The following is a 107,198-nucleotide window of genomic DNA, read 5'->3' as shown; positions in this document are numbered from 1 at the left end:
TCTATGGCGTAACCGCGCGGATCGAGCAGGCGGGCGATGGGCCGATGATCCTGCCGATGGGGCGGGTTAAGCTATGAAGTCCGTTCGCCCTGAGCTTGTCGAAGGGCCGCCCTTCTTTTGAAGAGAAGAGCAGGGCTTCGACAGGCTCAGCCCGAACGGTTTGAAATTGGATTGTTACTCCCCGAAACCGCGCGGGGCCGGATCGACCACTGTTGACGCGCCGGCGCCCACTTCATTCACCTCCAGCGCGCGTTCGGCGATGCCCTGCCGGTTGAAGCGGAAGGCGCCGTCGATGCCGGAAAAGCCGCCTGCGTCGCGCAGGCGCGCGGCGGGGAAGGGCGAACCGGGCTTCCAGTCCTGCGCGATCCGCACCGTCAGCAGCACCGAATCATAGCCGAGCGAGGAGAGGCGGAAGGGCGCGGCGCCATAACGGGCGCGATATTTGGTCGCGAGCTGGCGATAGAGCGTGTCGGAGACGCTGGCAAACCATGCCCCGCGCAGCACGGGGCTGGCGGCCAGCGACGTGTCGGTGTTCCACAGCTCCGTGCCCAGCAGGCGGGCGGTGGCGCCGCCATTCTTGCGCACGATCGGCGCGACCTGCAACGCCACCCGGCCGCTGTCGGCGATCAGCAGCGCGTCATAGCTGGAGGAGGCCTGCAACTTCTTGACCGCCGCTGTGATGGAGGCGGGCGACCGGTCGAAGCTCTGCATCGACACCACCGTTCCGCCGGCCTGTTGCACTGCGCGCAGCAGGGCATTGCCCGCCCGCTCGCCATAGGTGCCGCGCGGCACCAGCGCGCCGAAGCGGGTCAGCCCCTTGTCCTTGGCGAAATCGACCACGCGGTCGATCGACTGGGCGGTGTTGTAGCCCAGCACATAGACGCCGCCGCCGGCAATGCTGGCGTCGTTGGAGAAGCTGACGACCGGTACGTTGGCGCGTGCGGCGATCGGCCCGATCACGCGGGCATCCTCCGCCAGCAACGGGCCGAGGATCAGGCGGTTGCCGTCGGCCAGCGCCTTGTTCACCGCGGCAGCCGCGCCCAGCGCGGTGTCATAGGTGGTGATGCGGACCCGGTCCGTCTTGGTATCCAGCAGCGCCAGCGTGGTGGCGTTGGCGATCGACTGGCCCACGCCCGCATTGGTGCCTGTCATCGGCACCAGCAGCGCGACGCGATGGCGCGCCGTGTCGGTCGGCAGGCCCTGCACCACTTCGGGGCCGGTCGGCTGGGCCGGGCCGGTCGGGGTGGTGGGGGCTGGCCCCTTGGGCACGATCGATGAACAGGCGGCCAGGAACAGGGCCGTTCCCATGAAGGCGATCCGCGCGCCCCTTTTTACGGCGGCGAACATGTTTGCTTGCCGGGGGGCATCCGTCTCTGTCATCTGGCGTCCTTATGGAAACTGAACCTTCAGGGCTTGAACCCGGGCTTTATATCGTTGCTGGGCCAATCGGCAACCTTGGTGACCTTACGCCGCGCGGGGCGGAAGTCCTGCGGCTGGCCGATGTGGTCGCCGTGGAAGATACACGGGTGAGCGCGCGCCTGCTGCGCCATGCGGGGTCCGACCGGCCGATGTTGCCCTATCATGATCATAGCGCCGATCATGTGCGCATCCGCCTGATCGAGCGGATGGCGAGCGAATCGGTGGCTTTGCTGTCGGATGCAGGGACGCCGCTGATTTCCGATCCCGGTTACAAGCTGGTGCGCGATGCGCGGGCGGCGGGGCGCAAGGTAACGACGCTGCCCGGACCCAGCGCGGCGATCGCGGCGCTGACGCTGTCGGGCCTGCCGACCGATCGCTTCCTGTTCATGGGCTTCCTGCCGAACAAGGCGAAGGCGCGGGGCGATACGCTGGACGAAGTGGCGGGGCTGCGGGCGACTTTGGTCTTCTATGAAAGCGGGCCGCGCCTGTCGGAAAGCCTGTCGGCGATGGCGGCGCATCTGGGCGATCGCGACGCGGCAGTCAGCCGGGAAATCAGCAAGGCTTATGAGGAGACGGCGACGGGCACGCTGTCCGAACTGTCCACCCGCTATGCCGATGCGCCGCCCAAGGGCGAGATCGTCGTCATCGTGGGGCCGCCAGGCGAAGCGCCGCCGGCGAGTGCGGAGGATGCCGACGCTGCCCTGCTGGAGGCGATGACGCGCCTGCCGGTGTCCAAGGCGGCGGGGGAAGTCGCCAAGAAATTGGGACTCGACCGGCGGACGCTGTATGACCGGGCGATGGAATTGAAGGGGTGAACAGGCAGCAGGCGGAGAAGCGCGGGCGGCAGGCCGAACGCATCGCCGCCTGGTGGCTGCGTCTGAAAGGCTGGCAGATTGTCGGTCGGCGGATGCGAACCCCGGCGGGCGAGGTGGATCTGGTCGTGCGGCGCGGATCGATGCTCGCCTTTGTCGAGGTGAAGGCGCGGGGCAGCGCGGCAGAACTGGACGTCGCCATCGACGAAAGGCGGCTGGCGCGGGTGGCGAAGGCGGCGGAAATATTGTGGCACGACCTCGCAAAACCCGGCGACGACATGCGAATCGACGTCATCCTCCTTGCGCCGGGCCGCGCGCCGCGCCATCTGGCCAATGTCTGGCATGGGGGGTGAAATATCACGCCCCGTTCGGGCTGAGCTTGTCGAAGCCCAGCCCTTTTTCTTGAAGAGAAGTGCGGCCCTTCGACAGGCTCAGGGCGAACGGAAAAAGGAACGTAGATGACCACATTCAACCCCCTGACCGTCGCCATGCAGATGGACCCGATGGAAGGGATCAAGATCGCGGGCGATTCGACCTTTCACATCATGCTGGCGGCGCAGGCGCGGGGGCACCGGCTCTATCATTATCTGGCGCCCGACCTGACGTTCCGCGACGGCCGCGTGCTGGCCAAGGCACGGCCGGTCAACGTCCAGAAGGTGCAGGGCGATCATTTCGCCTTTGGCCCCGAAGAAATTCTGGACCTAGGCCGCGATGTCGATGTCGTGTGGATGCGGCAGGACCCGCCCTTTGATTTGAGCTACATCACCGCCACCCATTTGCTGGAGCGGGTGCAGGCCGAAACTTTGGTGGTGAACGATCCCGCCAGTGTCCGCAACGCGCCCGAAAAGCTGTTCGTGCTGGATTACGCCCGCTTCATGCCGCCGACGATGATCACGCGCGATCTGGCCGAGGTGAAGAGCTTCCTGGCCCAGCATGGCGAGATCGTGGTGAAGCCGCTTTATGGCAATGGCGGCGTGGCGGTGTTCCATGTCGGCAAGAATGGCGCGAACCTGTCGTCTCTGGTGGAACTGTTCAAGGCGTCATGGGTCGAGCCTTTCATGGTGCAGGCCTTCATCCCCGGCGTCGCGGAAGGCGACAAGCGTATCGTGCTGGTCGATGGCGAGGTGGCGGGCGCGGTCAATCGCATTCCCGGCGCGGGCGAGATCCGGTCCAATCTGGCGGTGGGCGGATCGGCGGCCAAGACGCAACTGACCGACAAGGAGCGCGAAATCTGTGCGGCCATGGGGCCGGAATTGAAGGCGCGCGGCCTGCTGTTCGTGGGGATCGACGTGATCGGCGGGGAATGGCTGACGGAAATCAACGTAACGTCGCCGACCGGAATCGTGTCGATCGATGCGTTTGATGGCACCGATACGGGCGGCATGATCTGGGACGCGATCGACGCCCGGCTTGCGGCGCGGGCGGCGGCTTGATCCTGATGCACAATATCCGTCATGCCAGCGAAGGCTGGTATCTCTCTTCTCCCTGTTTCGAGGTTGAGCAGAAAAGGGAGATCCCAGCCTGCGCCGGGATGACGGGGTGTGGGAAGAGGCGATGACCGACTGGGTTCTCCGCCTGATCGATGCGGGGGGATATTGGGGCATCTTCTTCCTGATGATCCTCGAAAATGTCTTTCCGCCGATCCCGTCCGAACTGATCATGGGCATTGGCGGCATCCGCGTCGGGCAGGGGCGGATGGATATGGAGTGGCTGCTGCTGGCCGGGACCATCGGCACCACGATCGGCAATTATTTCTGGTATCTGGTCGGCCATATATTGGGTTTTAAGCGCCTGAAGCCGCTGGTCGACCGCTATGGCCGCTGGGCGACGCTGGAATGGCGGGATGTCGAGGCGCTGGACCATCTGTTCGGCAAATATGGCCAGATCGTCGTCTTCGTCTTCCGCTTCATGCCCGCGTTCCGCACGATGATATCGCTGCCCGCAGGCCTGTTCCGCATGGGGCATGTCCGGTTCCTGCTGTGGACGACGGGCGGGGCTTTGGTGTGGAACCTGATCCTTGCCTATGCCGGCTATCTGCTGGGCCAGAATTTCCGCCATATCGACCATTATGTCGGCCCGGCCGCGACCGCCTGTGTGATCGGGGCCGTGGTGATCTATCTGTGGCGGCTGGCGACCTGGCGGCCGAAGGGATGAGAGCCGGTAAGGATTTTTCCTAAAGAGAGATGAGATTGCTTTGACCCGTGCCGTCATTGCGAGCGCAGCGAAGCAATCCAATGGTGCGCTCATGGATTGCTTCGCTGCGCTCGCAATGACGATGCTTAATGAAGGCGATTCACGCTAAAAGGGCAATTTGATGCCCACCATGACCCGCTGCGATGTGGTGCCGTTGCCGAAGCTCTGGCTTTCGGCGTGGACATTGCCCTTCACCTTGCCGAACAGGCCGAATTCCGCGCGGCCGAGCGGGGGTTCCGCCTTGCCGACCGGTTCACGTTCGATCCGCTGGCTGCTCCGCCGGGCGGTCACGACGATGGCGTTGGCGTCCGGTGAAGGCTGCATCTTCTTCAGGTCGAAATCGGGCGGGATGTCGCCCGCGCCGACGCTTTGCAGGGCCAGGATCAGACGCAGCATCATCGCAAGTCTCTCACCATCATGGAGTCGCGGGTCAGTCTGACCGGGGAATGCGGCGGATTCGTGGCGACCTTCGGCCCTGACCCGCCGCTTGCCCCTTGGCAGGCTACGCCCTGGGATGGGCGTTGCGATAAATGTCGAGCAGGTGCGCGGCGTCGACCTGGGTATAGACCTGTGTGGAGGACAGGCTGGCATGGCCCAGCAACTCTTGCAGGCTGCGCAGGTCGGCGCCGCGCCCCAGCAAATGGGTCGCGAAACTGTGGCGCAGCGCGTGCGGCGTGGTCCGGTCCGACAGGCCCAGCCGACCGCGCGCGCCCTGTACCGCGCGGCGGATCAGCGCGGCGGACAGCGGCCCGCCGCGGGCGCCCCGGAACAGCGGCTCGTCGCGCGCCGGGGGATAGGGGCACAGGTCGATATAGGTTTCGATCGCCTGCCGCACCTGTGGCAACAGCGGCACGATCCGCGTCTTGTTGCGCTTGCCGGTGACGCGCAGCGTTTCGCCCAGCGGCATGATGTCGCCTTGCAGCCCCATCGCCTCGCCGATGCGCAGACCCGCGCCATAGAGCAGCAGCAGCACCGCCCAGTCGCGCGCGCCGATCCAGCCCTCCCGCGCGGTTTCGGCAATGTCCTGCGCCAGCGCCATCGCCTCGTCCGGGGAAATGGGACGGGGCAGGCCGCGCTTGACCCGCGGTCCCTTGAGCTGGGGCACGCGGCCCTCCTCACCGCCGACGAATTTCAGGAAGCCGCGCACGGCGGAGAGTTCGCGGGCGGCCGACAGATTGCCGATCCCGTCCATCCGCCGACTGGTGAGGAAGGCGCGCAGGTCCGCCTGATCCAGAGTGGCGAGTGCCGACGCCTCGATCCTTTCGCCGCGATGCTCTTCGAGGAAGGCGATCAGCCGCTCGGCCGTGGCGACATAGGCGCGCACCGTATGGGTGGAGCGGCGCCGGTCGAGTGCCAGATACTGGCGCCAGCGTTCGGGCAGGGCGGCGGTCATGTCGGAAATCCCACGCTTAACTTCGCATATGTCCCGTGAGTTTTGATATTTCGGAACAAATGTTGGAAATATTGTTGCGAGGGACGGTGTGGCGTGGAGGGGAGTACGAGCATGGGGCGGAGACTAGCAGAGGGGGGCCGGGTAGGACAGGTCGGGGGCGGGGGATCGCCCCACGCGCAGCGCCAAGAGGATAGCCCCCACCCCAACCCCTCCCTTAAAGGGGAGGGGCTAAGATGGCTCGATCTGGACAGTCTCTGTTTTCGATAAAGATCGCTAACTCTCACTTAAGACCTTACGCCGAAGCGCCTTGGAGGTTTCCGCGCAACCGCATGCAAGCACCGGATTGGCTGCTCGATCCTTCCTCCCGCCCGGCAATAGCGGCGCTGCCATAACTTCGCTTTGCAGAAGGTCCGGCAGTTCGTCTAAAGGCCGGTCGTCAGGATTTTGAACCACCATGAATTATCGCCATTCCTTCCATGCCGGCAACAGCGCCGATGTCGTGAAGCACAGCCTCCTCATCGCTCTGGTGCAGGCCTTGCAGCAAAAGCCGGGCGCGCTGACCCTGATCGACACCCATGCCGGTTGCGGGCTGTACGACCTTGGCGGCGACGCAGCGCAGCGCACCGGCGAGGCGACGGGAGGCGTGCTGCGGGCCTTTGCCGACGCGAATCCCTTGCTGGACGACTATCGCGCCGCCGTGCGGGCGGTGAATGCGGGGGACGAGCCGCGGCTTTACCCCGGCTCGCCGCGCTTTCTGGCGCAGCTTTTGCGGCCGCAGGATGGGCTGATCCTCAACGAAAAGCATCCGGAAGACGCTTATACCCTGCGCGGCGTGATGCGGGACACTGGCGCGGCGGTGCATGAACGCGACGCTTATGAACTGTGGCTGGCCATGGTGCCGCCCCGCACCGCGCGCGGCGTGGTGGTGGTCGATCCGCCCTATGAGCAGACGGACGAACGCGCGCGCATCACCGCCACCCTCGCCGCCGCGCATCGCAAATGGGCGCATGGCGTGACGGTGATCTGGTATCCGCTGAAAGACGGCGCCGCGCACTGGCATTGGAAGAAGCAGTTGCGCAAGCTCGGCATCCCGAAAATGCTGCTGGTGGAGCATTGGCTTTATGACAGCGAGCAGCCCGGCATCTATAATGGCGCGGGCCTGTTTATCGTGAACCCGCCTTATGCCTTCACGCAGGCATTGCCGCCCATGTTGGAAGCGTTGCGCGCGGCGTTGGCGCCCGAAGGGCATGACGGCGAGATCATAGCCGACTGGTTGGGGGATTGAGATAAACGCGCAGCCCGAATGACAAATTGGGGCGTTAGCGGCTATTGTCTCCTCTCCCATCGGGAGAGGAAGGGGCCCGCTCGGCGCAGCCGAGTGGGAAGGTGAGGGCGGTCATATCGGCACCCTGCCGCCCTCACCCTTCCGCCGCTGCGCGGCTCCCTCCCTCTCCCGATGGGAGAGGGATAGTCCCGCCACCCTTGAAATCCGCCCATAAATGGGCACATGGGGCATATGGCACCTCCTTTCGATCCGGCCGACCTGCCGACCGGCGTTCTGATGCCGCTCAGCCCTCTGGTTCATCGCGTGCTGGCGCCCAATCCGTCGCCTTTCACCTATACGGGCACGCAGACCTATATTGTCGGCGGTGATGCGGTGGCGGTGATCGATCCGGGGCCGGACGATGCCGATCATCTGGCGGCGCTGATCGCGGCGATTGGCGGGCGGCCGGTGGTGGCGATCCTGTGCACCCATACCCATCGCGACCATAGCCCCGCCGCGCGGCCGCTGAGCGCCTTGACCGGCGCGCCGGTGATCGGCTGTGCGCCGCTGACGCTGGATGATGACGGGCCGCGCGCCGATGCGGCCTTCGATGCGGACTATCGCCCGGACCGCGTGCTGGGCGATGGCGAGCAGGTCGGCGGGCCGGGCTGGACGCTGGCGGCGGTGGCGACGCCGGGCCATACGTCCAACCATCTGTGCTTCGCGCTGCTGGAAGAAAAGGCGCTGTTCAGCGGCGATCATGTGATGGGCTGGTCCACCAGCGTCATATCCCCGCCCGATGGCGACATGAGCGCCTATATGCGGTCGATGCAATTGCTGCTGGGGCGGGACGACATGATCTATTATCCCGCGCATGGCGAGCAGATCGACAATCCGCAGCGGCTGGTGCGCGGCATGATGGGTCATCGCAAGCAGCGCGAGGGGCAGATACTCCGCTTTCTGGAGCGCAACGGCCAGAGCGCCATTCCGGACATGGTGGCGGAAATGTACAAGGGCGTCGACCCGCGCCTCTATGGCGCGGCCGGGCGATCGGTGCTGGCGCATCTGATCGATCTGGATGGCCGGGGCATCGCGGCGCCGGCCGGGGACGGGCAATGGCGGATGCGTTGAGGCGCTATGCCGGGCCGATTGGCGCGGCGCTGCTGATCCTGTTTGTCGGCGCGGCGATGCTGGTCGGCTGGCAGAGCTATAATCGCGACTATGTCGTCACGGTCGAGGATGACGGGTCGGCGGTGACGAAGATCATCGCGGAAAAGATCGGCGGGACCAGCGACCTGCGCGTGTCGCGGCTGAACGGCACGATCCAGAGCACGGCGCAGGATGTGCGCGGCTTTGGCTGGCTGAAATCCGATCAGGTGGTGAAGATGCCCTATTCGGTCGATTATTTCATCGACCTGTCGGGCCTGTCCGCCGGCGATCTGGAATGGGACGAGAAGGCGCGCACGCTGATCGTCAACGCGCCGGACGTGAAGCCGGATAAGCCCAATGTCGATGAGGCGCGCCGCACGCTCGTAAAGACCAGCGGGCTGTTCGTGACGCGGGAGGCGGGCGAAGAATTGAGCCGCAAGGCCTCCGTCCATGCGCAGGCGCGGGCAGAGGCATCGGCCCGGTCGCCCGAACGCATGGCGCAGGCGCGCGAATATGGGCGCACGGCGATCGCCAAGGTCATGGGCGCGCCGCTGGCCGCCATGGGCTTTGGCGATGCGCGGGTGATCGTGACCTTCCCGCCGGAGCGGAAGAATAATAGTCGCGACAAATGGGACGTGACGACGCCGATCAACCAAGTGCTTGAAAAGCATCGTTGATAGAAAATCCTGCCTGAATTGACGCTTTCCTGCCGAAAATGCTATTTTCGGCCATAGCAAAATTCGGGGGGTGATATGGCGACGCAGGTGCAGGCGGCGACTGTCTTCGAGCGGGAGCATCGTTTCTTCTTCGTCACGGCCTGCCTGATGGCGCTGGTGCTGGTGGCGGGATTTTCCACCAATATTGCGCTGGGTCGTTCGACCTTTGCGGTGCCGCCGATCTTCCATCTTCATGCCCTTGTCTTCTTTGGCTGGGTGGTCCTGTATCTGGCGCAGACCGGGCTGGTCGCGACCGGCTCCATGGCGTTGCACCGGCGGCTGGGCTGGCTGGCGCTGGGCTGGGTGCCGGCGATGATGATCCTGGGCATAGCGATATTGCTGACCATCTTGCGCAGGACGGGTGGTCCCTTCTTCTTTGCGAAGAATGAATTTCTGTTCGGCAATCTGACGGGGCTGGCGACCTTTGCGGGGACGGTTTTCTGGGCGATCGGTCTGCGGCGGCGGACGGACTGGCACCGGCGGCTGATGCTGGGGGCTATGGCGGGGCTGACCGGGCCGGGCTTCGGTCGGCTGCTGCCCATGCCGTTGATAATGCCATGGGCCTGGTGGATATCGGCGGTGCTGTTTCCGGCCCTCTTCATCGTGGCGGGCATGATCGCCGACCGGCGCCGTCTGAGGCGGGTGCATCCGGCCTATCTGTGGGGGCTGGCGCTGCTGGCCGGGGGGCAATTGGTGGCGCAGGCGATCGCCTATAGCCCCGTCGGCTATGCCGTGACGGATGCCGTGACCGCCGGAACGCCCGGTGCGGCGCGGGCGATGCAGGCGCAATGGCCATCCCGGCCCTGATTCCCTTGATCCCGGACCCTTGCCCGACTATCTGCCGTCGCAGGGTAGTAATCGGAGACTAACGACGTGGATGCACGCGGTGGCATGGGCGGCAGCTTGCAGGGGCTGGACCTGCGAGCGGAGATTGATCGGCTGCGCAAGGAGCGCAACGCCGTCATCCTCGGCCATTATTACCAGTCGCCTGAAATTCAGGACCTGTCCGATTTCGTCGGCGACAGTCTGGAACTGTCGCGCAAGGCGGCGGAGACGGACGCGGACGTGATCGCTTTTTGCGGCGTGCGCTTCATGGCGGAGACGGCGAAGATATTGTCGCCGCAGAAGATCGTCGTGCTGCCGGACATGGATGCGGGCTGTTCGCTGGAGGACAGTTGTCCGCCCGCCCAGTTCAAGGCGTTCCGCGAGGCGCACCCGGATCATATTGCGCTCAGCTACATCAACTGTTCGGCCGAGGTGAAGGCGCTGTCCGATATCATCGTGACATCCTCTTCCGCCGAGAAGATATTGGCGCAGATCCCCAAGGATCAGAAGATCATCTTCGGCCCGGACAAGCATCTGGGCGGCTATCTGAAGCGTAAGCTGGGCCGCGACATGCTGTTGTGGCCGGGCGTGTGCATCGTGCATGAGGCGTTCAGTGAGACGGAACTGCTGAAGCTGAAGGCCGTGCATCCGGACGCGCCGATCGCCGCGCACCCCGAATGTCCGCCCTATATCGTCGACCATGCCGATTATGTCGGGTCGACCAGCGGCATTTTGGACTTTGCCAAGACGATGCCGGGCGACACGCTGATCGTGGCGACCGAGCCGCATATCATCCACCAGATGCAGAAGTCCGTACCGGACAAGACTTTCATCGGCGCGCCCGGTGCGGACGGCAACTGCAACTGCAATATCTGCCCCTATATGGCGCTCAACACGATGGAGAAGCTGTATCTGTCGCTGCGCGATTTGCAGCCGCGGATCGAGATGGACGAGACGCTGCGGTTGCAGGCGAAGAAGAGCCTGGACCGGATGCTGGAAATGGCCAGCGGCACGGTGGGGCAGGGGGATGTCGGGGCGCGGCCCTAATCCCAGAGCATTTTGCAGGGAAAATCATGGAAGGCCTTGTCGCAGGTGAGTAGCGTCAGGCCTTCCAGTTCCGCCTGCGCGGCGAGCAGGCGATCGAACGGGTCGCGGTGGGGCAGGTCATAATTCCCCGCATGGACAGCGTGGCTCATGGTCACATCGAGCGTTATGAAGCCCTCATCGGCCACTGCGGCCTCGAAGTCTTCGATTGTAACGGGGAGATCGATGCCGCGCGTACGATTCTTCGTGGCGACCTCCCAACCCGTTGCCGCGCTGACGAAAATATCGTTCAGTGGATCATTGAGCGCGGCATAGGCGCGCGTGCCCAGTAATTTTGGATAGCGTGCCCACCACCAGATCAGGCCGTGGGTATCCAGCAGGCATCTCAATCGTCCCGTCCTTCCCAAAGACGAAGCTCTTCTTCGGGGAGCGGGTCGAAAAATGCGCTATCATCGACTACAAACTGCCCTTCGAAACGTCCCGGCCGCCGTTGCGGTCGCTCTTCGACGATCGGCACCAATTTCGCATAAGGTTTGCCAGCCTTTGCCAAAATGATTTCTTCGCCCGCATGCGCGCGGTTCAGCAACTTGGAAAAGTGCGTCTTGGCGTCATGGACGTTGATGATCTGGGTCATGCGAGAAAAGTGGACTAAGTTGTGGACTAAGTCAATCACGCTAGCGTTTCGTGAGGGGTTTGCAGGGATGCGCCAGATGGCTAGAGAAAGCGCCATGACCTTTTCCCTCCCCGGTTTCGATCTCGACGCCTTCGTCGCTGCGACCCTTGCCGAAGACCTTGGCCCTGATGGGCGCGATGTTACCAGCGAGGCGGTCATTCCGACCGATGCGGTGTTCGACGGGGTGATGGACAGTCGGGATGCGGTAACGCTGGCGGGATTGCCGATTGCGGTCGCTTTCTTTCGTGCGCTCGATCCCGATGTGGAGGTCGAACTGCTGCATCAGGATGGCGATCGGGTCGCGGCGGGGACCGACATCCTGCGCATTCGGGGCAAGGCGCGGGCGATGCTGACGGCGGAGCGATCGGCGCTCAATACGGTGCAGCATCTGACCGGTATCGCCACCATGACGCGCGCCTATGTCGACGCGATCCTGGGCACGGGTGCGACCCTGCTGGATACGCGCAAGACCATTCCGGGCCTGCGCGTCCTGGAAAAATATGCCACGCGCATGGGCGGGGCGACCAATCATCGCATGGGCCTGTGGGATGCGGCGATGATCAAGGACAATCATGTCGCCGTCGCCGGATCGGTCGAGGAGGCGGTGCGCCGCGCCGTGGCCGCCGGGGTCGAACGCATCATCGTGGAGGTCGACCGGGTCGACCAGATCGAACCGGCGCTGGCCGCCGGGGCGACGCATCTGCTGCTCGACAATATGGACGCGCCGACGCTGCGCGGAGCGGTGACGCTGATCGGCGGGCGGGTGCCGACCGAAAGTTCGGGCGGGGTCACGCTGGAGACGATCCGCGCCAAGGCGGAAACCGGCGTTACCTATATCAGCGTCGGCCGCCTGACCCAATCCGCCCCTGCCGCCGATATCGGACTGGATTTTGCCTATGCATAAGCTGATTTTCGCCTTCCTTCTGGCCGCCATGCCCGGCACGGCGCTGGCGCAGGCCGCCTATTGCAGCGCGCCCAGCCAGCCGGCGCGGCCCGAACCGGAACTGCCCAGCGACAAGGAGCCCAAGCGCGTCCTGCCGATCGGCAGCTACACGCTGGCGATCAGCTGGTCGCCGCAATTTTGCGCGACGGCCAAGGGGCCGAAGAACAGCGTCCAGTGCGGTGGCCGCAACGGCAAGTTCGGCTTCACGCTGCATGGCCTGTGGCCCGACGGCTATGGCAAGGAATGGCCGCAATATTGCCGCGCGACCGATATCGTGCCGCGCGCGGTGATCCGCCAGAATATGTGCGCCACGCCATCGGCCCAGCTGATCCAGCATGAATGGGCCAAGCATGGCACCTGCATGGCGACCAAGCCGGAACTCTATTTCAACCTGTCGCGCGCTTTCTATGAATCACTGCGCTATCCCGACATGGGGGCGCTGTCGCGGCGCAAGAATTTGACCGCCGGGCAATTTGCCGAGGCCTTTGCGCGGGCGAACAAGGGGATGAAGGCGAACATGATGCGCGTCACCACCACGCGCGACAATATGTTGAGCGAAGTGTGGCTGTGCATGGATCGGGCGCTGGAATTCGCCCGTTGCCCCGCGCATCAGGGCGGGGCGGCCGACAGCGCCTATGTCAAGATCGCGCCGGGGCCGAACATCCTGAACCCGCGCCGTCCGGTGCCGCCGCCGACCAACCCGACCAAGCGGCCGGGGCTGATCCTGGATCTGGACCCCAATACCCAGCCGCTGGGCAATAGCGCCGGCGAATGATCAAGCGTCGATCGTCACCGTCGAGGGATGGTGGCGATCGAGATGCTTGCGGATGATGCGCAGATTCTTCGTGTTAGACTTGTAGAGAAAGTCGAAGATATCGCCAGCGAACGGAATGGCGCCGACCAGCGTGTCGACCCCGACATTGGCGGCCATGCGGGTGATCTGCCATTTCGACATGCCGAGGTTGCGCGCTTCCCAGACGATCCACGCGCCCATCGCGGCCGTGGCGAGATCGCCCACCACCGGGATCAGCCCGACGAGGCTGTCTAGGCCGACGCGACGCCTGGTGCCGGGGATGACGAACAACCCCTCCAACAGCGCTTCCATCGTTTCGATCCGGCGGCGGATTGACGCGGGATCATTGCCGAAGCCGGGCATGTCCCGGACGATCCGGTCGAACTGATTCTGCGAAACGGCCATCTGCCTCTTCTCCTGAAACCCGTTTCCGACGGGCGCATGACCTTAGTTGGTGCTGCGGAAGAGATGATTCAATGGATGGCGCGCACGGGCCGAAGGGAGGAAGCCGGTCAGCCGCTTCGACACCAGCGACCAGCGCACCGGCGCGCCGAGCGCGATATAGCCATTATGCGCGACCATCAGCGCTTCGGCGGCGGCGATGCGGGCGGCGCGCTCGTCCGGCGAGGAGGCGAGGCTGGCGGCCTGTAGCTGGGCATCGGCCTGATCGCTGCAATGGATTTTGCGCGCGCAGCCGACCCGGCCGAGATACCAGAGCGCGCTGTCATAGGCGGCGACTTCGTCCACCAGCCGCAGGTCTGCCTCCGCCGTGATCGCCACCCGTTGCGTCGGCAGGCCGACTGCGCCCAGATCGCGGCGCAGCATCGCGAAGAGCAGGGTGGCGCCCGGCCCCTTGGGCAAAGCGATGCGCAGCGGCGGCGGCGCGCCATGGGTCGCCACCCAGCGCTTGACGCTGGCGGCCGCATTGCCGCGTCGCTCCTCCAGCGGCAGGGCAGCCCAGTCGGGCGCGGTGGGTGGTCGGCCAAGGTCCATCTGGTCCGGCATGATCCGGTCGCTGGTCGCCCAGCCGCCCAGCGGGAACATGGCCGGCAACTGGCTGCGGTCGATCGCCATGTTGATCGCGGCGCGAATGCCGTCATCGTCCAGCAGCTTGCCCTCGCCCGTCACCGCCAGCCCCAGCAGGCCCTGCACCGGATCGATGCGCACATTGTCCCGATCGATCCCTGCCGGGACCAGCAGGGGCAGGTCGGTGAAGCGCCCGCCCAGTAGTAGCGCGGAATCCCGTTCGCGAAAGCGGATGATGGCCAGCGCGGCGCGTTCCGCGCGCACAACGCGGGTCTGCCAGACCGGCGGCGCGTCGCCCTGATCCTCATCGGCATCGTCGCCGCTGCTGCGATCGACGGGGGTCAGGACGACGGCGCCATCCTGTTTCGTTCGGCGATAGGGGCCGGTGCCGCCATCGCGCGAAAGGACGGCCATCTGCGGCTGGGCCAGCATCTGGAGCACATAGGGGCGGGGCGCCGCCAGCCGGATTTCGATCACTTCGCCCGTCATCGGGATGACGGCCTGCACCGCATCCAGCGGGCCGTCGGGGTCGAGCAGGCGCAGCGATTCGATCCGCGCCATCAGCATGCGCGCGACATCGGGCGCGGTGACGCGGGCGCCATTGGCCCAGAAGGCGCGGCGCAGGCGGAAGATATAGGACCGGCCATCATCCTGCACGATCCAGCGCTGGGCGAGGGCGGGCAATATGTCGCCGCTGGCGTCGAAGGCGACCAGGCCCTGTGCCGTCGCCTCCAGGATCAGCTTGGCGCCGGGATCGGGCAGATGTTGCAGCGGTTTCGCAAAATCGTCGCGATCACCGACTACGCTGACGACAACCGGGCCGCTGCCCTCGTCCGAACATCCGCCGAGCGCGAGGGCGAGGCTGGCCCCGGCGATCAGGGCGGCGCGACGGCGCAGGAAAGGGAGAACGGCGAACATGCAGGAACAGGCTTAGCCCGGCGGAGCGCTGCCGCCAACCGGGATCGGATCATTTGAGAATGTCACAAAACTGACATTCGATCGACGCTGACTTGTAACAGAAAATTCATACTGGCGTCGGCGAACAGGGGAAGAGACGGAAATGACGCTGCGAACGCGACTGGCCGCCGGCACCGCGCTGGTGATGCTGATGACATCCACGCCGGTTGCCGCGCAGGCGCCGGACAATGCCGCCCTGCAACGCCAGATCGATGAGCTGAAGGCGCAGGTGCAGGCGCTGACCGTCGCACTGGCCGCCAACAAGGCGGCGTCGCCGGTTGCGGCGGCTCCAGCGCCCGCCGGGGAAGCTGCTGCGGCACCGGTCGCTCTTGCCGCTGCGCCTGCGCCGCCAGTGGCTACCCCGGTATCGGCCGCGCCCAAAGCCAAGGCCTGGTATGAAAAGCTGTCGCTGCGCGGCTATACCCAGATGCGCTATAATGCTTTCCTGTCGGGTGACGACAGAGCCCCTTCTGGCCAGTCCCGGCTGCGGTCGGTGCATGACGGTTCGATATCGGATCGGGGCGGCTTCTCGCTGCGCCGGGCGCGGCTGGTGTTGCAGGGCGATGTGTCCGATCGGGTATCGCTCTACCTCCAGTCCGATTTCGCTTCGGCGGTGAATAATCAGGCGGGCAGCGAGCGGCGCGAGGGCTTCGTCCAGTTGCGCGATGCCTATGCCGATGTCTTTCTGGACGATGCGAAGAGCTGGCGCGTGCGCTTTGGCCAGTCGAAGGTGCCGTTCGGCTGGGAAAATATGCAATCCTCGTCCAATCGCCTGACGCTGGACCGCAGCGATGCGATCAACAGCGCGGTGCCCAGCGAACGCGATCTGGGCATTGTGGGCTATTATACGCCGCCGTCGGTGCAGAAGATCTGGGATCGGCTGGGGCATGACGGGCAGAAGCTGTTCGGCAATTATGGCGCGTTCGGCGTCGGCGTCTTCAATGGGCAGGGCACCAACCGGACCGAACAGAATCGCGGGCTGATGAAGGTGGCCTTCGCGACCTGGCCGTTCGAACTGGATGGGCTGGGCGAGGCATTTGAGGGGCAGGTGTTCGAAATCGGCGGATCGGCGATGATGAACGATGTGCAGCCCGAATTGCGCAGCGGCGGGGTGAGCGCGATCGCCTATGACGATGATCGTGTCGGCCTCCACGCCATGCTTTATCCCCAGCCCTTCGGCATTCAGGCGGAATGGAATTGGGGGAAGGGTCCGGAATTCGACCTTGGCAGCCAGTCGATCGAGACCAAGAAGCTGCGCGGCGGCTATGTGCAGATGATGTATCGCCTGCCGACGGACTCGATCGGCGCGCTGATGCCCTATGGCCGGTGGCAACATTATCGCGGCGGATGGAAGGCGGGCACCAATGCGCCCCGTCTGGAGACGGATGAATTCGAACTGGGTGTCGAATGGCAGCCGTGGAAGGCGCTGGAATTCACCTTCGCCTATGCCCGCATGAAGCGCGCGGAAGCGGATGAGCGCCGTACGGGTCGCGCGGAAGGCGACCTGATCCGGACGCAGGTGCAGTGGAATTATTGAGCGGGCTGATTTGAAGGGAAGGCGACGGTCTGCATTTTGTTGCCCCTACCGCTTGCGGGAGGGGTGGCGAGACTTAATGAGCGTAGCGAATTTAGTCGCAGCGGGGTGGGCATTTGCAACGTTGCGCTTGCCTACCCCCTTGATGGGAGTCACCTGCCTTCCGTCTACGGGAGGGGGCAAGGTCGGCTTTTGGCCGTAAGCCATCATTTCCTTTTCGTCACGCCGGGTTTGATCCGGGAGCCCGCTGTCTTCTCCAGCGCCGGATAGGAGTGGGGCCTGGATTGCATCCGCGGTATTTCCATGATGGCAAAGTCTGATGCGCGCGCCGCTCACGCACAGGCCAAAGGTCCCCACCTCAAACAGACACAAAAAAGGCGGCAACCCGAAGGCGCCGCCTCTTTGTCCGGCTGGACCGGATCGGTTCGCCCCGAAGCGCGTGGCTCCGGGGCTGGCCCGATTACTTCAGCTCGACGGTCGCGCCAGCTTCTTCCAGCTGCTTCTTGACCTTCTCGGCCTCGTCCTTGTTCACGCCTTCCTTGACGGCCTTCGGCGCGGCTTCCACCAGAGCCTTGGCTTCGGTCAGGCCCAGGCCGGTGATGGCGCGAACTTCCTTGATGACGTTGATCTTCTTGCCACCGTCGCCGGTCAGGATCACGTCGAATTCGGTCTGCTCTTCAGCAGCCGGAGCAGCGGCGGCAGCGGCCGGGCCGGCAACGGCGACGGCAGCAGCGGCGCTAACGCCCCACTTTTCTTCCAGAGCCTTCGACAGCTCGGCGGCTTCGAGGACAGTGAGGGCCGAGAGCTGGTCGACCAGAGCGTTGATGTCTGCCATGATATATTTCCTTTTTTGGGGCGAAAATGCCCCGTCAGATGAGGGTCAAAAAAAACGAAGGAGGGACGGCTCAGGCCGCTTCCTTCTCCGCATAGGCGTTGAAGACGCGCGCAAGCTGCGCAGCCGGCGCCTGGGTGACGGTTGCGAGCTTGGTAGCCGGGGCGACCAGAAGGCCGACCAGCTTCGCACGCAGTTCATCCAGCGACGGCATCGATGCGAGCGCCTTGACGCCCTCCGCATCGAGCAGCACTTCGCCCATCGCGCCGCCAACGATCTCAAGCTTGTCGTTGGTCTTGGCGAAATCGATCGCAACCTTGGCGGCTGCAACCGGGTCGACCGAGGTGGCCAGGCCAACCGGGCCGGTGAGCAGGTCGCTCAGGCCGGTGTAGCTGGTGCCATCAAGGGCGATACGGGCGAGGCGATTCTTCGTAACCTTGTAGGTTGCACCGGCATCGCGCATCTTCTGGCGCAGGACAGTCGACTGGGCGACGGTCATGCCGAGGTTGCGGGTCACGACGACCACGCCAACTTCTGCCAGCTCTGCGTTCAGCGCGGAAACGACCTCAGCTTTCTGATTACGATCCATGCCATTACTCCACTTCATGTTCGCTTCGCCTGGACAGGCCCAAGCGAACGGCTAAACCCACGCCTGACGGCATGGGGCACTAAGTCCGAAGGGGAGAGATCGACTGGCCTATCCTCAAAAGGAAACAGGCAGACCCGAATCGGGCGCTTGGCCCGTCCGGTAAGAACTTTTCCCCGTCTAGGCTGGAGATTAAGAAGGGCATATTCCCTTCACCAACTGTCTCGGACGGAGGGTTCCGAGGAACCCGCTGGGCGCGCCTTTAGGAGAAAAGGGGAGCTTTGTCACGCGGAAAGTGGGTTGGGGGGGCGACCAGTTGCGGCCGTGCTTTGAAGTGCCAAGCGATCCGCGAAGCAGCCGTTAAGCTGGCTTGGCTTTGAATTTCTGCCAGCGCTTTTCTAATCCGCTGTCGTTGATTTTCGCGGTCGGCCTATCCATCGAAACTAACCATTTGTGGACTGCCTCACGCGCGAACACTTGCCCCTCGGGTGTTAGCGTAGAAAACTTAATGGTCAGCGTGGGCGACCGATCAATGGCTGTGCGGTCCACTACCATTCCCTTGGCGACAAGGAATTCGGCAAGAACATACTGCGTCTCAGCGGCCTGCCGATGCCATCCGCCATCGTCTGTGATTTGGTTTCCGTTGCCATCGTAGGTGGCAACTGGGGTGGACAGAATTCCCGGCACGTCAACGATATTGAAGTCGTTCATGGCCCATGATGTGCCGTATCTCGGTCCATGGCGCAATGACCGCTTTCCCTCGCTTGCAACTCAGAGCGGACAGCCTCTTAACCACCCAATTCCCTCATTCCCGCGACCCGAAGGGCGGCCGCAGGCCAACGCGGGAACCCATCTCCCAACCTCTCAACAAGGTGAAAGGGAGAGAGATGGATCCCCGCCTGCGCGGGGATGCCGGTGTAGGGATGATGCGTTGCCTATCCACCCGTTTGAGCCTTAAACCCGGTCCGCCTGCACCACGATGTCGATCGCGCGGAGCGCCTGCAAGATGCGGTTGAGATGCTGCGCGTCGGCGACTTCCAGATCGATGATGTCGGTGTGGAAGGGGCCTTCGCGGTTCACCAGTTGCAGGTTGAGGATGTTCGCCTTGGTCGCGCCGAAGACATTGGCGACGGCGGCGAGGGCGCCCGGCTGGTTCTTGACGATGACGGAGAGGCGGGCGGTGCCGCCTTTCGACTTGCTGTCCCAGGACAGGTCGACCCAGTCGTCGTCCTGATCCACCTCCAGCGAGCGGCAGTCGATCGTATGGACCTCGATCGGCTCGCCGGTGCGGCGCACGCCCACGATGCGGTCGCCGGGAACGGGGTGGCAGCAGTCGCCCAGATTATAGGCGATGCCCGGCGTCAGGCCGCGGATCGACACGGGTTCATGCTGGCGCGGATGGGCTTCCTCCACCCCTCCCGCCGTGGTGGAGCCGGGCATCAGCGCCTCCATCACTTCGGAATCGAGCACGCGATGGGTGGCGATGGCGACCATCAGCGAGGCGCGATCGTCCAGCTTCAGCCGCTTGAGCGCGGCGTTCAGCGCCTTTTCGCCCAGTTCCTTGGCAAGGTCCGGGGAGAAGCGGCCGATGATTTCCTGATAGAGCTTCTCGCCCAGCGCGATTTCTTCGCCCCGCTGCTTCTGGCGGATATAGCGGCGGATCGCGGCGCGGGCCTTGCCGGTGATGGCGAAGGTCAACCAGCCCGGTTGCGGTTCCTGTCCCTCCGATTTGAGGATTTCGACCTGATCGCCATTTTCAAGATTGGTGCGCAGCGGCACGACGCGGCCATTCACCTTCGCGCCGACCGTCTGGTTGCCGAGCGAGGTGTGCACGGCATAGGCGAAGTCGACCGGGGTCGATCCCTTGGGCAGCTGATGCAGTTCGCCCTTGGGCGAGAAGGCGAAGATGCGATCCTGATACATCGCCATGCGGGTATGTTCGAGCAGCTCGTCCGCATCCTGGCTTTGCTCCAGGATTTCGACCAGGTCGCGCAGCCATGCGGCATGCTGATCGGCGGCGTCGCCCTTCTGCTTATAAGCCCAGTGCGCCGCTAGCCCCAGCTCCGCGTCATTATGCATGTCGCGGCTGCGAATCTGCACCTCGATCCGGGCATTGTCCTGATGGATGACGGTGGTGTGCAGCGACTGATAGCCGTTGCGCTTGGGCGTGGAGATATAATCCTTGAACCGGCCGGGCACCATTTTGAACGTCTGGTGGATGATGCCGAGCGCGCGATAGCAATCCTCGGTCGAGGCGGTGATCACGCGGAAGGCCATGACATCGGTCAGCTGTTCGAAGCTGATATGCCGTTCCTGCATCTTCTTGAAGATGGAATAAGGGTGTTTCTCACGGCCCGACACGCTGACCGACATGCCCTGACCCGCCAGCAGCAATTGCAGTTCGGCCCCGATCCGGTCGACCTTGTCATGGCCGCCTTCCTTGAGCTGCTCCAGCCGTTTGGTGATGCTGTCATAGGCTTCCGGCTCGATCTCCCGGAAGGAGAGGAGCTGCATCTCGCGCATGAAATCATACATGCCGATCCGCTCGGCCAGCGGGGCGTAGATATCCATCGTCTCGCGGGCGATGCGGCGGCGTTTGTCGGGATTCTTGATGAAGTGCAGCGTGCGCATATTGTGCAGCCGGTCGGCCAGCTTCACCAGCAGCACGCGGATATCGTCCGACATGGCGAGCAGGAACTTGCGGAGATTTTCCGCCGCCCGCTCATTTTCGGACATGGCCTCGATCTTCGACAGCTTGGTCACGCCGTCGACCATGCGCGCGACATCCTTGCCGAACGCGCTCTCAATCTCCTCATAGGTGACGAGCGTATCCTCGATCGTGTCGTGCAGCAGCGCGGTCACGATCGTCTGGTCGTCCAGATTGAAATCGGTCAGGATGCCCGCCACTTCGATCGGGTGGCTGAAATAGGGATCGCCGCTGGCGCGCTTTTGGCTGCCATGCTTCTGGACCGAAAACACATAGGCGCGGTTGATCATCGCTTCGTCCGCATCCGGATCGTAGCGCTTTACCCGTTCGACAAGTTCATATTGACGTAGCATCGTTTCCCGATTGTGTTGGAAGAGCCTTGTCGTGCAACAAAAAAATCCCATATCGATGGAATAAGTCGGCACTTTTGCAACAACCGGCGCTTTGCGCTATGCGATAGACCCATGAAACATAATCTTGCCCAGGATCTGGAACAATGTGCGCTCCCCGCCGCGCTGGAGGCGATGGGTGAGCGCTGGTCCTTCCTCATCCTGCGCGGTGCGCTGTCGGGCATCCGACATTTCGAGGAATTCCAGTCTACCCTGGGCATCGCCCGCAACATATTGGCCAACAGGCTGAGCCGGCTGGTCGAAAATGGCATCATGCTGCGTCAGCCGATGCAATGCGACCGGCGCAAGGTGGAATATCGGCTGACCGAAAAGGGGCAGGATCTGGCGCCTGCCATGATCGCGCTGCGCCAGTGGGGCGAAAAATGGGGCTGCGCGCCCGCATCCTGCCAGGTTCTGGCGGACAAGCGCGACGGCCAGCCGATCCGCAGTATCGCTATCCAGGCGCATGACGGCCGTCTGCTGGACCTGACCGATCTGGTATGGGTGTGTCCCGACGAAGTGACCCCCATGGCGGAGGCCCCGGCCGTCGCGGCCTGACGATGGCGCAGTGGCTTTCAGCACTAAACGACGTTGCACTATGTGTTGCCCCGTCATTGCGAGCGCAGCGAAGCAATCCACTGGCGCACTCATGGATCGGTTGGGCGTTGCCCGCTTTCGGCCCGCTGCGCGCGCAATGACGGTTCGAGTCCCGGCCACTATGCCGTAAAGCGGCTTTGACCATGGGCCCAAATCGCCTAAGTCTGTCGGCAATGTCCGTATCCGTGCCTCGCATCAAGCCGCAGCCCTTTTTCGCTGACAAGAATCGCGCCTTCTGGAATTTGCAGTCGGTCGGATGGGCCGGCGCTTTCCTGCTGCGCGGATCGTCCACCATCGCCAATGGGCAGCCGCTGTCCAGCCTGGTGCCGGTGATCATATCGACCGTCACCGGCTATTCGGTGACGCTGCTGATCGCGGTGATGTTCCGTTTCCTGCTGAAACAGCGGCCGATCATCCGCTGGGGCGTGTCGATCGTAACGGTGGTGCTGGCGGCCGGGCTGGTCGCCTTTATCGATGCCTGGGTCTTCTCGACCCAGAATAGGGCGAGCGAGACGGCGGGGCTGCAACTGTTTCTGGGCGCCTTCTATCTGTCGATGACGCTGCTGGGGGCATGGTCCTCGCTCTATTACGCCATCAATTTCTATCTGACGGTGGAGGAGCAGGCGGACCAGTTGCTGCTGCTGGAAAACCAGGCGGCCAATGCGCAACTGGCGATGCTGCGCTATCAGCTCAATCCGCATTTCCTGTTCAATACGCTCAACAGCATCTCGACTCTGGTGCTGCTCAAGCAGACGGATCGCGCCAATGCGATGCTGTCGCGCCTGTCCTCCTTCCTGCGCTATACGCTGATCAACGAGCCGACCGCGCAGGTGACGATCGAGCAGGAGATCGAGACGCTGAAACTCTATCTGGAGATAGAGAAGATGCGGTTCGAGGAGCGGCTGCGCCCGGTCTTCAGCATCGATCCCGCAGTCGCGCGGGCGCGCCTGCCTTCGCTTTTGTTGCAGCCGCTGGTGGAAAACGCGATCAAATATGCGGTCACGCCCAAGGAGGAAGGGGCGGAAATATCGGTCAGCGCGCAGCCTGCCGGGGATAATGTCCGGATCGTCGTATCGGACAGCGGGCCGGGATTGAATGAAAGCGGAATGAGGCCGCACATCCCCATGAGCGAGGGGACCGGGATCGGCCTGCCGAACATCCGGGACCGTTTAATTAAGGCCTTCGGGGAACGACAGAGCTTCGAAACGCGTTCCACGCCGGGCGGATTTTCGGTCATCATCGAAATTCCGCTTAACATGGATGAAACATCGAAAGTGGCCGCATGACCATAAGAACAATCCTCGTCGATGACGAAAGCCTGGCTGTTCAGGGCCTTGCACTGCGTCTTCAAGCGCATGAGGATGTCGAAATCGTCGAAACCTGCACCAATGGCCGCGAAGCGATCCGCGCGATCAAGACGCATAAACCCGACCTTGTGTTCCTGGATATTCAGATGCCCGGTTTCGACGGCTTTTCCGTCGTCCAGGGCCTGATGGAGGTGGAACCGCCGCTAGTCATCTTCTGCACCGCCTATAGCGATTATGCGATCCGCGCGTTCGAGGCGCAGGCGGTCGACTATCTGATGAAGCCGGTGGACGAAGGCCGTCTGGCCGATGCACTGGACCGCGTACGCCAGCGCCTGAGCGAAAAGCGACAGGTGCAGGAAGTCGAAAAGCTGCGCGAAGTGCTGGCCGAGGTCGCGCCGCAGGCGATGAGCGATTTTGCGTCCGACGATGATGCGCCGGCGTCCAACCGCTTCGAAAAATTGATCAATATCAAGGATCGCGGGCAGATTTTCCGCGTCGACGTGGATTCGATCGAGCGGATCGACGCGGCGGGCGACTATATGTGCATCTATACCGCCGACAATTCGCTGATCCTGCGCGAGACGATGAAGGATCTGGAAAAACGGCTCGACCCGCGCAATTTCCAGCGCGTGCATCGCTCGACTATCGTGAATTTGAGCCAGGTGCGGCAGGTGAAGCCCCACACCAATGGCGAATGTTTCCTGGTGCTGGAAAGCGGCGCGCAGGTGAAGGTCAGCCGGTCGTACCGCGACGTGGTGGCGCGGTTCGTGCATTGACATAAGCCAATCGTCATTCCTGCCTGCGAATGGATGACTTGATCTTAGAGAAAGGGTCGCTTCATCGGAGGCGATCCTTTTTCCATGGTTCAATCCAAGACGCGACGGGTTGTTTCATACGAAGCGTTCCCCGGCGCAGGCCGGGGCCCAGTTCAGACCGTGGAACTGGACCCCGGCCTTCGCCGGGGAACGGAGAGTCAAAGCTTCATATCATCGCTTGTTGGTATCAATCCATCGTCCGTACCGGCCGCACGATCAGTTCGTTGACGTCGACGTCGGCGGGCTGTTCCACCGCATAGGCGATGGCGCGGGCGATCGCGTCCGGGGTGAGGGCGATGGCGCGGAAATCCTCCATCGCGGCGGCGGCGCCCGCTTCGGTGATGGTGCCGGCCAGTTCGGATTCGACCACGCCCGGCGACACCACGGTCACGCGGATATCGTCATGTTCCATGCGCAGCCCGTCGGAAATGGCGCGGACCGCATATTTAGTGGCGCTATAGACGCCGCAGGTCGGCCAGACGCGATAGCCGCCGATCGACGAGATATTGACGAAATGGCCGCTGCGCTGCGCCTTGAAGCGGGGCAGGGCGGCGGCGATGCCGTGCAATACGCCGCGAATATTGACGTCGATCATCCGGTCCCATTCGTCGACCTTCAGGCTGTCGAAGCGGGAGAGCGGCATCAGGCCGGCATTGTTGACCAGCACGTCCACCCGGCCAAATTCCGCCTCCGTCGCGGCGATGAACGCTTCCACATCGGCACGGTCGGTGACGTCCAGCGCGCGGAAGGCGACGGTGCCGCCTGCGGCGTTCAGTTCGTCAGCCAGCTTTTCCAGCCGGTCGGTGCGCCGCGCGCCCAGCATCAGCTTCGCGCCCCGCGCCGCCAGCAGTCGCGCCGTGCCTTCGCCGATGCCGCTGCTGGCGCCGGTGATCGCGATGACCTTGTTCTCGATAGCCATGATTCAGTCTCCTTGTCCGGCGGATCGAGCGTCGATCCGATGGGCCATGAATGCGGCATGATGGGGCTGGAGCGGTAGAACAGGCTTGCGGAAGGATTGCACGATATTCCATTTCGGCGATGCGGCCCTGTTCGCGCACCATGCGTTCACTTAGAAGTAGGGTAAGGAGAATACCCCATGTCGCATCAGGCCCTTGGTCAGCAGATTGCCCGATATGCCGATGGTGATGGCATTATCGATACTGCCATCCCGCGCCTGACGCTGGTGCGCTGGTCGCATGTCGGCGAGCCTGTGCATATGCTGCAACGACCCGCTTTGTGCATCATCGCGCAGGGGGCCAAGACGGTGATGCTGGGCGACAGCCTGCTCTCCTATGGCCCGGCCAGCTATCTGATCGCCTCGCTCGATCTGCCGATCACCGGCATCGTGACGGAGGCGGAGGATGACGCGCCCTATCTCTGCTTCTGCCTCTATCTCGATCCGGCGATGCTGTCCGACATCGCGATCGCCCTGCCGCCAATTGGGCCGCCGGTCGCGCCGGTGGCGGAGGGGAGCGCGCTGTCGCTGCATCCGATCACGCCAGAACTGCTGGACGCGGCGACACGGTTGACGGCGCTGCTGGGCCAGGCGGAGAGCGCGCCTTTGCTCGCGCCGCTGGTGGAGCGGGAATTGCTGGTGCGACTGATGACCGGGCCCAATGGCGGCATCATCCGCGCGATCGCCAGCGGGGAAAGTCGCACCGGCCAGATTGCCCGCGCTATAGGTTGGCTGAAGGCGCATTTCCGCGAGCCGTTCAGCGGACCCGATCTGGCGGGGCTGGCGGGCATGAGCATATCGAGCTTCCACGATCATTTCCGCCGGGCGACGGCGATGACGCCGCTGCAATATCAGAAGCAGTTGCGGTTGCAGGAAGCGCGCAAGCTGATGCTGGCGGACCGGCTGGACGCGGCGGAGGCGGGCTATCGCGTCGGTTATGACAGCCCTTCGCAATTCAGCCGCGAATATCGCCGCCTGTTCGGCGCCCCGCCACAGCGGGACATGGGGCGGCTAAGGGGACTGCCGCAGGTGGCATTGGCGATTTGAAGGGGACCCAAGGTTCCTATCGCGCCGTCATCCCAGCGCAAGCTGGGATCTCTTTTCTCTTTCAAGCGCATTGTCCGAAGAAGTGAGATGCCAGCTTTCGCTGGCATGACGCGATATGCTCGGTTTGCTACCCCGCCTTTAGCGGAATACCCATTGGCGGTTGAGGCCGAAGACGATGAGCGGCGTCACGAAGATCATCGCCGGGATCGGCGACCATTCGGGCCAGTGCATATGGGTGACGCACAGATAGACCCACAGGGCATTGATCGCATAGCTGATCAGCGAGACGGCGACGAAGCGGACGCCGCGTGTCGCATGGCCGCCGCCGGTGCCATGGCCGCGAAAGGTGAAGGCGCTATGGCTGGCATAGCCGATCGCGACCGCCGCGACATAGCCGATGAAATTGGCCAGTTGGGGATGCAGCCCGACCGGTGCGGCCAATGCCCAGTAGATCGCCGCCTGACAGGCGGTGACGAACAGGCCGGTCACGCCATAGCGGACGATCTGCCAGAACAGCGCGCCATGCTCTGCATATAGACGTGACAGATATTTCATGACGGCCCCGGTTGCGCTTTGATGCTGAGCCATAGACGGCAATTTTGTCGGAAGCAAAATTGCCGTCCGGCTTTCTGTTGGCCGGGATTTCCGAGCCGTGAAATGTTCCATTTCAATCGAAATCCCTCTAGGCGACGCGAATGACCTTGCCTAGCGGTGATACCTTGCGCGCCCGCATCCGCCATTGGATGCCGATCCTGACCGCTTATGTCCAGCGGCACTGGAAATGGCTGACCTTCCTGATCTGGGTCATCATCGCCGTGTCGATGGTGATGACGCGCTGGGCGGCGATCCACTGGCTGGTGCTGAGCGATACCGACGACAATATCCGCTATGTGCAGGTGAAGGACTGGCTGGCCGGGCAGGGCTGGTACGATCTGCGCCAATATCGACTCGATCCGCCGGGCGGCGCGAATATCCACTGGTCGCGGCTGGTGGATATCCCGATCGCGGGCCTGATCCTGTTCTTTCGCGCGTTCGTCGATCAGGGTCTGGCCGACCGGCTGGCCTGCGGCATCGCGCCGTTGCTGCCGCTGTTGCTCCTGATGCTCTCGCTCGGCTTCATCGGGCGGCGGCTGGCGGGGCCGAATGGCTGGTTCCTGGCGGCGCTGGCGCCGCTGGCCGCACAGATGGCGCTGGGCATGTATGCGCCGATGCGGATCGACCATCATGGCTGGCAACTGGCGCTGGCGGTGACGACGCTGGCGGGGGTGATCGACACGAACCGGGGGCGGGGCGGCCTGATCGCGGGGATCAGCAGCGCATTGTCGATCGCCATCGGCATGGAGATGATCGTCTATCTGGCGGCTGGTGGCGCGCTGATCGCGCTACGCTGGGTCTTCCGGCCGGGCGCGGAGCGGCGGATGCTGCCCTATGGCCTGAGCCTCGCAGGGGCGACGTCGATTCTGTATGTGCTGTTCGCCAGCTACGCCAATCGGGCCATGGTGTGCGACGCTCTCTCGCCCATCTGGGTGGCGGTGTTCGGCGCGGCGGGTGCGGGCATGGTGATCCTGTCGATCGCGCCCCTGCGCGGATGGCCGGTGCGGATGGCGGCAGGCGCGATCGTGGGCGGAGCGGTCGCCGTCTTCTTCTACCTGAACTGGCCGCAATGCCTGACCCCCTATCAGATTTCGCCCGAACTCCAGCGCCTGTGGCTCGCCAATATCCGTGAGGCCAAGCCGATCACGGTGCAGGCGCAGAGTCTGGTGGTGCCGCTGATGGCGGTGCCGGTGGCGGGGCTGATCGGCCTGTTCTGGGCGCTATGGGATGCCCGGCGCGACACGGAGCGGCTGTGGGCCTGGGCGACGGTGGGACTGATGATGGTCTTTTCCACCGCCCTGCTTTTCTGGCAGTTGCGTGCGGGGCCGGCGGCGCAGTTGATGGCGATCCCGCCGGCCGCCTGGGCCGCGCATCGACTGGTCGCCGCGATCCTGACCGGCAAGCGCCGGGTGAAAATCGCCGCCGGGGGCGGGGTGGCGCTGCTCGCCGCCATCGCCTTTGCCTATCCGCTTTATCCGCAGATCGTGACGTTGTGGCAGGCGGCGACGGGTACGAAGCCCAAGCCCTGGCGCCCGTCGGCCATCGCCCGCACCGACAATATCAAGAAGGCCAATGGCCGGTGCCGCACATTGCCGGCGCTGGCGGTGCTGGATCAGTTGCCGCCGGCCACCATCTTCACTTTGGTCGATCTGGGGCCGCGCCTGATCGCCACGACGCATCATAGCGCGTTAGCCGGTCCCTATCATCGCAACGGCGCGACGATCCTGGACATCCACCACGCCTTTGACGGGCCGACGCGCGATTTCCGCGCGATCGCGGCGAAGCATCATGCGACCTATCTGCTGGTCTGCCCCTGGTTCCCCGAAGGCACCATCTATCAGTCGCGCAGTCCGGGCGGCTTCTATGCCGATCTGATGCGCGACAAGCGGCCCGACTGGCTGATCCCGGTGAAGCTGGAGACGGCGATGACGTTGCCCTATCAGCTCTACCGAATAGATTATTCAGCGCCGGACGGCAAAAAAGTCACGCAGCAGCGCTGAGGCTTCCGCTTCTGCCAGCCCGCCATAGACTTCAGGGCGATGCAGGCATTGCGGCTGGGCGAAAAGGCGCGGCCCCTGTTCGATCGCGCCACCCTTCGCATCGCCCACGGCATAATAGAGGCGAGCGATACGGGCATGGGAAATGGCGCCTGCACACATCGGGCAGGGTTCCAGCGTGACCCACAGGTCGCAGCCGGTCAGCCGGTAGTCGTGCAGATGTGCCGCCGCAGCCCGCATGGCGACGATTTCGGCATGGGCGGTGGGATCATTGTCGCGTCGGTTGCGATTCTCGCCCTCGCCGATGACGACGCCATCCTTCGTCACGACGGCGCCGATCGGCACTTCGCCCGCCGCCTGTGCCGCATGGGCAAGATCAAGGGCGCGACGCATGGGCGCTGGCAGAGGAAAGGGCGAAGCCATAAGCCCCGCCCGTTACAGGATCATGCGCGCGGAAGGAAGTTGGAGAGCGTTTGAGAACGGATGCGGGTCGGTCTGGCGGTGCTTTTGCACGTTGGCGGCGTCGCGATCTCACCACGATGTCCCAGCATCGCGGTTTCGATCACTCCTCGCCAGCGCGCAAAATCTCTCGCCAGCCCTCAACCGCACCATTCTCAAACACTCTCTTAGGGCTTCTTCACGTCCACCGTGGGCACGGCCACGGTTTCGTTACGGGTGCCGACCTCCACCTTGGCGACGTTCGCCTCATATTTGGGGAGCGCGCCTTCCTTCACGGCGATTTCGGGCAGGCGCCCGTCCTGCGTCTTTTGCAGGTCGATGAAGCCGGTGGCGATACCGCCGGCCAAAACAATCAGAACAATGATCAGCAAGCCACCAATGAGTCGCATTTCGCCCTCCTATGGGTTAACAGCGCTCCAACGCACTCCCCGGCAAAAGGGTTTCCCGGGTTGACGCGATGGCCGAATCCCGTTATCGGCGCGGCTTTCCGAACGAACCCGATTTTCAAAGGTTGATTGACTATGTCGCGCATTTGCGAGCTGACCGGTAAGGGTCGCCAGGTGGGTCACAATGTTTCCCACGCCAATAACAAGACCAAGCGAGTGTTCCTGCCGAACCTGCAGAACGTATCGCTGCTCTCCGAAACGCTGGAAACCAGCGTGAAGCTGCGCGTGTCGACCCATGGTCTGCGTTCGGTCGAACATAATGGCGGCCTGGACAACTGGCTGGTCAAGACCAGCGACGACAAGCTGTCGCTGAAGGCCCGTCGCCTGAAGCGCGACATCGTCAAGAAGAAGGCTGCCGTAGCAGCCTGATTCGCCTCGATTCGTTTCGGCATAAGGAGCGGCCCCTCACCGGGCCGCTTTTTTGCGTGTGTGCTGTTTTTTGAAGAATGGCTGGGCCGACGGCTGCTGCCTGACAGGCCCGACCCTTACAACTCCCCGTCCGGCAACCCGAATTTCAGCAGCAGGGTGCGCTGGAAGAATTCGTGATTGTCGTCGGACACGACCCAGATGATCGTGCGGCCTGCCTCGCGCGTGACGGCGATGCCTTCGAAATTGTCGGCGAGCAGCGGCGGCGCCAGCCGGGCGAGGGTGCGGGCTTTGAGTTCCGTTCCCGGCGTCAACCGATCAGGCAGCTCGACGATCGCGATGGTCGCGGTGAACAGATCCTCCAGCGTCAGCCGCCGGTTCAGCACCAGCAGATGATGCGCGTCAATCGCCACGGCGTCGGTCGGGCGATAGCCCTTGGGCGGGGTGTAGCGCAGGTGGATCGGATCGGGCGTGTCCTTTTCCGCCGGATCGCCAGCGAAGAGCAGGCTGTCATGCTTGCCATCGGCGGTCATCCCCATTTCGCCGATCACCAGAAAGCGGCCGTCGGGCAGGCGGGCGAGCGATTCGATCGATCCGGTCTTGGGCCAGGCCATGATTTCCGGCCAGGTGCGGCACGCCTCCACCCGCGCGAAGCCGGGGCCATAGCGGCACACCGCCTGTTGCAGTTCGAAGCCAACCCAGTAGCGATCGCTGACGGGATCATGCGCCAGCGATTCCGAATCCCAGGCCCACCAGGGGCGATAGCGATCCTGCGCGCGGATCGGCAGCGGGGCGATGAAGGGGCGGCGGGCAGCTTCGCCGGGCCCCACATGGAAACCCATCAATATGCCTGAATCGCTGAGGCCCAGCACGTCGCCCGGCGGCGCTACCAGCAGGGCGGAAATGCCGCCAAAGCCGGGGTTGGCGCTCTCCAGCGCCCAGCCGCCCAGATAGTCGAGTGCCCCCACATGGCGGAGTGCGGCATCGACGCTGCTGAGTGGCAAGGGCTGCGCCCGCACCAGCAGGGCGCCGGCCTGCACACTTTCGGGCTTCCCCGGATGCGGCGCGGGCAGCAGCAAAATCGCAAGGGCCAGGACAATCAGGATTCGCTGCATCGCACCGGCCATAGGGGATTATCCGGCAGGGCGCAGCAGAACAGTGACGGGTGGCGCGCACCTGAACGCTGGCTGTCACCCCCATTCAGGCTCGGCTCAACGCGACTCCGGCATAAGGGCGTCAATCGAAGGGCAATCCCGTTCTTTTTCAACGGCCGCCCAAGAGGATGGCAATTGAGGAGCAGAGCCATGAAGATGAAGTTTCTTGTGAATATGGGAGCCGCCCTGGCCATGGGCGTGGCATCGCTGGCCGTTTCGGCGGCCCCTGCGCAGGCGCGCGATCATTATCGTGGATATGATCGGGGCGACTATTATCGCGGCGGATATGACCGGGGTTATCGTGGTTATGATCGTGGCTATCGCGGCGATTATTATCGCGGCGGTTACGACCGTGGCTATCGTGGTGATCGCTATCGCGGCTATCGTGGCGGTTATCGCTGCCGGGACAATGGCACGGGCGGCACCATCATCGGTGCAATCGCCGGTGGCCTGCTGGGTAATGAAATCGGCAAGGGTTCTGGCCGCTATGGTCGCCGTGGTGACGGCACGACCGGCGCCATCGTGGGCGCTGGCGTGGGTGCGCTGGCCGGTCGGGCGATCGATCGCAATTGCTGATCCGACAAGGGTCGCGCAAGGGAAGAGGGCCGCTCCGCAAGGGGCGGCCTTTTTTCATGCCTGCGTCGATCAGGGGCGGGGAGCAGGCTGGGGCGGGACGCGGTTCCGGTCCGCGCGCGCGGCGGCTGTCGCGGCGGGGTTCAGTCCGGCATCGTCGCTTTGTGCGGCGCCGGCCTGCGCATCCAGACGAGCGGCGGCTTCGTTGAGCGCTCTTGCCTCCCCGGCGCTGACGCCGCCAACGCCATCCTGATCGCCGGAACCGCCGCAAGCGCCCAGCATCAGTATAGGCATCAATGCAGCCATCAGGGGCAGGGTGATCCGCTTCATGGGCATGGTCTTCCGGGAAGAGGGGCCAAAAAGAAAGGGGCCGCGCCGTTGCCGGTGCGACCCCTTTCGAATATTTCGCAAGAAGCGAAAATTACATCGCGTTCGCGGCGTTGTTGGTCGCGTTCGACGCAGCGTTAGCGGCGTTGTCGGCGGCGTTCAGCGCAGCGTTCATGGCGTTGTCGGCAGCGTTCGAAGCGTTCTCAGCAGCGTTGGCAGCGTTGTTGGCGGCGTTTTCATGGCCACCCGAGCAAGCAGCCAGGCCGAGCGAAGCAGCGAGAACGAGCGAAAGAGCAATCGACTTGGTCATGGGTTAAAACCCCTCTCTGAGAAAAACAAAATGCAGACCACTCTCGGAGAAAAGCTCACCCCCCATTGCGCCTGCCCTTTGATTCCTAATGCTTTGGAAAGAGCAAGGCAATCCCATTCATAAAGCTGAAAGGTTGGGTTGCCGCCGTTTTGCCGGATCATGGATGAAAAATGCACGGAAAATTCACTGGCATTGACGTATATAAAGAATTCTTTATATGGCATGGACATGCATGCGGCACTCGACATTTTCCGGGCACTTGGTGATCCGACGCGGCTGCGCGTGATCCATCTGCTGCGGGCGATGGAACTGGCTGTCGGGGAAATTGCGCAGGTTGTCGGGCAAAGCCAGCCGCGCGTTTCGCGCCATGTTCGCATCCTGGCCGAAGCCGGATTGGTGGAGCGGCGCAAGGAAGGCAATTGGGTGTTTTTGCGGCTGAGCCGCGATGCCGCCTTCGCGCCTTTCCTGACCCTGTTCGACCAGTTGGAAACATCCGACAGCGAAGCTTTGTGGCAGGCGGCCGACCTTGCCCGGCTGGCGGCGGTGCGGGCCGACCGGGCGAAAGCGGCGGAAAGCTATTTCGCGGAACATGCCGAGGAATGGGACGCGATCCGGTCGCTCCATGTCGCCGAAGCCGATGTGGAGGCGGCGATGACCGCACTGCTGACGCGCGAGCCGATCGGCCATCTGCTCGATATCGGCACCGGCACCGGGCGGATGATCGAACTGTTCGGTGACGCAGCGCGGCAGGTGACGGCGATCGACCGCAGCCCCGACATGCTGCGGCTGGCGCGGACCAAGTTGCCGGCCGACGCAGGCGACAAATATGCGCTGTTGCTGGGCGATTTTATGGATCTGCCGTTGGCGCCGGGTGGCGCCGACACGGTCGTCCTGCATCAGGTGCTGCATTATGCACAGGCGCCTGAAATGGTGATCGCCGAGGCCGCGCGCGTCACGGCGCGGGACGGGCGGGTGCTGATCGTCGATTTCGCGGCGCATGAACGCGAAGAACTGCGCACGCGCGATCAGCATGCGCGTCTGGGCTTTTCGGACGAACAGATGGATGGCTGGTTCGCTGCGGCGGGACTGGCGCTGGAACGGGTGGAAACGCTGCCCGGCCAGGAACTGACGGTACAACTCTGGCTGGGGCGGCGCAGGACGGCGCGCATCCTGCCCATCGAAGAACGGATTTCCGCATGACCCTGAATGATCCTGCCGCCCCCCTTTATGCGGACCTGGCCGGCGACTGCCAGGTCAGCTTCGAATTCTTTCCGCCCAAGACGGAGAAGATGGAAGCGCAGCTCTGGTCCGCGATCGAGACGCTGACGCCGCTGGCGCCCAAATTTGTGTCCGTCACCTATGGCGCGGGCGGCTCCACGCGGGAACGGACGCATAATACGGTCGCGCGCATCGCGAAGGAAACGCCGCTGGCGGCCGCGGCGCACCTGACCTGCGTGGCCGCGAGCAAGGATGAGATTGGCGAGATTGCCGACGCCTATTGGGAAGCGGGCGTGCGCCACATTGTCGCCCTGCGTGGCGATCCGCCGGAAGTGGGTGGCAAGTTCGAGCCGCATCCCGATGGCTATACCGGCGCGGCCGATCTGGTCGAAGGGCTGATGCAGCGCCATCCGTTCGAGATTTCCGTCTCCGCCTATCCGGAGGTGCATCCCGAAGCCGCGAGCGCGCAGAGCGATCTGGATAATCTGAAGCGCAAGCTGGATGCCGGGGCGACCCGTGCGATCACCCAATTCTTCTTCGCGCCCGACACCTATTTCCGCTTCATGGACAAGGTGCTGGCGGCGGGCATCAGCGCGGATATCGTGCCGGGCATCATGCCGGTCGGCAATTTCTCCGCGACCCAGCGCATGGCCGCCATGTGCAATACCGATGTGCCGAGCTGGATGGCGCGCCTGTTCGAAGGGCTGGACGATCATCCTTCCGCGCGCCAGCTCGTGTCGGCGACGATCGCGGCGGAATTGTGCCGGAAGCTATATGAAGGCGGCGTGCGCGATTTCCATTTCTACACGCTCAACCGGGCGGAACATAGCTATGCGATCTGTCATCTGCTTGGGCTGAGGCCCAAAGTGGCGGTCGCGGCTGACGTGACCGCTTGATATATGTTTCCGTTCGCCCTGAGCCTGTCGAAGGGCCTTACTTCTTTTCCAGAAAGGGCGGGGCTTCGACAGGCTCAGCCCGAACGGGGTTTTGATGATGTCCGCTGAACAGAAATTGCGCGCTTTGGCCGCCGAAAAGATCCTGATCTTCGACGGTGGTTATGGCACGTCGATCCAGAAACATGGGCTGACCGAAGCGGATTATCGCGGCGATCTGGACCTGAGCAAGGACCAGAAGGGCAATAACGACCTGCTCTGCCTGACCCGGCCGGACATCGTGGAGGGCATCCACACCGCCTATCTCGACAATGGCGCCGACATGATCGAGACGAACACCTTCAGTTCGACCAAGATCGCGATGGCGGACTATGGCTGCGAGCATCTGGTGTGGGACATCAATATCGCCGCCGCGAAGATCGCCCGTGCCGCCTGCGAGAAGGCGACGGCGAGGGACGGCAAGCCGCGCTTCGTGTGCGGTTCGATCGGGCCGACGAACAAGACGCTGTCGATCTCGCCCGACGTGAACGATCCGGCCTATCGTGAAGTCGATTATGATACGCTCAAGGCCGATTATCGTGAACAGTGCGACGCGCTGATTGCGGGCGGGGTGGATTTCCTGCTGATCGAAACCTGCTTCGATACGCTGAACGCCAAGGCGGCGGGCATGGCTGCGCGTGAAGCGGAGGCGGCGTCGGGCCGCCCGGTGCCGGTGATGCTCAGCTTCACCATCACCGACATGTCGGGCCGCAACCTGTCGGGCCACACGATCAACGCCTTCTGGTATTCGCTGCGGCATTTGAAGCCGCTGACGATCGGCGTGAACTGCGCGTTCGGTGCGGATTTGCTGCGGCCTTATCTGTCGGAACTGTCCAAGAATGCCGACACGCTGATCCTGGCCTATCCCAATGCGGGCCTGCCCAACGAACTGGGGCAATATGACGAACTGCCGGAAACCACCGCGAAGCTGATCCGTCAGTGGGTGGATGAAGGGCTGGTCAACATGGTTGGCGGCTGCTGCGGCACGACGCCTGCGCATATTGGCGCAGTGGCGAAGGCGCTCGACGGCCACAAGCCGCGCGTGGTGCCGGAGTTGCAGGTCGTGACCCGGCTCGCCGGCCTCGAACCGATGCACATCGCTGCGTGAATTACCGGAGGGGGTAACTCTCCTCCGTTCGCCCTGAGCCTGTCGAAGGGCTGAACTTTCTTGAAGAAAAGGACTGGGCTTCGACAGGCTCAGCCCGAACGGATTTAGAGAACGGGATATGACCACCCAATCCACCGCCACCTTCGTCAATATCGGTGAACGCACCAACGTCACCGGCTCGGCCAAGTTCAAGAAGCTGATCATGGCCGGCGATTATGCCGCCGCCATCGACATCGCCCGCGAGCAGGTCGAAAATGGCGCGCAGATCGTCGACGTGAACATGGACGAAGGCCTGCTCGACGCGGTCGAGGCGATGACCACGTTCCTGAAGCTCATGACGTCGGAACCGGATATCAGCCGCGTGCCGGTCATGATCGACAGCTCCAAATGGGACGTGATCGAGGCGGGCTTGAAATGCGTTTCCGGCAAGCCGGTCGTCAATTCGATCAGCATGAAGGAGGGTGAGGAAGCCTTCCTGCATCATGCGAAGCTCTGCATGGCCTATGGCGCGGCGGTGGTCGTCATGGCGTTCGATGAGACGGGGCAGGCGGATACGCAGGCGCGCAAGGTCGAGATTTGCGAGCGTGCTTACAAGCTGCTGATGACCATCGGCTTCCCGCCCGAGGATATCATCTTCGATCCCAATATCTTCGCGGTGGCGACCGGGATCGAGGAGCACAATAATTACGGCGTCGACTTCATCGAAGCCTGTCGCGAGATCAAGAAGCGCTGCCCGCATGTCCATATTTCGGGCGGCCTGTCGAACTTCTCCTTCTCTTTCCGCGGCAACGAACCGGTGCGTCGGGCGATGCACAGCGTGTTCCTGTACCATGCCATTCCGGCGGGGCTGGACATGGCGATCGTCAATGCCGGGCAACTCGACGTCTATGACACGATCGATCCGGCGCTGCGCAAGGCATGCGAAGATGTGCTGCTGAACAGCGATCCCGAAGCGGGCGAGCGGCTGGTCACGCTGGCGGAAAGCTATCGCGGCAAGGATGCGGCGACCGAAAAGGCCGCGCAGGAATGGCGCGGCTGGCCGGTCGCCAAGCGGCTGGAGCATGCGCTGGTCAAGGGCATCGACATGTATGTGGTGGAGGACACCGAAGAGTGCCGCCTCGCCGCCGCCAAGCCGATCGAGGTGATCGAAGGGCCGCTGATGGACGGCATGAACGTGGTCGGCGACCTGTTCGGCGCGGGCAAGATGTTTCTGCCGCAGGTGGTGAAATCCGCCCGCGTCATGAAGAAGGCGGTCGCGCATCTGCTGCCCTATATCGAGGCGGCCAAGGAACCGGGCGCCAAGGGCAAGGGCAAGATCATCATGGCGACCGTGAAGGGCGACGTGCATGATATCGGCAAGAATATCGTCGGCGTCGTGCTCCAGTGCAACGGCTTCGAAGTGGTCGACATGGGCGTGATGGTGCCCTGGCAGGACATCATCAAGGCTGCGAACGATCATGACGCGGACATGATCGGCCTGTCCGGCCTCATCACCCCCTCGCTGGACGAGATGGTGACGGTGGCGCAGGAAATGCAGCGCGCCAATATGGTGATGCCGTTGCTGATCGGCGGGGCGACCACCTCGCGCGTGCACACGGCGCTACGCATCGATCCGGCCTTTACCGGGCCGGTGGTGCATGTGCTGGACGCCAGCCGCGCCGTGGGTGTGGCGACGGCGCTGGTCAGCGAAACGCAGAAGAATGATTTCGTCCAGAAGACCAAGGATGATTATGAGCATGTCCGCGTCGCCCGCGCCAACAAGGGGCAAAGCGCGCTGATCAGCATCGCGGATGCCCGCGACAATGGTTTCGAGATTGACGAGAGCCTGAAGGCGCCGCGTCCGCGCCTGCCCGGCGTCCATCGCTTCCCCGACTGGGATCTGAAGGATCTGGTCCAGTATATCGACTGGACCCCCTTCTTCCGCGCATGGGAACTGGCCGGCAATTATCCCGCGATCCTGACGGACGAAGTGGTGGGCGAAAGCGCGACCAGCCTGTTCGCCGATGCACAGAAGATGCTGGACAAGATCGTCAACGACAAATGGCTGACCGCGCGCGGCGTGGCGGGCCTGTGGCCCTGCCGCCGTGAGGGCGACGACATCATCGTCCATGTAGAGGATGAGAAGCACTATACCCTGCCGATGCTGCGCCAGCAGATCCAGAAGCGGGAAGGGCGCGCCAATATGTGTCTGGCCGACTTCATCAGCCATGATGGCGACTGGATGGGCGGCTTTGCCGTGTCGATCCACGGCATCGAACCGCATCTGGCGCGGTTCAAAAATGCGATCGATGACTATTCGGACATTCTTCTGAAGGCACTGGCCGACCGTCTGGCCGAAGCCTTTGCCGAGCGGTTGCACCATTATGTCCGCACTGCGCTGTGGGGCTATGCGGAGGGCGAGCAACTCACCAACGAAGCGCTCATCAAGGAACAATATCGCGGCATCCGCCCGGCGCCCGGCTATCCCGCCTGCCCGGAACATAGCCTCAAGCCGATATTGTTCGACATGCTGGACGCGCATCACGCGACGGGCGCGACCCTCACGGAGAGCTTTGCGATGCTACCGACGGCAGCGGTCAGCGGCTTCTATTTCGGCCATCCGCAGGCCGAATATTTCGGCGTGGCCCGCGTGGGGCGTGATCAGTTGGAGGACTATGCCCAGCGGCGCGGCATCGATCTGGAAACGGCGGAGCGCTATCTGCGGCCTAATCTGGACTAAGGGCTTGTTCCCCGGCGAAGGCCGGGGTCCAGTTGAAAGGGGCGAACTGGGCCCCGGCCTTCGCCGGGGAACGGCCTATGGACGATCGTGGCTGTAAACACGCCATCCCCTCCCTATCTCCCTTCGATGAAAATCTTTACCATCGGCTATGAAGGCACGACCCAGCCGGCGTTGATCGCTGCCTTGCAAGCCGCCGGTGTGCGCCTCCTTGCCGACGTCCGCGCGGTGCCGCTGTCGCGTCGCCCCGGCTTCTCGAAGAACATCCTTGCCGCTGGCCTGCGTGAAGCGGGCATCGACTATGTCGGCCTGAAGGCGCTGGGCACGCCTGCCGAAGGGCGCGAAGCCGCGCGTAAAGGACAGCATGCCCGCCTCGCCGAAATCTACACCCGGCAACTCGATCTTCCCGAAGCGATCGTGCAGGCCGAACAGTTGAAGGACATGGCAGCGGAAATTCCCACCGCCTTGCTCTGCTTCGAACGCGACCCGTCCGGCTGCCACCGGTCGCTATTGATCGACGCGGTGTTGCCGGATGCGGAACGGGTCGACCTGTTTCCTGCTTAAAGGCCCGCCCCCAACCTGTCCCATAGCGGGGCAGCGGCCGATTGCCCCCATTCCCGTCTTGGTCCTGCAACCGGTCGGGCCTATCCTGCCGCCCATGCGCATCCTCTCCACCACGCTCCTCGTCTCCGCCGCGATCGCTTCTACTGCGGTGGCGCAGGGTAATGCCGCTCCCTTTACCGTCGCGGAAACGGGGCAGGGCTTTGCATCCATCGGGGATGCGCTGGCGGCGATCGGGGATCGGCGCGGCACGGTGGTTGTGGCGCCGGGCACCTATCATCAGTGCGGCGTGCAGCAGGGGGGCGACGTCACCATCCGCGCCGCGACGCCCGGTACGGTAATCTTCGACGGGGTGCCGTGCGAGGGGAAGGGCGCGCTGGTGCTGCGCGGGCAGGCCAGCACGGTCGACGGCATCATCTTTCAGAATATCCGCGTGCCCGACGGCAATGGCGCGGGCATCCGGCTGGAAAGCGGGAACCTGACCGTCCGCAACAGCCTGTTCCGTAACAGCGAGGAAGGCATCCTCACGGGCGATTATGATGGCGGGCAGGTGGCGATCGACAAGTCGACCTTCCGCAAGCTGGGGCGGTGCGACCGCGATCTGGATTGCGCGCATGGCATCTATATCGGGCGGCTCGCCAGCCTCTCCGTCACCAACAGCCGCTTCGATCAGGGCGATGGCGGCCATTATCTGAAAGCCCGCACCGCCCGCGTCACCATCAGCGGCAACAGCTTCGACGACAGCGGCGGGCATCTGACCAATTATATGATCGACCTGTCCAATGGCGCGACCGGCACCATTACGGGCAATGAAATGGTGCAGGGCAAGGACAAGGATAATTGGTCCGCCTTCATCACCGTCGCGCCGGAGGGCCGCGAACATTCCAGCGCCGGGCTGGTGATCGAGGGCAACAAGGCGGGCTTCGTGCCGGGGCTGGAACGCGGCTCTACCTTCGTCGCCAATTTCACCGACGATGCGGTGAAGATCGGCGCGAACGAACTGGCGCCCAGCATGAAGGTCAAGGATCGCCGTTAGTCCGGGCGCTGACTTCGCCGCGCTGATCTGCTAGGTAAGCGCCATGCGAACCACCTATGACAGCGCGACCGTCCGCCTCTATCATCTGGGCGATGATGGGGCGGCCATGACGATAATGTATGGCCCGCTCAGTCAGGCGCTGCATGTCGCCGAGCAGCAGCCGGCCGAGGTGCAGGACGGCCTTTTCCTGGCGACGGACAATGATGTCGTCGCCTATCTGGATCTGATCGAAAGCTGATTTTCGGGAAAGCCACCGGGTGGGGGATGCGTGGCGGAGACCTGCCTGCATCCCCCGGGTAGTTGAACGGTGGGAACAGCGATCAGAACGCAATCGCCATGCCAATATGCGGCGGGCACGGGAAAGCGGGGGGTGCAAAGGTTAACGCCGCAGCGTCTCTATATCGATTTGTAAAAAATTCCGACGTTTTGGGCCATGTCGGTGAAAAGGCAGCAGGAATAGCGCTCCGCGATGCTGGCGCCCCTCTGCGAATCGTTATTGACTACATCCGTAATCGATGCGACTACAGCTGTAGTTGTTAAACGATCGAGTCGGGTGTGGACAGGTGAGCGAGAAGATCAGCGAAGCGGAACTGGTGGTGATGGAATCCCTGTGGGAAGCCGCGCCACAGGCCGCCAATGACATCGCCGACCGGGTCGCCGCCGACCGCGACTGGAGCCTCCAGACGGTCAAGACTTTGCTGTCCCGCCTGATGGCCAAGGATGTGATCGCCGCCGATCAGGATGGCCGCCGCTTCCTCTACCGCCCGCTGGTGGCGCGGGAGGACTATGTGGCGGGCGAATCGGGGCGGCTGGTGAACCGCCTGTTCGGCGGCCGGGTGTCGCCGCTGGTCGCCCAGCTGGCGAGCCAGGATCAATTGACGGCGGAGGATATCGCCGAGCTTGAGGAAATCCTGAAAGGGCTGAAATCATGAGCGTCTGGATCGCTGAAACGCTGATCGCCACGACATTGCTGATGGCGCTGGTGATGATGCTGCGCCGCCCGGTGGCGCGCTGGCTCGGGGCGGGGGCGGCCTATATGCTCTGGGCGCTGCCGCTGGCCCGCATGCTGCTGCCGGCGCTGCCGTGCGATCTTGACCCTTCCCCGCTGCATCAGGCGGTGGATGAGGCGGGGTTGACCGATCTGCTCGCCACGCCCGCCGCCGCGCCGGTGGAGGCCGCCGCGCCCGCCATGCCCTGGCTTGAAATCGGGCTGGCGATCTGGTTCGTCGGCATGGTCGCCTTCCTGATCGTGCAGGCGGTGGGCTATGTCCGCTTTCGTCGCCATATGCTGCACGGCATGACGCCGATCGGGGAAGAAGGGCGCATCCGCATCATCACCAGCCCGCAGGCGTCGGGGCCGCTGGCCTTCGGCATCTTTCGTCCCTTCATCGTGCTGCCCGCCGATTTCGCCCTGCGCTATGATGCGCAGGAACAGGATATGGCGATCGCCCATGAACGGGCGCATCATGAACGCGGCGATCTGACCGCCAATATGATCGCCCTGCTATTGCTGGCCGTCCACTGGTGCAATCCGATCGCCTGGATCGCCTATCGTGCCTATCGCGCCGATCAGGAAACCGCCTGCGATGCGCGTGTCCTGTCGCTTTACGGCCGGGAACAGGCCCATGCCTATGGTCGCGCCATATTGAAGGCCGCCGGTGGCCGCCAGTTCGCCGCCGCCTGCCATCTTACCCGCATCAACGCTCTCAAGGGGAGACTGAAAATGCTGTCCAATCATGACATGTCGCTCCGCCGTATCAGCTGGGGCATGGCCGCCGTCGCGCTCGTCACCGCCACCGGTCTGGCGCTCACCGCATCGGGCAGCCGCGCCGCGCAGCAGATGGCGGCGATCACCGACAAGGTGGACGGCGCCGACTTCGCCCGCCTGACCGAACTGGTCGCCCAGCCCGCCGAGGCTTCCATTCCCGCTGTCGCCGCCGTGCCCGCCGTCCCGGCTGTGCCAGCGGTTCCGGCTGCGCCCGCCGCCCATGCTTTTGCCGACCCGGCGCCTGCGCCGATGGCGCCGGTCGCGCCCATTGTGCCGCCCGTCGACATGATCGCGCCGACCGCGCCCGTTCCCCCGGTGCCGCCTGTCAGCGTGCGCAGTGAAAAGGGGCGGATCACCGTCACCCATGCCAATGGTCGGGTCGAAACCCATCGCATCCCGACCGAAGCGGAGATCGCCCGCATGGCGCCGGTGGTCGATGTGCGCGAAGGCTGCGATGCCGGCAAGCAGAGCACGACCCGCAGCGAGACGGTGGATGCCAATGGCCGCCGTCATATCCGGGTCCGCATCTGCAAGGCAGGGATCGAACGGGCGGCTGAGCGGGCCGGGCAACAGGCGGAACGGGCTGCGCGTCAGGCGGAATGGCAGGCGGAGATGGCCGCCGAACGCGCGCAGGGTGAGGCGGATCGCGCCGCGCGGCGGGCGGAGCTTCAGGCGGATCGTGCTGAACGTCAGGCTGACATGGATGCGGCCCGCGCCGATCGCGCCGCCCGCAATGCCCATGTCGCGGCAATCAGCGGCCTGCGCTCGGCCCGCGCCCAGATCGCGGCGAACATGTCGATGCCCAGGGATGCCCGTGCCGAGGCGCTGCGCGAAATCGACCGCTCCATCGCCGAACTGCGCAGCGAGCAGCCTTGAGACACCGGGTCTTTAAATAAGACCCGTTCGTCCTGAGCTTGTCGAAGGACGCGCGCAACGTCCTTCGACAAGCTCAGGACGAACGGGAACGACTAACATTCCTAAATCGCCACCACTTCCGGCAGGATTGCATCCAGTAGCAGCATCCCCGCCGGGGCCACCTGCAATCGGGCGCCGGTCAGGCGGATGAGGCCGAGGTCGGTCAGTTGCATGATCGCCCGTTCGTCGACCAGCCGGTCGGCGCGGACACCGGACTGGGCGGCGATGCGGGACAGGTCCACGCCTTCGCCCAGCCGCAATCCCATCAGCAACGCTTCCCGCGCCCGGTCCTCCGGGATCAGCGCCTCTTCGCTCTGGATGCCATGGCCGTTGCGCGCGACCGCGCCCATCCAGTTTTCCGGCTTCTTGTGGCGCATCGTCGCCATGCCGCGCCGCCGACCATGCGCGCCCGGCCCGATGCCGGCATAGTCGCCATAGCGCCAATAGGTCAGGTTATGGCGGCTTTCCTGCCCCGGCCGGGCATGGTTGCTGATCTCATAGGCGGGAATAGCCGCCGCGCCGGTCATCGCCTGCGTCAGTTCATAGAGGGTGGCGCCATGGTCCGGATCGACCGGGGTCAGCTTGCCCTGCGCCACCAAGGTCGCAAAGCGCGTCCCCGGCTCGATCGTGAGCTGATAGAGCGAGAGATGCCCGGTGCCGAAAGAGAGGGCGCGGGCCAGTTCCGCTTCCCAGTCGGCCTCGCTCTGGTCGGGGCGGGCGTAGATCAGGTCGAAGCTGACCCGGTCGAACACCGATTGCGCGGTGGCGAGCGCCGCCAGCCCTTCTTCCACATCATGCGCGCGGCCCAGAAAGTGCAGGGCCTCATTTTCCAGCGCCTGAAGACCGAGCGATACGCGATTGACCCCGGCGGCGGCGATATCGGCAAAGCGGGCCGCCTCGACCGAATTGGGGTTGGCCTCCAGCGTGATTTCCATGTCGGGGGTGAAGCCCCAATGCCGCTCCGCTGCCGTCAGCAGCGCCTCGACCAGCTTGGGCGGCATCAAGGATGGCGTACCGCCGCCAAAGAAGATGGAGGAAAGCGGCCGGTCGCCGGTCAGTTCTGCCTCATGCGCCATGTCGGCCAGCAAAGCCGCCTGCCATGCGTCTACATCCACGCTGTCGCGGACATGACTGTTAAAATCGCAATAGGGACATTTGGATACGCAAAAAGGCCAATGAATGTATAAGGCCTGAGCGTCGCCGGGGGGCGGCGGAGATGCGGGGGAATAAGAGGACATGGCTGGGGGCGGCTCTAGAGGCTTTTTGCGCGGTTCGCTATGGGCTGCGCCGATATTGGTGGCCATGGCCGCATGCGGTACGGCCGGGGCGGCGGATACGCAGGCGTCCACCTCTCCGCCAGCCGCGCCCATGGCCGTTGCAGCCAACGCTGTCATGCCGGCGGCCTTTTACGGCATGGAGGAAGCGCCGCGTGGCCCCGACCTGCTGCGGGCGGTGGTGCTGGACATGCATAATGGCGCGCGCGAGGCTCTGGGCGTGGCGGCGCTGGACTGGGACGAGGCGCTGGCGGCCGATGCGGCGCGCTATGCCGATGACATGGCAAAGACCGGCCTGTTCCGCCATTCGCAGCGCGGCAACCGGGCGATCCCCAGCGGCGAAAATTTGTGGATGGGGCCGCATCGGCTCTATGGCTATCAGGTGATGGTGGGATCGTTTCTGGAAGAGGGGAAGCTGTTCCGGGCCGGTGGCAGGCTGCCCGATATCAGCACGACCGGGCGCTGGCAGGATGTCGGCCACTATACCCAGATGATCTGGCGCGGTACGAAGAAGGTCGGCTGCGCGCTGGGCGAAGGCGCGCAATATGACTATCTGGTCTGCCGCTATTTCCCGGCGGGTAATAGCTACGGCAAGGGGCCACTGGATGCGGAGGATGCGCCGCTTCCGGCGCCTGTGGCAGCCACGCCGAATGTCGCGGAAACGATCGTGGCGAGCGCGGCCAAATAAGCCGCACGGATATTTTCGCAGCCGCCGGGCATTGGGCCTCTATACTGTTCTGAAGAAGGAAAGAGGATGCGCCCGCTGCTGCTGTCATGGATATTGTCGGGCACGGCCCTGATCGGGCTGGCGGCCTGTGGCGCACCGACCGCGCCGAAAGTCGATGATGCGGCGAACAACAGTGCAGCACCGGCCGTAGTTGCGGGCGAGGGCAATGATGCGGCGCAAAGCCCCATGCGGACGCCAACAGCTGCTGCCGAAACGCAGGCAGCGAGGCCGCTGTCTTGCGCGGCGGAGATCGGATCGGCCGCTGCCGCCAAACGGGTGAAGCTGTGCCGTGATGTATCGCCGGCCACCCGTCCGCCATGCAACGCCGCCAATAGCTGCGCGATGATCGAGGATGAGATTGCGCGCAGTTGCGCCCTGTTCGATGGCGACGGGCCGCCCATGGCGGGCTGCACGCCCGCGCCCAAGAGCATGGAGGCTGCCGCCGCTATGGTGTTGCGATACTATTCCGCGATCAACGCCCGCGATTATGGCACGGCCTGGAGCCAATGGGGGGAGGATGGCCGCCCCGGTCAGACGCTGGCGCAGTTCGAGGCTGGCTTCACCCATACCCGGTCGACGCGGGTGACGATCGGCAAGCTGGAGCCGGGCGATGGCGGCGCGGGATCGATCTACCAGACGGTGCCGGTCACGGTCGATTCGCAACTGGAGGACGGCACGCGCCAGCGCTTCGTAGGCGACTATGTCGTGCGACGGGTCAATGATGTGGACGGCGCGTCGCCAGCGCAATTGCGCTGGCATATCGGCCAGGCGAAGCTGAAGGCCGTGCCGGCGGTTTAGAAAACCGCCTTCACCAGTTGGGCGAAGGCGTCGGCGCGGTGGCTCATGGCGTGCTTGGCGTCCGGGTCCATCTCGCCGAAGCTGATGTCGTGGCCCAGCGGCTGGAACATCGCGTCATAGCCAAAGCCATTCTGCCCGCGTGGCGGCCAGACCAGCGTGCCGTCCACGCGGCCCTCGAACGCTTCGACATGGCCGTCCGGCCAGGCGAGGGCGAGGGCGCAGACGAAATGGGCGCCATGGCCGGCATCGGGGCCTTTGGCTTCCACGCCGTTCCACACCTTCTGCATCGCCATGCCGAAATCCTTTTCCGGCCCGGCCCAGCGGGCGGAGAAGAGGCCCGGATCGCCATTCAGCGCCTCGACGCACAGGCCGCTGTCGTCGGCGAGGGCGGGCAAGCCGGAGAGGTCTGCGGCCTGCATCGCCTTCAATTCCGCATTGGCGATGAAGGTGGTGCCGGTTTCTTCCGGTTCGGGCAGGTCGAGCGACCCGGCGGAAATCGGTTCGATTCCATAGGGGCCGAGCAGAGCGGCGATTTCGCGTATCTTGCCCGGATTATGGCTGGCGATCACCAGCTTGCCCGGCTTCAGCTTGCGGATCGCCTGTTCCTGTCCGAAATCGTCGCTCATTTTTCTACCCTGCACCATCTTTGTGTTCCTGCGAAAGCAGGAACCCAAGGCACCCTATTGAGTGCCCAAAACCCTGGGCTCCTGCTTTCGCAGGAGCACGGCAGGGTTGCAACATCGGGCGTGAATTAACGCCCGGTCGCCACGTCCTGCGCGGCGAAGATCTTCGCGCAGCCGATGCGGGCGAGGCGGAGCAGGCGGAGCAGCTCTTCCTCGTCATAGGCGGCGCCCTCAGCCGTCGCCTGCACTTCGGCGAACTTGCCGTCGCCGGTCAGGATCAGGTTGGCGTCCGTCTCGGCATTGCTGTCTTCGGCATAGTCGAGGTCGAGGACCGGGGTGCCGTTGTAGATGCCGCAGCTGATCGCCGCGACTTTCTGGATGATCGGATCTTCGCTCAGCGCACCCGAGGCCAGCAGCTTGTCGACGGCGATGCGCAGCGCAACCCAGCTGCCTGAGATCGCGGCGGTGCGGGTGCCGCCATCGGCCTGGATCACGTCACAATCGACCACGATCTGGCGCTCGCCCAGCTTTTTCAGGTCAACGATCGTGCGCAGCGAGCGGCCGATCAGGCGCTGGATTTCCTGCGTGCGGCCCGACTGCTTGCCCTTGGCCGCTTCACGGCTGCCGCGGGTATGGGTGGCGCGGGGCAGCATGCCATATTCGGCCGTGACCCAGCCCGACCCCTTGCCACGCAGGAAGGGGGGCACCTTTTCCTCGATCGAGGCGGTGCACAGAACGCGGGTGTCACCGAAGCTAACAAGGCACGAGCCTTCCGCGTGGATGGTGAAGCCGGGTTCCATGGTGATGTCGCGCATCTGGTCGGGCGCGCGGCCGGAAGGACGCATAATATTTCTCCGAAAAACGGTCTGATGGCGGCCATGGCCACCAATGCGCCCAATAGCGCACTTAAAGCGGCGCTTAGCGTCCGACGGCGACACTTGCCAGTGTCCAGCGAGGGAATTGGACGATAAGAGGCGTTATGACGATAAAAATCTTGGGTCTGGCCGCGCTGTTCGCGCTGGCGGGGTGTATGGCAGAGCAGGAAGGGCTGGAACCGCCCAAGGCGCCAGGCGACGTGATCCGCTTCACCGCCGGGCGCTGCTTTGGCGCGTGCCCCACTTATACGGTGCAGGTGTCGCCCGACGGGGCGGGTTTGCTGACGCCGGAACGCTATACATCGGTGCCGGGGCCGACCCGCTTCACGGTGTCGAGGGTGCAATATCGCAAGCTGGTCGCGACCCTGGCCCCGCATCGCCCGGCGGCGGGTACGACCCAGACCATCGCCCATGGCAAGAATTGCGAGCGCTTCGCCACCGATATGCCCAGCTATAGCGTGGAATGGACCCGTCCGGGGCAGGCGACGACGCGGCTGGACTATCAATCCGGCTGCATGGACCCGCAATATGGCAAGCTGCGCGTGGCGATCGCTTCGGTGCCCAAGATCCTCGACGTCCAGCATATGCTCAATCCCAAGGCCGTCGCGCCTTGAGCGCGCACGCCGCCTTGCCTAGATAGAGACTATGTCGGTCACGCCCATCTCCGAACTGAATGATCGCGCGCGCGATGTGTTTCGCCTGGTGGTGGAAAGCTATCTGGGCACCGGCATGCCCGTGGGGTCGCGCACCATCAGCAAGATGGCCTCGCTCAGCCTGTCGCCCGCCTCGATCCGCAACGTCATGCAGGATCTGGAGGAACTGGGGCTTCTGGCCGCGCCGCATACGTCGGCCGGGCGGATGCCAACCGAGACGGGGCTGCGCCTGTTCGTCGACGGCATGATGCAGGCGGCCGAACCGTCGCCCGAGGAGCGTCGCGCGATAGAGGCCGGTATATCGGAAAGCGGGCCGATCGAGGAAGCGCTGTCCGCTGCCACCGCTACGCTGTCTGGCCTGTCGGCCTGCGCCGGGATCGTCATGGTGCCCAAGCGCGAGCCGATATTGCGTCAATTCGGCTTTGTGCCGCTCAATGCCCGACAGGCGCTGGCGGTGCTGGTGGGGCAGGACGGATCGGTCGAAAATCGCGTGCTGGATTTGCCCGAAGGGGTCAGCCCGATCGCGCTCAACGAAGCGGCCAATTTCATGTCGGCGCGCTTTGGCGGCCTGACCCTGCGGCAGGCGGGCGAGGCGCTGGCGCGCGAGATGGAGGCCGAGCGGCACGCGCTGGACAACAGTGCGCGCGATCTGGCGGCGCGGGGCCTGGCCATCTGGTCGCATGATGCGGACGACAGGCCCGTGCTGATCGTGCGTGGCCAGTCGCATCTGCTGGATGACAGTGCCGCCGCCGACCTGGAGCGCGCCCGGCAGTTGCTGGAGCAACTGGAGGGCAAGCAGGAAATATTGGACTTGTTGCGCGGCGCATTGGCGGGCAGCGCGACCAAAATCTTCATCGGCTCGGAAAACAAGCTCTTTTCCCTGTCGGGTTCTTCGGTCATAGCCGCCCCCTACCGGGGCGCGGACGGCCGGGTCGTCGGCGTGGTCGGCGTGATCGGCCCCACGCGCTTGAACTATGCGCGGGTGATCCCCATGGTGGATTTCACAGCACAGACGCTATCGAGATTGATGAGATGAGCGAACAAAAAGACACTATCGAAAACACCGAAGTCGTGGACGCGCTGCCGGAAGACGCCGCGCCCGCAGCAGACCCCGTTGCGGAGAAGATCGCGGCGCTGGAGGCGGAACTCGCCACCGCGAAGCAGGATATTCTCTACGCCCATGCCGATACGCAAAATGTGCGCCGTCGGCTGGAAAAGGAACTGGCGGACGCGCGGTCCTATGCATCGACCGCCTTCGCCCGCGATATCCTGTCGGTCGCCGACAATCTGAGCCGTGCGCTGGCCGCCATCCCCGCCGACCTGCGTGAGGATGACAAGTTCAAGAGCCTGGTCGTTGGCCTGGAAGCCACCGGCCGCGAACTGGACAGCGTGTTCGGCCGCAACGGCGTGACCAAGCTGGAATCGGTCGGCCAGCCGCTCGACCCCAACAAGCATCAGGCGGTGATGGAACTTCCCTCCGCCGATGCCGAGCCGGGCACCGTGCTGGTCGAAATGCAGGCCGGCTATATGATCAAGGACCGCCTGCTGCGCCCCGCCATGGTCAGCGTGGCGAAGAAGCCGGACTAATCTTCTCAACCCGTTCGGGCTGAGCCTGTCGAAGCCCTGTTCTTTCTTTTTAGAGGGACGGGAAAATGACAGGCTTGGAACGAACGGGATTTTCATGCGCCACGACCTGAACCTCACCACCGATCGCCCGACCTTTGTCACCCATCTCGAATGTTCGCTGACCGGCGAGCATTATGAGGCGGATCGGCTGCATGGGCTGTCGGCGGCGGGGAAGCCGTTGCTGGTGCGCTATGATCTGGAGGGCGTGCGGGCCACGCTGACCAAGGAAGCGCTGGCCGCGCGGCCGATGGACCTGTGGCGCTGGCGCGAATTGCTGCCGGTGCGGCAGACGTCCAACATCGTGAGTCTCGGCGAAAATGCCACGCCGCTCATTCCGCTGCCGCGCACGGCGAAGCGGCTGGGCGGCGCGCATCTGCTCGCCAAGGATGAGGGGCGGTTGCCGACCGCGTCCTTCAAGGCGCGGGGCCTCGTCATGGCCGTGTCGATGGCCAAGGAACTGGGCGTGACCCAGGTGGCGATGCCGACCAATGGCAATGCCGGCGCGGCGCTGGCTGCCTATGCCGCCGTTGCTGGCATGGAATCGGTGATCTTCTGCCCGGCCGATACGCCCGAAGTGAATGTGCGCGAGATCGCGGCGCAGGGCGCGCGGGTCTATCGCGTCAATGGCTATATCGACGATTGCGGCGCGATCGTGGGGCAGGGGGCGAAAGAGCGCGGCTGGTTCGACTTTTCGACGCTCAAGGAGCCGTACCGGATCGAGGGCAAGAAGACGATGGGGCTGGAACTGGCCGAACAGCTCGGCTGGGAACTGCCGGACGCGATCTTCTATCCTACCGGCGGCGGCACCGGCCTGATCGGTATGTGGAAGGCGTTCGACGAACTGGAGAAGATCGGCTTCATCGGCTCCAAACGGCCGAAGATGTTCGCGGTGCAGGCGGAGGGCTGCGCGCCGATGGTCCGCGCTTTCGAGCAGGGTGTGGAATTTGCCGAGCGCTGGGAGGATGCGCAGACCATCGCGATGGGCATTCGCGTGCCAAAGGCCGTGGGCGACTTCCTGATCCTGCGCGCGGTGCGGGAAAGTGGCGGCGCGGCGCTGGCGGTGTCGGACGCGGCGATCGCGGCGGCGGTGCGTGATGTAGCGCGCGATGACGGGCTGTTGCTCTGTCCGGAGGGTGGGGCGACGCTGGCGGCTTATCAGCGCGCTCTGGACGAAGGTCTGATCGGCCGCGACGATCGGGCGGTGCTGTTCAACTGCGCCAGCGGCCTCAAATATCCGCTTGAGGACCAGAGCCGGACGCTCGATCGGCACGCGCCGATCGATTTCGCGTCGCTCTAGGCGATCGGGGCGGGCCATGCGCACGACCCTGGGCATCTGCCGCAAGAAGGCGCGCTATGACACGGAAGATGAAGCCTGGGCGGTGATCGCCCGCGCGGCCATTGTGCTGCGCCCCTATCGCTGTGCCCTGTGTCGGAAATTCCACCTGACCAGTCGGACCAAGGGCATGCGGATCAGGCGCTCGAAAATCTGAAAGATACAAAAAGATATATCGTAAGTCTTGACGATCAGAATTTTTAAGATATATCGCAGTACATCATGAGGCATATGAAAGAAGAATTGATGCGAAATTTTCATCCCTCTCACGGCCGTCATGGCGGCTTTGGTCATCATGGCGGAATGCACGGAGGTCGGGGTAGCCCCCATTCCGGTCATGGCCGCTTCGCCTTTCCTGACGGCTTCGGCCGGGGTCGCGGTGGTCTCTTTGGTGGCGATCCGTTTGGCGAAGATGGTCCGCGCGGCGGTGGCCGGGGCGGGCGCGGTGGCGGCGGTGGTCGTCGTCGGCTGTTCGACAATGAAACGCTGCGGCTTATCCTGCTGAAGCTGATCGCCGATGAACCGCGCCACGGCTATGAACTGATCCGCGCGATCGAGGCGCTGACGGCGGAGGCCTATGCGCCCAGCCCCGGTGTGGTCTATCCCACACTGACCTTGCTGGCCGAGATGGACCTGATCGTCGAACAGCCCCCAAAAGACTCTGGCTCAGGCAGCCGCAAGCGCTTTGCCATCACCGAAGCCGGAACCGCCCAGATCGAGGAGCGCAAGGCGGCGCTGGAACTGGCGCTGGCCCGGCTTGCCTCGCTGGCGCAGCAGGCGCAGCGGGTCGATGGTGGTCCGGTCCGCCGCGCCATGCACAATTTGCGCTTTGCCATCCAGCAACGCCTTGAAAAGGAAGGGGCGGATAGCCAGACCATGTTCGACGTCGCCGCCCTGATCGACGAAGCCGTCAACAAGATCGAAAGGCTGTAACCCATGACCGTGACTGCAACCGTGCCGACCACCAGCGGCAGCCGTTACCTCCAGCAGCTGTGCAAACATTGGAGCCACAAGTTCGAGGTGAATTTCGATCCCGCGCAGGGGGAGATCGCCTTCCCGATGGGGCCGATCCGCATGACGGCCGAGCCGGAAGCGCTGGTCGTGGTGCTGGAGCCCAATGCGGACGCCGATGTCGAGCGGTTCAAGCAGGTGGTCGCCGATCATCTCGACCGCTTCGCCTTCCGCGAAGCGCCGCTGCCCTTCGACTGGAAGTAAGTCCATTCGTCATCCCAGCTTTCGCTGGGATGACGGAGGCAATCAGATATCGTCGATCATCTCCGCCAGCACGGCCAGGCAATCCTTGGCCAACTGGATGGAGCGCGCGGGCGACCAGCCGAAATCGGCGTCGGGCAGGTCGTCATTATCCTTGAACGGCATTTCCAGCGTCATCGCCACCGCGCCAAAACGTTCGGCGACCTGGTTGGTCGACATGGACAGATTGGCCTTGCCCGCGGCCGCCACCGGATAGCCCAGCCGCGTCTGGAAATCGGGCGTGCGCACGGCCAGCGTGTCGCGATAGCGGTGATAGAGTTCGCTCTGCTTCGCCGTAATCGACGGAACGCCGTCAAAGCCCGCAATGAACACCGCCGCGATCGCTTCGTCGCCATGCACGTCCATGGCGAAGTCGACGCCGGTCGCGTCCATCGCATTGCGCACCAGCAGCACTTCGGGGCTCTTGTCCGCGGTCGGCTCATGCCATTCGCGATTCAGGTTCACGCCGACCGCATTGGTGCGCAGATGGCCGCGACGGCTGCCGTCCGGGTTCATGTTGGGCACCAGATGGATCGTCGCCTTCTGCCGCAGCAGGCGGGCGACGGCATCCTCTTCGTCGGTCAGCCGCTCCAGCGCGCCTTCCATCCACCATTCGGCCATCGATTCGCCGGGATGCTGGCGGGCATAGAGCCACACCTGCTTGGGGCCGTCGCCGATCGTCAGCAGGTCCATCGGCTGGCCGTCCAGCGTCAGGCCCAGTTCGCGATGCTCCACGCCCGGCTGGCTGGCCGCCCAGGCGATCAGGTCGTGATGGCGCTCCATCGAATAGGGCGCGAAATAGGCGATCCACACCGCATTGCTGTCCGGCGTCAGCCGGATGGTCAGCGTGCCGTCGGCATAGTCGGTGTCGGCCAGCAGCCAGCTTTCGCGATCCTCGCTAAAGCGCGCGCTATAGCCAGGCCAGCCGCCGGGATAGGCGGAGTTGCCCCCGTTGACGATCTTCAACTCCACCTCGCGCCCGGCCGCATTGGCCAGACGGAAGTGGAACCATTGATAAAAGTCGCTCTGATGATCGGTCACGATCTCCAGCTCGGCGCTGACGCCGGCCGGAGTATCGGTGATGGAGAGGGTGCGAATGTTGCCGCTGTCAAAGCCGCTGGAAATGCTGATGCTCATTTGACCGTTATAGTGCGGCCCGATTCCCCCGGATAGCCCCCGATCAGTGCGGCAGCGAGTTTCTGTGCCGCCGCAACCGGTTGCGCGGCGGGCGTGCCCTGACGCGCTTCGGTCGAGGCGCGGCCTTCCCACACGGCCGACGAATCGGACCGGCGGCGCAGTTGCACATGCATCTGCGTGGTCACGATGTCCTTGGGCTTGCCCGACAGGTTGATGCCCACGCCCAGACCAAGGCCGCCAAAGGTGCCGTCCCGGCGCCCGCCGCCGCTGCCGATGCCGCCGCTCATGCCGACGCTGACCGGCTTGTCGCTGCTGCGGTCGACGCCCGAGGGGCGGAAACTGCGGTTGAAGCTGATCAGCGCGACATAGTCGCTCTGCGCGCCATCGCTGGCGGGCGTGAAGCCCACGCGCTGGAATTCCTGGATCACGACTCCGGCATAGGTGCGGAATTCCAGGCTGATGTCCGGATTGCCCGGCATTTCCTCGACCGCGATGCTGCCCGACCGGGCGGGATTGTCGATATGGAATCGCGTCACTTCCACCGGCGGTACGCCGCCGGCGCAGGCGGCGAGGGGAAGGGCGAGGGCGGCGGCGAGAAGGGGGCGCATCGACATGGGGTCACTCCAACGGACATTTGCCGGATAGATAGGGTGCTGAATACACGGCGCGGCGGGTGTAAAACCCTCACGCCTCTCTAGCTACCCTCTTGCTGCATGAAAGATGAATGGAAGCAAAAGGCCGGTCATCACCCTTGACTCCGAGGCTTCCGGCCCATAGGGGCTGCGCTTCGAAATTCGACCACACCAGATTTATCAAGGGCCGACGCCATGAAGATCCGCAACTCGCTCAAGTCGCTCAAGGGCCGCCACCGGGATAACCGCGTGATCCGCCGTCGCGGCCGCACCTACGTCATCAACAAGACCAACCGTCGCTTCAAGGCTCGCCAGGGCTGATAGCGAGGGCTGCCCCTGCGGGGGCAGGTCTTGATACTGCGCAAAGCGCCCGGTCGATGATCGGGCGCTTTTCTGCGTTGGTACGGAAATAGGCTGGCGAATCGTCGAATCGGCCTATCCGTCGGGAGCGGAAGGGGGAGAGGTACTGCCTCTCCCCCTTTGCGCTTATCCCTCGTCGCGGCCCTTCAGTTCGTCGCCGCGAATCGTGGTGACGTGCAGCACGTTGGTCGATCCCGGCGTGCCGAAGGGGACGCCGGCCAGCACGACGATCTTGCCGCCTTTTTCGACCATGTCATGGCGCAGCGCCATGCGTCGCGCCTTGCCGATCATTTCCTCGAACGTGCCGATATCCTTGGTGCGGATCGCATGGACACCCCAGGTCAGGCCCAGCTTGCGGGCCGTGTCGGCGCGCGGCGTCAGCGCCAGAATCGGCGCGGCGGGCCGTTCGCGCGCCACGCGGCGCACCGTGCTGCCCGACGAGGTGAAGCAGGTGATGGCGCTGGCCCCCACGACATCGACGATATTGCCGGCGCTTTCGGCCAGTGCGTCCGCCGTGGTCGGGTCGGGGCGCGTCTCGGTATAATGGAGACGGCCATAATAGCCCGGATCGCGCTCCACGCTGTGGGCGATGCTGTCCATCATCGCCACCGCCTCCACCGGCCAGTCGCCCGCTGCCGTCTCGGCCGACAGCATGATCGCATCGGCGCCGTCATAGACGGCCGTCGCCACGTCCGACACTTCGGCGCGAGTCGGGGAGGGGGACTTGATCATCGATTCGAGCATCTGGGTGGCGACCACCACCGGGCGGCCCATGCGGCGGGCCGTGGCGACAATCTGCTTCTGGAGCGGCGGCACCGCCTGGGGCGGCAGTTCCACGCCCAGATCGCCGCGCGCGACCATCACGCCATCGGCCAGTTCGATAATCTCCTCCAGCCGTTGCACGGCCGACGGCTTCTCGATCTTGGCCATCAGCGCGCCATAGCCGCCCATCAGCTTGCGGGCTTCGGCCAGATCCTCGGGCCGCTGCACGAAGCTGAGCGCGATCCAGTCGCATCCCTGTTGCATGGCGAAGCTCAAATCGCGCCGATCCTTGTCGGTCAGCGCCGGCACCGGCACCACCACGTCGGGCACATTTACGCCCTTGCGGTTGGACAGGGTGCCGCCGACCTCGACGATCGTCTCGATGCGGTCGCCCTCAATGGCCTTCACCCGCAACACCAGCTTGCCGTCGTCCAGCAACAGCCGGGTTTCGGGCACCAGCGCGGCATAGATTTCCGGGTGGGGCAGGTTGACGCGGCGGGCATTGCCCGGCGTCTCGTCCCGGTCCAGCACGAATTTCGCGCCGGTTTCCAGAATCGCCAGCCCCTTCTCGAAGGTGCCGACGCGCAGCTTGGGGCCCTGAAGGTCGCCCAAAATGGTGGTCGGGCGGCTGAATTCCTTTTCCAGCGTACGGATGGTGGCGATGCGCGCGGCATGATCCTCATGCGCGCCATGGCTCATATTGATGCGAAAGGCGTCGGCCCCGGCGACGAACAGGGCGCGGATCATCTCCGGCGAATCGCTGGCAGGGCCAAGCGTCGCCAGGATGCGAACCTTGCGTGAGCGGGGCGGTAACTGAGTCATGTCTTCTCCTGGCCGTCATGATCGCTCCTGAATCTTGTCAGGGCGTCGTTATGGGTTATCCGTGCTGCACGACAGGATGATGTAGATCAGCGAAAAGGATCGCCGATGACTGATAGCATACTCACAGATGCGGTTGCTGCAACCGCCTTCCGCCGTCTGGTGGCGCATTTGCAGCACCGGACCGACGTCCAGAATATCGATCTGATGGGCAGCGCGGGCTTTTGCCGCAATTGCCTGGCCGACTGGATCGCCGAGGCCGACGGCAATCTGACCAGGGATCAGGCCCGCGAGATCATCCACGGCGTGCCTTTTGCCGACTGGAAAGCGCAGCATCAGGGCGAAGCCACGCCTCAGCAGATCGCAAAGATGCAGGAGAGTGTGGCGAAGAACGCCGACACCCATTAGAGGCGTCCGCCAACCGATTCACACTGACATGGAGTTATGACATGAGCGAGGGCAACGTCGCCGCCGACCAGCTACGCCTTCTGATCGAGCGCATCGAGCGTCTGGAAGAAGAAAAGAAGGGCATCGGCGACGATATCAAGGACGTCTATCTGGAAGCCAAGGCAACCGGTTACGACGCGAAGATCATTCGCCAGATCATCCGCCTGCGTAAGATGCAGCCGCATGACCGGCAGGAAATGGAAGCGGTGCTCCAGACCTATCTGGCCGCTCTGGGAATGGAATAAACAAATTCATTCACCTTGGCCCTGATGCACTCGGCGATATAGTTCGAGCGCCTCAGGGTCGCCGCTTTGAAGCTCCTGACCGAGTTGCTTCAGATCGGCAACCAATTCGGAATAGGCTTTTACCGTCTTTTCCATTACATTTGCGGATATATCCAGAAACCAGAAAAAGCCTGCCTTGGCCGCCTCGATCTCGGCGTCTGACAAGATCAGGTCGTTATCATTCTTTGGATGTGTGATGCGGTTGCGCGCTGCTATGCCGATCCGCAACTTTTGCCATCCAGCATCACCGAAATCGACATCCGCACCAGGGCAGAAGGATTGCGCCACGTTCGTGGTCAGCCGAATCATGGCTGTCAGCGGGATATATCGTGCTTGCTCGACAATTTCGCCGGAACCGGAAACCGAGAAGGACGCTTCGGCGAAGGCCATTTCAATCTGCGGCGTAGCGACATCGAATTGTTGGGCAACAGACAGGACATGGACTCGATAGATCCAGGATGCGCCTTCGGCGGCTGATATGATGGTTCGCAAGAGGTTGCGGCGATCGGACTGCGTGTCGGTCGATGCCGTTCGGTCCAGTGCTCGCTGCACATCATCGATCAATATTCGAAGAAACTGGCTGCGTGCTTGGTCCATGACATGCCCCCTGCTACTTCTTAGCAAGGATGCGGTTCGTTCCAAGGGAGAAGAAGATGTCCGAGATCATCGTCAGCACCACCAGCCGTCTGGAGGGAAGGCCTGCGAAGGAATATCTCGGTATCGTCACCGGCGAGGTGATCGTGGGCGCCAACCTGTTCCGCGATCTGTTCGCCAGCGTCCGCGATATCGTGGGCGGGCGATCGGGCGCCTATGAAGATGTGCTCCAGCGCGCCCGCGAACAGGCGATTGCCGAAATGCGCACGCGCGCCGCGACCATGGGCGCCAATGCCGTGGTGGGCGTCGACCTCGATTATGAAGTCATCGGGTCCAACGGATCGATGCTGATGGTGTCGGCGTCCGGCACCGCGATCCTCTATTGATGATCCGCATCCGTCCGGCGCGGGTCGATGATGCCGTCGCCTGCGCGGCGATCTATGCCCCTTATGTGACGGATAGCTGGGTCAGTTTCGAAACCGACCCGCCCGGCGCCGTCGAAATGGCGCGCCGGATTGCCGAGCATGGCGCATCGCATGGCTGGCTGGTCGCCCAAGGCGCTGGCGGACGCATCGCGGGCTATGCCTATGGCAGTGCCCATCGCAGCCGGGCCGCCTATGCGAGCTCCGCCGATGTCGCCATCTATGTCGATCCGGCCTTCGCCCGGCAGGGGGTGGGGCGGGCGCTTTATGCTGCCCTGTTCCCGATCCTGAAGGCGCGCGGCGTCCACGCTGTCTTCGCCGGTATTGCCCAGCCCAATGATGCCAGCGTCGCCCTGCATGAAGCCATGGGTTTCACGCCCGTCGGCATTTATCGGGAAGTGGGATGGAAGATGGACGGCTGGCGCGATGTCGGCTGGTGGCAGCGACTGCTCTGAAGGTTGCCCTTGGGGCGGCCGCTGGTGTAAGGGCGCCCATCACTTTCAACCGGCAGATAAGAATTCAGGACTTATGGCAGGCCATTCCAAATTCAAGAACATCATGCATCGCAAGGGCGCGCAGGACAAGAAGCGCTCCTCGATGTTCTCCAAGCTCAGCCGCGAAATCACCGTCGCGGCCAAGATGGGCATGCCCGATCCGGACATGAACCCGCGCCTGCGTCTGGCGATCAACGCCGCCAAGGCCCAGTCGATGCCCAAGGATAATATCCAGCGCGCGGTCGACAAGGCGAGCAAGGGCGACACCGAGAATTACGAAGAAGTGCGCTATGAGGGCTATGGCCCCGGCGGCACGGCGATCATCGTGGAAGCGCTGACCGACAATCGCAACCGCACGGCGACCAATGTCCGTACCGCCTTCTCCAAAAATGGCGGCAATCTGGGCGCTTCGGGCGCGGTGAGCCATGGCTTCGATCGCCTTGGCCTGATCACCTATCCGGCGAGCGCCGGCGACGCCGAAGCGATTTTCGAAGCGGCGCTGGAAGCAGGTGCGGAGGACGTGTCGTCCAATGAGGACGAACATGAAATCTGGACCGCCATGGATGCGTTGCACGAAGTCGCCAAGGCGCTGGAAATCACGCTGGGCGCGGCCGATGGCGCGAAGCTCGCCTGGAAGCCCACCACCACCGTCGAAGTCGACGAAAGCAACGCCGCCACGCTGATGAAGCTGGTCGATACGCTGGAAGAGGATGACGACGTCCAGACCGTCTGGGGGAACTATGAAGTCTCCGACGAGGTGATGGAGAAGCTGGGTTGATCTTCTTTCCCTCTCCCGTCGGGAGAGGAAGGGAGGCGCGAAGCGCCGGAAGGGTGAGGGTGATTGATCATCGCCCTTCACCCTCACCCTCCCATGCTTCGCATGGGGCCCTCCCTCTCCCACAGGGAGAGGGTATTTGATCCTTCTCGGACTAGATCCCGGCCTTGGCACGACCGGCTGGGGCATCATCGCCGCGGACGGCAATCGCCTGACCCATATCGGCAATGGCCAGATCAAGACCGATTCGGGCATGTCGCTGGCGACGCGGTTGCTGGCGCTCGACCTTGCACTGACCGACCTGATCCTGGAGCATCGGCCCGACGGCGCGGCGGTCGAGGAGGTGTTCGTCAATGTGAACCCGCAATCGACGCTGAAACTGGGGCAGGCGCGCGGCGTGATCCTGCTCAATGCGTCGCGGGCGGGCATGGAAGTGGGCGAATATGCCGCCCGCTTCGTCAAGAAATCGGTCGTCGGCGTCGGCAATGCGTCGAAGGATCAGGTGCACGCCATGGTGTCGCGCCTGCTGCCCGGCGCGAAGATCGCTGGGCCGGACGCATCGGACGCGCTGGCCGTGGCGATCACCCACGCCCATCATCTGGCCAGCGCGCGGCGCATTCCCACGCGCTGAAAAGGGGCTGATCGCTACCTCAGTTCCGTTCGGCCCTTCGACTTTGCTCAGGAGAGCTTGTCGAAGCCCTGCACTTCTTTTTTCGAAAGGCATTCAGAAGAAGTGCGGCCCTTCGACAGGCTCAGGGCGAACGGATCTAAACCCTTGCTTTTTGGGGCCTTAGCCGAACAGGTCGCCCAGGAAATCCCTCATCGACCGGAAGCTGCGCCGGTCGGCCTCCGGGCTATAGGCCAGACCCTTTTCCGGCATATGCACGGCCTCGTCGGTGAAGGCGTGGCCGGTGCCGCCATAGGCGTGGATCTGCCAGTCGCAGCCGGCCTCGGTCAGTTCCTTCGCCAGCGCCACCGTGGCTTCCGGTGGGGCGATCGGATCGTCCCAGCCGTGGCAGACCAGCAATTTGGCGCTGATCGTCGCATTGGGGAAGGGCGGGGCCTGATAGACGCCGTGGAAGCTGACGCCCCCGGCAATGTCCGCGCCCGACCGGGCAAGGTCCAGCACGCAGCGCCCGCCAAAGCAGAAGCCGATCGCGGCGGTGCGGCTGGCATCGACTTCCGGCATGGCCTTTAGCACGGCATGCGCCGCATTGACGCGATCGCGCAGCAGGGCGCGGTCGGCATTTAACGGGTCCATATAGAGGCCGGGATTGGCATCCGACCGGCTGGTGCGCTTGCCTTGGCCAAAGACGTCGGCGACCAGCACCGCATAGCCCAGCGCGGCAACCTTTTCGGCATAGGCGAAGTCGGCTTCCTTCGTCCCCAATATGTTGGGGAACAGCAGGATGCCCGGCGCGGGCGCGGCGGCGGCGGCGGCCACCCCCACGCTCTCGAAGCCGTCATGCAGGATGATGCGGCGGGTGATCGCCATGGCTGTGTCTCCTTTCAGGGGGTCAGAGGCTGCCGAAGCCGGGGGCTTCGCCGCGCGCGGCGCTGTTGATGCGGCGGGGGCGCTTCCAGCCGATGCTCGGCCGCTTGCGCAGGCGCAGCGTGGGCCAGTCGCCCCGGTCGCTGCGTTCGGCAAGGCGCATCCCCTGCGCGCGGTAGGCGGCGATCACGGCGTCGGCCTGTTCGTTCAGCAGGCCGGCCAGCACGATCGTCCCGCCATCCTCCACAAGTGCGCTGAGCGAGGGCGCCAATTCGATCAGCGGCCCGGCCAATATATTGGCGATCAGCAGGTCATAGGGGGCCCGGCCGACGATCGCGCTATGGTCTGCGCCCGCCGCCGTCACCAGCGCCAGTTTCCCGCGCCCGTCGCCCAGTGCGATCGCATTGTCGCGGGCATTTTCGGCGCTGATCTCGACCGCGACCGGATCGATATCCGATGCGATGGCATAGCTGCGCGGCCACAGGTGCAAAGCGGCGAAGGCCAGCAAGCCGGTGCCGGTGCCGATATCGGCGACATTGCCGAACCGCATGCCCACCCGGCGCATCCGGTCCAGCATGGCGAGGCACCCGGCGGTGGTTTCATGCTGTCCGGTGCCAAAGGCGCGGCCCGCCTCGATCAGCAGGTTCACATGGCCGGGCAGTTCCGGGTCAGACGCGATGTTGCGGACATGGAAGCGGCCGGCGGTCACGGGTTCCAGGCCCTGCTGGCTCAGCGTCACCCAATCCTCGTCCGGCAGCGCCTCGACCAGCGGCTTCGATCCGGCGGCGCTAGGGACAAGAGATTTCACCAATTTGACGGCGGCGGCGCTGGGCTTGCCCTCGAAATAGGCGTCCAGTTGCCAGATATTCTCATCCTCCACCGTTTCGCTGGTCATCAGCACCGGCGGCCGGTCCATCAGGGCAAAGGCGGCGATCTCCCCGTCCAGCGCTTCGGCTTCGGCGCGGGTGCAGGGCAGGGTGACTTTCCAGCTCTGGGCGGACTTTGCGGCATCATTCATCCCGCCGCCTTTAGCCGAGGCGGCGGGGCAGGGGAAGCGTGGCTAAAGACGGCCCCCAAACCTTTTAGGATAGGGATGGCAGTCTCTTCCTCCGTTCGCCCTGAGCTTGTCGTGCCGGAGGCGACCGAAGGTCAACGGCGCGCGGAACGCCCTTCGACAAGCTCAGGGCGAACGGAGGTGGTGTGTTTTTTACGCGACCTGCCGTCCGAAGTCGGAGGACGCATGGCGCAGGCTGGCGAGCTTGCCCTCCACGCTCACGAAGCCGCGCTCCAACTGGTCGATTTCCGATGCGACGACTTCCGTGTCCTGCCGGATCGCGGAAATGGTGGTGGACATCGAATCGGCCGCCAGCGCGGTTTCGTCGACGGCGGCGGTGATCATCGTCACCGTCTGCGCCTGTGCGTCCATGGCGTGGCGGATGCGTTCGGCGCTAGCCTGCACTTCGCCCACCGTGTCGCGGATGCGTTCATTGGTTTCCACCGACTGGCGGGTCGATGCCTGGATATCGGCGATCTTGCTGGCGATTTCGTCGGTCGCCCGCGCGGTCTGGTTGGCCAGGCTCTTCACTTCCTGCGCAACGACGGCAAAGCCGCGTCCGGCGTCACCCGCCCGTGCCGCCTCGATCGTGGCGTTGAGCGCCAGCAAATTGGTCTGCCCTGCAATGTCGCGGATCAGGCCCAGGATCGATTCGATCGACTTGGCATGTTCGGACAGGGTAGCGGACATCGTCACTGCATCGCCCGACTGGGCTGATGCCCGGCGCGCGACTTCGGCGGAACTTTCGACTTCGGTCCGGGCGTCCTCGATCGCGCGGATCAGGCCGGCCGAGGTCCGGGCGGCTTCGCGCATGGCGAGCGCGGACTGTTCGGCGGCGGCGGCGACTTCGGAGGCCTTGCCCAGCATGCCGCGCGTGGCGGCGGAAGCGTCCTTGGCCTGTTCGCGCAGCGATTCGCCCAGTTTCGACGCTCCGTCGATTTCCCCCACGATTCGCTGTTCGAACAGCGTGCCGTAGCGCTGCCGCTCAGCCCGCTGGGTTTCCGCCTGATCGGTGGCCAGCACATTGCTCATGAAGCCCGAATCGATCATCGCAATCTGCAACATCATGCGCATCAGGCGCTGGCAACGCGCATCGTCGCTCTTGCACTTTTCCCAGATCAGGTCGGACACGCGCTCATTGGCGGTGGCCACTGCATTGAGCACCGCCCGCACAGATACGCCATGCTTGCGCGCATGGCGCACGCAGTCCGCCGCCGACGCGGCCCAGCGGCCATCGGCGAAATGCAGCAGCTTTTCCTCGACATATTTGCCGGCTTCCGCCTCGATCCGGCGGATGATCGCGCCGTTCAACTGCTGTTGCAGCCCCGTTTCCTGCATATAGGTGGTGAAGAAAATCGCACCGACACTGCTGAGATCATCGCTGATCAGCTCGCCGATTTCGCGTGCCGTACGGGCAATCGCGCCGGAGGGGTCGACTTCCGCCAGATAGTCCGACGTGGTGTTGGCGGAGGGAAGGGTGGACGGCATGAAGGAACGGCCCCTGCTTGGTAACGTGATCGGGTTGCGGTTCATCCTTATCGCAGGTTGGTTAATCCATTCTTATGGCTGCGCGATTGTAGCCACGAAAGCGCCAGCAACTTTCTGTTGCCTTCCTCTGCTTGCCCTCTCGGCGCTTCGCTCCTAAGGGGACGGGACTCAGGGACAAATATCAGGGACTAGGGTAGACATGGCGCGTTCCACCAGCCGGCCACTCTCGCCGCACTTGACGATCTGGAAATGGGGACCGGCCATGGCCGTCTCCATCATGCACCGCGTGACGGGCAACGGTCTGGCGACCGCTGGCGCGCTGGGCCTCATCTGGTGGCTGATGGCCGCCGCGACCGGTCCGGAGGCCTATGCGACCTTCGTGGCGTGCGCGACCTCGCCGATCGGCTATCTGGTGATGATCGGCCTTTCCTGGTTCTTCTTCCAGCATCTCTTCTCGGGCCTTCGCCACTTCGTGCTCGACATGGGCGCGGGTTACGAGCTGAAGAACAACAAGATGTGGTCGATCGCGACCTTCGTCGCTTCGCTCCTCACGACCGGCTTCGTCTGGCTCTACATCTTCGGAAAGGCGCTCTGATGGGTACCGGTACTGGCATCGGTCGCGTTCGCGGCCTCGGCTCCGCCAAGCATGGCGCACATCACTGGCTGGCGCAGCGCTACAGCGCCGTCGGCAACCTGCTGCTGGTGCTGTGGTTGGTCTTCAGCCTACTCAGCCTGCCCGGCCTCGACTATGAGAGCGTCGTCAGCTGGATTCACAATCCGCTGGTCGCGGTGCCGCTGATGCTGATGGTGGTCAGCATCTTCATGCACCTGCGCCTCGGCATGCAGGTGATGCTGGAGGATTATGTCCATGACAAGGGTCTGGCCTTCTTCTCCATGCTGCTGCTGAACTTCTATGCCTTTGGCGGCGCTGCCGCGGGCGTCTTCGCGATCGCCAAGATCGCCTTCATCGGGATCGTCAAGTAATGACCGAAGCCTATAAGATCATCGACCACACCTACGACACCGTCGTGGTGGGCGCTGGCGGCTCGGGCCTGCGCGCGACCATGGGCAGCGCCGAAGCGGGCCTCAAGACCGCCTGCATCACCAAACTGTTCCCGACCCGGTCGCACACCGTGGCGGCGCAGGGCGGCATCGCCGCCTCGCTGGGCAATAACAGCCCCGATCACTGGACCTGGCACATGTACGACACCGTCAAGGGGTCGGACTGGCTGGGCGACCAGGATGCGATCGAATATATGGTGCGTGAAGCGCCCGCCGCCGTGATCGAGCTGGAACATGCCGGCGTGCCGTTCAGCCGTAATCAGGACGGGACGATCTATCAGCGGCCCTTCGGCGGCCACATGCAGAATATGGGCGCCGGCCCGCCGGTGCAGCGGACCTGCGCGGCGGCTGACCGTACCGGTCACGCCATGCTGCACGCGCTGTACCAGCAGTCGCTGAAATATGACGCGGACTTCTACATCGAATATTTCGCCATCGACCTGATCATGGAAAATGGCGAATGCCGTGGCGTCATCGCCATCTGCATGGAAGACGGCTCGATCCATCGCTTCAAGGCGCATGCGGTCGTGCTGGCGACCGGCGGCTATGGCCGCGCTTACTTCTCGGCCACTTCGGCCCATAGCTGCACCGGCGACGGCGGCGGCATGGTGCTGCGCGCGGGCCTGCCGCTTCAGGATCTGGAATTCGTGCAGTTCCATCCGACCGGCATCTATGGCGCGGGCGTGCTGATCACCGAGGGCGCGCGTGGCGAGGGCGGCTACCTCACCAATTCCGAAGGCGAGCGTTTCATGGAACGCTATGCCCCCTCGGCGAAGGATCTGGCGTCGCGCGACGTCGTGTCGCGATCGATGGCGATGGAAATGCGCGAAGGGCGCGGCGTGGGCGAGCATAAGGATCATATCTTCCTTCATCTCGACCATATCGATCCGAAGGTGCTGGCCGAACGCCTGCCGGGCATCACCGAAAGCGGCAAGATCTTTGCCGGTGTCGACCTGACCCGCCAGCCGTTGCCCGTCACGCCGACCGTCCATTATAATATGGGCGGCATCCCCTGTAACTATCATGGTCAGGTCGTCACCAAGAAGGGCGATGACCCGGAAGTGATCGTGCCGGGCCTGTTCGCGGTCGGCGAAGCGGCCTGCGTGTCGGTCCATGGCGCGAACCGCCTCGGCTCCAACTCGCTGATCGACCTTGTCGTGTTCGGCCGCGCCACCGGCCTGTTCCTCAAGGACAACCTCAAGCCCAACGCCCCGCACAAGGCGCTGCCGGCCGATGCCGCCGATCTGGCGCTCAGCCGCCTCGACCATTATCGTAATGCGAAGGGCAGCACGCCGACGGCGGACATCCGCATGGACATGCAGCGCACCATGCAGAAGCATGCCGCCGTGTTCCGCGACAGTGCGTTGCTGGCCGAAGGCGTCACCCAGATGCAGGCCGTCAACAAGCGGCTTCAGGATGTGAAGGTCACCGACCGTTCGCTGATCTGGAACACCGACCTGATCGAAACGCTGGAACTCGACAACCTCATGAGCCAGGCCATCTGCACGATGGAAGGCGCCGAAGCCCGCAAGGAATCGCGCGGCGCCCATGCGCATGAGGATTTCCCGAACCGCGACGACGAAAACTGGATGAAGCACACCATCAGCTGGTTCGAAGGCTGGGGTGGATCGAGCGGCAAGGTGACGCTCGATTATCGTCCGGTCCACGACTATACGATGACCGACGAAGCGGAATATGTGAAGCCCAAGGCCCGCGTTTACTAAGCGACGCGCCGACAGGTGAAGAAACAGGAAGGGCGGGCCGCAAGGTCCGCCCTTTTTCATTCATAATATGCTGGCTGCATCCATGCGTTCGTGCAGGATACGCATCACGATGATGTCTTTGTCTGCTCTTGTGAAATAGCAGATATGACTGCCTGTCCTGATCCGCCAATAGCCTGCGCGAACCATGTTGATGGACTGTGCCTTGGGTGATTGATCGGCGGCGGCGTGCAGAGCAGCGTGAATATCTGCCGTGTAGGCGTCGGCCTGCTCAACGCCCCAATGATCAAATGTGTAGGACCAGATGTCGATGAGATCGTTGCGTGCGCCTGGTGCGAACGCAATCGACGTCATGCGGACTTGCGATGACGCTGATGCATTTCCGACAGGAACTGATCGAAATCAAAGGCTTCGGCCGGACCGCTTTCCTCGCCCTCGATCAACGCGGCTCGCAGCCGCTCCAGCTTTTCCTCTTCTATCTCCAATAGTCGCAGCCCGGCGCGCACGACTTCACTGGTAGACCCGAAACGGCCTTCCGCCACTTTGCGTTCGGCAAAGGCGTGGAAATGATCGCTCAGCGTGATGGAGGTGGATGCGCTCATTGAGCGTATATTACCCGATTTGGGTAATGCTCTCAAGCGAACGGCAACAGCCCCGCATAGGCCGCAAGCCCCGGCTTGCCCTTCACCGCAACGCCCTGTCGCAGCAGGAAAATGTGCCGCACGATCTCCGCCTGCTGCTCGATGCCATAGCGGTCGAACGGCTTGCCGGGCACAAGCGCATAGCCATAGCGGCAGAAGGGATGGCGCATCAGCGGCAGCCAATATTTGCCGGATCGCTGCGCCTGCCACACATGGGTCATCTCATGGATGAAATGCCCCTGTATGTGCAGCGGACTTTCGCAGAAATCCGCGCAGAACAGGCCGCCTTCCGGATGGAACCACAGGTCGCCATCCGGGGCCATGGTTACACCCTTCGGCTGGAGCGGCCACCATTTCCGCTCATGCACCCGTACCCGCTGATAATCGATCGCCCGGCCGAACATCGATCCGGCGAGCGTGATTTCCTGCGTGGTGAGCGGCCTGCTGGTCAATGAGCCGCGTTGTCAGCGGGCGCGGGTGCGGTGCCATCGGGCTTGCGGATCACCGCGTCCACCAGCAACCGGTCGCCATTGGCCAGCAGGAAGGTCATCTGCATCTTGCCCCGGCTGATCGCCGTATCATTGACGCCGAAGATCATCAGATGCTTGCCGCCCGGTGCGAAGCTGACCTGCCCCTTGGCCGGAATGTCGACGCTGTCGATCGCTTCCATCGTCGTCATCCCGTCCTTGCTGACGGTTTCGTGCATTTCGACTTTCAACGCATAGTCCGTCATCACGCCGCGCAACTGCGTGCCCGCGTCGCCGCCATGGGCCACGAAATAGCCGGCCGAAGGCGCATCCTTGTTGGGCGACAGCCGCACCCAGGCCTGATCGATATAGGTTGGGGCCGGGTCGCCACAGGCATTGAGCGCCAGCGGCGCGGCCAGGGCGAAGAGGGCAAAGCGGGCGCGCATCCGATACTCCTGTAACTGTCTCGTTTCCGGTCGATACCACAGCTAATCGTCCCAGCGTCTTGTGCCAAGCGGAACCGCGCCTATATCCCCCCTTGCAAACCGGCCTTGCCTTGGCGCTTTAGTGAGGTATTGGGCCGTCAACCGCTGAATATTTGGGGTTACAAGAGGAAGAGATGGCAAAAGTTATTGGTATCGATCTGGGCACCACCAACAGCTGCATCGCTGTCATGGACGGCGGCAAGCCTAAGGTCATCGAAAATGCGGAAGGGGCGCGCACGACTCCTTCGATCGTTGCCTTCGCCAAGGATGGCGAACGTCTGATCGGTCAGCCGGCCAAGCGCCAGGCAGTCACCAATCCGGACAACACGATTTTCGCGGTGAAGCGCCTGATCGGCCGCCGCTTTGACGATCCCATGACCAAGAAGGACATGGAACTCGTCCCCTATGACATCGCGAAGGGCCCGAATGGCGACGCCTGGGTCAAGGCCGGTGGCGAGGAATATAGCCCGTCGCAGATCAGCGCCTTCATCCTTCAGAAGATGAAGGAAACCGCTGAATCCTATCTCGGCGAAACCGTGACGCAGGCGGTCATCACCGTCCCCGCCTACTTCAACGACGCCCAGCGCCAGGCGACCAAGGACGCCGGCCAGATTGCGGGCCTCGAAGTGCTGCGCATCATCAACGAGCCGACGGCGGCTGCGCTGGCCTATGGCCTCGACAAGCAGGACGGCAAGACGATCGCCGTCTATGACCTTGGCGGCGGCACCTTCGACATTTCGATCCTCGAAATCGGCGACGGCGTGTTCGAAGTGAAGTCGACCAACGGCGACACCTTCCTGGGCGGCGAAGATTTCGACGCCAAGCTGGTGGAATATCTGGCCGCCGACTTCAAGAAGGCGGAAAGCATCGACCTGACCAAGGACAAGCTGGCCCTCCAGCGTCTGAAGGAAGCCGCTGAAAAGGCGAAGATCGAGCTGTCCTCGGCCCAGACGACCGAAGTCAACCTGCCCTTCATCACCGCTGACCAGAATGGTCCCAAACATCTGGTGAAGACCATCACCCGCGCCGATCTGGAACGCCTTGTCGCGGACCTCATCAAGCGCACGATGGAACCCTGCAAGAAGGCGATGGCCGACGCAGGCGTTTCGGCCAGCGAGATCAGCGAAGTCGTTCTGGTCGGCGGCATGACCCGCATGCCCAAGGTGCGCGAAGCCGTGAAGGAATTTTTCGGCAAGGAACCGCACACTGGCGTGAACCCGGACGAAGTCGTCGCCATGGGCGCCGCCATTCAGGCCGGCGTGCTTCAGGGCGACGTCAAGGACGTGCTGCTGCTGGACGTGACGCCGCTGTCGTTGGGCATCGAGACGCTGGGTGGCGTGTTCACCCGCATGATCGATCGCAACACCACCATCCCCGCCAAGAAGTCGCAGGTCTATTCGACCGCCGACGACAATCAGCAGGCGGTGACGATCCGCGTGTTCCAGGGTGAGCGTGAAATGGCGGCGGACAACAAGATCCTCGGCCAGTTCGACCTGCTCGGCATTCCGCCAGCCCCGCGCGGCGTGCCGCAGATCGAAGTCACGTTCGACATCGACGCCAACGGCCTCGTCAACGTGTCGGCCAAGGACAAGGGCACCGGCAAGGAACAGCAGATCCGCATCCAGGCGTCGGGTGGCCTCAGCGACTCGGACATCGACCAGATGGTCAAGGATGCCGAGCGTTTCGCCGAAGACGACAAGAAGCGTCGCGAAGCGGCCGAAGCCAAGAACAACGCCGAAAGCCTCGTTCACACGACCGAAGCGCAGCTGGCCGAACATGGCGACAAGGTCGACGCATCGCTGAAGGGCGAGATCGAAGCCGCCATCGCGGAAACCAAGACCGCGATCGAAGGCGGTGACGCAGAAGCGATGAAGACCAAGGCGCAGGAACTCGCCACGGTCGCCATGAAGCTGGGTCAGGCCATTTACGAGAAGGAGCAGGCCAATGCGGCGGCTCCGGGTGCGGACGCGCCCAAGGCTGATGACGATGTCGTCGACGCCGAATTCTCCGAAGTGGACGACAACAAGGCGTAAGCTATGCCTAACCTCCCTCACCCCGGCCCGCGCCCGGGTGAGGGAAGGGGCGGGCGGGGGTCCAGATGACTACCGAAGTTGATTATTACGAACTGCTCGAAGTCGAGCGCACCGCCGATGGCGCCGCGCTCAAGAGCGCCTATCGCAAGCTGGCGATGAAATATCACCCGGACCGGACCGGGGGCTGCACCGACAGCGAGGCCAAATTCAAGGCCGTATCCGAAGCCTATGAATGCCTGAAGGACCCGCAAAAACGCGCGGCCTATGATCGCTATGGTCATGCGGCCTATACCAATGCCCAGTCGGGCGGCGGTGGCGGCGGCGGTTTCCGTGGCGGCGCGGCGGGCGGATTTTCCGACCTTGGCGATATTTTCGAGACGATTTTCGGCCAGTCCGGTTTTGGCGGACAGGGCGGTGGCGGGCGCCAGCAGCAGCGGCGCGGCGCTGACCTGCGCTATGACATGGAGATCAGCCTCGACGAAGCCTATCATGGCAAGAAGACCGAGATCCAGATCGAGGTGTCGGCCGCCTGCGACAGTTGTGACGGTTCCGGCGCCCAGCCGGGCACCGGGGTCAAGACTTGCGGCACCTGCGCCGGTCATGGTCAGGTCCGCGCGCAACAGGGCTTCTTCGTGGTCGAACGCACCTGTCCGTCCTGCCATGGCGCGGGTCAGGTGATCGAAAGCCCCTGTCGCTCCTGCCGGGGCGATGGGCGTGTCGACCGGCCCAAGACGCTGTCGGTCAATATCCCGGCCGGCGTCGATGAAGGCACGCGCATCCGTCTGACGGGCGAGGGCGAGGCTGGCGCGCGCGGCGCACCGGCGGGCGACCTCTATATCTTCCTGCATGTGAAGCGGCACGCGATCTTCGAACGCGACGGCACGACATTGTTCTGCCGCGCGCCCGTCAGCTTCACCACGGCGGCGCTGGGCGGGGTGATCGAAGTGCCGGGCCTCGACGGCTCGCGGCATGAGATCAAGATTCCCGTCGGCATCCAGTCGGGCAAGCAGATCCGCCAGCGTGGTGCGGGCATGCCCGTCCTCAACGGGCGCGGGCAGGGCGATCTGGTCGTTCAGGTCGATGTCGAAACGCCCACGAAGCTGACGGCCAAGCAGAAGGAATTGCTCGAAGCCTTCCGTGACACCGAAACTGGCGAGGAATGCCCGCAATCGACGGGTTTCTTCTCCAAGCTCAAGGAAATCTGGGGGGATTGATCCCCCGCTATCGTCATTGCGAGCCGAGCGAAGCAATATTGCTTCGCTCGGCTCGCAATGACGAAGCTATTTCCGTCCCCGCCGCGCCCACCAGTAGAAGGGCAGGCCCGCCAGCATCAGCAGGATGCTCGATCCGCTGGCCACAATCCCCGCGCCCCATAGCGTCCACAGCGCATAGCCCAGCCCGATGACCGCCGCCGGCACCACCAGCCGGAACCGCAGGCTCGCGAGCGCGCAGCCGACATAGAGCCACAGGGTCGCCGACGTCGCCAGCAGCGCCATGGCGGTGAACAGCGCCACCAGCCCCTGCAAACTGTTCGCCACCAGCATCAGGCTGGCCAACAGGGTGGACAGGATCAACCCGCGCACCGGCGTCCCCTTGGCATCCGTCACGGCCAGCCAGCGGGGCAGTTCGCCCGCCCGCGCCATCGCCAGCGGCACTTCTCCCTGCAACAGCGTCCAGCCATTGAGCGCGCCAAGGCAGCTTATCACCACGAAGATCGCGATGAAGCTGGCGGGGCCGGGCGACCAGTAATGGCTGACGAACGCGCCGAAGGGCGATCCGGTCTGCGTTTCCGCCGCCGGCAGGGTCAGCGCGATGCCCGAACAGACGAGCAGATAGATAAGGCCCGTCGCCGCCGTGCCGATCAGCGTGGCGCGCGGAATCGTGCGGGCGGGATCGCGCACCTTGTCCGCCGCGACACTGGCCGATTCAAAGCCCAGCAACGCCCACAGGGTCAGCGCTGCGGATGCGGTGATGCCTGCACCGGTCAGACCCTGCGCGGGGAAGGGGGCGACCTGCGCCTCGCCGCTGCCCAGCACGACCATCAGCAGCACCAGCACGACCGCGATCGGGATCAGCTTGATGATGGTGGTGCCGATCTGGGTAATCCCGGCTGCGCGCGCGCCGATCAGGTTGATGCCGGTCATCGCCCAGAGAAAGGCGATGGAAGAGACCGCGCCCACGCCCGGCTTCGCCAGCGCAGGCAGCACGCTGCTCAGGTTCGCGGTCGCCGCCACCGCTATGGTGACATTGGTGATGATGATCGACAGCCAGTAAATCCATCCGATCGCGAAACCGGCCAGCGGCCCATAGGCGCGCGCGATCATCTGGGAGGCGTTGGCATCCGGCATGGCCACGGTCAGCCGTGCGATGACGAACGCCAGCACCAGCGACCCGGCAATGGTGAACGCCCACCCCGCCACCGCATCCCAGCCGAATGGGGCCAGCGATGCGGGCAACAGGAACACACCCGACCCGATCATATTGCCCATCACCAGCGCGATGCAGGCGGCCAGACCCAGGGTGCGGGAAGAAGAGCCGGTCGCGGCCCCGTTGGGGTGATTGTTCATGCCGGAACGCTACCGGGGCATGCAGCGGATTGCTAGTGCAGGCGCGTTTGATTGCCGCCCCGGCCCTGCGGAGCGGCAATCACCTATGCCTTAGAGTCTGTTTGGAAATGCGCCTCTGGCGCATCCGCACCGGCCCACACCCGACCGCCCAACAGGGTACCATATGTGGGCGGTCGGGTGGGGTTCAAACGAGTCACGTGCCTCGTTTGAAGGCCGGTGCCGCATCGAAAATGCGCTCTTCCGCGCATTTTCCAAACAGGCTCTTAGGCTGCCACTGGCAATGCATCGCCATAGAGCATCATCGCCGGGTCGTCATTCATTCGGCCACCTTCGCCTTCTTCGAACAGCAGGCAATTGACCATCGCGTCACGGCCCAGGCTATGGCGCGGCTCGATCCGCCCCGTGAAGCGGAAGCCCAGCTTGCGCAGGACATTGCCCGATGCCGGATTGTCGGCAAAGTGACAGGCGCGGATATCGGTGACACCGTTTGCCCGCGCCATCGCCAGCACGGCGCGCGCGGCCTCCGTCGCGAAGCCCAGCCCCCAATAGGGGCGGGCGATCCAGTAACCCAGTTCCGGCGCGCCATCCTCGTTCAGATGGATGCCGCATCCACCGATAAGGCGCGGGGCGCCCTGGGTGCGGGTGAAGGCCAGCAGGCGGGGCAACTGCGGATGATGGGGCAGGGCCAGAAAGGCTTCGGCATCGTCCAGCCCATAGGGGCTGGGCACGCGCGTCAGGTTGCGGGCAACCGCGATATCGTCGATTGCCATGGCCAGAGCCTGGGCGTCTTCCATCCAGCCGGGACGCAGCAGCAGGCGGGGGGTACGGGCGAACATTCTCGTCTCCTCTTAGGGCGCGCCGTTAGCCGCCTTTCATGACGGCTTCGCGACGGTGATCTCTGGCTGGATGCCCCGCCCGCACGACGCGCGAGAAGGCATGGAGTTCCAGAGGCTTGAGGGATTTTTGCGAGGGTGTTTCGCCCAACGGAAAAGGGGCGCCCTTCGCGTGGAAGGAGCGCCCCTTATTCCCTCGGACCGGGTTCAGGCCAATGGCCCTTCACCCATGAGGATCGCCCCTTTTGAAGGACGACCCGTCATCAGTCGTCCGTTATTCTGCGGCTGCGGCCAGCGCGTCTACCGACACATATTTGCGGCCGAGCTTGCCGGTGTGGAACACCACCTTGCCTTCGCCGAGCGCGAAGAGGGTGTGATCCTTGCCCATGCCGACATTGCGGCCCGGGTACACGCGGGTGCCGCGCTGACGGATAATGATGTTGCCGCCGATCACGTCCTGACCGCCGAACTTCTTCACGCCAAGGCGCTTCGACTCAGAATCGCGACCGTTGCGCGACGAACCGCCAGCTTTTTTATGTGCCATGACCTAAACTCCTTAACTTAGCTGCGCTCAGGCGATCGACACGATCTTGAGGATCGTGTGATTCTGGCGGTGACCGTTCTTGCGGCGATAATTGTGGCGGCGGCGCTTCTTGAAGACGATGACCTTCTCGCCCTTCGCCTGCGCGATGATTTCGGCGGCGACGGTCAGCTTGGAAGCATCCTTCAGCTCGCCACCTTCACCGGCCAGCAGGACGTCGCCCAGCTCAACCTTGTCGCCGGCTTCGCCAGCCAGCTTTTCAACGACGATCTTGTCTCCGGCGGCGACGCGATACTGCTTGCCGCCTGTGCGCACGATAGCGAACATGGCTTGTCTCTTCTCGTTCAAATCTGCTTTACGCAGCTCACCAAAGACATTGAAGTCCTGCCGACCCGCGCGGGAATGTGGCCCGTTAGTGGAATGACTCGCTTCTGTCAACCGATCGGGGTCGGTTTCCGCACTGGTTTTCACCCCCGCCTTTCCCTATTTAAAGGTGGGATCACGCAAACAGGCGATGCTATGCGGCATATGGGTAGGGAAAAGCGGAAGGGAAGGCGCATGATGTATCGTGCCGCGCTTTTCGCCGCTTTCTGCACCCTGATTGCTGTCACCCTCCTGTCCGCACTGGCGCCGCTTGGCCTGCCGCTCAGCCGGGCGACCGGTTCTGCCTTCAATCCCGCCACGATCGATGTCGTGCTCAAGGTGCGGGCGCCGGCCGCCGTACAGGCGGTTCAGCCGGCTCGCCCCGATGGCGACGGAATTCCGCCGGTGGCGCTGTGGTGCCTGTTTACGGCGCTGCTGATGGCCGTCTGGCGGCGGCTTCCCGATAGCATCTCTTCGACGGATGCGCCGCGTCTCAAGCCGCTGCATCTTTTGCGCGCCCATCGTGCCAGGGCGCCGCCCGCCTTCTTCTGACTGATCGGACCCGCCCGTCCCGCACGGGCCTGTCGTCGGAAGGAGGAGACTGTCCCATGCCTCGCAAAAGTCAGCGACGCAGCCGTCGTCGCCGTCAGCCCTGGTGGTTCATGCCTGTCGTCATGGCGGGTCTGGGCGCCGCGGCCGTCGCCCTGTCGGCCGCCATGATGACCATCGTGGAATGACCGGCGCGCATCCAGCCTGTGCCTGAAGCGAACGGCATGGCTGGATCGTCGCAAAACTGCTAATTTCCGCCGGACGCTTGGTTTTCCCCAGCGTCCGGCGATAGGATCGAAAGGCATCTATGCCCCATCACACGCCCCTGATCGGCACTATCGTTGCCGGCCTCGTCGTCGCCTTCATCATGGGCGCCATCGCCCATCGCCTCAAACTCTCGCCGCTGGTCGGCTATCTGATCGCCGGCATCATGGTCGGCCCCTTCACCCCGGGCTTCGTCGCCGACGCAGGGCTGGCCAATGAACTGGCCGAAATCGGCGTCATATTGCTGATGTTCGGAGTCGGCCTGCATTTCTCTCTGAAAGACCTGCTCTCGGTTAAGAATATCGCCGTGCCCGGCGCACTGGTCCAGATTGCCGTGGCGACGCTGCTGGGCATGGGGCTGGCGCATTTGATGGGGTGGGGCTTGATGGGCGGTATCGTCTTCGGCCTGGCCTTGTCTGTGGCCAGCACGGTCGTCCTGCTGCGGGCGCTTCAGGGCGCTGATCTGGTCGAAACCCGGCGTGGACGAATCGCGGTCGGCTGGCTGATCGTGGAGGATCTGGTGATGGTCCTCGCCCTTGTCCTGCTGCCCGCCCTCGCCAGCGTCATGAACAGCGCCGACGGGGCAGGGGCTTCCGCCCTGATCGCGCCGCTGCTGGGCACTTTGCTGAAGGTGGTTGGCTTCGTCGCGCTCATGCTGATCGTCGGCCGTCGCGTCATCCCCTGGGCGCTGCATTGGGTCGTCCATACCGGATCGCGCGAGCTGTTCCGTCTTGCTGTCCTCGCCATCGCCCTGGGTGTCGCCTTCGGCGCGGCGCTGGCCTTTGACGTGTCATTCGCGCTGGGCGCCTTCTTCGCGGGCATGATTCTGGGCGAAACGCCACTCAGCCGCCGCGCGACGGAAGAAACCCTCCCCCTGCGTGACGCCTTCGCCGTGCTCTTCTTCGTGTCGGTGGGGATGCTCTTCAATCCCTCGATCGTGGTGGAGCATCCGCTGCCACTGCTCGCCACCATCCTGATTATCGTCATCGGCAAGTCGATCGCGGCATGGGGCATCGTGCGTGCTTTCGGCTATGCCAATGTCACCGCGCTCACCATCGCCGCCAGCCTCGCGCAGATCGGCGAATTCTCGTTCATCCTCGCCTCACTGGGCACCGGGCTGGGTGTCTTGCCGGAGGATGCGCGCGACCTGATCCTTGCCGGGGCGATGGCGTCGATCTTCCTCAACCCCATCCTCTTCTCGATGATCGTGCGCAAGCATGAGCGAGCGGATGATGAAGGCGAAGCGAAGAAGCAGCCCGAACAGCCCCGCATCGGTCATGTCATCCTCGTCGGCTATGGCCGCGTCGGCAAGTTGATCGCCGCGCGCCTGCACGAACGCAACGTCCATTTCGTGATCGTGGAGGGCGATGCAGAAAAGGTCGAGGAGGCGCAGGAGGCCGGTCTGACCGTGGTGAAGGGCAATGCGCTGGAGGACAAGCATCTGCTCGCCGCGGGCATCTGCGAGGCGCGTCACCTGCTGATCGCGGTGCCGGAGGGTTTCGAGGGTGGCGCCATCCACGAACATGCCCGCCACCTGAACGACAAGCTGCAAGTGATCGCCCGCGCCCATAGCGATGCGGAGGTCGCGCATCTGGAGGGGCTGGGCGTGCCCCATGTCGTCATGGGCGAACGCGAACTGGCGGGCCGGATGCTCACGCTCTGTGGCGTGCGCTGATATAAAAATGGCGGGTGGAGATCGCTCCACCCGCCAACTTTGTTCAAAGATCAGCCGCGCGGACGACGCGGGCCGCCATGGCCGCCGGGGCCACCCGGACGCTTGGGGCCGCCCTTGAACGGGCGAGCGGCATGGGCGGGCGGACGCGGCCCGCGATCGTTAGGCCGGCCACCGGCGCGCTTATGCTCGCGGGCCTGTTCGCGCGGTGCGCCGTCGATCATTTCGAACGCGACATCCGCGCCCTCGTCATTGGCCTCACCGCTGCGCTTGACCGCCGACATGAAGCGGCTGGCGATCGTCCGGGGAATTTCGAACATGGTCTCGTCGGCTGTGATGCGGATCGCGCCGATGTCCTGACGCGACACATGGCCACGACGGCAGATCAGCGGCAGAATCCAGCGCGGATCGGCATTCTGGCGACGACCAATGTCCATGCGGAACCACTGGGTGTCCTCAAAGCCCGGACGCGGCCCGTCATTGCGGGCAGGGGCTTCGCTGCGGTCCAGCAGCTCTTCAGGCGCAGGCAGGGCTGCACGGGCGCTCCTGACCAGCATCGCCGCGATTTCCTTGGCGGACTTTTCGGCCAGCAGTTCGGCGCCCAGCGCCCAATCCGCCTCGTCCAGTTCCGCCTTTTCCATCAGGGTCGATCGCAGGCGCAGATTATCCTGCTCCAGGATCGCTTCCTTGCTCGGCGGGGTGCCCCATTCGACCGGGATCTTCGCCCCGCGCAGCATCGATTCGACGCGGCGACGACGCGGATAGGGCACGATCAGGACGGCGGTGCCCTTCTTGCCGGCGCGACCGGTGCGGCCCGACCGATGCTGCATCGTCTCGGCGTCGCGCGGCAGTTCGACATGGACCACCAGCGTCAGCGAGGGAAGGTCGATGCCGCGCGCGGCCACGTCGGTCGCCACGCACACACGGGCGCGCTTGTCGCGCAGCGCCTGCAACGCATGGTTGCGCTCATTCTGGCTATGTTCGCCCGACAGCGCCACGGCGGCAAAACCACGCTCGGTCAGGCTGCTGTGCAGATGACGCACATTGTCGCGCGTGGCGCAGAACAGGATCGCCGTCTCCGCCTCATGGAAGCGCAGCAGGTTCACCACCGCATTCTCGATGTCGGACGGGGCGACCGTCAGCGCCTGATAGCTGATGTCGCCATGGCCGCGTTCTTCGCTGACGGTGGAGATGCGCAGCGCGTCCTGCTGGTAGCGCTTGGCCATCGCCACGATCGGCTTGGGCATGGTGGCCGAGAAGAGCAGGGTCCGGCGGCCTTCCGGCGCGCTGTCGAGAATGCCTTCCAGATCTTCGCGGAAGCCCATGTCGAGCATCTCGTCCGCTTCATCCAGCACGACGGTACGCATGGCCGACAGGTCCAGCGCGCCGCGTTCCAGATGGTCGCGCAGACGGCCAGGCGTGCCGACGACGATATGCGCGCCGTGGCTGAGCGCGCGGCGTTCCTTGGCGGCGTCCATGCCGCCCACGCAGGTCGCGATGCGGGCGCGCGCCGCGCCATAGAGCCATTCCAGTTCGCGGCTGACCTGCAACGCCAGTTCGCGCGTCGGCGCGATCACCAGCGCCAGCGGCAGACCGGCCACGGGCAACCTTTCTTCTTCGCCCAGCAGTTCGCCGGCCATGGCCAGGCCGAAGGCGACGGTCTTGCCCGATCCGGTCTGTGCCGACACCAGCAGGTCGCGGCCATGCGCTTCCTCCTGCGTCACTTCGGACTGGACGGGGGTCAGCGCTTCATACCCTTTGGTCGTCAGCGCCTGCGACAGGAGGGCGGGGAGAAATTCAAATGCCATATTCTTGTTTTCCATCGGTAAAAGCGACCCGCCATTCCCGACGGATACGAAAAGACCGCTCATGCTTCCGCAAAGGGGAAGCCCGGAAGTAGGTCATGCTTCCGGTTCCAAAATCCTTTCCCGTTCGGGGAAAGGGGTGCCACCGCCGGGGCGATGGTGGAGGGGTGTCCCCCTATAGAGGGAGAAAACCCTCGCTGTAGCGGCGCCCTCCCGAAGAAGGCGATGCTCTACAAAATAAGAAGGCCGCCTTCCCCCGCAAGGAGGGAAGGCGGCCCCTTTTATACTTATCCGTGCAGGATCAGACCGAAGCGACTTCCGCCACATCGACCTTCACGCCCGGGCCCATCGAGGACGACAGGGCGATCTTGCGGACGTACTTGCCCTTCGAACCCGACGGCTTCGCCTTGACGATTGCTTCAACGAAGGCGTCGAAATTCTTGCGCAGGTCTTCGGCCGAGAAGCTCGACTTGCCCAGACCAGCGTGGATGATGCCGGCCTTTTCGACGCGGAATTCGATCTGGCCACCCTTGGCGGCCTTCACGGCTTCGGCGACGTTCGGCGTCACGGTGCCCAGCTTGGGGTTCGGCATCAGGCCCTTGGGCCCCAGAACCTTACCCAGGCGACCCACCAGACCCATCATGTCGGGCGTGGCGATGACGCGCTGGAAGTCGATGTTGCCGGCCTGGATCGATTCGAGCAGGTCTTCGGCACCCACGATGTCGGCACCGGCGTCGAGCGCCTGCTGCGCCTTGTCGTTGCGGGCGAACACGGCGACGCGGACGTCCTTGCCGGTGCCGGCGGGCAGGGTGACGACGCCACGGACCATCTGGTCGGCATGACGCGGATCGACGCCCAGGTTGATCGCGATTTCGACGCTTTCGTCGAACTTGGCGGTCGCGTGGGTCTTGATCAGGCCCAGTGCTTCGTCAACGCCGTGCAGCTTTTCCTTGTTGATGGCGGCGGACAGGGCCTTCGCCTTCTTGGTGATCTTTGCCATGGTCTTAGCCCTCCACCACTTCGAGGCCCATCGCGCGGGCGGAGCCTTCGATGATCTTCGTCGCTGCGTCGATGTCGTTCGCGTTCAGGTCGACCATCTTCGACTGGGCGATTTCAGCGAGCTGCGCACGGGTGATCTTGCCGGCGACGACCTTGCCCGGTTCCTTGGAACCCGACTTCAGGTTGATGGCCTTCTTGATCAGATAGGTGGCGGGCGGCTGCTTCATGATGAAGGTGAAGCTGCGGTCTGCATAGACGGTGATGATGGTGGGCAGCGGGGTACCCTTGTCCATGTTCGCGGTCTGGGCGTTGAACGCCTTACAGAATTCCATGATGTTCACGCCGCGCTGACCCAGGGCAGGGCCGATCGGCGGGGCGGGCTTTGCTTCTCCAGCGGGCACCTGGAGTTTGATATAGCCCGTAATCTTCTTGGCCATTGTCACTCACTCTTTAGCTGGGCGACTTGGCATGCATGCCGCCCGGTTCAAGTTTAGCGGTCGAACGGTCGTTACGAAAACAACCTCCCGCATTTGGCTCCATCCACCCTGACGGGCGATATGGAAGCGCGGGCCTATAGCGATGTTCACTTGGAAAGGAAAGGGGGTCTGTCCAATTGTCGGAAAACCCCGTCCGGCCATCATTCCCACGGAGATAAGCCATCGCTCTTTGTTCCCCGGCGAAGGCCGGGGTCCAGGTCGGAGCATTGAACTGGACCCCGGCCTGCGCCGGGGAACGCTCCGTTCCCGGTTCGCTACTGTCCTATCATCCGAAAGCAAAAAGGGCCGCCGATCCGAAGATAGGCGACCCTTTTTGAAAACCGTCTCGCGGCTTCTTACTTCGACAGTTCGACCTGTTCGAAGTCCAACTCGACCGGCGTGGCGCGACCGAAGATCGACACCGACACCTTGACCCGGTTCTTTTCGAAATCCAGTTCCTCGACCACGCCGTTGAAGCTGGCGAAGGGGCCGTCCAGCACCTTGACGCTGTCGCCGATTTCGTAATCGACATTGACCTTGTGCTTGGGGGCGGCTTCGGCTTCCTTCTGGGCGCCGAAATAGCGGGCGGCATCGGATTCACTGATCGCCTGCGGCTTGCCGCTCGATCCCAGGAAGCCCGTCACCTTGGGCGTGTTCTTGACCAGGTGATAGATGTCGTCGTTCATCGCCAGCTTGGCTAGGACGTAGCCGGGCATGAACTTGCGTTCGACCTGGACCTTCTTGCCGCGCTTGACTTCGGTCACGGTCTCGGTGGGGACTTCCACCTGCTCGACCAGTTGGGAGAGGCCCATGCGCTCGGCTTCGGACAGGATCGATTCCTTGACCTTGTTTTCGAAGCCCGAATAGGCGTGGATGATGTACCAGCGCGCCATGTTACCGTCTCAAACTCCCATGTGCGATTTCGCTTGAGAAATCGCGCCAATCAAAATCCCGCCTAAAATCAGGCCTGGCCGGCTGCAACGCTCAGCAACCACTGAACGATCGCGCCGAAGAAGGTGTCGATGCCAAAGAAGAAGAGGCCCAGCAGGGTCGTCATGATGACGACCATCACGCCGGTCATGATCGTTTCGCGGCCGGTTGGCCACACGATCTTCTTCGCTTCGGTCTGCACCTGATTGACGAATTCGCCGGGGGAAACCTTCGCCATCGCCTGCCTTCTTGAACCTTGAACCAACACCAATTCGCGAAGCAACAGTCCGCCCTCCCGATCCCGCTTGGTTTCAGCGTCCGGGGGTGCGACCGCATGCTCCGCGATCCATGCTTCGCTAAGCGCACCTAGCCGCGAACCCATGGTTTTTCAAGGGTTCGCGGCCAGTTCGCTTGGCAGGAGTGGAGGGACTCGAACCCACGGCATTCGGTTTTGGAGACCGACGCTCTACCAACTGAGCTACACTCCTGCACTGGCCGGGACCAGCGAAGGAGGGCGCTTTAGCGCGGGCTGTCGGGTAGGGCAAGCGCCATTATGCGGCTTTTTGCATCGGCTCCGTGACCTGCGTGTCCACGCTGGTCTGCCGCTCGGCCTCCGCGTTGATCTGCGCGCCCAGCAACACGACATAGGCGGACACGAACAGCCACAATTGCAGCACCACCACCGCGCCCAGCGATCCATAAGTCTCGTTATAATTGCCGAAGCGCGACACATAGAAGGATACGCCCAGCGTCACCAGCAGCCAGAAGAGCGTGGCCGTCACCGATCCCACCGTCAGCCATTGCCACTGCGCCTTGCGCCGATGCGGCCCGAAACGATAGATCAGCCCGAATATCGTGCTGGCCAGCAGCCCGGCGCACACCCATGTCGTCGCCTTGATCGCAAAGATCACGCCACCACCCCAGCCGGTCAGCAATTTCTGGACAAGCCCGATGATGGTCGCGGTGATCACGCCCGCCACCACCACCAGCACGGCGGAAAAGGTGATGCCCATCGACACCCGATAGAGGGCGATGATGCCGCGCGATTCCTTCGAAGCGTAGACGATGTTGAGCGCCTCCATGATCGCGGTCGCCGCGCGCGTCGCGCCATAGACCGCCAGCGCCAGCGCCATGACAAGGCCGAGGCCGGTCGTCCCTTTGGCGGCGGACACCACGCTTATCAACTGGTCGTTGATGATCTGCGCCGCGTCGCTTGGCACCACGGTAATGATCGCGGCCATATGCCGCTGCACCAGCGACGGATCGCCGATCAGCCCATAGGTCAGCACCACCGCCGCCAGCAGCGGCGCGATCGACAGAAAGGCATAATAAGCGACACCGGCCGACAACAGGCCCAGATGATTGCCCGACATGGCGGCATAGACCCGCTTCAAAATCTCCCACCAGGCCCGCGGCGGAATCTTCCACGGCGCGTCGACATGCACCTGTTGCGCAATTCGATCGGTCATCATCATCCCCTGCTGTCCAACAGGGCAAGCGCGTCAGCACGACGCAGGTTCCCTCGCGCCCGCGCAACAGCCATAGCGGGGCGATCAACGGCTTTGTAAGACGGGACGTCGGATCGAGATGGGGATGCAGGCATGACGCTGACGACGGGGTTCACGCGCATCTTCGACAATGAAGCGCTGGTGCCGCAATCCTGGCGAGATAGCCGGGGCGACGGCTTTCGCGTGTTCAACCCCAGCCTGCTGGCTGATGGCGATGGCTATATCATGGCCTATCGCGTGGTTTCGGAGGCGTTGGGGCGAAAGATCGCCTTTTGTCGCCTGAATGCCAATCTGGATATCATCGCGGACAGCGTGACGCCCTTTTCGGATCATCTGCTGCTCGATCCGGCCTGCTATCCGTCCGCCAGCCTGTCCTGGCATGCCGATCCCCGCCTGTTCCGCCTCGACGGGCGCGATTATCTCTACTGGAATGACGGCTATAAGAAGCCGCACAACAACCAGTTCGTCTGCGCCATCGATCGCCACGCACTCCGACCGGTCGGGCGGCCTCTGTTGCTGGGGAAGACCGGCGATCGCCAGATGATCGAGAAGAATTGGGGCCTCTTCTTCGACGGGCAGATCAAGGCGCTCTACGCATCGGACCCGTTCACGGTCATGGCCGTCCGCACGATCGGCGACGATGATCTGCTGTTCGAAGAGGTCGATGTGCGTGGGCCGCTTGTCCCGTCTGCTCCCGGCCTCGGACTGCTTCGCGGCGGCGCCGCGCCGATCCTGTGGCAGGGCGAATATTATCACTTCTGCCACGCCACTTTCTACAGCGGCACTTCGACACGCAGCTACAAGGCAGCGGTCTTCACCTTCGACGCGGACTGCCGGACTGGCCTCCGGCGTATCGCCCGGCGTGCCATCGAGTTGCCCAACCCTTTCGCCTCGGACCGGCTCTATCCGCCGCTCAACCCCAACGCCGGATCGGTCATCTATGTGTGCGGAGCACTCCGCCTGCCCGAAGGCTGGCTGCTCGCTTATGGCATTGATGACGAACGCTGCGCCCTGCATCTGATGTCACAGGCGCAGGTCGACGATCATATGATGGCGGCCGTTACAGGAACAGCCCACCCTTCATGATCCGCCGCGCGCGGCCCTGCACCGGCAGGCGGTCGAATGGGGTGTTGCCCGCCGCTGCCGCCATCTTGCCCGAATCGACGATCCAGGGTGCATCCGGATCGATGAAGATCAGGTCCGCCGCGCTGCCGCTCGCAAAGCTGCCAGCGTCCACGCCCAATATCTTCGCCGGATTGGCGCTCAGCAGCGTCATCAACCGGTTGATCGAAAGCTGCCCGTCGCGCACCAGATTGAGCGACAGCGCCAGCAGCGTTTCCGCTCCCGCCATGCCCGGTGAGGCATCGGCGAAGGGCAGGCGCTTGTCCTCCGGCCCGCGCGGATCATGGCTGGAGGTGATGACGTCGACCGTGCCGTCGGCCACCGCCGCGAGACAAGCCTGCCGATCACGCTCGTCACGCAGAGGCGGGGACAGGCGGGCAAAAGTGCGGAAATCCGTCACCGCCTGATCGTTGAGATAGAGATAGGCCGGGCTGATGCCGCAGCTTACCTTCAGTCCTTCGGCCTTGGCGGCGCGGATCAGATCGAAGCCCGCCTTCGTCGTCACCAGCCGGAAATGGATCGCCGCGCCGGTCTGCCGCACCAGCATCAGGTCGCGGGCGATCGCCATCGCCTCGGCACAGGCCGGAGCGTGAGGCAGGCCGAGGCGCGTCGCCGTCTCGCCGCTGGTCGCTACCGCCTTGGCCGACAGGCCGCCATCTTCTGCATGAGCGATCAATGTCAGGCCTAGCCCGCTGGCATAGGCCAGCACGCGCAGCATCACGCCCGAATCGGCGATCCACTGGCGCCCGGTGCCCACGGCTTTCGCCCCGGCCATCTGCATCAGGCCCATTTCGGCCATTTCGGTCCCTTTGAGGCCCCGCGTCGCCGCCGCGATCGGGTGCACCCAGAAATCGGGCTTGCCCGCGCGGGTCGCCTCCCGGATCAGGCCGACTTCGTCCAGGGGCGCGCGCTGGTCCGGCATCAGCGCCGCGCGTGTGATCCCGCCAAAGTGGAAGGCGGGTTTGTCTGTGGCGAACACACCCAGATCGATCAGGCCCGGCGCGACCACCAGCCCCTGTGCGTCAATCGTTTGCGCATCGGTCGGCACATCGACCGCGCCCGTCGCGACGATCCGGTCGCCCTCGATCAGCACGGTACCGGATGTCAGCGCATCACCGGCGGGATCGGCCAACTTGCCGTTGATGATGGCGATCTTGGTCATGCCCAGCCCTCCACAGCACGCGCGCTGCGCGTCAGCACATCCAGGCACGCCATGCGCACCGCCACGCCCATCGCCACCTGTTCGGTGATCGCAGAACGATCGGGATGGTCGGCCACCGTGCTGGTGATTTCCACGCCCCGGTTCATCGGGCCGGGATGCATGACCAGCGCGTCGGGCTTGGCGATGGCCAGCCGTTCGGGCGTCAGGCCGTACAGCGCATGATATTCGCGCGCTGACGGGATGAAGGCGCCGTCCATCCGCTCATTCTGAAGCCGCAGCATCATCACCACGTCCGCGCCCTCCAGCCCTTCGTCCATCCGCGTATAGGGCGTCGCCCCCAGCATCTCGACCTCAGGCGGCAGCAGCGTCGGCGGCGCCACCGCGCGCACCTGCGCGCCCAGCGCAGCGAGGCACAGCATGTTCGACCGCGCCACCCGGCTATGCAGCACGTCACCGCAGATCGCGACCACCAGCCCTTCGAAACTGCCCTTGCGACGGCGAATGGTCAGCGCGTCGAGCAGGGCCTGCGTGGGATGCTGGTGCCAGCCATCGCCTGCGTTCAGCACCGGACAATCCACCTTGTCGGCGATCAGCCGCACCGCGCCCGAACTGGCATGACGGATGACGATCACATCGGCGGCCATGGCGTTCAGCGTCATCGCCGTGTCGATCAGCGTCTCGCCCTTCTTCAGGCTGGACGTGGCGGCGGCCATGTTCACCACATCCGCGCCCAGTCGCTTGCCGGCAATCTCGAACGACAGCAAGGTGCGCGTGCTATTCTCGAAAAAGGCGTTGATCTGGGTCATCCCCGCCAGCCGCCCGTCATGCTTGCGCGCCTGCCCCTTGTTGGTCGCGGCCCAATGTTCGGCCTCATCCAGCAGGAAGCGGATTTCCCAGGGCTTGAGGTCGGCGATCGACAGCAGATGCCGATGCGGAAACAACGCCCGGCCAGTCAGCTCGGGAGTCGCGTCAGGAATGAAGATATCGGGCATGAGCCGGTGCTTTAGGGAAGCGAGCGGGGGAGGGCAAGGCGGCAGGCGGTTGCCTCGGTTGAGCATCGAGATTTAGTAGCTGTTTTACTCGAAAATCCCTATATGAAGAGCCTAAGGAGTGCGTGATCCATGGCTAAGGGCGGACAGCATGTCGTTCCCGGTCCGAGGGGCTGGAGCGTAAAAAAGACGGGTTCGGTAAGGGCCAGCAGTACGCATTCAACTCAGGAAGAAGCCATTGCTGCTGCTGTGAAAATTGCGAGAAATCAGAAAACCGTTCTGTATATTCATGATAGGGACGGTCGTATCCGAGAGCGCAATTCCTACATGGGTGATATCCATCCGGCCATCGGTTGAGGCGGAATGGCGCCATTCGAATTGTCTGTCTTCATCAATTGCCCGTTTGATGAAGAGTTCGCGCCGCTGCTTCAAGCTATGGCTTTTTGTGTAACGGATTTAGGATATTATCCTCGTCTGGCGCCCGAAAATGCAGACAATGCGGCGAATAGACTGGATCGCATTGTCGAACTCGTTCGCGGTTCGAAATATGCAATCCATGATCTCAGTCGATGTAAGTCCGCCAGCGGGAACGAATATGCACGCATGAACATGCCGTTCGAACTGGGCATAGATCATGGATGTCGTCGTTTCGGTGAAGGACAGTTGGAAACCAAGGCGATCCTGATTCTGGAGGAAACGCGGTTCGATTATCACAAGGCGTTATCCGATATCGCAGGTTGGGATATTCGCGCACATGGCGGCGATCATATCAAGATAGTTCGCCATGTTCGTGATTGGCTGGTTCATCACGCGGGCGCACCGTCCATCGGAGCCAGCAAGATACTCAGTGATTACGATGTTTTCCAGGCTTGGTATGTCGAACGTGAACTGGCATGTGGGGCATCCAAAGATGATATAAGAGAATATCCCACCGTACAGATGGTACAATCGATGCGAGAGTGGGTGAATGCAGGGCGGCCGATATACGATCTCTGAAATATAATTACCTTCGCCGCCATTTCCCGATCAGCGTCCCGTCGCGCAACACCTCCCGCGCCGCATTATGCCCCGGCGCGCCGGTCACGCCGCCGCCCGGATGCGTGCCTGCGCCGCACATATAGAGGCCTTTCACCGGTCCGCGATAGGCGCCATGGCCCAGCACCGGGCGCGCGGCCCACATCTGGTCCAGCGTCAGATTGCCATGCATGATGTCGCCGCCGACCAGCCCGAATTTCCGCTCCAGATCCAGCGGCGAATGAATCTGCCTTGCAATCACGCTTCTCGTAAAGCCCGGCGCCTGCGCCTCCACCGTGGCGATGATCGCATCGGCCGCTGCTTCGCGCTCATCGTCCCAATGGCGCCCGTCCGGCAGGTCCGGCGCGAATTGCTGGCAGAAGAGGCTTGCCACATGGCACCCGGCCGGGGCCAGCGTGTCGTCTATAGTCGAGGGGATCAGCATTTCCACGATCGGCGCTTTCGACCAACCATCGCGCTTCGCATCCAGAAAGGCCCGGTCCATATAGTCCAAAGTCGGCGCGATGATGATCCCCGACTGATGATGTTCCCCCACGCCCGGCAGGCAGGTGAAGTCGGGCAAGGCATCCAATGCCACATTCATGCGGAACGTGCCCGATCCCGCCTTGAACGCCTTCACGCGCTTCAGGAAATCGGCCGGCAGGTCGGCGGGGGCCATCATCCGCTCATAGAGCAGTTTCGGCCCGACATTGGCGATCACCGCGCCGCCCATCACCTCTTCGCCGCTCTCCAGCTTCACCCCGACCGCGCGCGCGCCATCGACCAGCACCGATGCGACAGGCGCTTCCAATGTGATCTCCACGCCCATGGCCGCCACGACCTTCGCCATGATCTGCGTGATAGTGCCCATGCCGCCCACGCTATGGCCCCAGGCACCCTTCTTGCCATTCACCTCACCGAACACATGGTGCAGCAGCACATAGGCGCTGCCCGGCGTGTCGGGGCTGGCATAATTGCCGACCACGGCGTCGAAGCCGAACGCGGCCTTCACGGCATCGCTCTCGAACCATGAGTCGAGGAAGCTGCGGGCCGATTTGGTGAACAGGTCCAGCACATCGCGCTGCTGCTCGATGCCGAGGCCCGCGATCCGGCGGCCCTGTTTCAGCGCATCGACGATCATGGTCAGCCCATCGCCGACATTGGGCGGACTTTTCAGCACCAGATCGCGCAGTATATCGGCCACTACCTCCAGCGCATCATAATAAGCCGGCAGCGCCGCGGCGTCCTTCGCGCTAAACTTGGCGAACTCGGCCTGCGTCTTCTCCAGTCCGCCGCCCAGCTTCAGATAGCCGCCATCCTCCTGCGGCAGGAAATTGCTGATCGGCCGCTCGATCACGCGATAGCCGTGATCGGCCAGCTTCATGTCGCGGATGACCTTGGGATTGAGCAGGCTGACCGTGTAGCTGGCGGTCGAATTGCGGAAACCGGGGTGGAATTCCTCCGTCACCGCCGCGCCGCCCACGACATTGCGCCGCTCCAGGATGCGGACCTTGTATCCCGCCCGCGCCAGATAGAAGGCGCAGGTGAGGCCATTATGCCCACCCCCGATGATGACCGCGTCGTAGGATTTGCTCATGCCCTGCTGCTCCATCCCATTCCCGGCGCGCGATGCAGCCGCGCCTGCGGGATAAGCTCCCGCACCCGCCCGCAAAAATGCCGCAGCGCCACTTCCTGTTCGCTCAAGGGGCCGACGGTGAAGCTGGCCGAGGCCATACCCGCCTGCACCCGCCCGACCAGTTCCGTATCCTCGGCATTGACCTGCCGGTTGATCCGCCAGTTGAGGTAGCGGGCGGCCTTCATCTCCCTGCGATCATCCGGCAAGGCGTAAGAAATCTCGCGGATCAAAGTCTGCGTCGGCGACACCGGCAGCCAGGCCATGAAGTCCACCTGATCGGGATAGATATCGAAGGCGAAATTGGGCCACAGCTTATAATAGGTCCAGAGCCGCTGCCGCTCGGGCGGCAGATGCGGCACGGACGGCAGAAAATGCTGATAGGCCCGCTCGGACAGGTTGACCGACGGGCGATCGAGGATCGGCCCCCACATCTTGTCGGCATGGAGCGACGTCTCCACGCCATAGCCGTCACCCATGAGCCGCTTCAGCCCCGGATGCGCCACCGCGATATGCAGTCCGTCCGAATAATTATCGCCGATATTCTTCCAGTTCACATCGCGCGGCCGCAACGTCACCCGCCCCAGCGCGCGCAAGTCGCCAAAGCGATAGGCTTCAATTTCCTGCACATAGGGCGCCATCATCTGCGCTACAGATGGCCCGCCATCGTTGATCAGCCGCACGAACAGGAAGCCCTGCCAGCTTTCGACTTCGACGGGCGCCAGGCCATGGTCGGCCAGCGCGAAACCCGCGCCATAGCTGGCCTTCATCGGCACGCCGGACAGGCGGCCGTCCGTCTCATAGGTCCAGCCATGATAGGGGCAGACCAGCTTCTTCGCGCAGCCGCTCGTCCCGTCCACGATCCGCGCGCCGCGATGGCGGCAGACATTGGTGAAGCCGCGCACGACGCCATCGTCGCCACGCATCAGGATCACGCTTTCGCCAATATAATCGAGCGTATGATAGTCGCCGGGAAGGGGAATGTCGCTCTCATGACAGACGATCTGCCAGGACGGACGGAATATCCGCTCCACCTCCACCGCGAAAAATTCGGGATCGGCATAGGTCCAGGCCGGCAGGCTCCACCCCGCGTCGGGATCATTCCCGGCCAGCACCCCTTGGACCAATGCGATTACCCCAGACCAGCTTATATTTTACGTATGTATAAAAGCACCTCGGCAGAGTCGATTCCTATGTCTCACTCGCTGTCTTTTTTATCGTCCACCTGTGCCCCATAATGGCGCGCCAGAAAGGCGCAGGCCATCAGCTGGATCTGGTGGAACAGCATGATCGGCAGCAGGATCGGCCCCACCGCCGCCGCCGGGAACAACACGCCAGCGATCGGCACGCCGGACGCGAGGCTCTTCTTCGACCCGCAAAATTGCAGCACGATCGCATCTTCCCGCGACAGACCCATCATCCGCCCCAGCGCCAGCGTGAACAGCAGGATGACCGCCAATATCGCGATGCACAGCCCCGCCAGCGCCAGCAATTCCGAGCCCGACACTTTCGACCACAGCCCCTCGACCACGGCGGCGGAGAAAGCGGCATAGACCACCAGCAGGATCGATCCCCGGTCGACCTTGCCCAGCAGGCTCTTGTGCCGCGTCACGAAGCCGCCGATCCACGGCCGCAGCAAATGCCCCACGACGAAGGGGAGCAGCAATTGCAACACGATCCCTTCGACCGAAGACAGGGAAATCAGGCTCCCGCTGCCGCTTCTCTGCATCAGCAGGGCGACCAAAACGGGTGTCAGGAAAATGCCCAGCAGGTTGGAGAAGGAGGCGCTGACCACCGCCGCCGCCACATTGCCCCGCGCGATCGCGGTGAAGGCGATGGACGATTGCACCGTCGAAGGCAGCAACGTCAGGAACAGCAGGCCCGCCCGCATATCCTGCGGCACGATGCCGAATCGCCCGATGATCAGCCCCAGAATCGGGAAAGCGACGAAGGTCGTGCCGAGCGTCGCCAGATGCAGTTTCCACGCTTTCGCGCCGCTCCAGATCGCCTCACGCGATAATTTTGCGCCATGCAGGAAAAAAAGCAGCACGATGCCGGCGTCCGCCGCCATGTCGGCTATCCGCGCGCCTTCGCCCCTTGCAGGCAGGACGGACGCTAGGGCGACGGTCGCGATCAGCAGCAACAGGAACGGGTCCAGGACTTGGCGCAGGCGATTCATCGGCTTTCCCATGGCAGCGGCGGTTTGCGCGGGGGATAGACGCGGCGCTCCGGCTGCGCCAACAATTTCCCCTTGGAGTCCAAAAAGGAGAGGATGGACCGTGTCCGACGGTATCAGGATCATGGAAACGGACGGCGTCATCGAGATTCAGTTCGATCGCCCCGACAAGAAGAATGCGCTGACCGGCCCGATGTATCGCGCGATGACGGCCGCTCTGGCCGATGCCTCCGCCCGGCCGGACATTGGCGCAGTCCTGTTTACGGGGCAGGGGGACGCCTTTTGCGCGGGCAATGACCTGAAGGACTTCATGGCCGGGCCGGAGGGCGCCGCCGCCGCCTTCGCCTTCATCCAGGCGATCGCCGCCTTCGACAAACCTCTGATCGCCGCGGTGCAGGGGCTGGCGGTCGGCGTCGGCACGACCATGCTGTTCCACTGCGATCTGGTCTATGCCGCGCCCGACGCGCGCTTCATCATGCCCTTCGTCAATCTGGGCCTCGTGCCCGAAGCCGGCTCCAGCCTGCTCGCGCCCACGACGCTGGGCCATGCCAAGGCGGCGGCGATGCTGTTGCTCGGCGAACCGATGGACGCCGACGCGGCCGATCGTGCCGGCCTCGTTACCGCCATCGTCCCGGCGGAAGGCCTGCTGGCCCATGCCCGGGCAAAGGCCGCCGCGTTGATGGCCAAGCCGCCGCAAGCCCTGCTTGCCACCCGCCGCCTGATGAAGGGCGATCCCGCCGCGCTCAACGCCAGGATGGAAGAGGAAGCCCGCCTGTTCCGCGAAACCCTCTCCTCGCCCGAAGCCCAGGAAGCCTTCGCCGCCTTCTTCGAAAAACGCGCGCCGGTGTTCCGACGGGGATAGGCGGCGCTGAGGCATTAAAGCGCCGTTAAATGACGGATTTGCGTGGGAACACTATATAAGCCCCTCCCTTGAAAGGGAGGGGCCAATTTTGCTCGCTTTACGCCATCCCGAATTTAGCGCACGACGCTCTCAACCCTTCTTCCGCTTGAACTCGATTTCGCTGACGATCACGGCAGCCACCACCAGCAGGCCGCCGACCAGCGCAGTCGAGGGCAGCCTTTCCCCCGCGATCCGGCCGATGATGCCCGCCCATACCGGCTCCCCGGCATAGATCAGCGTGGCGCGAGTGGGGGAGACGCTCCGCTGCGCCCAGTTCATCACGAACTGGATCAGCGCGGTCATCGCACCAAGGCCACAGGCGCTGAGCACCACCATCCAGTTGAAGGGCGGCACGGCCTCACCCGCCGGCGCCATGCAGGCAAAAGCGAGCAGCGACGTTACCGCCAGTTGCACCAGCGTCACTCGCGCGACATTCACCTTGCCCGCCCACAGGCTGATGAAGATGATTTCCAGCGCGATCGCCAGCGTGCTAATCAGGGTCAGCGCCTCGCCCTTGCCCAGGGCAAATCCCTGTTCCGGGGCGGCGATCAGCACCAGCCCGGCAAAGGCCAGCGCCACCCCGACCCAGCTTGCCAGCCTCGGCCGCCGCCGCAGGATGAGCCACTGGAGAATTGGCACCAGCGGCACATAGGCCGCCGTGATGAAGGCCGATGTACTGCTGCTGATCGTCTGGAGACCCCAGGTCTGGAGCGAATAGCCGATGAAGATGCCCAGCCCGATCATCAGCCCTGCCAGCATTTCCCGCGCGGTCAGCCCGCGCAGCACCGGCAGCGCGAAGGGCAGGGCCAGCAGCGCCGCCGTCCCGAAACGCAGCCCGACGAAGAAGAACGGCCCGGTCGCCTGCACCGCATGATGCACGATGAGGAAGGTGCCGCCCCACAGGACGGTCACGCCGATCAGCGCGAGTTCCGGGCGGCCGATCATCAGGCGGGGCTGAGCGGGCTTGTCGAGAGCGGGATTGTGCAACATAATGCACATGCCCTATGAGCACTATATTGCACAGTCAAGACGCCGCGACGCAGGATCGCTTGCCCAAGCGGCCAGATGTCCTTGCCCATGTCGCGGGCAATGTCCGCGCGCTGCGCGCCGAACGCGGCCTCAGTCAGGATGCGCTGGCGGCGCAGGCGGACGTCAGTCGCCGCATGATCTCCGGCATCGAAAGCGGGGAGGCGAATGTCAGCCTGTCCACGCTTGACCGGCTGGCGCAGGCGCTCGACGTCAGCTTCTCACGCCTTGTCCGTCCGCCGGACATGCGCGACAACAGCCGGATTGACAGCCTCGCCTGGCGCGGGATCAGCGACGACAGCCGCGCCACCCTGCTCGGCACCGTCCCGGCCGCGCGGGAAGCGGAATTATGGACATGGTCGCTGGGTGCGGACGAAGTCTATCCGGCCGAAGCGGATGCCGCCGACTGGCATGAAATGCTCTATGTCATGCAAGGCGTGCTGACGGTCGAAAGAGACGGGGAGGCGCCCAGTCGGGTGGCCGCTGGCGACTTTCTCATCTTCACCAGCGACCGCCCCTATCTGTTCGCGAATCGCGAAGCCGATCCCGTCCGCTTCGTCCGCAATGTGGTTTTCTAGGGCAAAGTGCCTACAATATGATTCGTTCGGCCCTTCGACCTTGCTCAGGAGAGTTTGTCGAAGCCCTGTCCTGTTCTTCAAAAAGTGCGGCCCTTCGACAGGCTCAGGGCGAACGAATACCAAAGTTATCCTGATTTTGCCCAGGGCCCAGCACCCGCCCGTCGCTCTTATTCGTTGCGCAGATCCTTGCCGGCATTTTCCAGCGTCTGACTGACATCCTGCTTGGTTTCGCCAGCCTCGCGCTTCGCGTCCGCCGCTGCCTTGTCGGTCGCCGCACCGATCTTGGCCGCGCCATTGTCGATCGCGCGGCCTGCATCATCCAGACCGTTGTCGATCTTCGCACCGGCATGATCGACCGCATTGCTCACATCGTCGCCGATGGCCGACCCGGCATTGTCCAGATTGTCCTGCGCCTTTTCCGAACAGGCGGACAGACCAGTTGCGGTCAGCAGGGCAGTCGCGGCAATAAGATATGTGCGCATGTTGGCTCCTCTTTCATCGATTCAGGAGCCCGATAAGCGCGTGGCGGCGCAGAAGGTTTCGCGCGGCCGCCCTTATCGGCTGCGCAGTCCGAACACCATCGACCGGTCGGCTTCGGGAATCAGCCCCTCCAGCACGCGCCAGAATCCGGTCACGGAACCCTGGCCCGCCTGCGCATAGGCCGTCGCCATCTTCTCGCGAAGCGCCCGGAACATCTCCGCTTCCAGCGCCTTTCCGGACGGGCTCAGCCGCAGCAATTTCTGCCGCCGGTCGCTGGTCCCGGTCCGCGTCTCGATATAGCCGCGGTCGATCAGGTCGCTCAGCACCCGGCCCAGCGATTGCTTGGTGATCGCCAGTAGGCGCAGCAATTCCTTCACCGTCAGGTCCGGCTGGCGCGAGATGAAATAGAGCGCGCGGTGATGCGCCCGGCCCAGCCCCTGCGCCGCCAAGCCCTCGTCGATCGAGCGGGTTAGGGCCGAATAGCCGAAATAAAGCATCTCTATGCCGCGCCGAATCTCATCCTCGCGCAGAAACAGCGGGGAGGCAGGCGATATCTGGGCGGAAGGCGCGTTGGAAACCGACATGAAGGCGTGTGATCCGGACGAAAGGGCAGGCCGCATATTGGCGGCATCAAACTATGATGACTAGGCTTTCCTTTCGCCAATCACACGCTATATGGCGTCCCCACGTCGAAGCGATATCGGCGTTGCTGGGGCGTCGCCAAGCGGTAAGGCAGCGGCTTTTGATGCCGCCATGCGCAGGTTCGAATCCTGCCGCCCCAGCCATCTTCTTCTGCGAACCAAAATTTCAGGCTCATGCGGGAAGCAATCCGCCTGTGGCTTTCTCGCCCGATTCGATGTGTGCGTAGGCTGAATACAAAAGGGCCCCCTCAGATCGCTCTGAAGAGGCCTTTCGCGTTCACATGACGGTCGCGCAGCGTCAGCCCATGCCCTCGGTATCCAGCGCATAGCCGGCCGACCGCACGGTGCGGATGATGTCCTGATATTGGCCGTCCGCGTTGATCGCCTTGCGCAGGCGGCGGATATGCACGTCCACCGTGCGCAGTTCGATATCGCTGTCCTGCCCCCACACGCTGTCGAGCAATCTTTCACGGGAAAAGACCCAGCCCGGATGCTCCAGAAAATGCTTGAGCAGGCGGAATTCGGTCGGACCAAGCGGGATCACCTGACCGCCGCGCCGCACCTTGTGCCCCACCGTGTCCATCTCGACATCGGCGAAGGTCAGCGTCTCGCCGGCCAGCGCCGGTCGCACGCGGCGCAGCACCGCGCCCACGCGCGCCACCAGTTCGCGCGGGGAGAAGGGCTTGGTCACATAATCGTCCGCGCCGGTTTCGAGACCCCGGACCCGATCCTCTTCCTCACCGCGCGCGGTCAGCATGATGATCGGCACATTGGCGGTGCCGTTCATGCGACGCAGGCGGCGGCACACCTCGATCCCGGACAGGCTTTCGACCATCCAGTCGAGCAGTACGATGTCGGGCGTATTCTCCTGCGCCATCAGCAGCGCTTCCTCGCCGTCAACCGTATGGGCGACGTCGAAATCCTCCCGCTTGAAATGCCAGATGAGCAGTTCGGCGAGCGCCGCGTCATCCTCCACCAGCAGCATCTTGGCCCGTGCCATGGATCAGTCCTCCGGCTGCAGGTCGGCGCCGCGCTCACGCTCGGGCAGGGTCTGGCCGGTCGCGGCATAATAGACCATTTCCGCGACATTGGTCGCATGGTCGCCGATCCGCTCGATATTCTTGGCGATGAACAGCAAATGCGCGCACTCGCTGATCGTCTTGGGATTTTCGACCATGAAGGTGACGAGCGTGCGGAACACGCTGTTGTAGAAATCGTCGACCACCTGATCGCGCTTCACCACCGCCAGCGCCAGATCGGCGTCGCGCGCGGCAAAGGCGTTCAGCGCATCATGCACCATTTCACCGGCGACCTGACCCATGGACGGCAGCAGCGAAATCGGCTCCAGCGTGCGGGTGTTGGTCGCGATCAGCGGCACGCGCTTGGCGATATTCTTCGCATAGTCGCCAATGCGTTCCACCACGCTGACGATCTTGAGCGCGGCGATCACGTCGCGCAGGTCGTTGGCCATCGGCGCGCGCAGGGCGATCACCTGGATGACCAGCTTCTCGACTTCCGCCTCGATCGCGTCGATGCGCTTGTCGTCGGCCACGACTTGCGCGGCCAGCACCTTGTCCTGCCGCTGGAGCGCCAGCATCGCATTTTCGATCGCCGCTTCCGCGCGCCCGCCCATTTCGGCGATCAGCCCGCGCAGCCGGTCGATCTCCTCATCAAATGCCTTGATCGTATGTTCAGCCATGTCTCGTCTCTCCGGCGATCAGCCTCAAAATCAGCCGTAACGGCCGGTGATATAGTCCTTGGTCCGCTCCTGGCGCGGATTGGTGAAGATGTCGCTCGTCACGCCATATTCGACCAGTTCGCCAAGGTGGAAGAAGGCGGTCCGCTGTGAAACGCGGGCGGCCTGCTGCATGTTATGAGTCACGATCACGATGCCGTAGCGGCCGCGCAGTTCGTGGATCAGTTCCTCGATCTTGGCCGTGGCGATCGGGTCCAGCGCCGAACAGGGCTCATCCATCAGAATGACTTCCGGCTCCACCGCGATCGCACGGCCGATGCACAGCCGCTGCTGCTGGCCGCCGGAAAGCGCGGTGCCGCTATCGTTCAGCCGGTCCTTCACTTCGTCCCACAGGCCGGCGCGGCGCAGCGACTTTTCGACGATCACGTCCATGTCCGCCTTGCCCGCGGCCAAGCCGTGGATGCGCGGCCCGTAAGCGATATTTTCATAGATCGACTTGGGGAAAGGATTGGGCTTCTGGAACACCATGCCCACCCGCGCGCGCAACTGCACCACGTCCATCGTCGGGGCGTAGATATTCTCGCCGTCTAGCGTGATTTCGCCTTCGACCCGCGCCGAAGCGACGGTGTCGTTCATGCGGTTCAGCGTCCGCAGGAAGGTCGACTTGCCGCAGCCCGACGGGCCGATGAAGGCGGTGACATGGTCCATGTCGACATCGATCGACACGCCCTTGATCGCCTGTTTGGGGCCATAGAAAACCTTGACGTCGCGGGCCGACATCTTCGGATTGGCGATGGTCAGGTCGGTTTGTTCTTGCGTCATGGGGTCGATTACCACCGTGTTTCAAACTTGTTGCGCAGGTAGATGGCGAGGCCGTTCATCGCGAGCAGGAAGACCAGCAAAACGATGATGGCGGCAGAGGTCTTTTCAACGAAACCCTTGGAGACTTCGTCCGACCACAGGAAGATCTGCACCGGAAGCACGGTCGCAGGGTCGGTGATCCCGCCCGGCGGCGTGGCGATGAAGGCGCGCATGCCGATCATCAGCAGCGGTGCCGTCTCGCCCAGCGCGCGGGCCATGCCGATGATCGTGCCGGTCAGGATGCCGGGAAGGGCCAGTGGCAGGACATGCTGGAACACCACCTGTACCGGGCTGGCCCCGATGCCGAGCGCTGCGTCGCGGATGCTGGGCGGCACCGCCTTGATGGCGTTGCGCCCGGCGATGACGATGACCGGCATCGTCATCAGCGCCAGCGTCATGCCGCCGATCAGCGCAGCCGATCGGGGCAGGTGCAGGAAGTTGAGGAAGATCGACAGGCCCAGCAGGCCGAAGATGATGGAGGGGACGGCGGCCAGATTGTTGATCGACACTTCGATGATGTCGGTCCACCACGCCTTGGGCGCATATTCCTCCAGATAGAGGGCGGTCGCCACGCCAACCGGGAAGCTGAGCAACAGCGTCACCAGCATCGTCAGCAACGACCCCTTGAACGCGCCCCAGATGCCGACCTGCGTCGGATCGGTGCCATCGCTGGCGGTCAGGAAGTTCCAGTTGATGCCGGTCGACAGCACGCCCTGTTGCTTCAGCCGCGCGACTTCCGCTTCGGCCTCCGGCGATCCCTTGCTCTTGGCGGCAAGGTCGATCGCGGTGGATGCGGGCACGCGGATCGTTTCGGTGCGGCTCAATATCTTGGGATCGGCCTTGATCGCATCGCGGATGCTGATCCACGCAGTGGGCGACAGCAGCGCGTCGGCGTCACCGCCCAGCGCCTTCTTCGCCACTTCGCCGGTCACCATAGGCAGGTTGGCGTTCGCCAGTGCCTCGTCGGTGATCGCATTGGGATCGAGCAGCAACGGCGATGCCGGGAAGTCGACCGTCAGCGCAATCTCGGTCCGGGTGAAGCCGCGCAGGCCATTGCCCATCATGGTGAAGAGCAGGAAGGCGAGGAAGGCGGCGGACAAAGCGACGGCAGCCAGACCGGCCAGCTTGAAGCGGCGCTCGGCACCATAGCGCCGGGCGATCCGCTTGCGCATCGCATCGGACTTCCAGTCGGTGGGGAGACGTTGAGCGGTCATGATAGCATATCCCCGTTCGGGCTGAGCGAAGTCGAAGCCCTTTGCTGAGCGGAGCGAAGCGCAGAGCCTTCGCGTCGCTCAGGCGAGCCCCCTTCGACGCCGCCTGAGGCGTCGCTCGGGACAGGCTTAGACAGGCTCAGGGCGAACGGATGTTGAAGTTCCGGGCTCATTCGTAAGCCTCGCGATATTTCTTCACGACCCGCAGGGCCACGATGTTGAGCAGCAGGGTGACGATGAACAGCACCAGTCCCAGCGCGAAGGCCGCCAGCGTCTTGGCGCTGTCGAACTCCTGATCGCCGGTCAGCAACTGGACGATCTGGGTCGTCACGGTGGTCACGCTGGCGAAGGGATTGGCGGTCATGTTGGCGGCAAGGCCAGCGGCCATCACCACGATCATCGTTTCGCCGATCGCACGGCTGACGGCCAGCAGCACGCCGCCGACGACGCCGGGGAGGGCGGCGGGAATGAGGACGCGGGTAATCGTCTCACTGGTCGTCGCGCCCATCGCCAGACTGCCGTCGCGCATCGATTGCGGCACGGCGGCGATGCTGTCGTCGGCCATGGAGGATACGAAGGGAATGATCATCACGCCCATCACCAGCCCTGCGGCCAGCGCGCTTTCCGAAGAGGCACCATGGATGCCGACCGACACGGCCAGATCGCGCAGGGCCGGGGCCACCGTCAGTGCGGCGAAATAGCCGTAGACCACTGTGGGCACGCCCGCGAGCACTTCCAGGATCGGCTTCATCCATTTGCGGACGGTCGAACTGGCATATTGGGTCAGATAGACCGCGCTCATCAGGCCCAGCGGGATCGCCACGATCATGGCGATGATCGCGCCGATGAAGATGGTGCCCCAGAAGAGCGGCACCGCGCCGAACGCATCGTCATTGCCATAGCCCATGGCGGCCGACTGCGGCGACCATTTCAGGCCGAACAGGAAGTCGATGGGGTTCACCATGGAGAAGAAGCGGAAGCTCTCCCACAGCAGCGAGGCGACGATGCCCAGCGTGGTGACGATCGCCAGCAGCGATGCGACCAGCAGGGTCGCCATCACCAGCCGCTCGACCCGCGTGCGCGCCCGGAAATCGGGACGGACGCGGGTAAAGGCATAGGCGCCGCCTGCAAAGGCCAAAATCAGCGCCAGCACCGCGCCGGCCACGCCATAGGTGTTCAGCGCGGCACTATAGGGTTCGACCAGCGCCTGGCTGGCCGGGTTGAAGGCGCCGGACTGCAATCCTGTGGCGATCGCCCGCGCTTCGCCAAGGACGGCGGACCGGGAGAAGGCGTCGAGGGGCAGGCTCTGCGCCGCCGGATCGGCCAGCACGGCCTGCGTCACCAGTCCGGGCGACACATTGGCCCAGACGGCCAGGAACAGGCCGGCGGGGATCAGCGTCCACAGCGCGACATACCAGCCATGATAGCCGGGCAGCGAGTGGACGGCGTCACGCCGCCCGGTGGCGCGCGCTACGGTCTGTAACCGCAGCGCGCGGGCGCGGGCGCTGACCCAGGCGATGGCGCCCAGGCCCGCGAGCAGCAGGAGGATGGCTGGTCCGGTCATCAGGCCTTCGCTTATTTGAGGTCGGAGCCGTCGAGCACGGTCAGCGACTTGACCGTCTCGGCGCTCTTCTTGCGCACGTCTTCCGGCGCGGCGACCATGCCGCGCTTGGTCAGTGCGCCGTCGGGCGCCCAGTTGGCGGCGAAGGCATTGAGATAGGCCTGAAGGCCCGGAATGGCCTGCATATGCGCCTTCTTCACATAGATGTAGAGCGGGCGCGCGCCAGGATACTGGCCGGTCGACACCGTTTCATAGGTCGCCTCGACGCCATTGATCGGCACGTCGTTCAGCGTGTCCTTATTTTCCTCCAGGAAGCTGTAGCCGAACACGCCGACGGCGTTGGGATTGGCGTTCAGCTTCTGGACGATCAGATTGTCATTCTCGCCCGAATCCACATATTTGCCGTCTTCGCGGATGCGGGTGCAGGTCGCCTTATATTCGTCCTCGCTCTTTTCCTTGAGCGCCTTCATCGCCTCGTCGCTCTGGCATCCCTTTTCCAGGATCAGTTCGGCGAGCGAGTCGCGGGTGCCGCTGGTCGAGGGCGGACCGAAGACGGAGATGGCGATCGCCGGCAGGCTGGGGTCCACATCCTTCCAGGTCTGGGCCTTATTCGGACCCTTGCCATAGGGATTGGCGGCCAGCGCTTCATAGACGATCTTGGGGGTCAGCTTCAGGCCCGGACCCTTTTTCGATTCGGCAAAGGCCAGGCCGTCGACGCCGATCTGGATTTCGATGATGTCCTTCACGCCATTGGCCTGGCACTGTTCATATTCCGACTTCTTGATGCGGCGCGATGCGTCTTCAATGTCGGGATGCTGGGCGCCCACGCCCGCGCAGAACAGCTTCATGCCGCCGCCGGTGCCGGTCGATTCGACGATCGGCGACTTCATGCCGGCATTGCCCTGCACGAACAGTTCGGCGACCGCCGTGGCAAAGGGGTAGACGGTGGAGGAACCGACCGCGCGGATCTGGTCGCGGGTCGCGCCGGCGCCGCCGGTCTGGTCGCCGCAGGCGGCAAGGCTGAAAACACTCGCGGTCGTGGCGGCGAGCAGAGCGAACTTCTTCACGGGAACCTCCATACATCAAGGCCGCGATTCGCATGTCGCCGCCCCCCTGTGGAAGCGCCCTAGTCGCGGACCATCGCGCCTTTGTGACAGTCAGGTTTCCTTTTTATGACACCGTGCCCGAAAGCGCCGACGGCCGCTTCTTTTCGTCTGTTTTGCCCGATATATCTTCCACCGGCGGGGGCAGCAGCACGGTGATGGTCGTGCCCTTGCCCAATGTGCTGGCGAGGTCGAATCGGCCGCGATGCCGCTCCACGATATGCTTGACGATGGCCAGGCCCAGTCCCGTGCCGCCCATCGCCCGGCTTCGCCCCGAATCAACGCGATAAAATCGCTCGGTCAGGCGAGGCAGGTGATCCGGGCCGATGCCTTCCCCCTCATCCGCCACGATCAGCCGGGTCATGCCGCTCGGCCCTTCGTTCAGGGTGACATGGATCGGCGTGCCGGGGCGGCCATATTTCACCGAATTGCCGATCAGATTGTGCAGCAGTTGCGACAGTTGCGCGCGGTCGCCCTGCACCACAGGCAATTGCGGCGCGATCTCCATCTCCACCTCACGCCCCCGGTCGCCATGGCTGGACCGGAACACGCCGACCACTTCGGCCGCCAGTTCGGACAGGTCGACCCGCGCATCTGGCGGGCGATATTTTTCCGATTCGATCCGGCTCAGCGAAATCAGATCGTCGATCAGCCGCTGCATCCGTCGCGCTTCCCGATCCATGATGGTCAGGAATCGCTGGCGCGTGTCGTCGTCCTTGCCCAGTTCCGGGTCGGCCAGCGTCTCGATGAAGCCCAATATCCCCGCCAGCGGCGTGCGCAGCTCATGGCTGGCATTGGCGACGAAATCGACCCGCATCCGCTCGGCCGCATGGGTGCCGCTATGGTCGACCAGATGGACGAGCCGGCGCATGTCGCGCACCGCGCCAACCGGCGCCACGCGCATCTGCCAGCGCTGGTCGCGCGTGCCCAGACCCACCAGTTCGATCATGATCGGTTCGGCCAGCGGTGCCACGCTCGCCAGCCGTTCGGCGGCGGCGGGATGGCGGATGGCGATGCGCGCATCCTCCCCCTCGATATGCGCGCCCAGCAGGCGCTGCGCCGCCCGGTTGGCACGGACGATCCGTCCCTTTTCCACCAGCATCAGCGGATCGGATATCCCCTCCAGCAGGCTGGCGAAATCCGGATGGGTGATCAGGTCCGGCTGGTCGAGCACCACGATGGGCGCTGCGGCGGGCCGCGCCCCGGAATCGCCGGCTGTGATGATCAGCACCAGCACCCCCGCCAACACCGGCAGGGCGATGCCGATCGGATGCGCACCCAGCATCAGGGCGCCGCCCGTGCCAAGCATCAGCATGGCGAGGGAGGCGGTAATCTGTGAAATACTCAGTCGATTCATGGTTACCATGCTGGATTTGTCGCGCATTTGCTGCGAATGTCTGGTCCCAATAGCGTGCAATCTTTACGCTTTGACAAGTGTGATACGCGGATAAGGACGAAATGAGCGAACCGACGCCCGAACAGGAAGGCCCGGCAGTGGAGCCGCAGGACGCGATTTCGCTGACGCCGTCGCGCCGCCAGTTGCTGATGGGCGGCGCCGCCGCGGCGTCCGCGATCGTGTCGATCCGCCCCGCGCTCGCCAATACGGCGGCCTCCGTGCTCAACTGCACCATCCCCGTGCCCGATCAGGGCCGCGCCGGAAATTATATCGCCCCCAGCGGTCAACTCGTCCCGGCCGGTACACAGGGCGCCTTTCCCGGCACCGGCCGCAGCTTCACCGGGGAGCAGGTGAAACAGGCCATGCGCGGTCGGCCGCTGCCCGGCACCAGTTACGAACAAAATCAGACTTATCTGAACTATATCCGCAGGTTACAGCGTGGGACGAGCGGCTTTACCTGCTACGCCTCGCTGCAAATGCCGCGCTGATCCCCTTGCAGGCTCACCCGTAGCGAATTGAACCGATACGGGTATGTCGCGTTGATGCCGTCGAACACGCAGGTTCGTGTTTTGAAGGCAAGGACAGCGCGATGTTTCAGGTTGGCCGCCCGGTGGGGCGCGCATTTTCGGTGGCTGTCTATCTCTATCGACCCGGCGATGGCGGGCTGGATCGCGTCGCCATCCTGCTGGCCAATCATCTTCTGCGCCGGGGCGTGCCGGTGGAATTGTGGATGGCGCATCGCGATGGTCCCGCCGCCCATCTGATCGATCCCGCCTTGCCCGTCCGGCTGGTGCCATCACCCGGCGGCGTGCGTCGCCTGTCCATGATCGCGCAATTTCCGGCGCTGGCGGCCATGGTGCGGCGGCATCGGCCCGCGATCCTCTATTCCGCCGGCAACCAGAGCAATATGCTGGTCGCGCTGGCCGCACTTGGCAGCGATACGCGGGCGGTTGGCCGCATTTCCAATCCGATCGTGCGCCCCGGGCAGCGCGGCGCGGGCGCTTGGACACGGCTCGCCAAATTCCGGGCGATCGCGCGCCTGTCGGACCTGACCATCGTCATGGGCGAACATGATCGCGCGCTGCTGGCACAGAGCGGCGACGTACGCCTGCTTCCTCGCCCGACCGTGACGCCGGCGATGGAGCGGGCGCGCGCCGCGCGTGCCCTGCGCGCGCCGGGTAGCCCGCACCGCCTGCTGATGGTCGGTCGGCTGGCCGAGCAGAAGGATCAGGCGACGGCGCTTCATGCCCTCACACGGCTGCCGCATCTCGACTGGCGGCTGACCATCGTCGGGCAGGGGCCGTTGCAGGCCGATCTGCAACGGCAATGCGCGGCGCTGGGCATCGCCGATCGCGTGGACTTCGCCGGCTATGTCGGCTGCCCCGAAGCGCTGGCGACCCTGATGGCGCAGGCCGACCTGCTGCTCCAGCCATCCCGCTGGGAAGGGCTGTGCGCCACGCTGATAGAGGCGCTGGCCTGTGGTGCGCAGGTCGTGGCGACCGACAGCACGCCGAATATCCGCCCCCTTCTGGCGGATGCAGCCCAGCACCCCGCGACGCCGGTGGGCGATGCCGCCGCCTTCGCCCGCGCGATCGAACGGGCGCTGACCCAGCCATCCTGTCCCGTAAGGGCTGCGGCTGCGGTGGACGATCATGGCGTCGACCGGGCGCTCGACCGCTATCTGCGCGCCTTCGAATCGCTGGCCGATGCCCCCGCACGGGCACGCCAGCCATCGCCAGCCCTGTCCTGATGCGTTAGGGTCTGTTTGGGAATGCGCCTATGGCGCATCCGCACCGGCCCACACCCCCACCCGACCGCCCATCAGGGTACCATGTCTGGGAGGTCGGGTGGGGGTGTGGGCCGGTGCGGCATTGAAAATGTGCTCGTTCGCACATTTTCCAAACAGACTCTTAGGCACTTGGCTACATCTTGCGCGCTACAGCGTGGGGGACACCAGCCAGGGATGCCGGATTTGGATGCGATCAAAGCCTATCGCCGGGACGTGCGCGACGCGGTTGCCGTCTGCACGCTCGACGATCTTGTCCTCCTCTATCACCATCGTTCCGGCCAGACCCATATGGTGATCAGCCCGGTGCCGGAGATATTGGAACGGATGACCGACGGCGCAGAACTGACGGCGGCGCAGATGCATGACCGGTTGGCGCAGGATTTCGATCTCGGCCCGCGCGAAGAAGCGGTCGAGGAAATCGGCGCTCATCTGGACGCGCTGGTCGCGCTGGGTCTGGTGCGCCCGGCATGAAGCATGCGATCACCCTGCGTATCGGCCCCGCCACCTTCCGCATCGGCTCCGCCTGGCCGCAACCGATCGCCGAACTGGCGCGCCTTTATGCCGCCTATCCCGACATCCTCGGCGCGATCGCCGATTTTACCGTGCGGCTTCAGCCAGCCAGCAGGCTGCGCCGCTATGTGCGCCCCTCCATCTTCATCACCGGCGATCATGGTCTGGCCGACGCCGCGCCGATGAGCTTAGCCCATGGTCTGCTGGCCGCCGAAATGGGCATGAACCTGCAAATGGCGCTGGGCTGGCGGCGGCATTTGCTGCTCCATGCGTCCAGCGTCGAGAAAGACGGACGCGCGCTGGTGATGACCGGCGAATCCGGATCGGGCAAATCGACGCTGGCGGCGCTGCTGGGGGAGCGGGGCTGGCGGCTGATGGGCGACGAATTTGCGCTGCTCGATCTCGACAGCGGCGCGATCCTGCCCTTTCCGCGCCTCGTCAGCCTCAAGAATCGCGCGATCGATGTCGTCGCGCAGGAAGTTGGCGAAACCCGCATGGGGCCGCTGCTCAGGGCGACGGCAAAGGGCGACATCCGCCACATGATCCCCCGCGCCGATGCCATCGCGCGCATGGGGCATGGGGCGATGCCCGCTTTGTTGCTCTTCCCCCGTTTCGGCCATGATCCGGCGATGCGCGCGGTGGGGCGGGGCGAGATTTTCATGCGCCTGACCCAGGCGTCTACCAATTATGTCGCGCTGGGCGAGCCGGCCTTTGCCGCCCTGACCCGCTTCGTGACCGGCGTGCCGGCCCGCGCCATCGATTTCCCGTCGGGCGATGCCGCGATCGAGATGGTCGATCGCCTGTGGGAGGAACATCTATGAGCGCCGCGCTGCTGGTCCGCAGCCTGCGCGAACCGGCCGGTGTCGCCGGGCTGGATGCGACGGGCTGGAACGCGCTGATCGCCGCAGCAAAGGCGGAGCGGCTGATCGGCACGCTGGCCTGCCGGCTGGATGGCATTGCCATACCCCCGGCCGTCCGCCCGATATTGGACGATGCCCGCCGCGATAGCGCGCGCGAGGCGCAACAGGCGCTGTGGGAGGCGGATCGCGCCGCGCTGGCACTCGCGCCGCTTGGCCTGCGGGTCGTCCTGCTCAAAGGCACGGCCTATGCGGCGGCGGATTTGCAGGCGGGGCAGGGCCGCTTCATCGGCGATCTCGACATTCTCGTCCCTCGTGAAGTCGTGAGCGCCGCAGAGCAGGCGCTGATCGGCGCGGGTTGGGAATGGGTGAAGGAAGATGCCTATGACGACGCCTATTATCGCCAGTGGATGCATGAACTCCCGCCGCTGATCCATATCGAGCGCGACCGGCTGATCGACGTCCACCATACCGTGCTGCCGCTGACGGCGCGCCAGACCCCGGACGCGGCGGCGATGATCGCGGACGCCATAGCCATTACCGATGGATTATATGTGCTGTCGGCCGAGGATCGCGTCGTCCATGCCGCCGCCCATATGTTGGCGGATGGCGACCTGCAGGGCGGTCTGCGCAACCTGTGGGATATCTACTGCCTGCTGCCCGAAACGGATCGCGCCGCATTGAAGGCACGCGCCGCCCATCATGGACTGGCGCGCCATGTCGCGCAGGCCCGCAGGCTGGCCGACGCGATCTATGGCCATGGCGTACGCCTCACGCTGTGGGATCGCCTCATACGCGCCCGTCTGCTCGCCCGTGACGGCTGGGGGCGGGAGACGCGCAAGCTGCTGGTCTTCGCTTTCTATGTCCGGTCCCACTGGTTGCGCATGCCGCCGCTGATGCTGGCCCGCCATCTGTGGATCAAATGGCGCAAGGGGCATCGCCCGCAATAGATAGGCGCAATAATGACAGTCCCGCGTCGGTGCGGTGACGATCATTGACTTGCAACCTTCACCGCTTCGCCACGACGGCGACATCGGCATGACCCAGGCGCGCGCTAGGTGGCGCGGCGGGGGTCTGAAATCATGTCGAAACCTTTGCGCGCCTTGTTTTTCGCAAGTCTGACGGTCCTGCTTGCCGCCAGTTCGCCCAGTGCGAGTTCGCCGGGCGCGCTCGGCGCGGTGCCGACCGCGTCGCCCGGTCCGGATTTGCCGCTGTCGGTCATGACCTATAATGTCATGGGCCTGCCCTGGCCGGTCGCCTTCGGGCGGGAAGAGGCGCTGGGGCAGATCGCCGACCGGCTGGCCGATTTGCGCGCGCAGCGGCGACAGCCCCATATCCTGTTGTTGCAGGAAGCCTTCATTGCCGATCCGGTGGAATTTGCGCGTCGCGCCGGCTATGCCCATGTCGCGGCTGGCCCGGATGTGGCGATGCGTAGTCCGGTCACTTCTTTGCCTGCCGATCAGGCCTTTCTGCAAGATGCGCGCTGGGACCGGGGTGAAGCCATCGGCAAGCGTATGGGCAGCGGATTGCTGATCCTGTCCGACTGGCCGATCATGGCGGTCGATCGCATCGCCTATCCCGCCTTCGCCTGTGCCGGCTTCGATTGTCTCGCCAATAAGGGGGCGATGATCGCGCATCTGCGCGTGCCCGGCGTTGCCGCACCGGTCGCGATCGTCAACAGTCATCTCAATGCGCGCAAGGCGGCCGGCGTGCCGGTTGCGCGCTCGTTGCGCGCCTTCGACCGTCAGGCAGGCCTGCTGGCGGCTTTCGTCAACCGCCATGTGCCGCGTGACCGGATGATGATCCTGGGGGGCGACTTCAACATCGGCGGCGACCGGCAACGGGTTGCCGCCTTTTTCGGTCAAATGGCGCGGGCCAGCATGGATTTCGTCGCGCCGCCGCTCGGTGGCGGGCGGCGTGCGCTCGGTGATGCGCTCCTGGCCGACGCGACCGAACGGCACGATCTGGCCGAAGCGGTCGATCGCGGCAAGGACTGGCTGTTCGCCCGCGATGCGGCCGGATCGGCGATGCCTGTCGTGCAGGCGCAGGTGCCCTTTGGCGGGCCGGAGGCGACACGCCTGTCCGATCATGTCGGCTATGCGCTGTGCTATGCGCCGGGTGGCGATACCATCCGCTTCGCATCGCTGGAGAACCGCTGATGCGCGCGCCGCCCGCCTGCACTCTTGCTTGCACGCTTGCCGTCGCCGGTCTGCCCGGCGCCGCGATGGCGGAGACGATCTGGCCCGATCATGGCCATTTTGCCTTGAAGCCGCGGGTGAGCATCGCTGTCCATCCGGCGCCTCTGCTGCCACCCTCTCAGCGTCCCGCGCGCATCTATGCCATCGAACTGACGACCGCCCCCGCCGAGCCGGCCGACCTGCATCTGGCCTTGCAGCGGCGGCGACAGCGTTTCGCGGCGCTCGGTGCGGCGAGGACCGGCATCGAACCACGCAGCAGCGCGCGCATGGTCGACCTGCTGTTCGATCTGCCGTCGATCGACGACCGGCTGTCGGCCAATCTGGGGTGGCAGGCGGTCAAGTTCAGCAGCAAGGCGGTAAATGTCACGTCGCCCTACAGTCGCGACGATCTGCGCGTGCGGGACGATTTCCTACCCTCGGCACAACTGGCATTCGCCGCCACGCCGCGCCTGACGATGGGTGCCGATTATCGCGAGACGATGCGGGCCTATGGCGATATCGGCCGGATCGGCGCGCTGGGGCTGGATATGCCCACTTTCCGCGCGCTTCGAAATGATTTGCGGCCCGAACGGGACAGTCGGACCCGCGTCGCCCTGCGCTGGATGACGCCGACGCTGCGGCTGGAACTGGCCGCCTATGACGGACAGGTGCGGGACCGGCTGGCCTTCGCGTCGCAAGCCTATCTGCCCCGCAATCTGGGGTCGACCCGGCTACGCGGCATGGCGCTGGAGGCGGGACACAGCCTGTCGCGCAATCTGCTCTGGAAACTGCGCTATGATCGGGCGCAACTGGACAATGGTGTCGCCGAACAGCGGCTGGCACTGGGCGGATCATGGCATAGCGGCCCCTGGCGCGGAACGGTGACGGCCGCACGCACCAGCGGTTCGGCATGGGGGCAGGGCAGGCGGGCGGTGCGGGTCGAAGCGGGCATCGATTATGTCCCGGCCGATCCGCGCGCGCCGCGCATCGGCCTGCACCTTACCGATCCCGACCGGCTGATGA

General features: G+C 64.0%; 123 protein-coding genes and 2 tRNA genes (2 of these 125 cut by a window edge). 66 read left to right on the top strand and 59 right to left on the bottom strand.

Features of this window, described 5'->3' with window-relative positions:
- On the top strand, positions 1-77 hold the final stretch of the coding sequence (locus tag BMX92_RS06570; RefSeq protein ID WP_093013687.1) for an ABC transporter ATP-binding protein. The gene continues 703 nt to the left of window position 1, outside the view; only the last 77 of its 780 coding nucleotides appear in the window; its start codon lies off the left edge, out of view; it ends in the stop codon at positions 75-77.
- Positions 78-174: 97 nt separating this feature from the next.
- Here BMX92_RS06570 and BMX92_RS06565 read toward each other — a convergent pair whose 3' ends face one another.
- A complete protein-coding gene (locus BMX92_RS06565; protein WP_256213295.1) occupies positions 175-1,380 on the bottom strand; it encodes a penicillin-binding protein activator in 1,206 nt (401 codons plus the stop codon).
- An 11-nt stretch (positions 1,381-1,391) separates the two neighbouring features.
- Between BMX92_RS06565 and rsmI the strand changes: the two genes are divergently transcribed.
- The 4 genes from rsmI (at position 1,392) to BMX92_RS06545 (ending at position 4,385) form a co-directional block, all read left to right on the top strand.
- Complete coding sequence (gene rsmI / locus BMX92_RS06560) at positions 1,392-2,234, top strand: 16S rRNA (cytidine(1402)-2'-O)-methyltransferase (RefSeq protein ID WP_093013681.1); 843 nt, start codon at positions 1,392-1,394, stop codon at positions 2,232-2,234.
- On the top strand, positions 2,231-2,584 hold the full coding sequence (locus tag BMX92_RS06555; RefSeq protein ID WP_093013678.1) for a YraN family protein: 354 nt from the start codon (positions 2,231-2,233) through the stop codon (positions 2,582-2,584). Before rsmI ends, BMX92_RS06555 begins: the two co-directional genes overlap by 4 nt.
- A gap of 105 nt (positions 2,585-2,689) precedes the next feature.
- Complete coding sequence (gene gshB, locus BMX92_RS06550) at positions 2,690-3,664, top strand: glutathione synthase (RefSeq protein WP_093013675.1); 975 nt, start codon at positions 2,690-2,692, stop codon at positions 3,662-3,664.
- Positions 3,665-3,785: 121 nt separating this feature from the next.
- Positions 3,786-4,385 (top strand): DedA family protein, encoded by a 600-nt coding sequence (locus tag BMX92_RS06545; protein ID WP_093013672.1) that lies wholly within the window; start codon positions 3,786-3,788, stop codon positions 4,383-4,385.
- A gap of 144 nt (positions 4,386-4,529) precedes the next feature.
- Here the strand turns inward: BMX92_RS06545 and BMX92_RS06540 are convergent, their stop codons facing one another.
- Together BMX92_RS06540 and BMX92_RS06535 are read right to left on the bottom strand one after the other, a co-directional pair.
- Complete coding sequence (locus BMX92_RS06540; protein WP_256213294.1) at positions 4,530-4,823, bottom strand: hypothetical protein; 294 nt, start codon at positions 4,821-4,823, stop codon at positions 4,530-4,532.
- Positions 4,824-4,926: 103 nt separating this feature from the next.
- Entirely contained in the window at positions 4,927-5,817 is an 891-nt protein-coding gene (locus BMX92_RS06535) for a tyrosine recombinase XerC (RefSeq protein WP_093013669.1), read from the bottom strand.
- A 454-nt stretch (positions 5,818-6,271) separates the two neighbouring features.
- Between BMX92_RS06535 and BMX92_RS06530 the strand changes: the two genes are divergently transcribed.
- The 5 genes from BMX92_RS06530 to nadA all read left to right on the top strand — a co-directional run bounded on the left by BMX92_RS06530 (position 6,272) and on the right by nadA (position 10,818).
- Entirely contained in the window at positions 6,272-7,102 is an 831-nt protein-coding gene (locus tag BMX92_RS06530; protein WP_093013666.1) for a 23S rRNA (adenine(2030)-N(6))-methyltransferase RlmJ, read from the top strand.
- 231 nt (positions 7,103-7,333) lie between these two features.
- A complete protein-coding gene (locus BMX92_RS06525; RefSeq protein WP_093014018.1) occupies positions 7,334-8,212 on the top strand; it encodes an MBL fold metallo-hydrolase in 879 nt (292 codons plus the stop codon).
- On the top strand, positions 8,197-8,907 hold the full coding sequence (locus tag BMX92_RS06520; RefSeq protein ID WP_093013663.1) for a DUF4230 domain-containing protein: 711 nt from the start codon (positions 8,197-8,199) through the stop codon (positions 8,905-8,907). Before BMX92_RS06525 ends, BMX92_RS06520 begins: the two co-directional genes overlap by 16 nt.
- Before the next feature lie 75 nt (positions 8,908-8,982).
- Complete coding sequence (locus BMX92_RS06515; protein WP_093013660.1) at positions 8,983-9,753, top strand: hypothetical protein; 771 nt, start codon at positions 8,983-8,985, stop codon at positions 9,751-9,753.
- Between the two features lie 84 nt (positions 9,754-9,837).
- Positions 9,838-10,818: a quinolinate synthase NadA gene (gene nadA, locus BMX92_RS06510; protein WP_093013657.1), complete on the top strand. Its 981-nt coding sequence runs from the start codon at positions 9,838-9,840 to the stop codon at positions 10,816-10,818.
- Here the strand turns inward: nadA and BMX92_RS06505 are convergent.
- The gene (locus tag BMX92_RS06505) at positions 10,815-11,204 is read right to left on the bottom strand and encodes a type II toxin-antitoxin system VapC family toxin (RefSeq protein WP_093013654.1); all 390 of its coding nucleotides are present in this window, start codon (positions 11,202-11,204) and stop codon (positions 10,815-10,817) included. The genes nadA and BMX92_RS06505 overlap by 4 nt on opposite strands.
- Complete coding sequence (locus BMX92_RS06500) at positions 11,201-11,545, bottom strand: type II toxin-antitoxin system Phd/YefM family antitoxin (protein WP_256213293.1); 345 nt, start codon at positions 11,543-11,545, stop codon at positions 11,201-11,203. Before BMX92_RS06500 ends, BMX92_RS06505 begins: the two co-directional genes overlap by 4 nt.
- Here BMX92_RS06500 and nadC point away from each other — a divergent pair.
- A complete protein-coding gene (nadC, locus tag BMX92_RS06495) occupies positions 11,544-12,392 on the top strand; it encodes a carboxylating nicotinate-nucleotide diphosphorylase (RefSeq protein ID WP_093013648.1) in 849 nt (282 codons plus the stop codon). The two genes, BMX92_RS06500 and nadC, sit on opposite strands and share 2 nt — an antisense overlap.
- Positions 12,385-13,206 carry a ribonuclease T2 family protein gene (locus tag BMX92_RS06490; RefSeq protein ID WP_093013645.1) on the top strand — a complete coding sequence of 274 codons (822 nt, stop codon included), beginning with the start codon at positions 12,385-12,387 and terminating at the stop codon, positions 13,204-13,206. The genes nadC and BMX92_RS06490 overlap by 8 nt, the downstream gene beginning before the upstream one ends.
- Here the strand turns inward: BMX92_RS06490 and BMX92_RS06485 are convergent, their stop codons facing one another.
- Together BMX92_RS06485 and BMX92_RS06480 are read right to left on the bottom strand one after the other, a co-directional pair.
- The gene (locus BMX92_RS06485; protein ID WP_093013643.1) at positions 13,207-13,629 is read right to left on the bottom strand and encodes a DUF4112 domain-containing protein; all 423 of its coding nucleotides are present in this window, start codon (positions 13,627-13,629) and stop codon (positions 13,207-13,209) included.
- 42 nt (positions 13,630-13,671) lie between these two features.
- Positions 13,672-15,168, bottom strand: coding sequence for an ABC transporter substrate-binding protein (locus tag BMX92_RS06480; protein WP_093013640.1), 1,497 nt, complete (start codon positions 15,166-15,168; stop codon positions 13,672-13,674).
- A 142-nt stretch (positions 15,169-15,310) separates the two neighbouring features.
- Here BMX92_RS06480 and BMX92_RS06475 point away from each other — a divergent pair, with 142 nt between their 5' ends.
- Positions 15,311-16,744 carry a porin gene (locus tag BMX92_RS06475; RefSeq protein WP_093013637.1) on the top strand — a complete coding sequence of 478 codons (1,434 nt, stop codon included), beginning with the start codon at positions 15,311-15,313 and terminating at the stop codon, positions 16,742-16,744.
- Positions 16,745-17,201: 457 nt separating this feature from the next.
- Here the strand turns inward: BMX92_RS06475 and rplL are convergent, their stop codons facing one another.
- From rplL to BMX92_RS06455, 4 genes are all read right to left on the bottom strand, one after another.
- Positions 17,202-17,576 carry a 50S ribosomal protein L7/L12 gene (rplL, locus tag BMX92_RS06470; protein WP_093013634.1) on the bottom strand — a complete coding sequence of 125 codons (375 nt, stop codon included), beginning with the start codon at positions 17,574-17,576 and terminating at the stop codon, positions 17,202-17,204.
- A 70-nt stretch (positions 17,577-17,646) separates the two neighbouring features.
- Positions 17,647-18,162: a 50S ribosomal protein L10 gene (gene rplJ / locus BMX92_RS06465; RefSeq protein WP_093013631.1), complete on the bottom strand. Its 516-nt coding sequence runs from the start codon at positions 18,160-18,162 to the stop codon at positions 17,647-17,649.
- Positions 18,163-18,519: 357 nt separating this feature from the next.
- Complete coding sequence (locus BMX92_RS06460; protein WP_093013628.1) at positions 18,520-18,870, bottom strand: hypothetical protein; 351 nt, start codon at positions 18,868-18,870, stop codon at positions 18,520-18,522.
- Positions 18,871-19,113: 243 nt separating this feature from the next.
- Positions 19,114-21,219: a RelA/SpoT family protein gene (locus BMX92_RS06455; protein WP_093013625.1), complete on the bottom strand. Its 2,106-nt coding sequence runs from the start codon at positions 21,217-21,219 to the stop codon at positions 19,114-19,116.
- Positions 21,220-21,330: 111 nt separating this feature from the next.
- On the opposite strand from BMX92_RS06455, the gene BMX92_RS06450 reads away from it, so the two are divergent.
- From BMX92_RS06450 to BMX92_RS06440, 3 genes are all read left to right on the top strand, one after another.
- A complete protein-coding gene (locus BMX92_RS06450; RefSeq protein ID WP_093013622.1) occupies positions 21,331-21,813 on the top strand; it encodes a winged helix-turn-helix transcriptional regulator in 483 nt (160 codons plus the stop codon).
- A gap of 212 nt (positions 21,814-22,025) precedes the next feature.
- Positions 22,026-23,138 (top strand): sensor histidine kinase, encoded by a 1,113-nt coding sequence (locus BMX92_RS06445; protein WP_093013619.1) that lies wholly within the window; start codon positions 22,026-22,028, stop codon positions 23,136-23,138.
- Complete coding sequence (locus BMX92_RS06440) at positions 23,135-23,935, top strand: LytR/AlgR family response regulator transcription factor (RefSeq protein ID WP_093013616.1); 801 nt, start codon at positions 23,135-23,137, stop codon at positions 23,933-23,935. Before BMX92_RS06445 ends, BMX92_RS06440 begins: the two co-directional genes overlap by 4 nt.
- A 226-nt stretch (positions 23,936-24,161) precedes the next feature.
- Here BMX92_RS06440 and BMX92_RS06435 read toward each other — a convergent pair whose 3' ends face one another.
- The gene (locus BMX92_RS06435) at positions 24,162-24,893 is read right to left on the bottom strand and encodes an SDR family oxidoreductase (protein WP_093013612.1); all 732 of its coding nucleotides are present in this window, start codon (positions 24,891-24,893) and stop codon (positions 24,162-24,164) included.
- Positions 24,894-25,070: 177 nt separating this feature from the next.
- On the opposite strand from BMX92_RS06435, the gene BMX92_RS06430 reads away from it, so the two are divergent.
- The gene (locus BMX92_RS06430; RefSeq protein WP_093013609.1) at positions 25,071-25,976 is read left to right on the top strand and encodes an AraC family transcriptional regulator; all 906 of its coding nucleotides are present in this window, start codon (positions 25,071-25,073) and stop codon (positions 25,974-25,976) included.
- 138 nt (positions 25,977-26,114) lie between these two features.
- On the opposite strand, the gene BMX92_RS06425 is transcribed toward BMX92_RS06430, so the two are convergent.
- On the bottom strand, positions 26,115-26,531 hold the full coding sequence (locus BMX92_RS06425) for a GtrA family protein (RefSeq protein WP_093014015.1): 417 nt from the start codon (positions 26,529-26,531) through the stop codon (positions 26,115-26,117).
- A 140-nt stretch (positions 26,532-26,671) separates the two neighbouring features.
- Between BMX92_RS06425 and BMX92_RS06420 the strand changes: the two genes are divergently transcribed.
- Positions 26,672-28,570 carry a hypothetical protein gene (locus tag BMX92_RS06420; RefSeq protein ID WP_093013606.1) on the top strand — a complete coding sequence of 633 codons (1,899 nt, stop codon included), beginning with the start codon at positions 26,672-26,674 and terminating at the stop codon, positions 28,568-28,570.
- Here the strand turns inward: BMX92_RS06420 and BMX92_RS06415 are convergent.
- On the bottom strand, positions 28,532-28,990 hold the full coding sequence (locus BMX92_RS06415) for a nucleoside deaminase (RefSeq protein ID WP_093013603.1): 459 nt from the start codon (positions 28,988-28,990) through the stop codon (positions 28,532-28,534). The genes BMX92_RS06420 and BMX92_RS06415 overlap by 39 nt on opposite strands.
- A 203-nt stretch (positions 28,991-29,193) precedes the next feature.
- A complete protein-coding gene (locus BMX92_RS06410; protein WP_093013600.1) occupies positions 29,194-29,415 on the bottom strand; it encodes a hypothetical protein in 222 nt (73 codons plus the stop codon).
- 132 nt (positions 29,416-29,547) lie between these two features.
- Here BMX92_RS06410 and rpmB point away from each other — a divergent pair, with 132 nt between their 5' ends.
- Entirely contained in the window at positions 29,548-29,841 is a 294-nt protein-coding gene (gene rpmB / locus BMX92_RS06405) for a 50S ribosomal protein L28 (RefSeq protein WP_093013597.1), read from the top strand.
- A 116-nt stretch (positions 29,842-29,957) separates the two neighbouring features.
- Here the strand turns inward: rpmB and BMX92_RS06400 are convergent, their stop codons facing one another.
- Positions 29,958-30,953 (bottom strand): esterase-like activity of phytase family protein, encoded by a 996-nt coding sequence (locus BMX92_RS06400; protein WP_093014012.1) that lies wholly within the window; start codon positions 30,951-30,953, stop codon positions 29,958-29,960.
- A 189-nt stretch (positions 30,954-31,142) separates the two neighbouring features.
- On the opposite strand from BMX92_RS06400, the gene BMX92_RS06395 reads away from it, so the two are divergent.
- Positions 31,143-31,568, top strand: a complete 426-nt coding sequence (locus BMX92_RS06395; protein ID WP_093013590.1) for a glycine zipper 2TM domain-containing protein — start codon at positions 31,143-31,145, stop codon at positions 31,566-31,568.
- A gap of 69 nt (positions 31,569-31,637) precedes the next feature.
- Here the strand turns inward: BMX92_RS06395 and BMX92_RS06390 are convergent, their stop codons facing one another.
- The 3 genes from BMX92_RS06390 to BMX92_RS26875 form a co-directional block, all read right to left on the bottom strand.
- Positions 31,638-31,895, bottom strand: coding sequence for a hypothetical protein (locus tag BMX92_RS06390; protein ID WP_177184950.1), 258 nt, complete (start codon positions 31,893-31,895; stop codon positions 31,638-31,640).
- Positions 31,896-31,986: 91 nt separating this feature from the next.
- A complete protein-coding gene (locus BMX92_RS06385; RefSeq protein WP_093013587.1) occupies positions 31,987-32,202 on the bottom strand; it encodes a circumsporozoite protein in 216 nt (71 codons plus the stop codon).
- Positions 32,199-32,432 (bottom strand): hypothetical protein, encoded by a 234-nt coding sequence (locus BMX92_RS26875; RefSeq protein WP_143066731.1) that lies wholly within the window; start codon positions 32,430-32,432, stop codon positions 32,199-32,201. Before BMX92_RS26875 ends, BMX92_RS06385 begins: the two co-directional genes overlap by 4 nt.
- Between BMX92_RS26875 and BMX92_RS06380 the strand changes: the two genes are divergently transcribed.
- The 9 genes from BMX92_RS06380 to BMX92_RS06340 all read left to right on the top strand — a co-directional run bounded on the left by BMX92_RS06380 (position 32,431) and on the right by BMX92_RS06340 (position 42,417).
- Complete coding sequence (locus tag BMX92_RS06380; protein ID WP_093014006.1) at positions 32,431-33,402, top strand: ArsR/SmtB family transcription factor; 972 nt, start codon at positions 32,431-32,433, stop codon at positions 33,400-33,402. The genes BMX92_RS26875 and BMX92_RS06380 overlap by 2 nt on opposite strands.
- Entirely contained in the window at positions 33,399-34,316 is a 918-nt protein-coding gene (gene metF / locus BMX92_RS06375) for a methylenetetrahydrofolate reductase (protein ID WP_093013584.1), read from the top strand. Before BMX92_RS06380 ends, metF begins: the two co-directional genes overlap by 4 nt.
- A gap of 97 nt (positions 34,317-34,413) precedes the next feature.
- On the top strand, positions 34,414-35,460 hold the full coding sequence (locus BMX92_RS06370; RefSeq protein WP_093014003.1) for a homocysteine S-methyltransferase family protein: 1,047 nt from the start codon (positions 34,414-34,416) through the stop codon (positions 35,458-35,460).
- Positions 35,461-35,578: 118 nt separating this feature from the next.
- Positions 35,579-38,179 (top strand): methionine synthase, encoded by a 2,601-nt coding sequence (gene metH / locus BMX92_RS06365; protein WP_093013582.1) that lies wholly within the window; start codon positions 35,579-35,581, stop codon positions 38,177-38,179.
- A gap of 126 nt (positions 38,180-38,305) precedes the next feature.
- Entirely contained in the window at positions 38,306-38,740 is a 435-nt protein-coding gene (locus tag BMX92_RS06360) for a DUF488 domain-containing protein (RefSeq protein WP_093013579.1), read from the top strand.
- A 94-nt stretch (positions 38,741-38,834) separates the two neighbouring features.
- A complete protein-coding gene (locus BMX92_RS06355; RefSeq protein WP_093014000.1) occupies positions 38,835-39,773 on the top strand; it encodes a right-handed parallel beta-helix repeat-containing protein in 939 nt (312 codons plus the stop codon).
- Between the two features lie 43 nt (positions 39,774-39,816).
- On the top strand, positions 39,817-40,011 hold the full coding sequence (locus BMX92_RS06350; RefSeq protein ID WP_093013576.1) for a hypothetical protein: 195 nt from the start codon (positions 39,817-39,819) through the stop codon (positions 40,009-40,011).
- 325 nt (positions 40,012-40,336) lie between these two features.
- Positions 40,337-40,705, top strand: coding sequence for a BlaI/MecI/CopY family transcriptional regulator (locus BMX92_RS06345; protein ID WP_093013573.1), 369 nt, complete (start codon positions 40,337-40,339; stop codon positions 40,703-40,705).
- Positions 40,702-42,417 carry a M56 family metallopeptidase gene (locus BMX92_RS06340; RefSeq protein ID WP_093013570.1) on the top strand — a complete coding sequence of 572 codons (1,716 nt, stop codon included), beginning with the start codon at positions 40,702-40,704 and terminating at the stop codon, positions 42,415-42,417. Before BMX92_RS06345 ends, BMX92_RS06340 begins: the two co-directional genes overlap by 4 nt.
- Positions 42,418-42,518: 101 nt before the next feature.
- On the opposite strand, the gene hemW is transcribed toward BMX92_RS06340, so the two are convergent.
- Complete coding sequence (gene hemW / locus BMX92_RS06335) at positions 42,519-43,694, bottom strand: radical SAM family heme chaperone HemW (protein ID WP_093013567.1); 1,176 nt, start codon at positions 43,692-43,694, stop codon at positions 42,519-42,521.
- Here hemW and BMX92_RS06330 point away from each other — a divergent pair.
- Together BMX92_RS06330 and BMX92_RS06325 are read left to right on the top strand one after the other, a co-directional pair.
- Complete coding sequence (locus tag BMX92_RS06330; RefSeq protein ID WP_093013564.1) at positions 43,693-44,418, top strand: CAP domain-containing protein; 726 nt, start codon at positions 43,693-43,695, stop codon at positions 44,416-44,418. The two genes, hemW and BMX92_RS06330, sit on opposite strands and share 2 nt — an antisense overlap.
- 66 nt (positions 44,419-44,484) lie before the next feature.
- Positions 44,485-45,255, top strand: coding sequence for a hypothetical protein (locus BMX92_RS06325; RefSeq protein ID WP_093013561.1), 771 nt, complete (start codon positions 44,485-44,487; stop codon positions 45,253-45,255).
- On the opposite strand, the gene rdgB is transcribed toward BMX92_RS06325, so the two are convergent.
- Positions 45,252-45,881 (bottom strand): RdgB/HAM1 family non-canonical purine NTP pyrophosphatase, encoded by a 630-nt coding sequence (gene rdgB / locus BMX92_RS06320; RefSeq protein ID WP_093013558.1) that lies wholly within the window; start codon positions 45,879-45,881, stop codon positions 45,252-45,254. The genes BMX92_RS06325 and rdgB overlap by 4 nt on opposite strands.
- 125 nt (positions 45,882-46,006) lie before the next feature.
- Positions 46,007-46,723 (bottom strand): ribonuclease PH, encoded by a 717-nt coding sequence (gene rph, locus BMX92_RS06315; protein ID WP_093013555.1) that lies wholly within the window; start codon positions 46,721-46,723, stop codon positions 46,007-46,009.
- A 134-nt stretch (positions 46,724-46,857) separates the two neighbouring features.
- On the opposite strand from rph, the gene BMX92_RS06310 reads away from it, so the two are divergent.
- From BMX92_RS06310 to BMX92_RS06285, 7 genes are all read left to right on the top strand, one after another.
- On the top strand, positions 46,858-47,367 hold the full coding sequence (locus BMX92_RS06310) for a DUF6438 domain-containing protein (protein WP_093013552.1): 510 nt from the start codon (positions 46,858-46,860) through the stop codon (positions 47,365-47,367).
- Positions 47,368-47,398: 31 nt separating this feature from the next.
- Positions 47,399-48,442: a heat-inducible transcriptional repressor HrcA gene (hrcA, locus tag BMX92_RS06305; protein WP_093013549.1), complete on the top strand. Its 1,044-nt coding sequence runs from the start codon at positions 47,399-47,401 to the stop codon at positions 48,440-48,442.
- Complete coding sequence (grpE, locus tag BMX92_RS06300; RefSeq protein ID WP_093013545.1) at positions 48,439-48,993, top strand: nucleotide exchange factor GrpE; 555 nt, start codon at positions 48,439-48,441, stop codon at positions 48,991-48,993. The genes hrcA and grpE overlap by 4 nt, the downstream gene beginning before the upstream one ends.
- A gap of 94 nt (positions 48,994-49,087) precedes the next feature.
- Positions 49,088-50,329: a threonine synthase gene (locus BMX92_RS06295; protein WP_093013542.1), complete on the top strand. Its 1,242-nt coding sequence runs from the start codon at positions 49,088-49,090 to the stop codon at positions 50,327-50,329.
- A 16-nt stretch (positions 50,330-50,345) separates the two neighbouring features.
- Positions 50,346-50,522, top strand: a complete 177-nt coding sequence (locus BMX92_RS27285) for a hypothetical protein (RefSeq protein WP_177184949.1) — start codon at positions 50,346-50,348, stop codon at positions 50,520-50,522.
- A gap of 89 nt (positions 50,523-50,611) precedes the next feature.
- Entirely contained in the window at positions 50,612-51,298 is a 687-nt protein-coding gene (locus BMX92_RS06290; RefSeq protein ID WP_371262286.1) for a PadR family transcriptional regulator, read from the top strand.
- Positions 51,299-51,301: 3 nt separating this feature from the next.
- Positions 51,302-51,580, top strand: a complete 279-nt coding sequence (locus BMX92_RS06285; protein ID WP_093013539.1) for a DUF2218 domain-containing protein — start codon at positions 51,302-51,304, stop codon at positions 51,578-51,580.
- Between the two features lie 42 nt (positions 51,581-51,622).
- Here BMX92_RS06285 and BMX92_RS06280 read toward each other — a convergent pair whose 3' ends face one another.
- Positions 51,623-52,753, bottom strand: a complete 1,131-nt coding sequence (locus BMX92_RS06280; RefSeq protein WP_093013536.1) for a M14 family metallopeptidase — start codon at positions 52,751-52,753, stop codon at positions 51,623-51,625.
- The gene (locus BMX92_RS06275; protein WP_093013533.1) at positions 52,750-53,367 is read right to left on the bottom strand and encodes a hypothetical protein; all 618 of its coding nucleotides are present in this window, start codon (positions 53,365-53,367) and stop codon (positions 52,750-52,752) included. The genes BMX92_RS06280 and BMX92_RS06275 overlap by 4 nt, the downstream gene beginning before the upstream one ends.
- Before the next feature lie 213 nt (positions 53,368-53,580).
- Between BMX92_RS06275 and ykgO the strand changes: the two genes are divergently transcribed.
- Positions 53,581-53,706 (top strand): type B 50S ribosomal protein L36, encoded by a 126-nt coding sequence (gene ykgO, locus BMX92_RS06270; RefSeq protein WP_004210176.1) that lies wholly within the window; start codon positions 53,581-53,583, stop codon positions 53,704-53,706.
- A 165-nt stretch (positions 53,707-53,871) separates the two neighbouring features.
- Here the strand turns inward: ykgO and pyk are convergent, their stop codons facing one another.
- Positions 53,872-55,329 carry a pyruvate kinase gene (pyk, locus tag BMX92_RS06265; protein WP_093013530.1) on the bottom strand — a complete coding sequence of 486 codons (1,458 nt, stop codon included), beginning with the start codon at positions 55,327-55,329 and terminating at the stop codon, positions 53,872-53,874.
- Positions 55,330-55,434: 105 nt separating this feature from the next.
- Between pyk and BMX92_RS06260 the strand changes: the two genes are divergently transcribed.
- Together BMX92_RS06260 and BMX92_RS06255 are read left to right on the top strand one after the other, a co-directional pair.
- Positions 55,435-55,734, top strand: coding sequence for a DUF1244 domain-containing protein (locus BMX92_RS06260; protein ID WP_093013527.1), 300 nt, complete (start codon positions 55,435-55,437; stop codon positions 55,732-55,734).
- 41 nt (positions 55,735-55,775) lie between these two features.
- A complete protein-coding gene (locus BMX92_RS06255) occupies positions 55,776-56,018 on the top strand; it encodes a DUF2312 domain-containing protein (RefSeq protein ID WP_093013523.1) in 243 nt (80 codons plus the stop codon).
- A gap of 6 nt (positions 56,019-56,024) precedes the next feature.
- Here BMX92_RS06255 and BMX92_RS06250 read toward each other — a convergent pair whose 3' ends face one another.
- Positions 56,025-56,654 (bottom strand): hypothetical protein, encoded by a 630-nt coding sequence (locus tag BMX92_RS06250; protein WP_093013520.1) that lies wholly within the window; start codon positions 56,652-56,654, stop codon positions 56,025-56,027.
- Positions 56,655-56,710: 56 nt separating this feature from the next.
- Here BMX92_RS06250 and BMX92_RS06245 point away from each other — a divergent pair, with 56 nt between their 5' ends.
- The 4 genes from BMX92_RS06245 (at position 56,711) to ruvC (ending at position 58,973) form a co-directional block, all read left to right on the top strand.
- Entirely contained in the window at positions 56,711-57,037 is a 327-nt protein-coding gene (locus BMX92_RS06245; RefSeq protein WP_177184948.1) for a heavy metal-binding domain-containing protein, read from the top strand.
- Positions 57,037-57,528: an arsinothricin resistance N-acetyltransferase ArsN1 family B gene (locus BMX92_RS06240; RefSeq protein WP_093013517.1), complete on the top strand. Its 492-nt coding sequence runs from the start codon at positions 57,037-57,039 to the stop codon at positions 57,526-57,528. Before BMX92_RS06245 ends, BMX92_RS06240 begins: the two co-directional genes overlap by 1 nt.
- A 73-nt stretch (positions 57,529-57,601) precedes the next feature.
- Positions 57,602-58,345 (top strand): YebC/PmpR family DNA-binding transcriptional regulator, encoded by a 744-nt coding sequence (locus BMX92_RS06235; protein ID WP_093013514.1) that lies wholly within the window; start codon positions 57,602-57,604, stop codon positions 58,343-58,345.
- A 136-nt stretch (positions 58,346-58,481) separates the two neighbouring features.
- Positions 58,482-58,973, top strand: a complete 492-nt coding sequence (ruvC, locus tag BMX92_RS06230) for a crossover junction endodeoxyribonuclease RuvC (protein ID WP_093013511.1) — start codon at positions 58,482-58,484, stop codon at positions 58,971-58,973.
- A 159-nt stretch (positions 58,974-59,132) separates the two neighbouring features.
- Here ruvC and BMX92_RS06225 read toward each other — a convergent pair whose 3' ends face one another.
- From BMX92_RS06225 to BMX92_RS06215, 3 genes are all read right to left on the bottom strand, one after another.
- The gene (locus BMX92_RS06225) at positions 59,133-59,837 is read right to left on the bottom strand and encodes a dienelactone hydrolase family protein (protein WP_093013508.1); all 705 of its coding nucleotides are present in this window, start codon (positions 59,835-59,837) and stop codon (positions 59,133-59,135) included.
- Positions 59,838-59,859: 22 nt separating this feature from the next.
- Positions 59,860-60,852, bottom strand: coding sequence for a 50S ribosomal protein L11 methyltransferase (locus tag BMX92_RS06220; protein ID WP_093013505.1), 993 nt, complete (start codon positions 60,850-60,852; stop codon positions 59,860-59,862).
- A 189-nt stretch (positions 60,853-61,041) separates the two neighbouring features.
- Positions 61,042-62,376 carry a methyl-accepting chemotaxis protein gene (locus BMX92_RS06215; RefSeq protein ID WP_093013502.1) on the bottom strand — a complete coding sequence of 445 codons (1,335 nt, stop codon included), beginning with the start codon at positions 62,374-62,376 and terminating at the stop codon, positions 61,042-61,044.
- A 199-nt stretch (positions 62,377-62,575) separates the two neighbouring features.
- Between BMX92_RS06215 and sdhC the strand changes: the two genes are divergently transcribed.
- Genes sdhC through sdhA form a run of 3 tightly spaced genes read left to right on the top strand, consistent with a single transcriptional unit; the run spans position 62,576 to position 65,162 of the window.
- Complete coding sequence (gene sdhC, locus BMX92_RS06210; RefSeq protein WP_093013499.1) at positions 62,576-62,971, top strand: succinate dehydrogenase, cytochrome b556 subunit; 396 nt, start codon at positions 62,576-62,578, stop codon at positions 62,969-62,971.
- The gene (gene sdhD / locus BMX92_RS06205; protein ID WP_093013496.1) at positions 62,971-63,360 is read left to right on the top strand and encodes a succinate dehydrogenase, hydrophobic membrane anchor protein; all 390 of its coding nucleotides are present in this window, start codon (positions 62,971-62,973) and stop codon (positions 63,358-63,360) included. Before sdhC ends, sdhD begins: the two co-directional genes overlap by 1 nt.
- Positions 63,360-65,162: a succinate dehydrogenase flavoprotein subunit gene (gene sdhA / locus BMX92_RS06200; protein WP_093013493.1), complete on the top strand. Its 1,803-nt coding sequence runs from the start codon at positions 63,360-63,362 to the stop codon at positions 65,160-65,162. The genes sdhD and sdhA overlap by 1 nt, the downstream gene beginning before the upstream one ends.
- A gap of 60 nt (positions 65,163-65,222) precedes the next feature.
- Here sdhA and BMX92_RS06195 read toward each other — a convergent pair whose 3' ends face one another.
- Genes BMX92_RS06195 through BMX92_RS06180 form a run of 4 tightly spaced genes read right to left on the bottom strand, consistent with a single transcriptional unit; the run spans position 65,223 to position 66,713 of the window.
- Entirely contained in the window at positions 65,223-65,513 is a 291-nt protein-coding gene (locus BMX92_RS06195; RefSeq protein ID WP_093013490.1) for a type II toxin-antitoxin system RelE/ParE family toxin, read from the bottom strand.
- Complete coding sequence (locus BMX92_RS06190) at positions 65,510-65,761, bottom strand: type II toxin-antitoxin system ParD family antitoxin (RefSeq protein ID WP_093013487.1); 252 nt, start codon at positions 65,759-65,761, stop codon at positions 65,510-65,512. The genes BMX92_RS06195 and BMX92_RS06190 overlap by 4 nt, the downstream gene beginning before the upstream one ends.
- Positions 65,762-65,793: 32 nt before the next feature.
- Positions 65,794-66,252, bottom strand: a complete 459-nt coding sequence (locus tag BMX92_RS06185) for a vgr related protein (protein WP_093013484.1) — start codon at positions 66,250-66,252, stop codon at positions 65,794-65,796.
- Entirely contained in the window at positions 66,249-66,713 is a 465-nt protein-coding gene (locus BMX92_RS06180; RefSeq protein ID WP_093013481.1) for a copper chaperone PCu(A)C, read from the bottom strand. The genes BMX92_RS06185 and BMX92_RS06180 overlap by 4 nt, the downstream gene beginning before the upstream one ends.
- 173 nt (positions 66,714-66,886) lie before the next feature.
- On the opposite strand from BMX92_RS06180, the gene dnaK reads away from it, so the two are divergent.
- Positions 66,887-68,785, top strand: coding sequence for a molecular chaperone DnaK (dnaK, locus tag BMX92_RS06175; protein ID WP_093013478.1), 1,899 nt, complete (start codon positions 66,887-66,889; stop codon positions 68,783-68,785).
- Between the two features lie 65 nt (positions 68,786-68,850).
- Positions 68,851-69,999 carry a molecular chaperone DnaJ gene (gene dnaJ, locus BMX92_RS06170; RefSeq protein WP_093013475.1) on the top strand — a complete coding sequence of 383 codons (1,149 nt, stop codon included), beginning with the start codon at positions 68,851-68,853 and terminating at the stop codon, positions 69,997-69,999.
- Between the two features lie 66 nt (positions 70,000-70,065).
- Here the strand turns inward: dnaJ and BMX92_RS06165 are convergent, their stop codons facing one another.
- The 4 genes from BMX92_RS06165 to rplU all read right to left on the bottom strand — a co-directional run bounded on the left by BMX92_RS06165 (position 70,066) and on the right by rplU (position 73,053).
- Complete coding sequence (locus tag BMX92_RS06165) at positions 70,066-71,352, bottom strand: amino acid permease (RefSeq protein WP_093013472.1); 1,287 nt, start codon at positions 71,350-71,352, stop codon at positions 70,066-70,068.
- A gap of 263 nt (positions 71,353-71,615) precedes the next feature.
- On the bottom strand, positions 71,616-72,188 hold the full coding sequence (locus BMX92_RS06160) for a GNAT family N-acetyltransferase (RefSeq protein WP_093013469.1): 573 nt from the start codon (positions 72,186-72,188) through the stop codon (positions 71,616-71,618).
- Between the two features lie 271 nt (positions 72,189-72,459).
- Positions 72,460-72,729: a 50S ribosomal protein L27 gene (gene rpmA / locus BMX92_RS06155; protein ID WP_093013466.1), complete on the bottom strand. Its 270-nt coding sequence runs from the start codon at positions 72,727-72,729 to the stop codon at positions 72,460-72,462.
- Positions 72,730-72,756: 27 nt separating this feature from the next.
- A complete protein-coding gene (gene rplU, locus BMX92_RS06150) occupies positions 72,757-73,053 on the bottom strand; it encodes a 50S ribosomal protein L21 (RefSeq protein ID WP_093013463.1) in 297 nt (98 codons plus the stop codon).
- 231 nt (positions 73,054-73,284) lie between these two features.
- Between rplU and BMX92_RS27280 the strand changes: the two genes are divergently transcribed.
- The 3 genes from BMX92_RS27280 (at position 73,285) to ybaL (ending at position 75,577) form a co-directional block, all read left to right on the top strand.
- A complete protein-coding gene (locus tag BMX92_RS27280; protein ID WP_177184947.1) occupies positions 73,285-73,641 on the top strand; it encodes a hypothetical protein in 357 nt (118 codons plus the stop codon).
- A 56-nt stretch (positions 73,642-73,697) separates the two neighbouring features.
- Positions 73,698-73,826, top strand: a complete 129-nt coding sequence (locus BMX92_RS27885) for a hypothetical protein (RefSeq protein ID WP_256213292.1) — start codon at positions 73,698-73,700, stop codon at positions 73,824-73,826.
- Positions 73,827-73,945: 119 nt separating this feature from the next.
- Positions 73,946-75,577: a YbaL family putative K(+) efflux transporter gene (gene ybaL / locus BMX92_RS06140; protein ID WP_093013460.1), complete on the top strand. Its 1,632-nt coding sequence runs from the start codon at positions 73,946-73,948 to the stop codon at positions 75,575-75,577.
- A gap of 50 nt (positions 75,578-75,627) precedes the next feature.
- On the opposite strand, the gene BMX92_RS06135 is transcribed toward ybaL, so the two are convergent.
- The 7 genes from BMX92_RS06135 to BMX92_RS06105 form a co-directional block, all read right to left on the bottom strand.
- Positions 75,628-77,382, bottom strand: coding sequence for a DEAD/DEAH box helicase (locus BMX92_RS06135; protein WP_093013991.1), 1,755 nt, complete (start codon positions 77,380-77,382; stop codon positions 75,628-75,630).
- A gap of 298 nt (positions 77,383-77,680) precedes the next feature.
- On the bottom strand, positions 77,681-78,379 hold the full coding sequence (rplA, locus tag BMX92_RS06130; RefSeq protein WP_093013458.1) for a 50S ribosomal protein L1: 699 nt from the start codon (positions 78,377-78,379) through the stop codon (positions 77,681-77,683).
- Between the two features lie 4 nt (positions 78,380-78,383).
- Positions 78,384-78,815, bottom strand: a complete 432-nt coding sequence (gene rplK, locus BMX92_RS06125) for a 50S ribosomal protein L11 (RefSeq protein ID WP_093013455.1) — start codon at positions 78,813-78,815, stop codon at positions 78,384-78,386.
- A gap of 395 nt (positions 78,816-79,210) precedes the next feature.
- Complete coding sequence (gene nusG, locus BMX92_RS06120; RefSeq protein ID WP_093013452.1) at positions 79,211-79,747, bottom strand: transcription termination/antitermination protein NusG; 537 nt, start codon at positions 79,745-79,747, stop codon at positions 79,211-79,213.
- A gap of 68 nt (positions 79,748-79,815) precedes the next feature.
- Positions 79,816-80,022, bottom strand: a complete 207-nt coding sequence (gene secE, locus BMX92_RS06115; RefSeq protein WP_093013449.1) for a preprotein translocase subunit SecE — start codon at positions 80,020-80,022, stop codon at positions 79,816-79,818.
- Between the two features lie 174 nt (positions 80,023-80,196).
- Positions 80,197-80,272: transfer RNA gene (locus tag BMX92_RS06110), tRNA-Trp, on the bottom strand.
- A gap of 63 nt (positions 80,273-80,335) precedes the next feature.
- The gene (locus tag BMX92_RS06105; protein ID WP_093013988.1) at positions 80,336-81,253 is read right to left on the bottom strand and encodes a YihY/virulence factor BrkB family protein; all 918 of its coding nucleotides are present in this window, start codon (positions 81,251-81,253) and stop codon (positions 80,336-80,338) included.
- 132 nt (positions 81,254-81,385) lie between these two features.
- Between BMX92_RS06105 and BMX92_RS06100 the strand changes: the two genes are divergently transcribed.
- Positions 81,386-82,378, top strand: a complete 993-nt coding sequence (locus tag BMX92_RS06100; protein ID WP_093013446.1) for a hypothetical protein — start codon at positions 81,386-81,388, stop codon at positions 82,376-82,378.
- Here the strand turns inward: BMX92_RS06100 and BMX92_RS06095 are convergent.
- Together BMX92_RS06095 and BMX92_RS06090 are read right to left on the bottom strand one after the other, a co-directional pair.
- Positions 82,353-83,576: a dihydroorotase gene (locus BMX92_RS06095; RefSeq protein WP_093013443.1), complete on the bottom strand. Its 1,224-nt coding sequence runs from the start codon at positions 83,574-83,576 to the stop codon at positions 82,353-82,355. The genes BMX92_RS06100 and BMX92_RS06095 overlap by 26 nt on opposite strands.
- Positions 83,573-84,568, bottom strand: a complete 996-nt coding sequence (locus tag BMX92_RS06090; protein ID WP_093013440.1) for an aspartate carbamoyltransferase catalytic subunit — start codon at positions 84,566-84,568, stop codon at positions 83,573-83,575. Before BMX92_RS06090 ends, BMX92_RS06095 begins: the two co-directional genes overlap by 4 nt.
- Before the next feature lie 129 nt (positions 84,569-84,697).
- Here BMX92_RS06090 and BMX92_RS06085 point away from each other — a divergent pair, with 129 nt between their 5' ends.
- Together BMX92_RS06085 and BMX92_RS06080 are read left to right on the top strand one after the other, a co-directional pair.
- Complete coding sequence (locus tag BMX92_RS06085) at positions 84,698-84,922, top strand: DUF2188 domain-containing protein (RefSeq protein WP_093013437.1); 225 nt, start codon at positions 84,698-84,700, stop codon at positions 84,920-84,922.
- A 6-nt stretch (positions 84,923-84,928) separates the two neighbouring features.
- Positions 84,929-85,561 (top strand): hypothetical protein, encoded by a 633-nt coding sequence (locus tag BMX92_RS06080; protein WP_093013434.1) that lies wholly within the window; start codon positions 84,929-84,931, stop codon positions 85,559-85,561.
- A gap of 7 nt (positions 85,562-85,568) precedes the next feature.
- Here BMX92_RS06080 and BMX92_RS06075 read toward each other — a convergent pair whose 3' ends face one another.
- The 3 genes from BMX92_RS06075 to BMX92_RS06065 form a co-directional block, all read right to left on the bottom strand.
- A complete protein-coding gene (locus tag BMX92_RS06075) occupies positions 85,569-87,176 on the bottom strand; it encodes a phytoene desaturase family protein (protein ID WP_093013985.1) in 1,608 nt (535 codons plus the stop codon).
- The gene (locus tag BMX92_RS06070) at positions 87,173-88,339 is read right to left on the bottom strand and encodes an aromatic ring-hydroxylating oxygenase subunit alpha (RefSeq protein ID WP_093013431.1); all 1,167 of its coding nucleotides are present in this window, start codon (positions 88,337-88,339) and stop codon (positions 87,173-87,175) included. The genes BMX92_RS06075 and BMX92_RS06070 overlap by 4 nt, the downstream gene beginning before the upstream one ends.
- 71 nt (positions 88,340-88,410) lie before the next feature.
- Positions 88,411-89,391, bottom strand: coding sequence for a bile acid:sodium symporter family protein (locus BMX92_RS06065; protein ID WP_093013982.1), 981 nt, complete (start codon positions 89,389-89,391; stop codon positions 88,411-88,413).
- Between the two features lie 100 nt (positions 89,392-89,491).
- On the opposite strand from BMX92_RS06065, the gene BMX92_RS06060 reads away from it, so the two are divergent.
- Positions 89,492-90,250, top strand: a complete 759-nt coding sequence (locus tag BMX92_RS06060; protein WP_093013428.1) for an enoyl-CoA hydratase-related protein — start codon at positions 89,492-89,494, stop codon at positions 90,248-90,250.
- A gap of 129 nt (positions 90,251-90,379) precedes the next feature.
- Here BMX92_RS06060 and BMX92_RS06055 read toward each other — a convergent pair whose 3' ends face one another.
- Positions 90,380-91,279, bottom strand: a complete 900-nt coding sequence (locus BMX92_RS06055) for a DMT family transporter (RefSeq protein WP_093013425.1) — start codon at positions 91,277-91,279, stop codon at positions 90,380-90,382.
- Positions 91,280-91,305: 26 nt separating this feature from the next.
- Between BMX92_RS06055 and BMX92_RS06050 the strand changes: the two genes are divergently transcribed.
- Complete coding sequence (locus BMX92_RS06050) at positions 91,306-91,893, top strand: helix-turn-helix domain-containing protein (protein ID WP_256213291.1); 588 nt, start codon at positions 91,306-91,308, stop codon at positions 91,891-91,893.
- Positions 91,894-92,060: 167 nt separating this feature from the next.
- Here BMX92_RS06050 and BMX92_RS06045 read toward each other — a convergent pair whose 3' ends face one another.
- On the bottom strand, positions 92,061-92,375 hold the full coding sequence (locus tag BMX92_RS06045) for a hypothetical protein (protein ID WP_093013419.1): 315 nt from the start codon (positions 92,373-92,375) through the stop codon (positions 92,061-92,063).
- Positions 92,376-92,447: 72 nt separating this feature from the next.
- A complete protein-coding gene (locus BMX92_RS06040; protein ID WP_093013415.1) occupies positions 92,448-92,957 on the bottom strand; it encodes a MarR family winged helix-turn-helix transcriptional regulator in 510 nt (169 codons plus the stop codon).
- A gap of 126 nt (positions 92,958-93,083) precedes the next feature.
- On the opposite strand from BMX92_RS06040, the gene BMX92_RS06035 reads away from it, so the two are divergent.
- A tRNA-Gln gene (locus BMX92_RS06035) sits at positions 93,084-93,158 on the top strand.
- Positions 93,159-93,312: 154 nt separating this feature from the next.
- On the opposite strand, the gene phoB is transcribed toward BMX92_RS06035, so the two are convergent.
- The 7 genes from phoB to BMX92_RS06000 form a co-directional block, all read right to left on the bottom strand.
- Positions 93,313-94,014, bottom strand: coding sequence for a phosphate regulon transcriptional regulator PhoB (gene phoB, locus BMX92_RS06030; protein WP_093013412.1), 702 nt, complete (start codon positions 94,012-94,014; stop codon positions 93,313-93,315).
- A gap of 3 nt (positions 94,015-94,017) precedes the next feature.
- Positions 94,018-94,713 (bottom strand): phosphate signaling complex protein PhoU, encoded by a 696-nt coding sequence (phoU, locus tag BMX92_RS06025; RefSeq protein WP_093013409.1) that lies wholly within the window; start codon positions 94,711-94,713, stop codon positions 94,018-94,020.
- Positions 94,714-94,743: 30 nt separating this feature from the next.
- A complete protein-coding gene (gene pstB / locus BMX92_RS06020) occupies positions 94,744-95,532 on the bottom strand; it encodes a phosphate ABC transporter ATP-binding protein PstB (protein WP_093013406.1) in 789 nt (262 codons plus the stop codon).
- Between the two features lie 8 nt (positions 95,533-95,540).
- Positions 95,541-96,785, bottom strand: a complete 1,245-nt coding sequence (gene pstA / locus BMX92_RS06015; protein ID WP_093013403.1) for a phosphate ABC transporter permease PstA — start codon at positions 96,783-96,785, stop codon at positions 95,541-95,543.
- A 166-nt stretch (positions 96,786-96,951) separates the two neighbouring features.
- Complete coding sequence (gene pstC / locus BMX92_RS06010) at positions 96,952-98,346, bottom strand: phosphate ABC transporter permease subunit PstC (RefSeq protein ID WP_093013400.1); 1,395 nt, start codon at positions 98,344-98,346, stop codon at positions 96,952-96,954.
- An 11-nt stretch (positions 98,347-98,357) separates the two neighbouring features.
- Positions 98,358-99,422: a substrate-binding domain-containing protein gene (locus tag BMX92_RS06005; protein ID WP_177184946.1), complete on the bottom strand. Its 1,065-nt coding sequence runs from the start codon at positions 99,420-99,422 to the stop codon at positions 98,358-98,360.
- A gap of 91 nt (positions 99,423-99,513) precedes the next feature.
- The gene (locus BMX92_RS06000) at positions 99,514-100,803 is read right to left on the bottom strand and encodes an ATP-binding protein (RefSeq protein WP_093013976.1); all 1,290 of its coding nucleotides are present in this window, start codon (positions 100,801-100,803) and stop codon (positions 99,514-99,516) included.
- A 101-nt stretch (positions 100,804-100,904) separates the two neighbouring features.
- Between BMX92_RS06000 and BMX92_RS05995 the strand changes: the two genes are divergently transcribed.
- From BMX92_RS05995 to BMX92_RS05965, 7 genes are all read left to right on the top strand, one after another.
- On the top strand, positions 100,905-101,330 hold the full coding sequence (locus BMX92_RS05995; protein ID WP_093013397.1) for a hypothetical protein: 426 nt from the start codon (positions 100,905-100,907) through the stop codon (positions 101,328-101,330).
- 101 nt (positions 101,331-101,431) lie between these two features.
- A complete protein-coding gene (locus tag BMX92_RS05990) occupies positions 101,432-102,592 on the top strand; it encodes a glycosyltransferase (RefSeq protein WP_093013394.1) in 1,161 nt (386 codons plus the stop codon).
- Positions 102,593-102,814: 222 nt separating this feature from the next.
- A complete protein-coding gene (locus tag BMX92_RS05985) occupies positions 102,815-103,102 on the top strand; it encodes an HPr-rel-A system PqqD family peptide chaperone (protein ID WP_093013973.1) in 288 nt (95 codons plus the stop codon).
- On the top strand, positions 103,099-103,962 hold the full coding sequence (locus BMX92_RS05980) for an HprK-related kinase A (RefSeq protein ID WP_093013391.1): 864 nt from the start codon (positions 103,099-103,101) through the stop codon (positions 103,960-103,962). Before BMX92_RS05985 ends, BMX92_RS05980 begins: the two co-directional genes overlap by 4 nt.
- Complete coding sequence (locus BMX92_RS05975) at positions 103,959-104,948, top strand: nucleotidyltransferase domain-containing protein (RefSeq protein WP_093013388.1); 990 nt, start codon at positions 103,959-103,961, stop codon at positions 104,946-104,948. The genes BMX92_RS05980 and BMX92_RS05975 overlap by 4 nt, the downstream gene beginning before the upstream one ends.
- A 132-nt stretch (positions 104,949-105,080) precedes the next feature.
- Complete coding sequence (locus BMX92_RS05970) at positions 105,081-106,157, top strand: endonuclease/exonuclease/phosphatase family protein (RefSeq protein WP_093013970.1); 1,077 nt, start codon at positions 105,081-105,083, stop codon at positions 106,155-106,157.
- On the top strand, positions 106,157-107,198 hold the 5' portion of the coding sequence (locus tag BMX92_RS05965; RefSeq protein WP_093013383.1) for a TonB-dependent receptor. The gene runs 92 nt beyond the window's last position; only the first 1,042 of its 1,134 coding nucleotides appear in the window; it begins with the start codon at positions 106,157-106,159; its stop codon lies off the right edge, out of view. Before BMX92_RS05970 ends, BMX92_RS05965 begins: the two co-directional genes overlap by 1 nt.

Source organism: Sphingobium sp. YR768, assembly GCF_900111125.1.
Classification (GTDB): domain Bacteria; phylum Pseudomonadota; class Alphaproteobacteria; order Sphingomonadales; family Sphingomonadaceae; genus Sphingobium.
The sequence above is the reverse complement of the archived record's forward strand: the minus strand, read 5'-3'. Positions and strand labels throughout refer to the sequence as shown.

What these genes read in the sequence shown, in the direction of transcription:
- BMX92_RS06565 (WP_256213295.1), bottom strand. Translation starts at nt 1,380, where the DNA reads ATGACAGAGACGGATGCCCCCCGGCAAGCAAACATGTTCGCCGCCGTA.
- rsmI (WP_093013681.1), top strand. Translation starts at nt 1,392, where the DNA reads ATGGAAACTGAACCTTCAGGGCTTGAACCCGGGCTTTATATCGTTGCT.
- gshB (WP_093013675.1), top strand. Translation starts at nt 2,690, where the DNA reads ATGACCACATTCAACCCCCTGACCGTCGCCATGCAGATGGACCCGATG.
- BMX92_RS06545 (WP_093013672.1), top strand. Translation starts at nt 3,786, where the DNA reads ATGACCGACTGGGTTCTCCGCCTGATCGATGCGGGGGGATATTGGGGC.
- BMX92_RS06540 (WP_256213294.1), bottom strand. Translation starts at nt 4,823, where the DNA reads ATGATGCTGCGTCTGATCCTGGCCCTGCAAAGCGTCGGCGCGGGCGAC.
- BMX92_RS06535 (WP_093013669.1), bottom strand. Translation starts at nt 5,817, where the DNA reads ATGACCGCCGCCCTGCCCGAACGCTGGCGCCAGTATCTGGCACTCGAC.
- BMX92_RS06530 (WP_093013666.1), top strand. Translation starts at nt 6,272, where the DNA reads ATGAATTATCGCCATTCCTTCCATGCCGGCAACAGCGCCGATGTCGTG.
- BMX92_RS06525 (WP_093014018.1), top strand. Translation starts at nt 7,334, where the DNA reads ATGGCACCTCCTTTCGATCCGGCCGACCTGCCGACCGGCGTTCTGATG.
- BMX92_RS06520 (WP_093013663.1), top strand. Translation starts at nt 8,197, where the DNA reads ATGGCGGATGCGTTGAGGCGCTATGCCGGGCCGATTGGCGCGGCGCTG.
- BMX92_RS06515 (WP_093013660.1), top strand. Translation starts at nt 8,983, where the DNA reads ATGGCGACGCAGGTGCAGGCGGCGACTGTCTTCGAGCGGGAGCATCGT.
- nadA (WP_093013657.1), top strand. Translation starts at nt 9,838, where the DNA reads ATGGGCGGCAGCTTGCAGGGGCTGGACCTGCGAGCGGAGATTGATCGG.
- nadC (WP_093013648.1), top strand. Translation starts at nt 11,544, where the DNA reads ATGACCTTTTCCCTCCCCGGTTTCGATCTCGACGCCTTCGTCGCTGCG.
- BMX92_RS06500 (WP_256213293.1), bottom strand. Translation starts at nt 11,545, where the DNA reads ATGGCGCTTTCTCTAGCCATCTGGCGCATCCCTGCAAACCCCTCACGA.
- BMX92_RS06490 (WP_093013645.1), top strand. Translation starts at nt 12,385, where the DNA reads ATGCATAAGCTGATTTTCGCCTTCCTTCTGGCCGCCATGCCCGGCACG.
- BMX92_RS06485 (WP_093013643.1), bottom strand. Translation starts at nt 13,629, where the DNA reads ATGGCCGTTTCGCAGAATCAGTTCGACCGGATCGTCCGGGACATGCCC.
- BMX92_RS06480 (WP_093013640.1), bottom strand. Translation starts at nt 15,168, where the DNA reads ATGTTCGCCGTTCTCCCTTTCCTGCGCCGTCGCGCCGCCCTGATCGCC.
- BMX92_RS06475 (WP_093013637.1), top strand. Translation starts at nt 15,311, where the DNA reads ATGACGCTGCGAACGCGACTGGCCGCCGGCACCGCGCTGGTGATGCTG.
- rplL (WP_093013634.1), bottom strand. Translation starts at nt 17,576, where the DNA reads ATGGCAGACATCAACGCTCTGGTCGACCAGCTCTCGGCCCTCACTGTC.
- rplJ (WP_093013631.1), bottom strand. Translation starts at nt 18,162, where the DNA reads ATGGATCGTAATCAGAAAGCTGAGGTCGTTTCCGCGCTGAACGCAGAG.
- BMX92_RS06460 (WP_093013628.1), bottom strand. Translation starts at nt 18,870, where the DNA reads ATGAACGACTTCAATATCGTTGACGTGCCGGGAATTCTGTCCACCCCA.
- BMX92_RS06455 (WP_093013625.1), bottom strand. Translation starts at nt 21,219, where the DNA reads ATGCTACGTCAATATGAACTTGTCGAACGGGTAAAGCGCTACGATCCG.
- BMX92_RS06450 (WP_093013622.1), top strand. Translation starts at nt 21,331, where the DNA reads ATGAAACATAATCTTGCCCAGGATCTGGAACAATGTGCGCTCCCCGCC.
- BMX92_RS06445 (WP_093013619.1), top strand. Translation starts at nt 22,026, where the DNA reads ATGTCCGTATCCGTGCCTCGCATCAAGCCGCAGCCCTTTTTCGCTGAC.
- BMX92_RS06440 (WP_093013616.1), top strand. Translation starts at nt 23,135, where the DNA reads ATGACCATAAGAACAATCCTCGTCGATGACGAAAGCCTGGCTGTTCAG.
- BMX92_RS06435 (WP_093013612.1), bottom strand. Translation starts at nt 24,893, where the DNA reads ATGGCTATCGAGAACAAGGTCATCGCGATCACCGGCGCCAGCAGCGGC.
- BMX92_RS06430 (WP_093013609.1), top strand. Translation starts at nt 25,071, where the DNA reads ATGTCGCATCAGGCCCTTGGTCAGCAGATTGCCCGATATGCCGATGGT.
- BMX92_RS06425 (WP_093014015.1), bottom strand. Translation starts at nt 26,531, where the DNA reads ATGAAATATCTGTCACGTCTATATGCAGAGCATGGCGCGCTGTTCTGG.
- BMX92_RS06420 (WP_093013606.1), top strand. Translation starts at nt 26,672, where the DNA reads ATGACCTTGCCTAGCGGTGATACCTTGCGCGCCCGCATCCGCCATTGG.
- BMX92_RS06415 (WP_093013603.1), bottom strand. Translation starts at nt 28,990, where the DNA reads ATGGCTTCGCCCTTTCCTCTGCCAGCGCCCATGCGTCGCGCCCTTGAT.
- BMX92_RS06410 (WP_093013600.1), bottom strand. Translation starts at nt 29,415, where the DNA reads ATGCGACTCATTGGTGGCTTGCTGATCATTGTTCTGATTGTTTTGGCC.
- rpmB (WP_093013597.1), top strand. Translation starts at nt 29,548, where the DNA reads ATGTCGCGCATTTGCGAGCTGACCGGTAAGGGTCGCCAGGTGGGTCAC.
- BMX92_RS06400 (WP_093014012.1), bottom strand. Translation starts at nt 30,953, where the DNA reads ATGCAGCGAATCCTGATTGTCCTGGCCCTTGCGATTTTGCTGCTGCCC.
- BMX92_RS06395 (WP_093013590.1), top strand. Translation starts at nt 31,143, where the DNA reads ATGAAGATGAAGTTTCTTGTGAATATGGGAGCCGCCCTGGCCATGGGC.
- BMX92_RS06390 (WP_177184950.1), bottom strand. Translation starts at nt 31,895, where the DNA reads ATGAAGCGGATCACCCTGCCCCTGATGGCTGCATTGATGCCTATACTG.
- BMX92_RS06385 (WP_093013587.1), bottom strand. Translation starts at nt 32,202, where the DNA reads ATGACCAAGTCGATTGCTCTTTCGCTCGTTCTCGCTGCTTCGCTCGGC.
- BMX92_RS06380 (WP_093014006.1), top strand. Translation starts at nt 32,431, where the DNA reads ATGCATGCGGCACTCGACATTTTCCGGGCACTTGGTGATCCGACGCGG.
- BMX92_RS26875 (WP_143066731.1), bottom strand. Translation starts at nt 32,432, where the DNA reads ATGTCCATGCCATATAAAGAATTCTTTATATACGTCAATGCCAGTGAA.
- metF (WP_093013584.1), top strand. Translation starts at nt 33,399, where the DNA reads ATGACCCTGAATGATCCTGCCGCCCCCCTTTATGCGGACCTGGCCGGC.
- BMX92_RS06370 (WP_093014003.1), top strand. Translation starts at nt 34,414, where the DNA reads ATGTCCGCTGAACAGAAATTGCGCGCTTTGGCCGCCGAAAAGATCCTG.
- metH (WP_093013582.1), top strand. Translation starts at nt 35,579, where the DNA reads ATGACCACCCAATCCACCGCCACCTTCGTCAATATCGGTGAACGCACC.
- BMX92_RS06360 (WP_093013579.1), top strand. Translation starts at nt 38,306, where the DNA reads ATGAAAATCTTTACCATCGGCTATGAAGGCACGACCCAGCCGGCGTTG.
- BMX92_RS06355 (WP_093014000.1), top strand. Translation starts at nt 38,835, where the DNA reads ATGCGCATCCTCTCCACCACGCTCCTCGTCTCCGCCGCGATCGCTTCT.
- BMX92_RS06350 (WP_093013576.1), top strand. Translation starts at nt 39,817, where the DNA reads ATGCGAACCACCTATGACAGCGCGACCGTCCGCCTCTATCATCTGGGC.
- BMX92_RS06340 (WP_093013570.1), top strand. Translation starts at nt 40,702, where the DNA reads ATGAGCGTCTGGATCGCTGAAACGCTGATCGCCACGACATTGCTGATG.
- BMX92_RS06330 (WP_093013564.1), top strand. Translation starts at nt 43,693, where the DNA reads ATGGCTGGGGGCGGCTCTAGAGGCTTTTTGCGCGGTTCGCTATGGGCT.
- hemW (WP_093013567.1), bottom strand. Translation starts at nt 43,694, where the DNA reads ATGTCCTCTTATTCCCCCGCATCTCCGCCGCCCCCCGGCGACGCTCAG.
- BMX92_RS06325 (WP_093013561.1), top strand. Translation starts at nt 44,485, where the DNA reads ATGCGCCCGCTGCTGCTGTCATGGATATTGTCGGGCACGGCCCTGATC.
- rdgB (WP_093013558.1), bottom strand. Translation starts at nt 45,881, where the DNA reads ATGAGCGACGATTTCGGACAGGAACAGGCGATCCGCAAGCTGAAGCCG.
- rph (WP_093013555.1), bottom strand. Translation starts at nt 46,723, where the DNA reads ATGCGTCCTTCCGGCCGCGCGCCCGACCAGATGCGCGACATCACCATG.
- BMX92_RS06310 (WP_093013552.1), top strand. Translation starts at nt 46,858, where the DNA reads ATGACGATAAAAATCTTGGGTCTGGCCGCGCTGTTCGCGCTGGCGGGG.
- hrcA (WP_093013549.1), top strand. Translation starts at nt 47,399, where the DNA reads ATGTCGGTCACGCCCATCTCCGAACTGAATGATCGCGCGCGCGATGTG.
- grpE (WP_093013545.1), top strand. Translation starts at nt 48,439, where the DNA reads ATGAGCGAACAAAAAGACACTATCGAAAACACCGAAGTCGTGGACGCG.
- BMX92_RS06295 (WP_093013542.1), top strand. Translation starts at nt 49,088, where the DNA reads ATGCGCCACGACCTGAACCTCACCACCGATCGCCCGACCTTTGTCACC.
- BMX92_RS27285 (WP_177184949.1), top strand. Translation starts at nt 50,346, where the DNA reads ATGCGCACGACCCTGGGCATCTGCCGCAAGAAGGCGCGCTATGACACG.
- BMX92_RS06290 (WP_371262286.1), top strand. Translation starts at nt 50,612, where the DNA reads ATGCGAAATTTTCATCCCTCTCACGGCCGTCATGGCGGCTTTGGTCAT.
- BMX92_RS06285 (WP_093013539.1), top strand. Translation starts at nt 51,302, where the DNA reads ATGACCGTGACTGCAACCGTGCCGACCACCAGCGGCAGCCGTTACCTC.
- BMX92_RS06280 (WP_093013536.1), bottom strand. Translation starts at nt 52,753, where the DNA reads ATGAGCATCAGCATTTCCAGCGGCTTTGACAGCGGCAACATTCGCACC.
- BMX92_RS06275 (WP_093013533.1), bottom strand. Translation starts at nt 53,367, where the DNA reads ATGTCGATGCGCCCCCTTCTCGCCGCCGCCCTCGCCCTTCCCCTCGCC.
- ykgO (WP_004210176.1), top strand. Translation starts at nt 53,581, where the DNA reads ATGAAGATCCGCAACTCGCTCAAGTCGCTCAAGGGCCGCCACCGGGAT.
- pyk (WP_093013530.1), bottom strand. Translation starts at nt 55,329, where the DNA reads ATGACTCAGTTACCGCCCCGCTCACGCAAGGTTCGCATCCTGGCGACG.
- BMX92_RS06260 (WP_093013527.1), top strand. Translation starts at nt 55,435, where the DNA reads ATGACTGATAGCATACTCACAGATGCGGTTGCTGCAACCGCCTTCCGC.
- BMX92_RS06255 (WP_093013523.1), top strand. Translation starts at nt 55,776, where the DNA reads ATGAGCGAGGGCAACGTCGCCGCCGACCAGCTACGCCTTCTGATCGAG.
- BMX92_RS06250 (WP_093013520.1), bottom strand. Translation starts at nt 56,654, where the DNA reads ATGGACCAAGCACGCAGCCAGTTTCTTCGAATATTGATCGATGATGTG.
- BMX92_RS06245 (WP_177184948.1), top strand. Translation starts at nt 56,711, where the DNA reads ATGTCCGAGATCATCGTCAGCACCACCAGCCGTCTGGAGGGAAGGCCT.
- BMX92_RS06240 (WP_093013517.1), top strand. Translation starts at nt 57,037, where the DNA reads ATGATCCGCATCCGTCCGGCGCGGGTCGATGATGCCGTCGCCTGCGCG.
- BMX92_RS06235 (WP_093013514.1), top strand. Translation starts at nt 57,602, where the DNA reads ATGGCAGGCCATTCCAAATTCAAGAACATCATGCATCGCAAGGGCGCG.
- BMX92_RS06225 (WP_093013508.1), bottom strand. Translation starts at nt 59,837, where the DNA reads ATGGCGATCACCCGCCGCATCATCCTGCATGACGGCTTCGAGAGCGTG.
- BMX92_RS06220 (WP_093013505.1), bottom strand. Translation starts at nt 60,852, where the DNA reads ATGAATGATGCCGCAAAGTCCGCCCAGAGCTGGAAAGTCACCCTGCCC.
- BMX92_RS06215 (WP_093013502.1), bottom strand. Translation starts at nt 62,376, where the DNA reads ATGCCGTCCACCCTTCCCTCCGCCAACACCACGTCGGACTATCTGGCG.
- sdhC (WP_093013499.1), top strand. Translation starts at nt 62,576, where the DNA reads ATGGCGCGTTCCACCAGCCGGCCACTCTCGCCGCACTTGACGATCTGG.
- sdhD (WP_093013496.1), top strand. Translation starts at nt 62,971, where the DNA reads ATGGGTACCGGTACTGGCATCGGTCGCGTTCGCGGCCTCGGCTCCGCC.
- sdhA (WP_093013493.1), top strand. Translation starts at nt 63,360, where the DNA reads ATGACCGAAGCCTATAAGATCATCGACCACACCTACGACACCGTCGTG.
- BMX92_RS06195 (WP_093013490.1), bottom strand. Translation starts at nt 65,513, where the DNA reads ATGACGTCGATTGCGTTCGCACCAGGCGCACGCAACGATCTCATCGAC.
- BMX92_RS06190 (WP_093013487.1), bottom strand. Translation starts at nt 65,761, where the DNA reads ATGAGCGCATCCACCTCCATCACGCTGAGCGATCATTTCCACGCCTTT.
- BMX92_RS06180 (WP_093013481.1), bottom strand. Translation starts at nt 66,713, where the DNA reads ATGCGCGCCCGCTTTGCCCTCTTCGCCCTGGCCGCGCCGCTGGCGCTC.
- dnaK (WP_093013478.1), top strand. Translation starts at nt 66,887, where the DNA reads ATGGCAAAAGTTATTGGTATCGATCTGGGCACCACCAACAGCTGCATC.
- dnaJ (WP_093013475.1), top strand. Translation starts at nt 68,851, where the DNA reads ATGACTACCGAAGTTGATTATTACGAACTGCTCGAAGTCGAGCGCACC.
- BMX92_RS06165 (WP_093013472.1), bottom strand. Translation starts at nt 71,352, where the DNA reads ATGAACAATCACCCCAACGGGGCCGCGACCGGCTCTTCTTCCCGCACC.
- BMX92_RS06160 (WP_093013469.1), bottom strand. Translation starts at nt 72,188, where the DNA reads ATGTTCGCCCGTACCCCCCGCCTGCTGCTGCGTCCCGGCTGGATGGAA.
- rpmA (WP_093013466.1), bottom strand. Translation starts at nt 72,729, where the DNA reads ATGGCACATAAAAAAGCTGGCGGTTCGTCGCGCAACGGTCGCGATTCT.
- rplU (WP_093013463.1), bottom strand. Translation starts at nt 73,053, where the DNA reads ATGTTCGCTATCGTGCGCACAGGCGGCAAGCAGTATCGCGTCGCCGCC.
- BMX92_RS27280 (WP_177184947.1), top strand. Translation starts at nt 73,285, where the DNA reads ATGATGTATCGTGCCGCGCTTTTCGCCGCTTTCTGCACCCTGATTGCT.
- BMX92_RS27885 (WP_256213292.1), top strand. Translation starts at nt 73,698, where the DNA reads ATGCCTCGCAAAAGTCAGCGACGCAGCCGTCGTCGCCGTCAGCCCTGG.
- ybaL (WP_093013460.1), top strand. Translation starts at nt 73,946, where the DNA reads ATGCCCCATCACACGCCCCTGATCGGCACTATCGTTGCCGGCCTCGTC.
- BMX92_RS06135 (WP_093013991.1), bottom strand. Translation starts at nt 77,382, where the DNA reads ATGGCATTTGAATTTCTCCCCGCCCTCCTGTCGCAGGCGCTGACGACC.
- rplA (WP_093013458.1), bottom strand. Translation starts at nt 78,379, where the DNA reads ATGGCAAAGATCACCAAGAAGGCGAAGGCCCTGTCCGCCGCCATCAAC.
- rplK (WP_093013455.1), bottom strand. Translation starts at nt 78,815, where the DNA reads ATGGCCAAGAAGATTACGGGCTATATCAAACTCCAGGTGCCCGCTGGA.
- nusG (WP_093013452.1), bottom strand. Translation starts at nt 79,747, where the DNA reads ATGGCGCGCTGGTACATCATCCACGCCTATTCGGGCTTCGAAAACAAG.
- secE (WP_093013449.1), bottom strand. Translation starts at nt 80,022, where the DNA reads ATGGCGAAGGTTTCCCCCGGCGAATTCGTCAATCAGGTGCAGACCGAA.
- BMX92_RS06105 (WP_093013988.1), bottom strand. Translation starts at nt 81,253, where the DNA reads ATGACCGATCGAATTGCGCAACAGGTGCATGTCGACGCGCCGTGGAAG.
- BMX92_RS06100 (WP_093013446.1), top strand. Translation starts at nt 81,386, where the DNA reads ATGACGCTGACGACGGGGTTCACGCGCATCTTCGACAATGAAGCGCTG.
- BMX92_RS06095 (WP_093013443.1), bottom strand. Translation starts at nt 83,576, where the DNA reads ATGACCAAGATCGCCATCATCAACGGCAAGTTGGCCGATCCCGCCGGT.
- BMX92_RS06090 (WP_093013440.1), bottom strand. Translation starts at nt 84,568, where the DNA reads ATGCCCGATATCTTCATTCCTGACGCGACTCCCGAGCTGACTGGCCGG.
- BMX92_RS06085 (WP_093013437.1), top strand. Translation starts at nt 84,698, where the DNA reads ATGGCTAAGGGCGGACAGCATGTCGTTCCCGGTCCGAGGGGCTGGAGC.
- BMX92_RS06080 (WP_093013434.1), top strand. Translation starts at nt 84,929, where the DNA reads ATGGCGCCATTCGAATTGTCTGTCTTCATCAATTGCCCGTTTGATGAA.
- BMX92_RS06075 (WP_093013985.1), bottom strand. Translation starts at nt 87,176, where the DNA reads ATGAGCAAATCCTACGACGCGGTCATCATCGGGGGTGGGCATAATGGC.
- BMX92_RS06065 (WP_093013982.1), bottom strand. Translation starts at nt 89,391, where the DNA reads ATGAATCGCCTGCGCCAAGTCCTGGACCCGTTCCTGTTGCTGCTGATC.
- BMX92_RS06055 (WP_093013425.1), bottom strand. Translation starts at nt 91,279, where the DNA reads ATGTTGCACAATCCCGCTCTCGACAAGCCCGCTCAGCCCCGCCTGATG.
- BMX92_RS06045 (WP_093013419.1), bottom strand. Translation starts at nt 92,375, where the DNA reads ATGCGCACATATCTTATTGCCGCGACTGCCCTGCTGACCGCAACTGGT.
- BMX92_RS06040 (WP_093013415.1), bottom strand. Translation starts at nt 92,957, where the DNA reads ATGTCGGTTTCCAACGCGCCTTCCGCCCAGATATCGCCTGCCTCCCCG.
- phoB (WP_093013412.1), bottom strand. Translation starts at nt 94,014, where the DNA reads ATGGCACGGGCCAAGATGCTGCTGGTGGAGGATGACGCGGCGCTCGCC.
- phoU (WP_093013409.1), bottom strand. Translation starts at nt 94,713, where the DNA reads ATGGCTGAACATACGATCAAGGCATTTGATGAGGAGATCGACCGGCTG.
- pstB (WP_093013406.1), bottom strand. Translation starts at nt 95,532, where the DNA reads ATGACGCAAGAACAAACCGACCTGACCATCGCCAATCCGAAGATGTCG.
- pstA (WP_093013403.1), bottom strand. Translation starts at nt 96,785, where the DNA reads ATGACCGCTCAACGTCTCCCCACCGACTGGAAGTCCGATGCGATGCGC.
- pstC (WP_093013400.1), bottom strand. Translation starts at nt 98,346, where the DNA reads ATGACCGGACCAGCCATCCTCCTGCTGCTCGCGGGCCTGGGCGCCATC.
- BMX92_RS06005 (WP_177184946.1), bottom strand. Translation starts at nt 99,422, where the DNA reads ATGGAGGTTCCCGTGAAGAAGTTCGCTCTGCTCGCCGCCACGACCGCG.
- BMX92_RS06000 (WP_093013976.1), bottom strand. Translation starts at nt 100,803, where the DNA reads ATGAATCGACTGAGTATTTCACAGATTACCGCCTCCCTCGCCATGCTG.
- BMX92_RS05995 (WP_093013397.1), top strand. Translation starts at nt 100,905, where the DNA reads ATGAGCGAACCGACGCCCGAACAGGAAGGCCCGGCAGTGGAGCCGCAG.
- BMX92_RS05990 (WP_093013394.1), top strand. Translation starts at nt 101,432, where the DNA reads ATGTTTCAGGTTGGCCGCCCGGTGGGGCGCGCATTTTCGGTGGCTGTC.
- BMX92_RS05980 (WP_093013391.1), top strand. Translation starts at nt 103,099, where the DNA reads ATGAAGCATGCGATCACCCTGCGTATCGGCCCCGCCACCTTCCGCATC.
- BMX92_RS05975 (WP_093013388.1), top strand. Translation starts at nt 103,959, where the DNA reads ATGAGCGCCGCGCTGCTGGTCCGCAGCCTGCGCGAACCGGCCGGTGTC.
- BMX92_RS05970 (WP_093013970.1), top strand. Translation starts at nt 105,081, where the DNA reads ATGTCGAAACCTTTGCGCGCCTTGTTTTTCGCAAGTCTGACGGTCCTG.